84 protein-coding genes, 1 tRNA gene and 2 pseudogenes (1 of these 87 running past the window's edge) are annotated in these 92,770 nt (G+C 41.7%); 30 read left to right on the top strand and 57 right to left on the bottom strand.

The genetic code is table 11. The annotated features are described in order from the left end of the window. The first annotated feature begins 360 nt into the window (after nucleotides 1–360). Nucleotides 361–1,215, top strand: coding sequence for a bifunctional methylenetetrahydrofolate dehydrogenase/methenyltetrahydrofolate cyclohydrolase FolD (folD, locus tag CWB80_RS15190; protein ID WP_054553151.1), 855 nt, complete (start codon nucleotides 361–363; stop codon nucleotides 1,213–1,215). Between the two features lie 50 nt (nucleotides 1,216–1,265). On the opposite strand, the gene CWB80_RS15185 is transcribed toward folD, so the two are convergent. Continuing rightward, nucleotides 1,266–2,150, bottom strand: a complete 885-nt coding sequence (locus CWB80_RS15185; protein WP_138598977.1) for a DMT family transporter — start codon at nucleotides 2,148–2,150, stop codon at nucleotides 1,266–1,268. A gap of 137 nt (nucleotides 2,151–2,287) precedes the next feature. Next, nucleotides 2,288–3,667 (bottom strand): cysteine--tRNA ligase, encoded by a 1,380-nt coding sequence (cysS, locus tag CWB80_RS15180; RefSeq protein ID WP_138598978.1) that lies wholly within the window; start codon nucleotides 3,665–3,667, stop codon nucleotides 2,288–2,290. 177 nt (nucleotides 3,668–3,844) lie between these two features. On the opposite strand from cysS, the gene CWB80_RS15175 reads away from it, so the two are divergent. From CWB80_RS15175 to CWB80_RS15165, 3 genes are read left to right on the top strand one after another with little or no spacing between them, the layout of a single operon-like run. Further along, on the top strand, nucleotides 3,845–4,336 hold the full coding sequence (locus tag CWB80_RS15175; RefSeq protein WP_054553154.1) for a peptidylprolyl isomerase: 492 nt from the start codon (nucleotides 3,845–3,847) through the stop codon (nucleotides 4,334–4,336). A gap of 54 nt (nucleotides 4,337–4,390) precedes the next feature. Beyond that, entirely contained in the window at nucleotides 4,391–5,125 is a 735-nt protein-coding gene (locus CWB80_RS15170; protein ID WP_138598979.1) for a UDP-2,3-diacylglucosamine diphosphatase, read from the top strand. Nucleotides 5,126–5,176: 51 nt separating this feature from the next. Then, nucleotides 5,177–5,968 carry a transporter substrate-binding domain-containing protein gene (locus tag CWB80_RS15165; protein ID WP_138598980.1) on the top strand — a complete coding sequence of 264 codons (792 nt, stop codon included), beginning with the start codon at nucleotides 5,177–5,179 and terminating at the stop codon, nucleotides 5,966–5,968. 72 nt (nucleotides 5,969–6,040) lie between these two features. Here the strand turns inward: CWB80_RS15165 and miaE are convergent, their stop codons facing one another. Next, nucleotides 6,041–6,799 (bottom strand): tRNA isopentenyl-2-thiomethyl-A-37 hydroxylase MiaE, encoded by a 759-nt coding sequence (gene miaE, locus CWB80_RS15160; RefSeq protein ID WP_138599049.1) that lies wholly within the window; start codon nucleotides 6,797–6,799, stop codon nucleotides 6,041–6,043. Nucleotides 6,800–7,029: 230 nt separating this feature from the next. Here miaE and CWB80_RS15155 point away from each other — a divergent pair, with 230 nt between their 5' ends. Next, nucleotides 7,030–7,629, top strand: a complete 600-nt coding sequence (locus CWB80_RS15155) for a Yip1 family protein (RefSeq protein WP_054553157.1) — start codon at nucleotides 7,030–7,032, stop codon at nucleotides 7,627–7,629. A gap of 82 nt (nucleotides 7,630–7,711) precedes the next feature. On the opposite strand, the gene purF is transcribed toward CWB80_RS15155, so the two are convergent. The 22 genes from purF to CWB80_RS15045 all read right to left on the bottom strand — a co-directional run bounded on the left by purF (nucleotide 7,712) and on the right by CWB80_RS15045 (nucleotide 31,186). Next, nucleotides 7,712–9,238: an amidophosphoribosyltransferase gene (gene purF / locus CWB80_RS15150; RefSeq protein WP_054553158.1), complete on the bottom strand. Its 1,527-nt coding sequence runs from the start codon at nucleotides 9,236–9,238 to the stop codon at nucleotides 7,712–7,714. Nucleotides 9,239–9,256: 18 nt separating this feature from the next. Continuing rightward, on the bottom strand, nucleotides 9,257–9,751 hold the full coding sequence (locus tag CWB80_RS15145) for a CvpA family protein (protein WP_036969851.1): 495 nt from the start codon (nucleotides 9,749–9,751) through the stop codon (nucleotides 9,257–9,259). 61 nt (nucleotides 9,752–9,812) lie between these two features. Continuing rightward, nucleotides 9,813–10,466 (bottom strand): SPOR domain-containing protein, encoded by a 654-nt coding sequence (locus CWB80_RS15140; RefSeq protein ID WP_138598981.1) that lies wholly within the window; start codon nucleotides 10,464–10,466, stop codon nucleotides 9,813–9,815. Between the two features lie 11 nt (nucleotides 10,467–10,477). Continuing rightward, on the bottom strand, nucleotides 10,478–11,743 hold the full coding sequence (gene folC, locus CWB80_RS15135; RefSeq protein WP_138598982.1) for a bifunctional tetrahydrofolate synthase/dihydrofolate synthase: 1,266 nt from the start codon (nucleotides 11,741–11,743) through the stop codon (nucleotides 10,478–10,480). Between the two features lie 25 nt (nucleotides 11,744–11,768). Beyond that, entirely contained in the window at nucleotides 11,769–12,644 is an 876-nt protein-coding gene (accD, locus tag CWB80_RS15130; protein WP_054553161.1) for an acetyl-CoA carboxylase, carboxyltransferase subunit beta, read from the bottom strand. Between the two features lie 158 nt (nucleotides 12,645–12,802). Further along, on the bottom strand, nucleotides 12,803–13,597 hold the full coding sequence (gene truA / locus CWB80_RS15125; RefSeq protein ID WP_054553162.1) for a tRNA pseudouridine(38-40) synthase TruA: 795 nt from the start codon (nucleotides 13,595–13,597) through the stop codon (nucleotides 12,803–12,805). Nucleotides 13,598–13,738: 141 nt separating this feature from the next. Then, complete coding sequence (locus tag CWB80_RS15120; RefSeq protein ID WP_054553163.1) at nucleotides 13,739–14,071, bottom strand: Na+/H+ antiporter subunit G; 333 nt, start codon at nucleotides 14,069–14,071, stop codon at nucleotides 13,739–13,741. Between the two features lie 8 nt (nucleotides 14,072–14,079). Next, a complete protein-coding gene (locus CWB80_RS15115; protein ID WP_054553164.1) occupies nucleotides 14,080–14,349 on the bottom strand; it encodes a K+/H+ antiporter subunit F in 270 nt (89 codons plus the stop codon). Beyond that, nucleotides 14,343–14,879, bottom strand: a complete 537-nt coding sequence (locus CWB80_RS15110; protein ID WP_054553165.1) for a Na+/H+ antiporter subunit E — start codon at nucleotides 14,877–14,879, stop codon at nucleotides 14,343–14,345. Before CWB80_RS15110 ends, CWB80_RS15115 begins: the two co-directional genes overlap by 7 nt. Next, entirely contained in the window at nucleotides 14,879–16,396 is a 1,518-nt protein-coding gene (locus CWB80_RS15105; protein ID WP_138598983.1) for a monovalent cation/H+ antiporter subunit D, read from the bottom strand. Before CWB80_RS15105 ends, CWB80_RS15110 begins: the two co-directional genes overlap by 1 nt. Then, complete coding sequence (locus CWB80_RS15100; RefSeq protein ID WP_054553167.1) at nucleotides 16,393–16,737, bottom strand: Na+/H+ antiporter subunit C; 345 nt, start codon at nucleotides 16,735–16,737, stop codon at nucleotides 16,393–16,395. The genes CWB80_RS15105 and CWB80_RS15100 overlap by 4 nt, the downstream gene beginning before the upstream one ends. After that, nucleotides 16,737–19,529 carry a monovalent cation/H+ antiporter subunit A gene (locus tag CWB80_RS15095; RefSeq protein WP_138598984.1) on the bottom strand — a complete coding sequence of 931 codons (2,793 nt, stop codon included), beginning with the start codon at nucleotides 19,527–19,529 and terminating at the stop codon, nucleotides 16,737–16,739. The genes CWB80_RS15100 and CWB80_RS15095 overlap by 1 nt, the downstream gene beginning before the upstream one ends. 210 nt (nucleotides 19,530–19,739) lie before the next feature. Beyond that, nucleotides 19,740–20,942 carry a hypothetical protein gene (locus tag CWB80_RS15090; protein ID WP_138598985.1) on the bottom strand — a complete coding sequence of 401 codons (1,203 nt, stop codon included), beginning with the start codon at nucleotides 20,940–20,942 and terminating at the stop codon, nucleotides 19,740–19,742. Further along, entirely contained in the window at nucleotides 20,926–21,804 is an 879-nt protein-coding gene (nlpI, locus tag CWB80_RS15085) for a lipoprotein NlpI (RefSeq protein WP_054553170.1), read from the bottom strand. Before nlpI ends, CWB80_RS15090 begins: the two co-directional genes overlap by 17 nt. Before the next feature lie 128 nt (nucleotides 21,805–21,932). Beyond that, the gene (gene pnp, locus CWB80_RS15080) at nucleotides 21,933–24,062 is read right to left on the bottom strand and encodes a polyribonucleotide nucleotidyltransferase (RefSeq protein WP_138598986.1); all 2,130 of its coding nucleotides are present in this window, start codon (nucleotides 24,060–24,062) and stop codon (nucleotides 21,933–21,935) included. A gap of 242 nt (nucleotides 24,063–24,304) precedes the next feature. Continuing rightward, nucleotides 24,305–24,574, bottom strand: a complete 270-nt coding sequence (gene rpsO / locus CWB80_RS15075; protein WP_054553172.1) for a 30S ribosomal protein S15 — start codon at nucleotides 24,572–24,574, stop codon at nucleotides 24,305–24,307. Nucleotides 24,575–24,684: 110 nt separating this feature from the next. Then, a complete protein-coding gene (truB, locus tag CWB80_RS15070; protein ID WP_138598987.1) occupies nucleotides 24,685–25,629 on the bottom strand; it encodes a tRNA pseudouridine(55) synthase TruB in 945 nt (314 codons plus the stop codon). Further along, a complete protein-coding gene (gene rbfA / locus CWB80_RS15065) occupies nucleotides 25,629–26,033 on the bottom strand; it encodes a 30S ribosome-binding factor RbfA (protein ID WP_054553174.1) in 405 nt (134 codons plus the stop codon). The genes truB and rbfA overlap by 1 nt, the downstream gene beginning before the upstream one ends. A gap of 110 nt (nucleotides 26,034–26,143) precedes the next feature. Further along, on the bottom strand, nucleotides 26,144–28,801 hold the full coding sequence (gene infB, locus CWB80_RS15060; protein ID WP_054553175.1) for a translation initiation factor IF-2: 2,658 nt from the start codon (nucleotides 28,799–28,801) through the stop codon (nucleotides 26,144–26,146). A gap of 25 nt (nucleotides 28,802–28,826) precedes the next feature. Beyond that, nucleotides 28,827–30,326: a transcription termination factor NusA gene (gene nusA / locus CWB80_RS15055; protein ID WP_054553176.1), complete on the bottom strand. Its 1,500-nt coding sequence runs from the start codon at nucleotides 30,324–30,326 to the stop codon at nucleotides 28,827–28,829. Between the two features lie 38 nt (nucleotides 30,327–30,364). Continuing rightward, entirely contained in the window at nucleotides 30,365–30,820 is a 456-nt protein-coding gene (gene rimP / locus CWB80_RS15050; RefSeq protein ID WP_054553177.1) for a ribosome maturation factor RimP, read from the bottom strand. A gap of 289 nt (nucleotides 30,821–31,109) precedes the next feature. After that, nucleotides 31,110–31,186 (bottom strand) — tRNA-Met (locus CWB80_RS15045). Between the two features lie 243 nt (nucleotides 31,187–31,429). Between CWB80_RS15045 and CWB80_RS15040 the strand changes: the two genes are divergently transcribed. Continuing rightward, the gene (locus CWB80_RS15040; RefSeq protein ID WP_138598988.1) at nucleotides 31,430–31,894 is read left to right on the top strand and encodes a globin family protein; all 465 of its coding nucleotides are present in this window, start codon (nucleotides 31,430–31,432) and stop codon (nucleotides 31,892–31,894) included. Here the strand turns inward: CWB80_RS15040 and CWB80_RS15035 are convergent. Then, nucleotides 31,885–32,676, bottom strand: coding sequence for a DUF4124 domain-containing protein (locus tag CWB80_RS15035; protein WP_138598989.1), 792 nt, complete (start codon nucleotides 32,674–32,676; stop codon nucleotides 31,885–31,887). The two genes, CWB80_RS15040 and CWB80_RS15035, sit on opposite strands and share 10 nt — an antisense overlap. Before the next feature lie 105 nt (nucleotides 32,677–32,781). On the opposite strand from CWB80_RS15035, the gene CWB80_RS15030 reads away from it, so the two are divergent. From CWB80_RS15030 to CWB80_RS15015, 4 genes are all read left to right on the top strand, one after another. Continuing rightward, entirely contained in the window at nucleotides 32,782–34,332 is a 1,551-nt protein-coding gene (locus tag CWB80_RS15030) for a cryptochrome/photolyase family protein (protein WP_138598990.1), read from the top strand. Nucleotides 34,333–34,449: 117 nt separating this feature from the next. Then, complete coding sequence (locus tag CWB80_RS15025; protein WP_054553181.1) at nucleotides 34,450–35,463, top strand: phospholipase C/P1 nuclease family protein; 1,014 nt, start codon at nucleotides 34,450–34,452, stop codon at nucleotides 35,461–35,463. A gap of 17 nt (nucleotides 35,464–35,480) precedes the next feature. Beyond that, complete coding sequence (locus CWB80_RS15020) at nucleotides 35,481–36,647, top strand: peptidylprolyl isomerase (protein ID WP_249362595.1); 1,167 nt, start codon at nucleotides 35,481–35,483, stop codon at nucleotides 36,645–36,647. Beyond that, nucleotides 36,644–37,168 carry a hypothetical protein gene (locus CWB80_RS15015; RefSeq protein ID WP_138598991.1) on the top strand — a complete coding sequence of 175 codons (525 nt, stop codon included), beginning with the start codon at nucleotides 36,644–36,646 and terminating at the stop codon, nucleotides 37,166–37,168. Before CWB80_RS15020 ends, CWB80_RS15015 begins: the two co-directional genes overlap by 4 nt. A 39-nt stretch (nucleotides 37,169–37,207) precedes the next feature. Here CWB80_RS15015 and CWB80_RS15010 read toward each other — a convergent pair whose 3' ends face one another. Beyond that, nucleotides 37,208–37,654, bottom strand: a complete 447-nt coding sequence (locus tag CWB80_RS15010; RefSeq protein WP_054562102.1) for an Hsp20 family protein — start codon at nucleotides 37,652–37,654, stop codon at nucleotides 37,208–37,210. A 330-nt stretch (nucleotides 37,655–37,984) separates the two neighbouring features. On the opposite strand from CWB80_RS15010, the gene CWB80_RS15005 reads away from it, so the two are divergent. From CWB80_RS15005 to CWB80_RS14995, 3 genes are all read left to right on the top strand, one after another. Then, the gene (locus tag CWB80_RS15005; protein ID WP_235373808.1) at nucleotides 37,985–38,443 is read left to right on the top strand and encodes a TlpA family protein disulfide reductase; all 459 of its coding nucleotides are present in this window, start codon (nucleotides 37,985–37,987) and stop codon (nucleotides 38,441–38,443) included. Nucleotides 38,444–38,554: 111 nt separating this feature from the next. Then, nucleotides 38,555–38,818 (top strand): GrxA family glutaredoxin, encoded by a 264-nt coding sequence (locus tag CWB80_RS15000; RefSeq protein WP_054553185.1) that lies wholly within the window; start codon nucleotides 38,555–38,557, stop codon nucleotides 38,816–38,818. A gap of 147 nt (nucleotides 38,819–38,965) precedes the next feature. Then, nucleotides 38,966–40,771, top strand: coding sequence for a DEAD/DEAH box helicase (locus tag CWB80_RS14995; protein WP_138598993.1), 1,806 nt, complete (start codon nucleotides 38,966–38,968; stop codon nucleotides 40,769–40,771). Between the two features lie 126 nt (nucleotides 40,772–40,897). On the opposite strand, the gene CWB80_RS14990 is transcribed toward CWB80_RS14995, so the two are convergent. From CWB80_RS14990 to CWB80_RS14960, 7 genes and pseudogenes are all read right to left on the bottom strand, one after another. Then, entirely contained in the window at nucleotides 40,898–42,457 is a 1,560-nt protein-coding gene (locus CWB80_RS14990) for an AbgT family transporter (RefSeq protein ID WP_054553187.1), read from the bottom strand. A 148-nt stretch (nucleotides 42,458–42,605) separates the two neighbouring features. Beyond that, nucleotides 42,606–42,884 carry a YfcL family protein gene (locus tag CWB80_RS14985; RefSeq protein WP_054553188.1) on the bottom strand — a complete coding sequence of 93 codons (279 nt, stop codon included), beginning with the start codon at nucleotides 42,882–42,884 and terminating at the stop codon, nucleotides 42,606–42,608. Nucleotides 42,885–42,886: 2 nt separating this feature from the next. After that, on the bottom strand, nucleotides 42,887–44,029 hold the full coding sequence (locus CWB80_RS14980) for an ATP-NAD kinase family protein (protein WP_138598994.1): 1,143 nt from the start codon (nucleotides 44,027–44,029) through the stop codon (nucleotides 42,887–42,889). Then, nucleotides 44,019–44,588 (bottom strand): elongation factor P hydroxylase, encoded by a 570-nt coding sequence (locus tag CWB80_RS14975; protein WP_138598995.1) that lies wholly within the window; start codon nucleotides 44,586–44,588, stop codon nucleotides 44,019–44,021. Before CWB80_RS14975 ends, CWB80_RS14980 begins: the two co-directional genes overlap by 11 nt. Before the next feature lie 90 nt (nucleotides 44,589–44,678). After that, nucleotides 44,679–46,286, bottom strand: a pseudogene (locus CWB80_RS14970) (HD-GYP domain-containing protein); the annotation flags it as partial. Between the two features lie 927 nt (nucleotides 46,287–47,213). Then, nucleotides 47,214–48,377, bottom strand: a complete 1,164-nt coding sequence (locus tag CWB80_RS14965; RefSeq protein WP_138598997.1) for a GGDEF domain-containing protein — start codon at nucleotides 48,375–48,377, stop codon at nucleotides 47,214–47,216. Nucleotides 48,378–48,551: 174 nt separating this feature from the next. Continuing rightward, nucleotides 48,552–49,202 carry a glutathione S-transferase family protein gene (locus CWB80_RS14960; protein ID WP_138598998.1) on the bottom strand — a complete coding sequence of 217 codons (651 nt, stop codon included), beginning with the start codon at nucleotides 49,200–49,202 and terminating at the stop codon, nucleotides 48,552–48,554. Between the two features lie 101 nt (nucleotides 49,203–49,303). Between CWB80_RS14960 and CWB80_RS14955 the strand changes: the two genes are divergently transcribed. Next, nucleotides 49,304–50,143 (top strand): LysR family transcriptional regulator, encoded by an 840-nt coding sequence (locus CWB80_RS14955; protein WP_138598999.1) that lies wholly within the window; start codon nucleotides 49,304–49,306, stop codon nucleotides 50,141–50,143. Between the two features lie 12 nt (nucleotides 50,144–50,155). Here the strand turns inward: CWB80_RS14955 and CWB80_RS14950 are convergent, their stop codons facing one another. Beyond that, on the bottom strand, nucleotides 50,156–52,159 hold the full coding sequence (locus tag CWB80_RS14950; protein ID WP_138599000.1) for a winged helix-turn-helix domain-containing protein: 2,004 nt from the start codon (nucleotides 52,157–52,159) through the stop codon (nucleotides 50,156–50,158). Nucleotides 52,160–52,289: 130 nt separating this feature from the next. Between CWB80_RS14950 and CWB80_RS14945 the strand changes: the two genes are divergently transcribed. After that, nucleotides 52,290–54,296 (top strand): fused MFS/spermidine synthase, encoded by a 2,007-nt coding sequence (locus CWB80_RS14945; protein ID WP_138599001.1) that lies wholly within the window; start codon nucleotides 52,290–52,292, stop codon nucleotides 54,294–54,296. 68 nt (nucleotides 54,297–54,364) lie between these two features. On the opposite strand, the gene aroC is transcribed toward CWB80_RS14945, so the two are convergent. Further along, on the bottom strand, nucleotides 54,365–55,462 hold the full coding sequence (gene aroC / locus CWB80_RS14940; RefSeq protein WP_138599002.1) for a chorismate synthase: 1,098 nt from the start codon (nucleotides 55,460–55,462) through the stop codon (nucleotides 54,365–54,367). Nucleotides 55,463–55,527: 65 nt separating this feature from the next. Next, a complete protein-coding gene (gene prmB / locus CWB80_RS14935; RefSeq protein ID WP_138599003.1) occupies nucleotides 55,528–56,463 on the bottom strand; it encodes a 50S ribosomal protein L3 N(5)-glutamine methyltransferase in 936 nt (311 codons plus the stop codon). Between the two features lie 101 nt (nucleotides 56,464–56,564). On the opposite strand from prmB, the gene smrB reads away from it, so the two are divergent. From smrB to CWB80_RS14920, 3 genes are all read left to right on the top strand, one after another. Then, on the top strand, nucleotides 56,565–57,122 hold the full coding sequence (gene smrB, locus CWB80_RS14930) for an endonuclease SmrB (protein ID WP_054553197.1): 558 nt from the start codon (nucleotides 56,565–56,567) through the stop codon (nucleotides 57,120–57,122). Between the two features lie 24 nt (nucleotides 57,123–57,146). Beyond that, the gene (locus CWB80_RS14925) at nucleotides 57,147–58,067 is read left to right on the top strand and encodes an AEC family transporter (protein WP_054553198.1); all 921 of its coding nucleotides are present in this window, start codon (nucleotides 57,147–57,149) and stop codon (nucleotides 58,065–58,067) included. A 232-nt stretch (nucleotides 58,068–58,299) separates the two neighbouring features. Continuing rightward, the gene (locus CWB80_RS14920) at nucleotides 58,300–59,616 is read left to right on the top strand and encodes a sensor domain-containing diguanylate cyclase (RefSeq protein ID WP_138599004.1); all 1,317 of its coding nucleotides are present in this window, start codon (nucleotides 58,300–58,302) and stop codon (nucleotides 59,614–59,616) included. Nucleotides 59,617–59,625: 9 nt separating this feature from the next. Here the strand turns inward: CWB80_RS14920 and CWB80_RS14915 are convergent, their stop codons facing one another. From CWB80_RS14915 to sixA, 4 genes are read right to left on the bottom strand one after another with little or no spacing between them, the layout of a single operon-like run. Beyond that, nucleotides 59,626–60,360, bottom strand: coding sequence for an SDR family oxidoreductase (locus CWB80_RS14915; protein ID WP_138599005.1), 735 nt, complete (start codon nucleotides 60,358–60,360; stop codon nucleotides 59,626–59,628). Further along, nucleotides 60,357–60,833 carry an ASCH domain-containing protein gene (locus CWB80_RS14910; protein ID WP_138599006.1) on the bottom strand — a complete coding sequence of 159 codons (477 nt, stop codon included), beginning with the start codon at nucleotides 60,831–60,833 and terminating at the stop codon, nucleotides 60,357–60,359. Before CWB80_RS14910 ends, CWB80_RS14915 begins: the two co-directional genes overlap by 4 nt. Beyond that, a complete protein-coding gene (locus CWB80_RS14905; protein ID WP_119853457.1) occupies nucleotides 60,817–61,167 on the bottom strand; it encodes a RidA family protein in 351 nt (116 codons plus the stop codon). The genes CWB80_RS14910 and CWB80_RS14905 overlap by 17 nt, the downstream gene beginning before the upstream one ends. 49 nt (nucleotides 61,168–61,216) lie before the next feature. Beyond that, nucleotides 61,217–61,693: a phosphohistidine phosphatase SixA gene (sixA, locus tag CWB80_RS14900; RefSeq protein ID WP_054553202.1), complete on the bottom strand. Its 477-nt coding sequence runs from the start codon at nucleotides 61,691–61,693 to the stop codon at nucleotides 61,217–61,219. 195 nt (nucleotides 61,694–61,888) lie between these two features. Here sixA and CWB80_RS14895 point away from each other — a divergent pair, with 195 nt between their 5' ends. After that, complete coding sequence (locus CWB80_RS14895; RefSeq protein WP_138599007.1) at nucleotides 61,889–64,609, top strand: insulinase family protein; 2,721 nt, start codon at nucleotides 61,889–61,891, stop codon at nucleotides 64,607–64,609. A gap of 176 nt (nucleotides 64,610–64,785) precedes the next feature. Beyond that, nucleotides 64,786–66,900, top strand: coding sequence for a sensor domain-containing protein (locus CWB80_RS14890; protein ID WP_371352126.1), 2,115 nt, complete (start codon nucleotides 64,786–64,788; stop codon nucleotides 66,898–66,900). Here the strand turns inward: CWB80_RS14890 and CWB80_RS14885 are convergent. Continuing rightward, nucleotides 66,897–67,103, bottom strand: a complete 207-nt coding sequence (locus CWB80_RS14885; protein ID WP_502705009.1) for a hypothetical protein — start codon at nucleotides 67,101–67,103, stop codon at nucleotides 66,897–66,899. The two genes, CWB80_RS14890 and CWB80_RS14885, sit on opposite strands and share 4 nt — an antisense overlap. 208 nt (nucleotides 67,104–67,311) lie before the next feature. Here CWB80_RS14885 and CWB80_RS14880 point away from each other — a divergent pair, with 208 nt between their 5' ends. Continuing rightward, nucleotides 67,312–67,788, top strand: coding sequence for a DUF4234 domain-containing protein (locus CWB80_RS14880; RefSeq protein ID WP_138599010.1), 477 nt, complete (start codon nucleotides 67,312–67,314; stop codon nucleotides 67,786–67,788). A 69-nt stretch (nucleotides 67,789–67,857) separates the two neighbouring features. On the opposite strand, the gene CWB80_RS14875 is transcribed toward CWB80_RS14880, so the two are convergent. From CWB80_RS14875 to efpL, 7 genes are all read right to left on the bottom strand, one after another. Further along, entirely contained in the window at nucleotides 67,858–69,177 is a 1,320-nt protein-coding gene (locus CWB80_RS14875) for a DUF58 domain-containing protein (protein ID WP_138599011.1), read from the bottom strand. Then, nucleotides 69,174–70,157 carry an AAA family ATPase gene (locus tag CWB80_RS14870; protein WP_138599012.1) on the bottom strand — a complete coding sequence of 328 codons (984 nt, stop codon included), beginning with the start codon at nucleotides 70,155–70,157 and terminating at the stop codon, nucleotides 69,174–69,176. Before CWB80_RS14870 ends, CWB80_RS14875 begins: the two co-directional genes overlap by 4 nt. Next, a complete protein-coding gene (locus CWB80_RS14865) occupies nucleotides 70,154–71,302 on the bottom strand; it encodes a DUF4350 domain-containing protein (RefSeq protein ID WP_138599013.1) in 1,149 nt (382 codons plus the stop codon). The genes CWB80_RS14870 and CWB80_RS14865 overlap by 4 nt, the downstream gene beginning before the upstream one ends. Next, nucleotides 71,292–72,752, bottom strand: a complete 1,461-nt coding sequence (locus tag CWB80_RS14860) for a hypothetical protein (protein WP_138599014.1) — start codon at nucleotides 72,750–72,752, stop codon at nucleotides 71,292–71,294. Before CWB80_RS14860 ends, CWB80_RS14865 begins: the two co-directional genes overlap by 11 nt. Further along, nucleotides 72,742–73,692 carry a stage II sporulation protein M gene (locus tag CWB80_RS14855; protein ID WP_054553211.1) on the bottom strand — a complete coding sequence of 317 codons (951 nt, stop codon included), beginning with the start codon at nucleotides 73,690–73,692 and terminating at the stop codon, nucleotides 72,742–72,744. The genes CWB80_RS14860 and CWB80_RS14855 overlap by 11 nt, the downstream gene beginning before the upstream one ends. Next, complete coding sequence (locus CWB80_RS14850; RefSeq protein WP_138599015.1) at nucleotides 73,689–74,417, bottom strand: RDD family protein; 729 nt, start codon at nucleotides 74,415–74,417, stop codon at nucleotides 73,689–73,691. The genes CWB80_RS14855 and CWB80_RS14850 overlap by 4 nt, the downstream gene beginning before the upstream one ends. Nucleotides 74,418–74,562: 145 nt before the next feature. Then, nucleotides 74,563–75,135, bottom strand: coding sequence for an elongation factor P-like protein EfpL (gene efpL / locus CWB80_RS14845; protein WP_054553213.1), 573 nt, complete (start codon nucleotides 75,133–75,135; stop codon nucleotides 74,563–74,565). 190 nt (nucleotides 75,136–75,325) lie between these two features. On the opposite strand from efpL, the gene CWB80_RS14840 reads away from it, so the two are divergent. Continuing rightward, complete coding sequence (locus tag CWB80_RS14840) at nucleotides 75,326–75,712, top strand: MmcQ/YjbR family DNA-binding protein (RefSeq protein ID WP_054553214.1); 387 nt, start codon at nucleotides 75,326–75,328, stop codon at nucleotides 75,710–75,712. Nucleotides 75,713–75,725: 13 nt separating this feature from the next. Here the strand turns inward: CWB80_RS14840 and CWB80_RS14835 are convergent, their stop codons facing one another. The 5 genes from CWB80_RS14835 to fadI all read right to left on the bottom strand — a co-directional run bounded on the left by CWB80_RS14835 (nucleotide 75,726) and on the right by fadI (nucleotide 80,721). After that, nucleotides 75,726–76,256, bottom strand: a complete 531-nt coding sequence (locus CWB80_RS14835; RefSeq protein ID WP_054553215.1) for a GNAT family N-acetyltransferase — start codon at nucleotides 76,254–76,256, stop codon at nucleotides 75,726–75,728. Nucleotides 76,257–76,368: 112 nt separating this feature from the next. Beyond that, nucleotides 76,369–76,671: a transcriptional regulator ProR gene (proR, locus tag CWB80_RS14830; RefSeq protein WP_054553216.1), complete on the bottom strand. Its 303-nt coding sequence runs from the start codon at nucleotides 76,669–76,671 to the stop codon at nucleotides 76,369–76,371. Nucleotides 76,672–76,676: 5 nt separating this feature from the next. Beyond that, nucleotides 76,677–77,027: a type II toxin-antitoxin system RelE/ParE family toxin gene (locus CWB80_RS14825; protein WP_058586352.1), complete on the bottom strand. Its 351-nt coding sequence runs from the start codon at nucleotides 77,025–77,027 to the stop codon at nucleotides 76,677–76,679. A gap of 146 nt (nucleotides 77,028–77,173) precedes the next feature. Then, nucleotides 77,174–79,411 (bottom strand): fatty acid oxidation complex subunit alpha FadJ, encoded by a 2,238-nt coding sequence (fadJ, locus tag CWB80_RS14820; RefSeq protein WP_138599016.1) that lies wholly within the window; start codon nucleotides 79,409–79,411, stop codon nucleotides 77,174–77,176. Next, entirely contained in the window at nucleotides 79,411–80,721 is a 1,311-nt protein-coding gene (gene fadI, locus CWB80_RS14815) for an acetyl-CoA C-acyltransferase FadI (RefSeq protein ID WP_054553218.1), read from the bottom strand. Before fadI ends, fadJ begins: the two co-directional genes overlap by 1 nt. A gap of 336 nt (nucleotides 80,722–81,057) precedes the next feature. Between fadI and CWB80_RS14810 the strand changes: the two genes are divergently transcribed. The 8 genes and pseudogenes from CWB80_RS14810 (at nucleotide 81,058) to CWB80_RS14775 (ending at nucleotide 89,282) form a co-directional block, all read left to right on the top strand. Further along, on the top strand, nucleotides 81,058–82,014 hold the full coding sequence (locus CWB80_RS14810) for an AAA family ATPase (RefSeq protein WP_054553219.1): 957 nt from the start codon (nucleotides 81,058–81,060) through the stop codon (nucleotides 82,012–82,014). A gap of 3 nt (nucleotides 82,015–82,017) precedes the next feature. Then, nucleotides 82,018–82,962 (top strand): DUF58 domain-containing protein, encoded by a 945-nt coding sequence (locus CWB80_RS14805; RefSeq protein ID WP_055020719.1) that lies wholly within the window; start codon nucleotides 82,018–82,020, stop codon nucleotides 82,960–82,962. Between the two features lie 2 nt (nucleotides 82,963–82,964). Beyond that, on the top strand, nucleotides 82,965–83,405 hold the full coding sequence (locus CWB80_RS14800) for a DUF4381 domain-containing protein (RefSeq protein ID WP_063529706.1): 441 nt from the start codon (nucleotides 82,965–82,967) through the stop codon (nucleotides 83,403–83,405). Continuing rightward, nucleotides 83,398–84,387 carry a vWA domain-containing protein gene (locus tag CWB80_RS14795; RefSeq protein WP_138599017.1) on the top strand — a complete coding sequence of 330 codons (990 nt, stop codon included), beginning with the start codon at nucleotides 83,398–83,400 and terminating at the stop codon, nucleotides 84,385–84,387. Before CWB80_RS14800 ends, CWB80_RS14795 begins: the two co-directional genes overlap by 8 nt. Before the next feature lies 1 nt (nucleotide 84,388). Beyond that, nucleotides 84,389–86,263: a vWA domain-containing protein gene (locus tag CWB80_RS14790; protein ID WP_138599018.1), complete on the top strand. Its 1,875-nt coding sequence runs from the start codon at nucleotides 84,389–84,391 to the stop codon at nucleotides 86,261–86,263. Then, the gene (locus tag CWB80_RS14785) at nucleotides 86,257–87,906 is read left to right on the top strand and encodes a BatD family protein (RefSeq protein WP_138599019.1); all 1,650 of its coding nucleotides are present in this window, start codon (nucleotides 86,257–86,259) and stop codon (nucleotides 87,904–87,906) included. The genes CWB80_RS14790 and CWB80_RS14785 overlap by 7 nt, the downstream gene beginning before the upstream one ends. A gap of 78 nt (nucleotides 87,907–87,984) precedes the next feature. Then, nucleotides 87,985–88,533: pseudogene (locus CWB80_RS14780) on the top strand (sigma-70 family RNA polymerase sigma factor); the annotation flags it as partial. Continuing rightward, complete coding sequence (locus tag CWB80_RS14775; protein WP_138599020.1) at nucleotides 88,533–89,282, top strand: DUF3379 family protein; 750 nt, start codon at nucleotides 88,533–88,535, stop codon at nucleotides 89,280–89,282. The pseudogene CWB80_RS14780 and the gene CWB80_RS14775, both read left to right, overlap by 1 nt. 77 nt (nucleotides 89,283–89,359) lie before the next feature. Here CWB80_RS14775 and CWB80_RS14770 read toward each other — a convergent pair whose 3' ends face one another. The 3 genes from CWB80_RS14770 to CWB80_RS14760 form a co-directional block, all read right to left on the bottom strand. Next, complete coding sequence (locus CWB80_RS14770; protein ID WP_054553227.1) at nucleotides 89,360–90,550, bottom strand: amino acid aminotransferase; 1,191 nt, start codon at nucleotides 90,548–90,550, stop codon at nucleotides 89,360–89,362. A gap of 73 nt (nucleotides 90,551–90,623) precedes the next feature. Next, a complete protein-coding gene (locus CWB80_RS14765; RefSeq protein WP_138599021.1) occupies nucleotides 90,624–91,283 on the bottom strand; it encodes a GAF domain-containing protein in 660 nt (219 codons plus the stop codon). Between the two features lie 45 nt (nucleotides 91,284–91,328). Beyond that, nucleotides 91,329–92,770, bottom strand: partial view of an ATP-binding SpoIIE family protein phosphatase gene (locus CWB80_RS14760; protein ID WP_138599022.1) — the 3' portion only. 229 nt of this gene lie beyond the right edge of the window; 1,442 of the gene's 1,671 nt are visible here — the last part of the coding sequence; its start codon lies off the right edge, out of view; its stop codon occupies nucleotides 91,329–91,331.

Here is a 92,770-nt window from a genome sequence, read left to right as displayed (position 1 = left end):
CAAACTGCGCTAATCGCCGATGCTTACTGTTGTTTGCGAGTGACCTCGTTAACAACGGGGTGCATAATAGTGATTTGACCGAGTCAGGTCAAACATTTTTTTAAGAAAATAATTCAATCGGTCACTTTTAGTTCATAATGGTTAAATATTGCAAATATAAGCTAAAATTTGAACTCTTTTTTATAAAGTAGCGCTTTATATAAGATTGCATCTTGGCGCTATGATGCTTTTCTGCGAAAATACGCAACATAAATAAATATGATCAAACAAACATGATTTGTGTATCCACGCCCCCTTTATTGGATAATCATATTTAGATGTATCAGTATCAAGTTAACTAACCCCAATTAAAGGTCACCTATGACGGCAAACATCATCGATGGTAAGGCAATAGCTAAACAAGTACGCAGCAATGTAGCAGAGCGAGTTGCAGAGCGTGTAGCGAATGGATTACGCGCTCCAGGACTAGCAGTTGTGTTAGTTGGTCAAGATCCAGCTAGCCAAGTGTATGTTGGTTCTAAACGTAAAGCATGTGAAGAAGTCGGCTTTGTATCTAAGTCTTACGATTTACCTGGCGACACAACTGAGCAAGATTTACTTGCATTAATAGATCAACTAAACGAAGACAAAGAAGTAGACGGTATTCTAGTACAGTTACCTTTACCACAAGGTCTTGATGCTGAAAAAATTCTTGAACGCATCACACCACATAAAGATGTTGATGGTTTCCACCCTTATAACATTGGTCGTTTAGCTCAGCGTATGCCGGCACTTCGCCCTTGTACGCCAAAAGGGATTATCACCCTACTTGACTCAACAGGTGTTCGCTACAAAGGTATGCACGCAGTTGTTGTTGGTGCATCAAACATTGTTGGTCGTCCTATGTCACTTGAGCTTTTACTTGCAGGCTGTACAACAACGGTTTGTCATAAATTTACTCAAGATTTAGAAACGCATGTTCGCCGCGCTGATTTATTAGTTGTAGCGGTGGGTAAACCTGAGTTTATTCCGGGTGATTGGGTTAAAGAAGGTGCTATCGTAATCGATGTAGGTATTAACCGCCTTGAATCTGGCAAGCTTGTTGGTGATGTTGAATACGATATCGCTGAACAAAAAGCACATTTCATTACACCAGTACCAGGTGGTGTTGGTCCAATGACTGTGGCAAGCTTAATCGAAAACACCCTTGAAGCGTGTGAAAAGTACCACAGCTAAGAAGAGCTAAATTATTGCAAAAGGCTGCCAATTGGCAGCCTTTTTTGATTTTAAAACCGATGTAGTTTGAACAGTCTGAGCTTTAACATCTGGGGGAGCACTGAAAACACAATCATCATAAACATCAATAGGTATTGCCAGTCTTGATATTGTTCGTTTATGAGTAAAACAGCGCATACGATTCCCGCAATTGGGTTAGCTATCGTTCCGAATGAAAACTCAGCTACAGTCATGCGTCCTAATAACCAAACATACAGAATATAAGCGATGGCAGTATTGGGCACGATTAACCAAAATAATGCCGAATATTGCAGCGCTGAGATAGGCTCAAATACCACTTGGTATTGTTCTGGGTGAAGTAAACTGCCATCAATAAACGCAGCCAATAATAAAATAGTGCCGCCAATGATTAACTGCCAGGTAAGCACAACCCACCAATGAATATGCACCGACAAACTCTGTACCAAGGTGCTACCAATCACAATAGTCAGTAAGGCCCCAAATAAAGCAGCCACTCCCAATACATTTAATGACACGTGTGCTGGGTCAAACAAAAACCATGCCAATACCACCAGCGCCATAGCACAGAATGCTTGAATTTTTGCAGGGCGCTGTCCTTTAGTAAGCCAAGCATATATCAAAGCCACAACCGGCACAGACACCATCCCTACCCCAGCTATAGCTGCAGGAAGGTTTACTGCCATGATAAAAATAAAGGCAAAAAACAGCGCGATATTCACAGCACCTAGCGTTAACAAACTTGGCCACTGCGAACGGGTTGGCAAACTAGGTTTAAGTAATAAAAGTAACAACCCTGCAGGTAGTGCACGCAATGCGCCTAATAAAAGTGGCGGCCAATCAGGTGTGGCATATTTGGTCACGGCATAGGTGGTGCCCCATAAAAAGGCGGGGATCATGGCAAGTAAAATATTCAATGTCTGTCCTTGTTAATACGAAGAGATGACAAGGCAAAACCTCAAGTAAAGTTGAGGTCAATAGCTGTATCTAATTAAAAACAAAAAAGGTTGCCTCGTTGGCAACCTTTTTTAATGAGTTATCTTTCGATGGATACTTAGGCTTTACGCCACGTTGTTTTACCAGCAGAGTCTTCAAGTACCACACCAAGTGCATTCAATGCATCGCGGGCTTCATCAGCTGCCGACCAATCTTTGCTTGCGCGGGCTTCATTACGTTTTGCTATTAACGCTTCGATGTGTGCTACTTCATCATCAGCTTGGCCACCTTGTAAAAAGGCTTCTGGATCTTGTTGTGCTACCCCTAATACCTCTGCAACACTACGTAGTACATAAGCGAGCTTACCTGCTTGCTCTGCATCACTGTCTTTAACACGGTTTAGCTCTTTTGCTAGTTCAAATAACACGGGTAGTGCTTCTGGTGTGTTGAAGTCATCATCCATCGCTTTTCTGAATTTAGCCACATATTCATTGCTAGCTAAGTCGCATTCGATTGGCGTTACCCCGCGCAGTGCAGTGTAAATACGTTCAAGTGACGAACGTGCTTGCTCAAGGTTTTCTTGCGAATAGTTAAGCTGGCTACGGTAATGACCTGATATTAAGAAATAACGAACTGATTCAGCATCGTACTCTTTTAATACATCACGTACGGTAAAGAAGTTGTTTAGAGACTTAGACATCTTCTCTTTATTTACCTGCACCATACCCGTGTGGATCCACGTATTCACGTATTTGCCGTTATTTGCACAGCATGACTGAGCAATTTCGTTTTCATGGTGCGGGAACTGTAAATCTGAACCACCACCGTGAATATCAAAATGTTCGCCTAAGTGCTTAGAGCTCATTGCTGAACATTCGATATGCCAACCAGGACGACCCTCACCCCATGGTGAAGACCATGACGGCTCTTCTGGCTTGGCTTTTTTCCAAAGCACGAAATCAAGTGGATCTTGCTTATCTTGTGCAACTTCAACACGTGAACCAGCCTGTAGCATGGTTAGGTCTTGTTGTGATAAAGCACCATATTGCTCAAAGGTTGATACGTCAAACAATACATCACCATCTGCAGCAACATACGCATGGCCTTTGGCAATTAGACGCTCAACCATCGCGATGATTTCATCCATATGGTTTGTTACTGTAGGCTCAACATCCGGACGCAGCATATTTAAGCTGTCGAAATCTTCATGCATGGCTTTAGTCATACGAGTCGTTAAGTCATTAATTGACTCACCATTTTCGTTAGCACGCTTAATGATTTTGTCATCAACATCTGTGATGTTACGAACATATTTTAAATCGTAACCGATGTGGCGTAGGTAACGAACAATCACGTCAAAACCAACGAAAGTACGAGCATGACCGATGTGACAGTAATCATAAATGGTGATACCACACACGTACATGTCGATTTTGCCATCAACAAGGGGTTTAAACTGCTCTTTTTGTCGCGTAAGTGTGTTGTAAATTTGTACCATTTATAAAATGTCCTTAACGGTGTTTCGAGATTCTCTATGGTAACACTTGCAAAGCCGCTGCTCTAGCGCTTTATCAATTGAATAAGCAGTTTGTTAATCGTTTTAAACAAGCTCTTTGTTAATCAAACACAACTACTATAAAATAGCCCCATTATTAAACCTGATATAGGAAACCTCATGGTTGTACTACACACAAACTTTGGTGACATCACTATCAAGATGCACGAAAGCGATGCACCAAACACAGTTAAAAACTTCTTAGAGTATGCCAGCGCTGGCTTTTACAACGGTACTATCTTCCACCGTGTAATCGATGGTTTTATGGTACAAGGCGGTGGTTTTGAACCAGGTATGGTTCAAAAAGAAGTAAACAACCCTATCGAAAATGAAGCAAACAACGGCCTTGCAAATAAAGTGGGCACATTAGCAATGGCACGTACGCCGGATCCACACTCAGCAACTGCGCAGTTCTTCATTAACGTTAACGACAATGACTTTTTAAACTTCAGCAGTGAAACATCACAAGGCTGGGGCTACTGCGTGTTCGCAGAAGTTGTTGAAGGTATGGACGTGGTAAACAAAATTAAAGGTGTTGCTACTGGCAGCGCTGGCTTCCACCAAGACGTACCTCTTGAAGATGTAATCATCGAAAAAGTAACGGTTAGCTAATTTAATCGTTTAGTCTTTTTAAGCGGGCCTTTGCCCGCTTTTTTGCGAGTAACCATGAAACAAAGTTATTTTATTGCCGATCTCCATTTAACAGAAAACCGCCCAGACATCACCGCGGCATTTTTTGATTTTCTTGATAACAAGATTATTAATGATGACGTTGATGCGCTGTATATTTTGGGTGATTTTTTTGAAGTATGGGTCGGTGATGACTATCAAACTGACCTTTCAAAGAGTGTTGCCGCACGTTTAAGCCAAGTCAGTAAAAGTGGTACTGAGGTGTTTTTTATCCATGGTAATCGCGATTTCATTATGCGAGAAGACTATGCAAAAAGCGCGAGTATGACGTTATTGCCTGAGCAAGTTGTTATTGATTTATACGGTACTCCAACCGTTATCTTGCACGGTGATGAAATGTGCACTCAAGATATTGAATATCAGAAGTTTCGTAAAAAAAGCCGTGGTTGGTGGTGGCCAAAACTAATGCTTGCTATGCCGCTTTGGTATCGTAAGAAAATTGCCCGCAACGCCCGCGAAAAATCAAAACAAAGCCAAGCTGGCAAAGCATTAGAGATTTTAGATGTGACCGAAGATGCGGTTTTAGCCATGTTTGAAAAGCATCAGGTTGCTAATATGATCCACGGTCATACCCACCGCCCCAATGTGCATCACTATAATATAAATGGTAAAACGCTAACCCGCACTGTACTGGGTGACTGGTATGAACAAGGTTCATACTTAAGAGCTACTCCTGAAAAACAAAAACTAGTCCATACGCCCTTTAAATAAGCGTATTTTTAACTATGCTGTAAACAGTAATGTTAAATACCTTCTCTGTTTATGAACCGATTAAGCTTTTTCTGTTGCTGTTTACTGTTCAGCTTTTCAGTCCACTGCCAAACTTGGCAATTGGTCACTGAGCCATTCCCGCCCTATTTTATTGGTGAACAACACAAGCCTGGCTGGCTTCATGAAGTGGTCATCGCAGCACTGAAAACGCAAAATCAAAAAGCCTCTATCGAATATACTCAGTGGGCTCGAGCATTAAAACTGGCAAAACGACATAGACGTGTGGCAGTACTCGGGGCTTATTATACTGAGTTAAGAACGCGAAGCTTTATTTATTCACAACCTATTGCGACAGCTCACACAGTACTTTTTAAACGCGCAGGCAGCGAGATAACTTTTACTGGCTCACTATATTCACTAAAACCCTATACGATTAGTAAAGGAGAAGACTATGCAGTTAGCCCAGAGTTTGAACAACACCCAGAGCTTACTGTAACAACCACTGATAGCTTAATTGATAGCTTATTACTACTAAAACATGGCCGCGTTGATTTAGTTGCAGGCACAAAAGAAGTCGCTTTGTATTGGCTCAGCAACAGCGAGCGGTTACAACAAGCAAAGCAAGTAGAAGTTGAATATATTACCCCGACTTTAGCTACGCAAAATTTACACGTGATCAGCGACAAACATCATCCCCAAGCAAAGCAATTTCAACGTAGCTTACATTTAGGTCTAAAAGCGATTGTGGCTTCAGGTGAACTAGAAGAGATTCTCCAAAGCTATGAGTTTACTGACGAGCAAACTCGTCAATTAACTCAATTATTAAGCAGAAACCTGCGCTAGTTGCGGTAATAAGAATTCAAATTTTAAGGAACTGAGCTTACTTGTGATACATAGGTACTCAAAAAAGCTTACCTAAGCTGGCACACCACTATGAAATTTAAAGTCTTCGTCAGGAGTTGATATAAGCTCAGCTTCAAGCAGACCAAAAAATTCAACACGCTCAGTGATATCAAACTCACTGATTTCTTGTGCAAGAGATAAATAGTCTTGGTAATGACGCGCTTCAGAGCGCAGTAGTGAAATATAAAAGTCACCTAAGCGCTTATCAACATGCGGGGCTAATTTAGCAAAACGCTCGCATGAGCGGGCTTCGATGTAAGCACCGATAATTAATTTATCTACCAAAGCATCAGGCTCGTAAGTTTTTACATGGCGCAGCATTCCTTTGGCATAACGACATGGGGTAATGCTTTTATATTCAATGCCGTATTCATCCATGATCTCAAGCACTTGATAAAAGTGATGGAGCTCTTCTTTTATAAGCATCACCATTTTATCGATAAGGTCTTGCCCGTAAGGTGAATTCGATTTTGGGATCATTGATTTAGTCAGCTTGTTTTTATCTGCAAGCTCTCGCCAATCACCTTCACGCTTATAAACAAGCGTTTCAAAGGGTTTTAACCACTCAAGCAACGCATCACTACTTTCTTTATCAACTGCATACTTACGAATTAAAAACATCGCAGACTGAGCTGCTTTTAATTCACAAATTAGGTGATCAATTAAAACCACATCTAAGTTTTCTTTTTTGGTTGCCGCAGCAATCCACTCATCAGGCGTTTCGCACTTTAAAAAAGAATGAATGGGCGCTAATAAATCAGAATAAGGCACTGAATAACTTCTCATCAAAAATCTTAATTCGATTTTATCACATAAATTAGCCCGCATTCCATGACCCACATCAGTGCAAAGTAATTTTCTATATGCACTAAAGAGTTACATTTAATCGGCTATATCGATTATTTCAGCTTCTTGACAAGATTTAATTACTGAACCATAACTTAATCAAAGCTGTACAAAAATAAAGCAGCTCATATTCCTTTTTTACAGGGGCAATAATTATGATTCTAAACCACTTATGGGGCTTATACGCTCACCCACTCGAAGAATGGCAGACAATTGATAACCGTCACGAAAGCTTGCGCTATAGCTTATCGCACATTTTATTAATTGCTTGTATCCCTTCACTCATGGGCTACTATTCATCAGTTTATTTGGGCTGGAGTATTGGCGCAGGTGAAGCAGTATATCTAACCCATGATAGTGCATTACTTATCGCGGTTGCGATGTACTTTGCACTAATTGCGGGCGTGTTTGCACTTGCATACTTAGCTCATTGGATGGCAGTGACCTTTGGTGCAAAACCCACCTTTACACAAACCCTAGAACTTGCTGCATATACAGCCACGCCAGTATTTATGTCTTCATTTGCGGCATTCTTACCTGAGCTATGGTTTGTGGTGTGTGTAGGTCTTGTAGCACTGGCCTACTCAGTTTACTTGCTCTATACAGGAGTGCCAATTTTAATGCATATTCCTGAAGAGCGAGGTTTTATCTATGCCAGTTCAGTAGTCACGTGCGGGCTGATTTTATTGGTAATTATTTTAGCTGCGACAGCTATTTTATGGACTAACGGAATTGTCCACCCTATGTTTACTTGAGTTCATTGTTATTTTCCTTTCTTTCCATAAACAAAAAAGGAGCTGTGAAGCTCCTTTTTTATACCAATCAAAACAAGGCTGATTAATCAGCGCTGTTTTCTTCTTGGTTATGTAACTCTAAACTTGCTGACATCGCATTTTCACGGGTTGATTTCGCTGAATCATTACGTAAACGGTCAATGTGGTTTAAGTAGTCTTGGTCGATATCACCGGTGATGTATTGACCATCAAATACTGATGTTTCAAAACGGGTGATTTCTGGGTTTTCTTGGCTTACTGCTGAGATTAAGTCATCTAACGATTGATAGATAAGACCATCTGCACCAATGCTGGCGTTGATATCTTCAACTTCACGGCCATGAGCAATTAGCTCAGCTGCCGATGGCATGTCGATACCATATACGTTCGGGAAACGAATCTCTGGCGCTGCTGATGCGAAGTAAACGTTCTTCGCACCTGACTCACGAGCCATTTCAACGATTTGCGCTGACGTTGTACCACGAACAATAGAGTCATCAACAAGTAATACGTTTTTACCTTTGAACTCACGGTCAATAGCATTCAGTTTTTGACGAACTGACTTCTTACGCATTTCTTGACCTGGCATGATAAACGTACGGCCAATGTAGCGGTTTTTAACAAAACCTTGGCGGTATGGCAGGTTAAGCGCTGATGCAATCTCAAGTGCTACGTCACATGATGTTTCTGGAATTGGAATAACCACGTCGATGTCTTTGTCAGCCCATTCACGTGCGATTTTCTCACCTAACTTAGTACCCATGTTTACACGTGTTGCATAAACAGACATACGGTCAATTGTTGAATCTGGGCGTGCAAAGTAAACAAACTCAAAGATACACGGCGAGTAAGTTGCTTTTTCAGCACACGCTTGTGAAAAAAGTTGACCATCTTCAGTTACGTAAATTGCTTCACCTGGTGCAACGTCACGAACAAACTCAAAGCCATCTGTTTTTAAAGCAACGCTTTCTGATGCAAACATGTACTCAGTACCATTTGCAGTTTCACGCTTACCAAATACTAATGGGCGAATACCGTTCGGATCACGAAACGCAACAATACCGTGACCAATGATCATTGCAATCGTTGCGTAACCACCGGTTACTTTATTATTCACTTCAGTAATCGCAGTGAAGATATCTTCAGCATCAAGTTTTAGCTTATTTGATTTGCTTAACTCATGTGCCACGATGTTAAGTAAAATTTCAGAGTCAGATGTTGTATTAACATGACGGCGAGCTTCTGAAAATAATTGCTGCTTTAATGCTTCTGCGTTTGTTAAGTTACCATTGTGCGCAAGTGCGATACCAAATGGCGAGTTAACATAGAAAGGTTGCGCTTCAGACGAGCTAGAAGAACCAGCTGTCGGGTAGCGAACATGGCCAATACCAATTGTACCTTGCAGACGTTTCATATGACGGGTATGAAATACATCTTTTACAAGGCCATTGGCTTTACGTAAGCTAAACGTGTTGTTTTCAATGGTAATGATGCCAGCTGCATCTTGACCGCGGTGTTGCAAAACAGTTAAGCCGTCATATAACGCCTGATTAACAGGAGAAGTTCCGACTATGCCAACGATACCACACATTAAATTTATCCTCGCCGATTAACGGTTTACAGAATTTAAAAAGCTCGAGTTGTTTTCGAGGTACGAGAAGAACCACTCAACAACAAAGCCAAATTCTGGAATCAAAATAGAGTTGCCCCACCAATGCGTATTAGGTGCACCGGTAAAAGCATCAAGAAAGAAGAGTAACGCGCTTACGACCAACACGCCACGAAGAGCACCAAACACTATGCCGAAAACACGGTCTGTGCCAGATAAACCAGTACGTTGTACAAGTTCACCTAAAATATAGTTTAGTAACCCACCCAACAGGAGTGTCGCAAAGAATAATATGGCTATTGCGGCTGCATTTCTTAAAAGGGGTTCTGAAATACTTGTTAGGAAGGATGCTAAATATTGGTAAAACAAACTAGAGATGATAAATGCGCCAGCCCATACAGCTAATGACATTGCTTCTTTTACAAAGCCACGTATTAAGCCGATGATAGTGGATAGTGCAATAATGCCAAGTATGGCGTAATCAACCCAGATCATAAGAACCAACTAGTCGTTAATTTGGGGCGCATTCTATAAGAGGTATACTCAAAATACCAGATCATTTTGTAATTTCAAACTGAGTAACTTTGCCGTTTAACTTGGTTAACTGCTTTAACTCAGGAAGCTTACTTTCTAACTCTTTCTTGCTAAGTGAAGGACCTACAAAGACTTTTGTCAGTGTGCCATTCGGGGTTTTGATTGGACGCGTAAAGGTTTTGAAACCATTCGCTTTTAATTTTTCTTGCAGTGATTTCACATTAGGTGCGTGAGAAAAACTACCCAGTTGAATAACATAAGCCATTTGTGTGAGGTTTTCTTCTGGCTTACGGGTTGGCTCAGGGGCTTTAGCGACTGGCTTGGCAGGCTCTTGCACTGCAACTTTTGGCTCAGCTTTGTTAATTACCGGCTCATCGATAGAAGCTTCAACCATTTGCGGTGCAGTATCAATTTGCTGGGTTTCTTTTGCGACAAGATCAGCATCGTTTGCTTGCGTATCTTCAACCGGAATTTGCGAAGGTTGCTCGGCAGAGGCGACTTTATTATCTATCACCTCTTGCAAGTCTATCGTAGTGAACTCAGGGCGTTCAGGAATAGCTTTAAAGCCTTCTTTATAATGAACCTTCTCACCATCCAAAATGTTTGGAATGAAGACAATAGCCGCCACAACCACAATCGTGGTGCCTACTAAGCGATTAATAAACCCTGCGTTCACCGATTTCCTCTCTATTTTTTAAAGTAATTGATGGCTGCAGCCACAGTTATAAACGAACCGAACACAATCACTAACGTGTTTTCATCAACATTTGGTAATAACGTATCTAGCGCAGTTTCAACACTCTCATAGTGCGTACTAGGCGCTGTTGATGTGGTTTCGGCTAGTGCTTTAGCAAGATTCTCAACTTTATCGCCACGGAAACAATCTAAGCTTGCTAACGACCACTGGTCAACAACATTTGCCACGGCTGAAATAGCAGCCACCTTATCTTTATCTGCAAGCATAGCGACTAATGCATGAATTTTAAACCCTTGATCTTTATACACGCTTAATTTGCGTGCCAAATATCGAGCTGACTCAGGGTTATGCGCAACATCGGTAAAAATAAGCGGCTGCTCACTTAACTGCTGAAAGCGCCCTTCTACAGTCAGATTCGCTAAGCAATCACGCACTTGTTGCTCGCTTGGTAGTAGCTCAAGCTTTGCAAGTAAGGTCAACGCGGTTGCTGCATTTTGACAAGGGATAGCAGGCTTAGCTAAGCGCCAATCTTTACCTTGGTACTGCCAGTTAAAGCCTTCACTGTCTTCTGTGAATATGAAGTCACGGCCTGATAACACCATATCAGCGTTAATTTCATTACCATAATCAGTCACTGTATGCGGAATCGCTAAATCGCCAACAATAGCTGGTGTGTTGGTACGGAAAATACCGGCTTTATCGTAACCAACAAGTTCTCGAGTATCACCTAGGTATTCTTTATGGTCTAAATCTATGGTGGTGATCACACAAGCATGCGGATTCACGATATTAGTCGCATCAAAACGGCCACCCAGCCCCACTTCTAGCAGCACATAATCAACGGCGTGACGTTTGAAAATAGCCAGTGCGCCTAAGGTACCGTACTCAAAATAAGTAAGCTGCGTGTCACCACGGCCTTTTTCAAGCATATCGAAAGCATCAACATGGAATTGATCGTCAAGCTCTTGGCCATTAATACGTACGCGCTCGTTATAACGAATAAGATGCGGCGAAGCATAAGTACCCACACTGTAACCCTGTGCAAGTAATAAACTTTCTAGGCAACGGGCTGTAGTCCCTTTACCGTTGGTGCCTGCAATGAGGATTATTTTGCTTGATGTATCGAGTAAGCCGACTTGGTTTGCCACGCGTTCTACGCGCTCTAAACCCATTTCGATATTAGCAGGATGGACACTTTCTAAATAACAAAGCCAATCATCAAGGCTTGATGATTGGCTAGGAAGGATTTCTGTCATAGCGTTTAATCAGTTAAGCTGAAATTTACGCTACTCTATGCTCTTGTTCAGTAGAAGGCAAGTTCATAAATTTCGCTAAGATACGTGCAAGGGTGTCACGCATTTCACGACGGTCTACAATCATGTCGATTGCACCATGCTCTAGCAAGAATTCACTGCGTTGGAAACCTTCAGGAAGCGTTTCACGTACTGTTTGCTCAATTACACGAGGACCCGCAAAACCGATTAGCGCTTTAGGTTCAGCAACGTTTACATCACCAAGCATTGCCAGTGATGCAGATACACCACCCATTGTTGGATCAGTTAATACTGAAATAAACGGTAAGCCTTTTTCGCTCATTTTTGCAAGTGCAGCACTTGTTTTAGCCATTTGCATTAACGACATAAGTGCTTCTTGCATACGTGCGCCGCCTGATGCAGAGAAACAAATAAGTGGCATGTTGTGCTCTAAGCATTGATCTACAGCTTCAACAAAACGAGCACCTACTACTGACGCCATTGAACCACCCATAAACGAGAACTCAAAAGCAACAGCAGCAACAGGAATACCTTTTAGGCGGCCTTTCATTGCTACAAGTGCGTCTTTTTCGCCGCTTGCTTTTTGTGCTTGGGTAATACGGTCAGAATATTTTTTAGAATCTTTAAACTTTAATACGTCTTTTGGTTCGTGCTCTGCACCAATTTCTTGGCGATCAGCATCATCTAAAAAGTTTTCAAGACGTTTACGGCCACTTAAACGCATGTGGTGATCACACTTAGGACACACGTTGAGTGCTTTTTCTAATTCTGCTTTATATAAAATTGAATCACAGTCTGTACACTTAGCCCAAACCCCTTCTGGGATTTCTTTACGACCTGATGATTTAGTCGTTTTAGGTAAGATTTTTTCTAACCAACTCATTTGCAACTCTCTTAATGCTGTTCTGTGTCGCAGTCTGTTTAATTGGAAACACTCGCTTGTGTTTCTGATAACAAATAAACAGACAGATTTTTTTAATTAAAACATGAATTACCCGCAGACGATATAAAAAACTGGTCTTAGTAGTAGTCTACTAAAGTCTAACTGTCTGAATCAGGTAAAAACAAAGGCCCTAATGGTGTTTTAGGAATGCCAAAATGTTCAGGGTAATCCACGTCAACTAAGTAAAGGCCAGCGGCTTTTGCTGTTGCACTTGCCTTAGCGCGCTCTTTTAAATCAAGTAATTCTTTTAACCACACAGGTTCATGCTTATGTAAACCTATGTCCATCAAACACCCGGTGATGTTTCGTACCATGTGATGTAAAAACGCATTGGCTTTAATATCAATGATCACATAATCACCTTGGCGTTTTACTGATAAATGGTGAATAGTACGATTTGCTGTATTTGCTTGGCAGTGTAGTGCTCTAAACGAAGTAAAGTCATGCTCACCTATTAAATACTGACAGGCTTCTTGCATTTTAGTTTCGTCTAATGGGTGATGAAAATGGGTCACCCCTTCACTCATGATAGCGCCGCGATAGGTGTAATTATAAATCACATAGCGATAACGACGCGCTGTGGCACTAAAACGAGCGTGAAAGTCTTCGCTTACAGGCTTGGCAAAGCGAATAGCAATATCTTTTGGCAGTAAGGTATTCATACCCATCGTAAACGCGACCATTTCACGCTCAGCGTGAGTATCAAAATGGATCACCTGCCCAGTGCCATGTACACCCGCATCGGTGCGGCCTGCACAAACAATTTCGACTGGATGATTACAAATACGCGACAACGCCGTTTCTACTTCTTGTTGTACGCTATTGACGTGTGATTGACGTTGCCAACCACTGTAACGCGCGCCGTTGTACTCTACTCCAAGTGCTACTCGCATAATGCTCTATTTACCTACTGTACTAAATGACGGGGCATTTTATGCGATCTACGAGCGCAATAAAAGCCACTGTCGTAGATCGCATTGTTCTGGTTACTCAGATATCACATCAACTCGCTTAACTATTGCTGCGAGCTAGTATTAATCTTCTTCGATGTTATCGAGGCCCTTAGTGCCATCTTTAGCACGAAGCTTATGGTGGATGGCTGATTTGATCAGCATATAGCCGCTAATAGGTGCGGTGATCAGTAAGAAAATTGAAATCAAAATTTCTTTCACACTGATGCCGTCGTGGGTGTAGCTAAAATACACCATGGCAGCAATTAGCAATGATGCCATGCCAAGCGTTGTTGCTTTAGTTGGACCGTGCAAACGCATAAAAAAGTCAGGCATTTTCACAAGTCCGATTGAACCTATAAGAATAAAGCAACCACCAATTAATAATAAGATTGATACAATCCATTCACTCATCATTTGCTACCTTATTCAATAATATCGCCACGCAGCAGGTATTTACATACCGCTACAGTGCTCACAAAGCCAAGCATGGCGATTAATAATGCGGCTTCAAAATACAAATCGGTGCCCATGCTCATGCCATAAAGAATAATTAAAGCAATGGTATTTATGAACATAGTATCTAAAGCCAATATACGATCAGGTACCGACGGCCCAACAATTAAACGCCATAGGTTTAACAATAAAGATATGGCTATCATTGCAAAAACAATTAGAAAAACGGTATCTAGCATCGAAAAATCTCCTTAAGCGGTGCTTCGTAGCGCTGCTTAATAGTATTAATTAACGCTTGTTCATCAGCTAAGTCGAGTACATGGATCAATAAGTAGCGCTGCTGAATTTCTTCGCCCTCTTCGAGTGATTCAGGAATAGGATAAACCTCTGCGCTCACAGTACCTGGTGTTAAAGATACTGTGCTTGCCAATATAGTGATTGGCATTTCATGGCTTAAATCCAATGGTACTTTGATAAAACCTGGGCGTAACTTTTTCGTTGGCCCAAGGATCAACAGGGCTACTTGTAAGTTGGCAGTGACAATATCGTACAGCACTAACAATAAGTGCCTAAACGCAAGACCTGGCCTAACAATAAGCGGCTGAGGATCACGAAATGGGAATGTGATCCACGGAATAGTAATGGCAAAAAATGCAGCTAAAAACAGGTGTCCTGGCGACACACTGTTATTTAACAACAGCCATACAATGAATAATAAAACACTGCGAAATGGTGTTGGCAACCAACGAAAGCGAGCTTCTAAACGCATTATTGGCCTCCTTGTAATACAGCGTTGATGCTAGTGTTGATATCAAACAACTGCTCTGATGTTGCTAACATATAGTCTGAAATCGGTCCTGCAAACACAACCATTAAAGGTGAACACGCAAGTAATGCAACTACAGCTATTACTTTAACAGGATGTGCTTTAGTGCCTTCAATTGCTTCACTGTCTTTGTGGGTGTGATCCCAAAATAAGCTGGTACCAGCTCGTGAAACCGCCACTAATAACGCTAAACTAGACACTAGATAGATTGGCCAAAACAACATGGCTTTTTCGCTATCTAGCGTGCTCTTTAAAATCCATACTTTGCCGACAAAGCCAGATAACGGTGGCATACCAACAACAGCAAGCGCGGCCACTACAAAACAAGTACCAAGTAAATATGGCTGTGCAACGGCGCGCCCAGCAACTAACCGGTCAGCAACTTTACCGCGCTGTTGAGCAATTAAATCAGCAATTAAGAATAGTGCTGCGCAAATAATGGTTGAATGCACTAAGTAGTAAAGTAATGCCGCGGTTGCAGCAACATTTTGAATCGCAACCAATGCCACTAAAGTACCGACAGACACAACCACCAGATTCGCAATAAGCTTTCTAAAATCTTGACTCGCTAATACACCAATACCACCCATTACGATGGTCGCTAGTGCTAAGCCCCATAACCAAGGCTGTGCCATATGAGCAAGCTCACCAGCATTATCACCAAATATTACGGTATACACGCGCAACATGGCATACACACCGACCTTGGTCATAATCGCGAATAATGCAGCAACTAATGGCATTGCACTGGCGTAGGTATTCGGTAGCCATAAATGTAACGGTAATAACGCGCCTTTTAACGCAAATACCACGATTAACAGCAAGCCACCAATTTTAGCAAGGTAAACATCATCACCCGTCAGCTGTGGTACTTTTTGCGCTAAATCAGCAATGTTCAATGTGCCTAGCACACCATAAAGTACACCCAGCGCAATTAAGAATACGCTTGAACCAATCAGGTTTAAAATGACGTACTGCAGTGCAGCTCGGGTACTATGTTTATTGCCGGCATGCATCAATAATGAATACGAAGCAATCAACAGCACTTCAAAAAATACGAACAGGTTAAATACATCGCCCGTTAAAAAGGCGCCATTTACACCTAACACTAAAAAGTGCACTAACGGATGGAAAAAGCTCCCTTTTTTATCATCGCCAGCACAGCTGTAAAGCACTACGACCGCACCAAGGAAACTGGTAAGTAGCACGAGTAGCGTTGCTAGCCTATCGGCAACCAGCACAATACCAAATGGTGCAGACCAATCACCAATTGCGTAAACAAGCGGTGCAGTACTATTTACGTGAAATAATAAATAAGCACTGACCAAGAGTGTAACAATCGACAAAATAACCGACGAAACACGGCGGATATGTAAGTTTTTTCCACATGGCGGCATGAGTAAAATAACGCCTGCCAACATCGGAATTAAAATCGGTAAAGAAGCTAAATGCTGAATCATTTTTGCTCCTTCGATGATTTAACAAGATGGCCATCAACATGGTCATTACCCAAGTCAGCACGGCCACGAATCGCTAAAATAACCACAAAAGCGGTCATCGCAAAGCCAATTACAATGGCGGTTAAAACCAATGCTTGAGGGAGTGGATCGGCATACTCACTACCTGTACCAAGTACAGCGGCTTTGTTAATAGTTAAACGACCTGAAGAGAATAAAAACAGGTTAACTGCATACGACAACATAGTCAGGCCGAGTACCACTGGGAAGGTACGAGCCCGCAATATTAAGTAAATTCCGCATGCAACCAGCACGCCGACGCATGATGCGTACAATACTTCCATTAAATATTTACCTCTTGCTTGGGTGTATCAGCAGTTAATTTACCTAAACTTGCTAAAATCATCAGCGTTGCACCTACAACAGTTAAATACACACCTAAATCAAATACGATAGCACTAGCAAGTTCTGTCTTGCCGACTAGCGGAATATCAAAATAATCAAACCAGGTTGTTAGGAATGGACGTTCAAAGAACCAACTTCCAATACCTGTAAATAATGCAATAGCAATACCTGACGCAATAATCTTACGATAATTCACGTCAAATCTGTCTGCAATCCAATGCGAACCATTAGCCATATATTGCAAAATAAATGCAATCGCGGTAACCAGTCCGGCAATAAAGCCTCCACCTGGTAAGTTATGACCACGTAAGAAAATATACGCAGACACAAGTAATGCAAGTGGTAACAAGCTTTGTGAAATACTCGACAGTAGAATTGGGTAACGCTCTCTTGCCCATGGGCGCCCTTCACTATCACTTGCTGGCATAAACAGCGGCAAGTTAATAAGAAGCTTATAAATACCTAACGCAGCAATACCCAATACGGTAATCTCACCTAGGGTATCAAAACCCCTAAAGTCAACGAGGATAACGTTTACAACGTTAGTACCACCACCGCCAGTTTTTGCATTAGCAACAAAGAAGTCAGAAATTGACTCAAGTGGTCTTGTCAGCAGTGCATAACAAATACTCGCCACGACCACACCAATTGCCGATGAAATACCTAAATCACGCAGAATACGCAGTGAGCTTGCCTCTTTCGGAGTACGCTGTGGTAAAAAGAACAGTGCAAGCATCAGTAGCATTACGGTAACAACTTCAACCGTTAACTGAGTCAGCGCTAAATCTGGCGCAGAGAATCGAGTAAATGCAACAGACACCATCAGGCCTACGATTGAAATCATAATCAAAGATATCATTCGTGAGCGGTGCCAAATAACCGTTGCCAGCGCACCAATTATTAGTAAGCCGGCACCAATAGCATTGTGGAAATCAATTGGGGTTAACTCACTTGCTCCCGCTAACTGGCGCATTTCAAATAAAGGCCAGCCCGCACACATGAGCACCACCGCAATCATTACAAAGGCATAGCGCTGTAACGAGCCATTTTCGATACGTTTAATCTTTTCTTGTGACCACTTAATTAAGCTATATAAGCCACGCTCAAAGCCTTTCTTAGCATTCAAAGTTGGCAATGAAGCTTGGAAATGGAACAGATGCTTACGCTGCACATAAATCATCACACCCACGCTTGTTGCAATAAAGCTCATCAACAGTGGTAAGTTAAAGCCATGCCATACTGATAGCTTATAATCTGGGGCTGCATCACCAAGCACAGCATAAGACGCCGCAGCTAAAATATCGCTTACTGCAAAGTGCGGGAACATACCAACGAGTAAACATAGCACAACCAAAATTTCGATTGGTACACGCATATAACGCGGTGGCTCATGAGGCTGTTTTGGCAAATCGATTGGGTCGCCATTGAAAAACACGTCGTGAATAAAGCGTGCTGAATACGCAACAGAGAGTGCACCAGCAATCGTCGCTAATACTGGTATTAACCACGACATGGAGCCAAGCACTTGCTGATGTAGTGTTTCAGCAAAGAACATCTCTTTCGATAAGAAACCATTTAACAGTGGCACGCCCGCCATGGCTGCCGCTGCCACCATAGCAAGTGTGGCGGTATACGGCATAAATCGCCACATACCATTAAGTTTACGCATATCACGGGTGCCAGTTTCATGGTCAATGATACCCGTTGCCATAAATAACGACGCTTTAAAGGTTGCGTGGTTAATGATGTGGAAGATAGCAGCCACTGTAGCAAGCTCAGTATCTAAGCCTAAGAGTAATGTAATTAAACCTAGATGGCTGATTGTTGAATAAGCCAGCAAGCCTTTTAAATCATGCTTAAATAACGCGATGTAAGCGCCAACCAATAAAGTCGCCAGACCCGTCATTGCCACTAAGATAAACCAAGTATCTGTGCCTGATAGCGCTGGATAAAAACGCGCTAATAAAAAGATACCTGCTTTAACCATGGTTGCAGAGTGCAAGTAGGCACTGACTGGTGTCGGTGCCGCCATCGCATGGGGTAACCAAAAATGAAATGGAAATTGTGCAGATTTAGTAAATGCACCTAAAAGCACTAATACCAGCGCAGCTTCATAAAGTGCATGAGATTGAATAAGCGCTTTGCTTGCTAAAATAACATCAAGATTATAGCTACCAACAATATCACCAATCAGTAATAAACCTGCTAGTAACGCAAGACCACCGGCACCGGTAATAGCAAGTGCCATACGTGCGCCTTTGCGAGCTTCTGACTTATGCCACCAATAGCTAATCAATAAGAACGAGCTAATACTGGTGAGCTCCCAGAAAAACCACAGCTGGATCACATTATTCGACATCACGATGCCGACCATTGCGGTCATAAATAGCATTAAATAGCAGTATAGCTTTGGCATTGAGTCGCTACTACTCAAGTAATAACGCGCATAAAAAATCACCAGGGTACCGATACCCAAGATCATATATAGAAAGAGTAACGTTAAACCATCAAGTCGAAACGAGACTTGCATGTTTAAAAGAGGGATCCACTCAGCAGTGTAGCGAATTGTTTCGCCAGAAAAGACTGCAGGGGTATGCGAAAATACAATTCCAAGGGCAATCAAAGGCGCTAACATGGTCAAAGCAGTGCTTTGGTTACGTGTTAGTTTTGAAGTGCAGGATGAAATAACACTGCCGATTAAGGATAACAGGGGTATCCAGAGCAAAGTCATAATTAGGAGCCTTTTAGTGTCATAAGAATATCAATACCGCTCTAGTTTTAATTAGTTGCGTACTGTTCATTTGGATGGTTAAAAGTTGGCTTAAAAAAAGCTTACAATGCGTATAGTTATACTGATCAGGTGCTATTTTGTCTATAGGAGACACACCTATTCGCACAACATTTAACCACTTTGCATACTAAAATAGCAATAAATAGACGATTAGTCAGAAAATTTATGCTCTTTGGAAGCTGTTGTAAACACTGGCTTTAAGCCTAAAAAGGCAAAATATTCAGAAAACCGAATCGGCTTTGTTAAGGGCTGGTTAATTTGTTTTTGCCAAAGTTCTCGGTATTGCTCAGACAGGCTCATAGTTTGGTACTGCATAATCGACCAGTTAGGGCTTGGTTTATAGGCTTTTTTGTTGCCACAAGCGATACTTTTTTGCCACCCTTTTGGCGGAGAAACCTCATTGGCAATAAATAGATTTGGCGCAACTAGCCCCTGTTGATTACACAGCCACTGTTGTTTTTGCTCTGCTAAAACATATTCATCTTCAAAACCATTAAAATGCATTAGCTCATGTAGAAATACCGCGTAAGATTGCGATGAGTTTATATGCATAATGCCACCTCGAACATTAGCTGCCCCTTGTTTTGACATCATCACAATAAAGTCAAAACCTTCAGGCCATGAATACTCAGCCGCATTTTGCCAGTTACATTCAAGCGCCCCATCGTTGCCATCACAGCTAAACTTATCGGCAACATAAACAACGTCAGTAAAACAAAAGCTGCCTTTTGCAGGCTCAGGCGCTTTACTGTATTGCTGCTTATACTGCTTTAAAGTATCAATGCCTTTGTAATGATCTGTCATCATTAAAACATTAAATTGGCACTGACTGCTTGCCTTTACACTTGATGTTGATAAGGCTAATTGCTGTTGCTGCGCATAAGCTGGGTCAATTTGAGCTGGCGGCATTTGTTGCTGCAACAGCCAAGCTTGCTTGGCATCTCCGTCAGGTAACTTGCCAGCTTTACCTAGGTAACTTATATCGAGCCACTGGTTTGCTCTAACTAGCTGCTCCGCTAAGGTTTGTTGCTGCGCTGAAGTGAATTTAGCAAAGTAAGGCTGCCACCATAATTTTGCTGCGTTGTAATCTAGTTGCTGCAAAAATCTGAGCGCAAGCTGATATGCAGCATTACTATCATTTAGCTTTGCTAACTGGCGAAGCTGTGAGTTGCGCAGCACTAAATGCTGCAAATTAATGGCGCTGGGCGCCAAGTGATAGATAGCCGTTGCTTGTGAAGGAGTGGTATTTGCGTAAAAAGCGTAAGCAGGAATAAAACGAGAGACTGAGCTTGAAACAAAACCCAAGCTCAGCAATAGAATAACAGTAAAAAAAACCTTAGCTTGCGTTTTCACCAGCCATTAACTCAAGCTCTAAGCGGGCATATTTGTATTCAACAAACTCATGCACATTGGTGGCAAGGGCAAGTCTAAAGTAATCGGCAGCAAGATAGTTATCACCCGCCGCTTGATGCATCTTCGCTAGGTAGAAATAAGCTTCGCATAAGCGGTGCGCATACTCTTGCTCTGAAGTTACACCTTCAATAATGCCAGATAAAAACTCAAACTCACTAATGTCACCTAAATAAAGTGCTAATAGTTGGTAACCCCATTGAGACTCATCAACACCCTGCGAGTTAGCTTTTAAATCAACTAAGGCCTGCGCTTTATCAGCTTCTGATTGAGCTAAATAAAGCCATAGCACACGATAAGGATCGCTTGGCGAACGATTTAAAAACTGCTGTAAATCATCTTGTGCAAGTGATGGACGGTCGCCATAGTAAAGGGCAATACCACGATTTAAATAGGCATACTCGTGTTGCTCGTTAAGCTCAAGTGCCGAATCAAAGAACTCATAAGCTTGTTCATACTGCTGCATTAGTGTGTGATGAATGCCTAAGAAGTTATACACTTCTGCTAGGTCTGGTTTGAGCTTAATTGCACGGTTAAAGTCAATACGCGCCAAGGTCGACATACCTAAGCTGTCAAATAATACACCGCGATCGTAATAAAGTTTGGCTTGTTGCTCTGCACTTAAATCAGCACGATTTAGTAGTTCAGAATAGCGAGCAATCGTAATTTCGTTACGAAAATCAGGTGCTAATGGTGCAGTAAAAGGCACATTAACAATAGGGACTGACTCAGGTTGTGAAGTTGTTTGACATGCACTTAAAGAAAAAATAGCCACAGCGGTCAATGCTAAGTGTTTAAAAATCATTAAATTCCTTAATACCTGAATTCTCTGTAGACAAAGGCGAAGCGGATAGGTTTCATTAAAGCATAAAAAAAGGGGCTAAACAGCCCCTTTTTCTTATATCCAGCAAATAACTGGTTATTCAATCATCATTAAGCGTCTTTAGACTCTTCTGCTTTTTCTTCAGCAGCTGGTTCCATAGCTTCTTTGATGCTTAGACGTACACGACCTTGGCGATCTACTTCAAGAACTTTAACTTTAACTTCTTGGCCTTCGCTTAGGTGGTCAGTTACGTTGTTAACACGCTCTGTGCTGATTTGTGAAATGTGCACTAGACCGTCTTTACCCGGAAGGATATTAACGAACGCACCAAAATCAACGATACGTACAACTTTACCAGTGTAGATAGTACCTACTTCTAGTTCAGCAGTTAATTGCTCGATACGCTTGATTGCATCGTTTGCGCTGATGCCGTCAGTTGCAGCGATCTTGATTGTACCGTCATCTTCGATTTCAATCGTTGTGCCCGTTTCTTCAGTAAGTTGACGGATAGTTGCGCCACCTTTACCGATAACTTCAGCAATTTTCTTCGCAGGGATCTGCATAGTGTAGATGCGTGGTGCGAATTGAGATAGCTCTTCAGAAGGTGCTGCAATCGCCTCGTCCATAACACCTAAGATGTGTAGACGTGCTGCTTTCGCTTGTTTAAGAGCGATTTGCATGATTTCTTTAGTGATACCTTCGATCTTGATATCCATTTGTAGTGCAGTGATACCGTTTGAAGTACCCGCTACTTTAAAGTCCATGTCACCTAAGTGATCTTCATCACCTAAGATATCTGAAAGAACAACGAAATCGTCGCCTTCTTTAACTAGACCCATCGCGATACCAGCAACAGATGCTTTGATTGGTACACCTGCGTTCATAAGTGCTAGTGACGTACCACATACTGATGCCATAGACGATGAACCGTTTGATTCAGTGATTTCTGAAACAACACGGATTGAGTATGGGAAGTCAGTAAGTGTAGGTAGTACCGCAGCAATACCACGCTTAGCTAGGTTACCGTGACCAATTTCACGACGCTTAGGAGAGCCTACAAAACCTGTTTCACCTACACAGAACGGAGGGAAGTTGTAGTGAAGCATGAAGTGATGCTTGTTAGTACCTGTTAAGTCGTCGATTAACTGTGAATCACGTTCAGTACCAAGTGTTGCAGTTACAAGTGCTTGCGTCTCACCACGCGTGAAGATTGCAGAACCGTGAGTACGAGGTAAAACACCCGTCATTACGTCTAGTGCACGAACCATATCTGGTTCACGACCGTCGATACGTTTTTCACCAGCGATGATACGGCCACGAACGATTTCTTTTTCTAAAGAACCGAATAGTTTGCCAACTTCTTGTGAATCTAGCTCTTCGCCTTCAGCAAGTTCAGCTGTTAATGTAGCAACCACTTCTTCTTTCGCTGCACCTAGTGCTTCTTTACGCGCTACTTTGTCAGTGATGCGGTATGCTTCACCTACTTTATCAGCAGCAATTGCAGAGATTTTCTCAGCAAGTGTTACGTTTTTCTCTGGTGCAGTCCAATCCCAAGCTGGTTTACCCGCTTCAGCTTTGAACTCGTTGATTGCGTTGATGATAGCTTGAGATTGCTCATGACCATACACAACCGCACCTAACATTACGTCTTCAGATAGTGTTTCAGCTTCTGATTCAACCATAAGTACTGCGTTATCAGTACCAGCAACAACTAGGTCTAATTGGCTTTCTTCAAGCTCAGCGAGTGTTGGGTTAAGTACGTATTCACCGTTGATGAAACCAACACGTGAAGCACCGATAGGACCATTGAATGGAATACCTGAGATAGCAAGTGCTGCTGAAGTACCAATCATAGCAACCATATCAGGTTGGATTTCTGGGTTAACAGAAACAACTGTCGCGATTACTTGTACTTCGTTTACGAAACCGTCTGGGAAAAGTGGACGGATTGGACGGTCGATTAGACGAGCGATAAGTGTTTCGCCATCGTTAGGACGACCTTCACGCTTAAGGAAACCACCAGGGATACGACCCGCAGCGTACATACGCTCTTGGTAGTTAACTGTTAGTGGGAAGAAGTCTTGGCCTGGTTGTGCATCACGCTTACCAACAACAGTAACTAATACTGAAGTATCGCCAATGCTTGCTAGTACTGCGCCGTCTGCTTGACGAGCGATAGCACCTGTTTCTAGGGTCACAGTGTGTTGACCTAGTTGAAATTCTTTAATAATTGCTTGCACTTAAAAATGTCCTTTAAATGTAAAAGCAACTCAGAGCTGTGCTCCGAATTGGTAAAAAACAGTCCATCAAAGTACCAATTACAGTACTTAATTGTGCTTATGAAAACACGATTAAGTACTACAATTGGCAATGATGTTTTTTGATATCTAAGCAGTATCCACTACCTAGGTGTGCGCTAGTATACCTTTCATGCGCGCACAAAAAAAGGGGCTAAATAGCCCCTTTTCTCGTAATCTAGTTCTTAGCGACGTAGGCCAAGCTCTTGGATTAACGCAGTGTAACGTGCAATGTCTTTACCTTTAAGGTAGTCAAGCAGTTTACGGCGTTGGCTTACTTTGCGAAGAAGACCACGACGTGAGTGGAAGTCGTGCTTGTGGCTAGCAAAGTGACCTTGAAGCTTGTTGATATCGAAAGTTAGAAGTGCAACTTGTACTTCAGGTGAACCAGTGTCGCCTTCAGCGCGTGCAAATTTAGCGATGATTTCAACTTTTTCTTGATTGCTTAGTGACATAGTAACTCCAAAAATTAATTTAAATTGTGTTTTAGCCGATCACTAATTCAGCCAAAACGATTGAGCGGGGCGTATTCTACCCAGCTTTGCTCATAACTACAAGGTAATCTTTACTCAGGCAGTTGATTTGATAAGCCGCGCTTTGATTTTAAGTGGCCGTCTTTATGACGCTCACCAGTACCAATGAACACCCCATCAGCCATTACCTTTACCACACCATCTGGTACAGGCTTACCAATCACCACTGTTTGACCATGACTAAATGCCACTCCCTGCTCTTGAGTGATCTCAATCACAGGTAAATCAACCAAAGCAGTATCCATTGGCAGTAGTAGCTCATCGAGGTAGCTTGAAGGCGCAACATCGTCTGCTTTTGCCTGCTGTAGCTTTTCTTCAAGTTGCTCAAGAGTAACCATTTTTTCACTTGGATAGTGGCCAACAGCACTGCGATGTAACATGATGACATGCGCACCACAGCCAAGCTTTTCACCTAAGTCGTCAACAATAGTACGAATATAAGTGCCTTTAGAGACGTGTGCCGTCATTTGTACTTCGTTATTAGCTTCATCAAACTCATCAAGCGTTAAACTAAATACATTAATTTTTCGACACTTACGCGGCACTTCGATACCTTCGCGAGCATATTTATACAAAGGCTGGCCTTGGTATTTTAGCGCAGAGTACATCGAAGGGTATTGATCCGACTCACCTAAGAAACTGGCAACTTGCTCAGCTAATTGTTCACGGGTGACCGATACGTCACGCGTTTCAACCACTTCACCATCTGAATCAGAGGTCGTGGTTCGCTCACCAAGCTTGGCGCGTACAACATAGGTTTTGTCAGTATCAAGCAAGAACTGTGTAAACTTAGTCGCTTCACCAAAACAAATAGGCAGCATACCCGTCGCGAGCGGATCAAGCGCACCGGTGTGGCCTGCTTTTTGTGCAAAGTAAATTCCCTTTGCTTGCTGCAATGCTTTGTTTGATGAAATACCTTGCGGCTTATTAAGTAATAAGATGCCGTCAATAGCACGACCTTTACTGCGTCTAGCCATTAGTCTTTAGTGCCTTCTTCGCTGTCATCTTCGTCTACATGCTTGGCATTGTCTTCACGAATAACTGAGTCAACCAAGTTTGAAATACGCATACCTTCCATAAGCGAGTTATCGATCACAAAACGTAACTCAGGCATGATGCGCGCACGAATACGTTTACCTAATAAAGAACGAATATAACCCGTTGCTTCATTTAAGATTTTAGCGCTTTGCTTGGCTTTATCTTCATCATCAGTATTAAACACTGTGATAAATACTTTTGCGTAAGATAAGTCGCGAGATACCTCAACCGCAGACACTGTCACCATGCCTAAGCGTGGATCTTTGATTTCGCGTTGAAGAATAACAGCAATCTCTTTTTGAATTTGCTGTGCAACACGATCAGTGCGAGAAAATTCTCTCATTTCATTTCACTCTAAAATAATAACTTATTGATGTTAAAGAATAAGTTAATTTAATTACGAATACACAAATGGGGGCTAGGCCCCCATTTAAAGCAATAACTTAAACGAAATTAAAGTGAACGTTGTACTTCAACCGTCTCGAATACCTCGATTTGGTCGCCAACTTTAACATCGTTGTAGTTCTTAACGCCGATACCACATTCCATACCGTTACGTACTTCTTGAACGTCATCTTTAAAGCGACGTAGTGACTCAAGTTCACCTTCATAGATAACCACGTTATCACGAAGTACACGGATAGGCGCGCTACGCTTAACGATACCTTCAGTAACCATACAGCCTGCGATTGCACCAATCTTCGGTGACTTGAACACGTCACGAACTTCAGCAAGACCAATGATCTCTTGCTTGAATTCTGGTGCAAGCATACCTGACATCGCTTGTTTAACTTCTTCAATCAGGCTGTAGATTACGCTGTAGTAACGTAAGTCTAGGTTTTCTGACTCAATTACTTTACGAGCTGATGCATCAGCACGTACGTTAAAGCCAACAACGATTGCGTTTGACGCCGCTGCAAGCGTTGCATCAGTTTCAGTGATACCACCTACACCTGAACCAACAATCTTCACTTTAACTTCATCAGTAGAAAGCTTAGTTAATGAATCAGCGATTGCTTCAATTGAACCTTGTACGTCAGCTTTAAGAACGATGTTAACTTCTGATACATCGCCTTCAGCCATGTTCGTAAACATGTTTTCAAGCTTCGCTTTTTGTTGACGAGCAAGCTTCACTTCACGGAACTTACCTTGACGGTAAAGTGCTACTTCACGTGCTTTACGCTCATCTTTAACTACTGTTGCTTCATCACCAGCAGCAGGGATACCAGACAGACCTAAAATCTCAACTGGGATAGACGGACCCGCAGACTTGATGTCTTTACCGTTCTCATCTTTCATCGCACGTACACGGCCATATTCAAGACCACACAGTACGATATCACCTTGGTTAAGCGTACCAGACTGAACTAGGATTGACGCAACTGGACCACGGCCTTTATCAAGACGTGATTCAATTACAACACCTGCAGCCATACCTTCAGCTGGTGCAGTTAGCTCTAGGATTTCAGCTTGCATTAGTACTGCTTCAAGTAGGTCATCAATACCTAAACCTGTTTTTGCTGAGATATGAACGAATTGCGTGTCACCACCCCACTCTTCTGGGATAACGTCTAATTGTGCTAGTTCGTTCTTAACGCGATCTGGGTCGATGCCTTCTTTATCCATCTTGTTTACTGCGATGATTAAAGGAACGCCTGCAGCACGGGCGTGCTGAACCGCTTCTTTAGTTTGTGGCATTACACCATCATCCGCAGCAACGACTAGGATTACGATATCCGTTGCTTTAGCACCACGTGCACGCATTGATGTAAACGCGGCGTGGCCCGGAGTATCTAAGAACGTGATCATATGACCATTTGTTTCAACGTGGTATGCACCAATGTGCTGTGTAATACCACCTGCCTCACCTGAAGCAACTTTTGCTGAACGAATGTAGTCAAGTGTTGACGTTTTACCGTGGTCAACGTGACCCATTACTGTTACAACCGGCGCACGAGGAATCGCTTTACCTTCTTCGCTACGGTCGCTTAGTACTTTCTCTTCTAATTCGTTTTCTTTAACGATGATAACCTTGTGACCCATTTCTTCAGCTACAAGTTGTGCTGTTTCTTGGTCGATCACTTGGTTGATGGTAACCATGTCACCCATCTTCATCATCGTTTTAACAACTTCAGCACCTTTAACAGCCATACGTGATGCAAGCTCAGCAACAGTGATTGTTTCACTGATACGAACTTCGTTTTTCACGTCTGCTGTTGGTTTTTGGAAACCATGTTGTAAAGACGTTGGTGCTTTCAGCTTACCTTTCTTGCCTTTAGGACCAGTAGGCTGTTTCTCTTTTTGAGGTCCTTTTTTCTTTTTCTTACGACGAGCGCTTTGCTCTTCACGTGCATCAGATTCATCTTCTGCTTCACGTGCGTAAGTAGAAGTCGTAAGGTGGTGGTCAGCGTTTTCTTCACGCTGCTTACGCTCTTCTTCTTCCTTTTTCCAGCGAGCTTCATTTTCTTCAGCTAGCTTTCTTGCCTCTTCTGCTTGACGTTTCGCTTCTTCTTCAGCTTTTCTCAATGCGGCCTCTTCTGCTTCTTTTTGCAGACGCTCAGCTTCGGCGCGATCTTGTTCAGACTTAGCACTTTGCTCTGGGGTCATCTGCTTCTGTTTCGCTTTACGCTCAGCTTCAGCTTTACGTTTAGCCTCTTCTTTGGCTTTACGCTCAGCTTCTTCTTTCGCTTTGCGCTCTGCCTCTTGTTTCGCTTTAAGCTCTTCAGCTTCTTGCTGGGCTTTAAGCTCTGCTGCTTTACGTGCAGCTTCTTCTGCAGCTAAACGCTCTTCTTCTTGCTGTTGCTCAATGGCGCTTTTCTTAACGTAAGTACGTGTTTTACGTACTTCAACTTGCACAGACTTCGCTTTACCTGTAGAGCCAGTTACGCTTAGCGTACTTTTGCTTTTACGTTGCAAAGTCATGCGAGCTGGGCCTTCTGAGCCCGTGCCGCCGTGCTGCTTGCTCAAGTGATCTAATAACGTCGACTTTTCAGACTCAGTTACCATATCACCTGCTTTTTTAGAAATACCGGCTTGTTCTAGCTGCTGTAGTAATTTATCAACAGTTGTACCAATATCTCCGGCTAGTTTTTCAACATTTACTTCTGCCATAGTGTGTAATACCTCCGTTAATAAATTACTCGTCTGCGAACCAACAAATGTTACGCGCAGCCATAATTAGCTTGCCAGCTTCTTCTTCTGAAAGTTCAGTGATGTCTACTAACTCATCAATGCCTTGCTCAGCTAAGTCTTCAAGTGTTACTACACCTTTACTTGCCATAACAAATGCAAGGTGACGCTCTAAACCTTCAAGTGCTAGTAGGTCTTCTGCAGGTTCTGCACCTTCTAAGCTTTCTTCAGTTTTAAGCGCTTTCGTTGTTAATGCGTCTTTTGCACGTGAACGTAAGATATCAACTGTTTCTTCATCTAAACCGTCAATTTCTAAGAATTCTGATGCTGGTACGTAAGCCACTTCTTCAAGTGTCGAGAAACCTTCGTTGATAAGTAATGTTGCAAACTCATCATCGATATCTAGGTACTCAGTGAATAAGTTGATTAGCTTATCTGATTCAGCTTCGTTCTTCGCACGCATGTCATCAACGGTCATTACGTTTAATTCCCAACCAGTTAACTGGCTAGCAAGACGAACGTTTTGACCATTACGACCGATTGCTTGTGCTAGGTTATCGGCTTCAACAGCGATATCCATTGAGTGTGTATCTTCGTCCATTACGATTGACGCAACTTCTGCTGGCGCCATTGCATTGATAACGAATTGCGCTGGGTTGTCATCGTAAAGAACGATATCAACACGCTCACCACCAAGCTCAGTTGAAACTGCTTGTACACGTGCACCACGCATACCAACACACGCACCTACTGGGTCGATACGTTTGTCGTTAGATTTTACCGCGATTTTTGCACGAGAGCCTGGATCACGTGCAGCTGCACGTAGTTCAATCATCTCTTCGCCAATCTCTGGCACCTCAATGCGGAAAAGTTCCATTAGCATTTCTGGCTTAGAACGCGTTACAAATAACTGCGCGCCACGAGCTTCAGGCTTAACTTCATAAAGAAGACCACGGATACGGTCACCCGGGCGGAAGTTTTCACGCGGTAACATATCATCACGGTAGATAACCGCTTCAGCATTGTTACCTAGGTCAAGTACGATAGCATCACGGGTTGCTTTTTTAACAACACCTGTTACTAATTCGCCTTGTTGATCTTTGTATTCTTCAACCACTAATGCACGCTCAGCTTCACGTACTTTTTGTACGATAACTTGCTTAGCCATTTGTGTTGTAATACGGTCAAACTTGATTGACTCAATTTGTTCTTCAACGTAATCGCCTAATTGTAGGCTTTCGTCTTCAACCTGTGCCGCTTCAAGTGTGATTTCGCTGTAAGGGTTTTCTAAAGAACCATCTTCAAGAACTTCAGCAATCTTCCAACGACGGAATGTGTCGTAATCACCTGTTTTACGATCGATTGATACGCGAACTTCAATTTCGCCATCGTGTTTTTTCTTTGTCGCAGTCGCTAATGCGAACTCTAACGCTTCAAAAATCTTTTCTTTTGGAACCGCTTTCTCATTGGAGACGGCTTCAGCAACCAATAATATTTCTTTTGCCATGGGTTATGCCTCGCTTGCCCTATTCCTTCGCACTCGAATTAAAACTTTGCGATGATGTTCGCACGTTCAATGTTACTGATCATAATCATATGCTCAGTGCCATCTGCTGAAAGTGTGATCATATCACTGCTAACTGATACTAAATCGCCTTTAAAGTTACGACGACCATCTTGCGGAAGCTTAGTACGCACGCGTACTTCTTCTCCTTGCGCCTTCTCGTAGTGATCTTGTTTGAATAATGGACGATCAACACCAGGAGACGAAACTTCCAAATCATATTCATTTGTAATTGGGTCTTCGACGTCTAAAATTGCGCTAACTTGACGACTAACGTCGGCACAATTGTCAACCGTAATCCCTGCATCGTGATCGATATAAACACGTAATGTAGAGTGGCGACCAGCTTGCACAAACTCAAGACCATGTAACTCAAAGCCTAACATTTCAACGGCCGGTGAGAGCATGGCTACTAAATCTTGCTCAAGTTTTGTCACGAAAATCCTCCATACAAACAAAAAAAGGGCATATAGCCCTGAAATACTGAGTTTAATAATGATTTAAAATCACCGCCAAGCAGATACAACAACGCCCCGAACCAAGCGGGGCGTCACACCTAAAGCATAAAACTGTGTGGCCTAGGGCCAAGCTTGGTTGCGAGTCAGTCACCTGACTAAATTAAACTAGATAGCCTAAACGCAAAACGCGCATTACCAGAATGCGCGACTTCATACAGTAAAAATTACTGTGCATACTAAGTACACTTACAATGCCTTAGCATGTATTTGGTTGCGGGAGCCGGATTTGAACCGACGACCTTCGGGTTATGAGCCCGACGAGCTACCAGGCTGCTCCATCCCGCGCCAATAGATATTAAAAGTAACTTAATATCGTTTAATCGAGTGCTAAACACCTCAATTCAATGGCGGCTATTATAAGCATGTAGCGCTCAATTAGCAACCTTCCTACATGAATTAGTTAGACTATTTTTTGCCTAAAAATTTTATGACAACCTTGTCATAAAATTTCCCATAACTGAAAATTCTCGTCTATATTTAGTCATATAATAAGAATAACCTATAGCCTTGGCTATTAAGCGATTTACTATGAGTCTATCTTCATTTCAAAAAAGATTGTTACTACAAGATATTGAATTGCTAAAACCTGATTTCCATCAGTTTACAAGCGCATATCATCGCAGTCTTAATGCTCGTCAGTTAACCATGACAGTGCCTGAGCAAGACAGCATAACTAAGCGCAGCTATATTCTTTACTGTGCGCTCAACAAAGTTGTAAGTCACCTTGATGACTTACAGCAAGTCACGCCGTTTATTCATTATTTAGCGAATAACCTGAGCTTTTTAAACGTAGCGTCAAAAGATATTGATATTCTTTGTGAGGCTTTTATTGAGACTCGTCTACTCTTTATCAAGACCTACAATAGCCATCAGCAACAAGCTTGGGAGCTGGCTATTCGTATTTTTTCTAATATTGTGAAAAGTTACTTATTTTCACACTCTACCGTGGTTTCTATTAAAACAAGACGCTTCGTTTATAAAGCTCACAATTGACTCAGTTCATTTCGAAGTCTATCAATTTGCCTTTGCTCAACAGAGATAAGTGTATTGAAGCGGCTTGTCAACGCACTCATTTTATCAACTAAAGCTTGATCACTATTTGCGTCAGCTAAGTTATTTGGTCTATGACTAACTTGCTTTTCTAGTAGGCTAATCTGTTGGTTTAGTTGTTCGTTATAAGTATCGATCTTATTTTCATGCTCAGCGATTTGTTGCATGATTTGTTTGCTGCGAATAAAGCTATCAACCTCATCGTTATTTGATAGTTCATTGAAACTATTGTTTATTCTGTTATTTTCGGCGATTAGTCTGTCAATACTTCGCTGTTCATTGTCAATAAGAACAGCATAACGCTCAGATACAGCACTCATTTGCTTTGCAATAGCGGCTTGTTTTTTTGCACCAACTAAGTTTTGTAACTGCGCATCAGACTGATTATTTAATGCTGCAATTTCATTATTCATACGAAGCTTAAAGGTATCTATTTTATTATTATGCTCAGCTATTTCTGCTGCTATTTGTTTGGTCCTGATATAGCTATCAACTTGACCAGTCGTTTGAGAATATACTGACTCAGTACTTTCTCCTTGTACAGCATTGGATAGGAAAGGGTTTTGCTCTTTTATTGTTATTAATTTAGCATCTTCCCCACATGGCAACTGACTAAACTCAACCACACCATTTTTTTCGCACTGATACACTGATGCACTCGCCGCAGTGCTTATAAATAAACATGTAGCCCAAATAATATGAGTATTAATACTGTTAGGTTTCATTGTTTGCCTTCCATAGTTATACCTTATTTATACACTAACTTTATCGATCTATCTCCTAGTTTGTTTCGTAGTTAATTCAATTATGATCCACTAAGGTTTTTAGAAGTGCAATATGCCACCCTGAGATTTATCTTTGGCGATCAACTTAATGCAAGTCATAGCTGGTTTAAAAATAAATCACAACCAGACACGCTGTACGTGATTGCCGAATTGAAACAAGAAACAGACTATGTAAAGCATCATTTGCAAAAAGTGACCGCTTTTTTTGCTGCAATGGAAAACTTTGCTACAGCACTCAAAAATGCCAACTTGAACTGCCTGCATTTAACACTTGATAATACAGAAGATGATGCCACGCTACCTGAATTGCTCACCCGCTTAGCGAAGCAGTATCAATGCCAAAATATTGAGTATCAATATCCAGACGAATACCGCCTTAAAAAGCAACTTGCTGATTTTTCACAGCAGAGCGAATTTAATGTCAATGCAGTTGATTCGGAACACTTCTTGTTACCTTTTAACGATATTGACCAGCACTTTAAGCCAAATAAACCGGTAAAAATGGAGTTTTTTTATCGTGCTATGCGCAAACGTTTTAATATTTTAATGGACGATGATAACCAACCTCGTGGAGGCAAATGGAATTTTGATCAGCAAAATAGAAACAAGTTAAAACCAAGCGATCTTAAAGAAATTCCCGAACCTTTGTGCTTCGGTCACGATGTTAGCCACATCCTTAAACGGATAGAAAAGCACAAAATAAATACCTTTGGTGAGTGCAGCGATACCTTAATTTGGCCAACCACGCGCGCTGAAGCAAAGCAGTTACTTGATTTTTTTTGCGACCATTTACTGGTGCATTTTGGTCAGTTTCAAGATGCCATGACATGCCAGTCCCAGTACCAATGGTCTTTGTATCACAGCCGTTTATCGTTTGCTCTTAATACGAAAATGCTGCACCCGATGCAGGTCATCGAACAAGTGTTAACTAGCTTTGATAAGCAACCTATTGATATTGCTCAAGTTGAAGGTTTTATTCGGCAAATTCTCGGTTGGCGCGAGTATGTACGTGGTATTTATTGGCAAAATATGCCTGATTACGCCAGCAAAAATGCCTTAAATGCAAAGCGTGCCCTACCCGACTATTTTTGGCACGGAAAAACAAACATGAATTGTATGCACCATGCCATTACACAAAGCCTGCAAACGGCTTATGCACACCACATACAACGTTTGATGATCACGGGTAACTTTTGCTTATTAACCGCTATTAAGCCTAGTGAAGTAGATGAATGGTATTTAGGTATTTATATCGATGCCATAGAATGGGTAGAAATGCCCAACACTCGGGGAATGAGCCAATTTGCTGACGGGGGATTAATTGCCACTAAACCTTATGCTGCCAGTGGAAATTACATCAACAAAATGAGTGATTATTGCAAACACTGTAGCTACAACATTAAAGAAAAAACCACTGAGGATGCTTGCCCATTCAACAGCCTATATTGGCATTTTATGTTAGAACATGAACAGCAGCTATCACAAAACCCTCGTATCGGTATGATTTATAACAACTGGTATAAGCAAGATGAATCTGTTCAGCAAGCAACTCTTAAACGTGCTAATTGGTGCTTGGATAATTTAGAAAAACTGTAATGACAAAGTACCATATTGGGTAAACTTGTTAATTAAATGTTTAATTATTTTGTCACTCTAGTGTAACCACGCTCTTTTTTAATAGCGCTGCATATTAAATAACACTTTGAGGACACAATGAAAAAAACACTTATTAGCGCAGCGTTTTTAGTTGCATGCAGCAGTAACGTACATGCGTTTAGTCAAGAAACCCACAAACGTATCGTGATTGATGCCGTTAACTACATGCAACAACACCCAAGCACAACACAATACGCTGCGTTAGTCAGCTATGCTCAGCAAAATAATATGACTGTCGCTCAGCTTGGCGAGCTACTTGGGCAAGCAGCCTATGACGTCGATGATTTTGAGGACACGTTTTTTTGTGGTGCTATTACAGGTTCTTGCGTACAAGCACCAGTTTGGGGTGCTGCAGAAAGTATTGTGAAATACACCAGTTATTGGCACTTTCAAAATCACACCCAAGGTGCTGATCAACATGGCAACGACTTTGGCGGCTACAACTATCAAAAACTAACAGTATGGGGAGCTGTTGATAATCTTGCCGCAACGTGGCTCAAAGGTGATTACCTTGATGATGGTAAAGGTGGTGAAACAGGCTGGTTCAATGCTGACTCTTCAAAATATAATAGCTATGGCGTTACTGAAGCCCATTACCGTATAGATAGCCAATCAAGTTACAGCATGTATGATGACTTTGAGGAAATGCCATTCCAACCTATCGATAACTTAGGGCAATACTGGTATCAAAGTTACTTACAAAGCGGTAATCCACAGATTTTAGGTTTTGTATTTCACACCACCGATTTACTCCAACCTCATCATACTTGGACAACCTCCGATCTAAATCACTCAAGCTGGGAAAGTTGGGTGAATGACTACTACGACCAAGAAAACCTCAACGATCCAGCACTCGTTTCACAAGCCATGGCAACCTTTGCTGCATTAGATACACAATCAACTGATGTACGCCCTTTGTTAACTCAAGGCGGTGCATTTTCGTATGCACAAGGTGGGATCGTGTTAAATTCAAAAGATCATTACGACCGACTCGATACTGCAAAACAAGTGGTTCCCCATGCGATTGCAATGGTGGTTCACCTACTTAATCATGCCATGGTTGCTCGATAATGCGTGGGCTTTACATTTTGACAGCACTGCTAGGTTTGCTTTTTAGCAACCTAGCAGTTGCTGCGTTTAATCAATACACAGAATCTGAAATTGATCTCATGTGGCAGGTCTACAAAGAACAAAGCCCAGATATTAGCAAACAGCAAACACGTGAACGCCTTTACGAAAATCAATTTTTACTTAAGTACGCACAGAAAAACATGCCTGAGCTTGTAGAGCGCCAAGCGAGTGTAGGCTTTTCAACTCATTACCATGTAATGCGCTACTTAGATAATCTGTTTATTCATCAGTTAAATCTCACCGGTAAACCAGCTACAACTGGGCTTGAACCATTTGATAAACACTGGCTGAAAACCAACTTAGGGCTATATCCTCTGGATGGTCAGTACAGTGATGCCCAAATCAAACAGTTCAATGATATTAAACTCGATTTGTTTGAAAACCCAATGACGCTGTACGAATTTATTGCACCTCTTTCTATGCAGACTCGCTTTCGTTTGCATCAAGGAGATAGCGAACTGTTCAAAACCGAAGTTTTAAAACATCGACAATTTCTTTTGCATTTAAAGCAAGCTGATGCGGTCATACAAACACAGCAAATTTCGCTTCCCCATCTTTATTCTATAGCCAAGGGCGATATCCTAAGGCCTTCGATTCAAAGCTGGTTAGGGGTAAAAGGTATTATGCATGTAGAGAGCCCTGTGTTAACTCGCTTAGAGAACAAGGTTACTGACGCTGAAATCCAGCAATATTACCAACAACACAAAGAAAGATTTCATTATCTAAAATCGGTTAAGGCCCATGGCGGCGAATTTACCGATAGAGAAGCGGCTTTAGCATTTAAAAAGCAAGCTGAAACAAGCTCAATACAACACGCACTAAAGCAATTAAATCAGCCCGATATTTACGCTCAATATAATAACTACTTAACCCGAGAGCATAAACGAAATTGGGCAGTACAATTAGCATTCACACAAAAGCCTCAACAGTTAAGTGAGGTAATACGCTCACCGAATGGTTTTTGGGTGGTAGTAATGAGCTATGATCATGCGTTTGGCTACTTTGACGCAAATGACGAAACAGTACGCTATCAAGCCAAAAAGGCCATCGCAGTTGAAAAAGCCATAATTAACTACCAACAGAGTTGGTTGGCGTGGCAAAAAGCGCATGGGATTAAGTTATGAAATGGCTAGCTTTAGCACTTTGTGTACTTTTTAGTGCTGCGGTTATTATGCATGTGCAATCAAAACATATTGCTTTAGTGCCTGCTGAAAAAGCACTGGTGTCCGTTGAGGTTGAGAAAAAAGATGTTCGTAATCAACAAGCAATGACCAGTATGCACGTAAAGCCAACTTTAATTGCCAGTGAAACAATCGATGAGGCCGATACAAATGCGGCAATCACAACCCCCGATTACTTTCCACCCATTGCAAAGCAGCCCCAGCAGACGAAGCGGTTTACAGGTGATCTTAATGACCATAAAGCGTATCAGGCATACCATCAAACACAACAAACTGAATTAGAACTTCGCTTTATTGATGCCGCAGAAAGTAAAATTGCTACTCTCGAATCCCTTTTAGAACGTGGTAAGCAAGCGGGATTGTCAGAAGATAAGCTTAATGAAGCCGAAGATAAAATTGCGGCTTTAAAGACGATGCAAGCGGAATTAGTTGCTAAACATAACGAAAAAAGCCGCCTCAAATGAGGCGGCAAAACTAACTAGGGGAAACAATGCTGTTGGTAATTACTTGTTTTCGAGTAATTTACCATTACCGATTTCAATTTTACGTGGTTTTAAAGCTTCTGGAATTTCACGCTCTAAATCGATACTTAGTAAGCCATTTTCAAGGTCAGCGCCAAGCACTTTAACGTGGTCACCTAATTGGAACTTACGCTCAAAGTTACGCTCTGCAATGCCTTGGTGAATGAACTTACGTTCAGCATTATCTTGTTTATCAGCTTTAGTACCGCTGACTTTCAATGTGTTGTTTTCTGACTCGATGGTCAATTCACTGTCACTAAAACCTGCTACAGCCATAGTGATACGATATTTGTCTTTATCGAGTGCTTCGATGTTGTACGGAGGAAAACTTGGCTGCTTGTCTGTGCGAGCTGCCGCATCCATTAATGATGCTAAATGATCGAAACCGATGAATGAACGATAAAGTGGTGATAAGTCTACTGTACGCATAATTATATCCTCATATTTAAGCGATATTTTGTTAGTACTCTTCTATTGAACCAGTGCTAACAAAGTTAAATTAATACTATATATTTCAATTACTTTAGTTTGTTTGGGACCCATCAGGCGTCCTCACTAAACTATTTATGGGCGGGTAAAATCTTTTCAAGATTTTTAGCAAAAAAAAATTGCAATTTTTTTAAGTTAATTGAAATTTTAACCCCCTCAAACAGGTCTGAATAAGTTGATTTTAAAGGGCTAACAACGTACAAAATAACAATGAAAAAAAATCCAACTTTTTTAAAAAAATTTATCAGTGTGCTAAAAAATGTCGTGTTAATGGCAGTCGTTGTGTATGCCGCGACCGCATTTCAGCAACGTAATTTACTCTCAACTGATAAAACTCCTGCCCCCTATTTTAATTTAGCCACGCTAAAAGACCCAACAGAGCGGATGACCATTGCACAATTACAAGGAAAGCAAACAGTGGTGTATTTCTTTGCGCCTTGGTGCTCAATTTGTCGTTACAGTATGCCAAATTTAGAAAAGGCTCATCAGCAAGGTAAGTTAAATGCCATAGCAATTGCCCTTGATTACCAAAACATTACTGAAGTAAAACAATTTACTGATTCACTCGAATTAACAATGCCGGTGCTACTTGGCAGTAAAAGTACAGGTCAAGATTATAAAATCAGTGCCTACCCAACTTATTATGTTATTAATGAACAGTTGGCCATTACTGCGCATTCTATGGGTTACTCAACAGAACTTGGCCTTAGAATGCGAACTCTAGATTAGCTCAATCGCTAATAATGAGAAAAAACAGAATAGTGCAATCGATTTTATGCGCTGTTTTTATTCATTTAATTCGTTAAGATGATAACCAGATAAACCATCGAGGAGAGCGATATGTTAACTGTAATTTTTGGCCGTGAAGGCTGCCCATACTGTGTTCGTGCAAAAGACGTTGCTGAAAAACTAGCAAATGAGCGTGACGATTTTAAATACCGTTATATCGACATCATTAAAGAAGGCATCAGCAAAGCAGATTTAGAACAGTCTGCAGGCAAACCTTGCCCAACCGTACCACAGATTTTTATTGACCAAGCCCACATTGGTGGCTTTACTGAATTCGAAGCATACGCTAAAGAAAATTTAGGGTTATATCAATAAATTGTAAACGTGGTTGATTTTGGTAATTTTAAACTGATTAAATTATGACCAACATCAACCACATACAAATTAGTTGTAATTTATACAAGCAATTGCCTTGTATTTCCTATACAATGCGCGCCTCTTTAAATTCGTTGAGGCGTATTAATGTCAGAACCAGTCACGTTTGAATCTCTAAATCTTTCTCCTGCAATCCTTAAAGCAGTTGAAGAGTTGGGTTACAAGACTCCATCTGAAATCCAAGCTCAATGTATACCGTTATTGCTAGAAAGAAAGGACGTACTGGGACTAGCGCAAACGGGTACAGGTAAAACAGCAGCATTTGCACTGCCGTTACTAAATAATATTGACCCGTCTGTGAAGCAGCCACAGATCCTTGTTTTAACGCCTACGCGTGAACTTGCGATCCAAGTAGCTGAGGCATTCGAACAATATGCTAAGCATACTCGTGGTGTTGAAGTTTTAGCCCTTTATGGTGGCCAAAGCTATAGCATCCAACTAAGTGCACTTCGTCGTGGCGCGCAAATCATTGTTGCAACGCCAGGTCGCTTAATTGACCACATTAACCGTGGCACAATCAAGTTTGAGAGCTTACAAGCACTTGTTCTTGATGAAGCAGACGAAATGTTACGCATGGGCTTCATTGATGATGTAGAAAGCATCATGGAGAAAACGCCACGTGAAAAGCAAACATGTCTTTTCTCTGCGACCATGCCTAAGCAAATTCAAAATATCAGCAGCAAGTACATGAATGAGCCTGAGCAAGTTCATATCTCTGCGCGTAACTCAACTGTATCAACGGTTGAGCAAGTATTTTGGAATGCTCACGTACACAAAAACAAAGCTATCGTTCGCTTCTTAGAAGCAGAACAATACGATGGTGCAATTGTTTTCGTACGTACACGTAACGACACGGTACAGTTAGCTGAATTACTTGAGCGCGAAGGTTTCTCTGCGGCACCACTTAATGGTGACATGAACCAACAAGCACGTGAACGCACAGTAGATCGTCTGAAAAACGGCTTAGTTGATATCGTTATTGCAACAGACGTTGCTGCACGTGGTCTTGATGTAGACCGTTTAAGCTTAGTAATTAACTACGATATTCCACAAGATTCAGAAGCCTACGTTCACCGTATTGGCCGTACTGGTCGTGCGGGTCGTCAAGGTAAAGCGATTCTTTTCGTAAAACATAACGAGCGTTATTTACTTAAAAATATCATTCGTCATACGAAATCTGATATCGCACAAGTTGACTTACCAACAGCTAAAGTTGTTGAAGAAAAGCGTATTAAAGCGCTTCAAGACAAACTTACGATTGCGCTTGAAAACAAAGACATCACTTTCTTTAATCAAGTTGCTGCTGATATGGCAGAAAAACTTGAATTAAGTGCTGAAGACTTAGCAGGTGCATTACTTTGTTTAGCGCAGCAACAATCACCAATCAAGGTTGAAGAAGTTAAAGTTCAACCGCGTGGCGAACGCAACGAGCGTCGTCGCAATGAACGTGGTGATCGTGGCGACCGCCAAGGACGCGAGCGTAAACCTCGTGAGCCGCGTGAGCGCAACAGCCGTAACATGGGCCCTATGGATACTTACCGTATCGAAGTAGGTCGTGAGCACGGTGTACAAGTTAAAAATATCGTTGGTGCGATTGCTAACGAAGCTGATATCTCAAGTAAGTTCATTGGTGATATTCGCTTACATGACAATCACAGTACGGTACAGTTACCACAGAACATGCCAAAAGATGTGCTTGATCACTTCCAAAAGGTATTTATCTGTAAACGTCCGATGAACATGACGCTAACGCAAGACCAAGGTCCTGCGGCTCCTCGCTCTGAGCGCCCAAGCGGTGATCGTGGTGATAAGAAGCGTAACTTCAAAGATCGTGGCGAAAAACGTGGTGGCCCTCGTAAAGAGCGTCGTCCAGTGAGCTTCACTGCGAACTAATTGAAGCTGTAAGCTTTAAGCAATAAAAAACCTTGTCATGAGAGTGACAAGGTTTTTTTGTGTCTGTAGTAAAGCTATCAGACTTCAGTTTTTAAAGCCTCACGCTGGATGGCTGAGGCTTTGTCATTATGAGCCAATGGCTGGGTATGCGTAGCTTGATTGAAGACCTAGTGGAATGCCTAAGCCCCAGTACGCGAGTAAGAAGATACTCCAACCGATTAAGAAGGCGATTGAGTACGGTAACATCATCGCGATTAAGGTGCCGATACCGGTGCCTTTAACATACTTTTGGCAGTACACAACAACCAGTGGGAAGTATGGCATTAGTGGCGTGATGATATTCGAGCTTGAGTCACCTACACGGTACGCAGCTTGCGTTAAATCAGGTGAAATACCCAGTTGCATCAGCATGGGTACAAAGATTGGCCCTAATAGCGCCCATTTTGCCGAGCTTGAGCCAACAAATAGATTCACGAACGCCGTTAAGAAGATAATACCGACCACAGTGACTGAACTTGGCAGAGCCATTGCTTTTAATAGTTGCGCCCCTTCAATTGCAAGTAATGCACCTAGGTTTGATTTACTAAATGCAGCAATAAATAACGCACAGAAGAACGCCATAACAATATAGTAAGCCATACCGCTCATCGCTTTGCTCATTGCATCGATCATATCTTTAGAGCTTTTGAAGGTACCCACGGCAAAACCGTAGACGGCACCTGGGATCCAAAACAGTAAGAAGATAAGTGGCACAATTGATTGCATTAACGGTGAACGGAAATTAGTTAATGAGCCATCACTGCTTCGCATTGCAGAGTCGGCTGGCGCTGAGACAAACCATAGTAGCGCAAGGCCTGCAATCATCACTGTGCTTGCAATATAGAACGCACGTTTTTCATCACTGCGTGCTTCATCAAAGGCAGGTAGGTCTTCTGTATCACCATCAAGTGGCGTATTTTGTAAACGCGGCTCGATGATTTTATCTGTGATATACCAGCCTAATAAGATAATAAACAGGCTCGAAGCTGAGGTGAAAAACCAGTTATTAAGCGGGTTAATCGCCATATCTGGGTCAATAATTTGCGCGGCACTTTGGGTAAAGCTTTGCAGTAACGGATCAATCCCTGATGGAATAAAGTTTGCGCTAAAGCCACCACTTACCCCAGCAAACGCTGCTGCAATACCAGCAAGCGGATGACGCCCCATCGCATAGAAGATAACTCCAGCAAGAGGGATAACTAGTACGTAACCGGCATCAGTTGCGGTATGGCTGACAATCGCCACTAAAATAATAGACGGTGTTAAAAGCTGCTTAGGCGTTACTTTTAACATTAATTTAAGGCCGGTATTGATAAAGCCAGAATGCTCAGCAACACCAACACCTAACATAGCAACCAGCACTACACCAAGCGGCGCAAAGCCAGTGAAGGTTTTCACCATCGAAGATAAGAAGGTGGCAAGGGAGTCCCCTGCTAATAGGTTATTTACAACGATGGCTTCGCCAGTGCGCGGATCGATTGCATCAAATGTAGTGCCCGAGAAAAGCCAAGATAAAAACCAAATAAGTAGCATTGCGACTAAAAAGATAATCGCTGGATCAGGTAGCTTGTTACCCACCCTCTCAATGGTATTTAGAAAACGTGCGATTGCACCACTTGGTGCCTGCACATCATTATTGTTATTCATTTTCAAATTCCCTAGAAAAATATCTCGTTAACCTTAACGTATCTAACTAATAAGGTAAATTTTAAGTTAATGGGATTACCTGATAAAGGTAAAGTGATTATGTAAAAAAAGCGACACAGGTCGCTTTACAGAATTTTATTTAATTAGATTAGGCTGCAAGTGCTTTCACTTCATCCCACAGGCGCACAACAAGCTCTTTATCTTCTTCGTTTAACTCACCGTTGCGATAAGCTTTAACTAGGCTAGATTCAACTTGATTATTTAACTCATCAATCGATAAGTTTAATTCTTCTACTTGTGCATAGCCTACAGCTAAGTCAAAGTGACCACGTAAATAGCCACCAGCAAATAGCTCGTCGTCAGTTGCTTTATCGACTAAATCATCAAAATATTGCTGCGCTGCATCAATATAACTTACTAAACTCATTGTTACTTCTCCTCTGGGTGCAGCCCATCTTGATGACCCACTGCATACATAATATGGTCATTGAAACCGGTGGTTACGCGAATATAACCACTTAATTCATCGTCTAACTCACTGTCACCCGTATCGGCAATCAGTGGTCGGCCATTCAAGGCCTGTAATTTAGTTTTAGTAGCCACCACAATAATGTTGTCGCGGCCAATAGCACGAATAAGTGCAGGGCTTAATTGCTGATTACCTCGGCCAAAGATATGGCCTTGGCCACCAATTAGAGTGATCACCAATTTGGTTTCTTTACCTTGTGTGAGCTCAAGTAATTGCTGAGCAGTTAAATCCTGCGCGATAAGCTCTTGATCTGCCACTAAGTCTACACCCAGCAAGGTATTTTCAAGACCCATTTCTTCCATAATTGCCGCGACTGTAGAACCACTGCCCATCACATATAAGCAGTCTTCATCCATTTCACTAACAACATAGGCAGCTATATCGGCAAGCACTAATTCATCGGTTTCTTTACCGCCATTTTTAACTGCCTGTACATAACGTACTTCACTAGGCACTTGCATTTCACCATAGCGCTTAGCTTTTACCGTGCCCTCGCGAAATGCCTCTTCGTCGATATCCATCACATCAGCATCGCCAAGGCTTACAAGTTCACCTTTAACCAGCATCTCAACAACACGCCCAGCTGCTTTTGGGGTAATAGCATAAACCCCAGAATGAATTTTGCAGCCTGCAGGAATACCTAATACAGGAGTGCTATCGCCAACCGCATGACAAACATTGCGGGCAGTACCATCGCCACCTGCAAATAAAATTAGGTCGACACCTTGCTCAACTAACAGCTTGGCTGCCTGCTCTGTGTCATCTGGGGTGGTGATATCGTTTGTTTGGTAAATAACGTGGCTTTGAAAGCCTAGCTGCTTTGCCGTTTGCTCGCCCATTTCACCGTTTACAGTGTAAATGGTTAAATCATCTTGATGGGCAAGCAGCACTTCAAGTGCCGCGCGGGTGCGTAAGTTTGCTTTTGGCTCAGCACCAAGTTGCATTGCTTTTGCGGCGGTATCTGCGCCATCACTGCCCTTTAGTGCGACACTGCCACCTAAGCCGGCAACCGGATTTACAATCAAGCCTAATTTAAACTGCATCAGATAAAGCTCCTGGGTTGCCATGAAAATCGCGCTGCCACGTAAACTGTGCAGCCGTTAGTGGCCATGGGGTTTTATAGAAATCACTCAATGCTTTAAGCAGTGCTGTCGTGCGCTGGTTAAAACCAGATGCTAAAAAGCTCAACACTTGCTGGTGAACGCGCGCTTGAAAATCGAATCGGCAGGTTTGCTCGCCATTTAAATTATCAACCGATACATTAAAATCGAAACCTGCTGCAGTACTGAGCGCCCATTCAATAGCTTGGGGCTTTACTTCAACTGCTTCAAATTCAGCTTGCTGGTGCTTATCACGACCATCTGGGCAATACCAATAGCCATAATCTTCTTTTAACCGACGTGCCTCACCAGCCACCAGCCAATGGGCAATTTCGTGTAAGGCGCTGGCATAAAAGCCGTGGGCAAACACAATTTGGTGATAAGGCGTTTGCTCATCAGCAGGCAGGTAAATAGGTTCATCATCACCCTTTATCAAACGCGTGTTATGGCTTTGATAAAAGGTGTTTTCAAAAATAGCGATTAAGTCAGCAATCTGATGCATACGGCTTGAATTCATCTCGTTAAAAGCGTCACTAAAAACGAGGCGAATTGTACGGACTTTTCACTCCAAAGTAAAAGCAACCGCCCTCAGTTACAGGTATTTTGCGATATCAACATCATCGATTTGCTCTGGGTTTAAATAGCGTTTTGCATACTTTAGGTAAATACCTGATGTTAAGAATAATTTGAATACATCTTCATCAACATGCTGATCGGCTACCATCTTGGCTAAAATATCAATGGCAACACTGAGTGGCTTGGCTTTTTTATAAGGCCTATCGGCCGCGGTTAATGCTTCGAAGATATCAGCAAGTACTAACACACGTTCGGGTATTGATAACTGCTCAGCGGTTAATTTTCGCGGATAGCCTGTCCCTTTTAAAGTTTCGTGATGAGTAGAAGCATAGCGCGGAACTTTAGCTAATTCTTTCGGGAATGGCACACTACCTAGCATACGAATGGTGCTGATCACATGCTCATTGATCTTAAATCGGTCTTCCGCTGTTAACGTGCCTCGTGCCACAGATAAGTTATACACTTCACCAAGGTTATATTTATACTCAGGAATTGCCATGTTAATGCCTAAACTTTCTGGGTACTCAACGGCTTTTTCGTGTGGAATTAAATCACTTGGCTTATCGCTCAGGAGTGACTCTTCAACAGGTAAATGCTGATTTTTCAAATCAGCCATACGCATTTCTTCAAGGGGCGATAAACCTAAACTTGCGTCAAAATGACGCTGCCACTTGATACTAGCAACCTCATGTAAACGAGACAACTGCGCTTCATCCATAAACTCACCACCAACATTACAGGCGGCAATGAAGCTAAAGTCTGCGTGTAACTTCTCTGTTTGTTGCTCAAGCTTTTGTTTAAGCACAGATTGCTGCTCTGGATGGGCTAATAGTTGCTCATAGTAGGTAATTTTTGCATCACGTAGTAGCACTTCAAATCGGGTGCGCACCTCATGAATACGGTTATAAATGGTTTCGAGCTTAGTGCCTTTATCAACAATATGCTCTGGTGTAGTGATTTTACCGCAGTCATGTAGCCACGCTGCTAAGCGGAATTCTCGTCGCTCATCCGGGGTTTTAAAACTGAACTCAGAAAACGCCTCATCTGTTGAACCTGATGCTGCATCAGCAAGCCAAATACCCAACTCAGGCACCCGCTCACAATGCCCTGCCGTATATGGCGATTTATCATCAATGGCTTGCGCTATAAGCTCTACAAACGACTCCATCAACGCTTTTTGTGAGTTTTCATGTTGCTCAATCGAGCGACTCATATCAACCATCGAACTAGCTAAATAATGAATTTCTAGAATATGGCTCGAAAGCGTTGAAACCTCATTGTAGTCACGCTGTTGAATTTTTTTATTCTCACCCACTAGTTTAAGTATTGGGTTAACGATTGAAGAGGCAAAAAACCAAGAGACGGGCAGAAGCAAGAGCAAACATAACCCTGTAACTAATATTGAGATCTGAATCTTTTCTTTAATAATTGCTAATACATCGTTTTTAGCCACAAGAACCGCAAAATAATCAATTTCATCAGATTGCATTTCACTACTGAGTGGCAGTTGCAATACAAACATATATTTCTCAACACCATCCTCATTCACACTTAGCATTTTGCCAAATTGATGTTGTCCATTAGCGAGTCCTATGGTTTGCTCATTTGTTTTGATTATCTTGGATAAGTCATCAAACGAGTGATGATGACCTTGTGTTTTACTTTTAGCGATTATTTCACCATCTCCACGATAAACGTACATTTCGGAAGAAACTAGAAACTGCATTTTTTGCTGTTGTTTAATTAAAAATGCACTCAAGCTAGAACTTGCAACATCAATAGCAAGCACTCCTCCCGTTTGTTCAGATTTTATTGTGTACGTATAACCAGGTATCTTTAGTAGATTAAAAATATACTGTTGAGTTTTGGTAACTGTGCCAACTTTTGCATCGTTAAACCATAACCGCTTTCGAGGGTCGTAATCTGGAGTTTGTTTGTATTTCCTATTTAATGATAGGTTTTCATCTAAATAATATGTAGTTTGATGACGAGACTCACCCTGCCCTAACACCTTAAAAATAAGCCATCTATCTTCAGCTCTAAGATCGTTAGGTTTAGGTAATTGAGCATGACCACGTAAATTCACAACTTCGATGAAGTCACCATTAGCATACCCTAACAATAATGAATGAAAGTCTGGGTGTTTGTTTAATACTTCTATTAGAATATTTCGCAAAGAATTATTTTCATCAAAGTTCCCTGAAAACAGTCTGTTATCGTGGATCATAACACTTAATGTATTATCTACCCGCTGATTAATTCGAGTGATGTGGTCAGCTATTTGTTGGCTGGTTGATTTGAATTGTTCGGTTTTGGTTTGAAGGATTAATTTTTCACTGAAATAATAGTGCAGACTGATCGCCACGATTCCAGTTAGCAAGCTCGCTAGTGCAAATATTAATAACACACTTACGCGTATTGAAATTTTAAATCTTCTTTCATTCTGTGAAAACAATGTGCGACTCCCTGCTAGCTCTAAGTAATTATCCAGATATAAATAAATCTAATACATTTTGCTAAACTTACACATAAACCAAATAATCTAGACTCGTTAAATTTTTACTACTAACTGATTTCTACCACTACCTTTTGCTTCGTAGAGTGCAGCATCAGCTCTAGCTATCACTGATTTTTGCTGCTCCTCTCGCATTACTGTTAAACCAAAGCTAGCTCTAATTAATAATGAAAGCTCTCCAACTTCAAATGGTTCAGTATTAAGCTTGGTGATCATATTTTCGATTATTTTTGCAGCATCAGACACCGAACAAAGCGGTAAAACAATAACAAACTCTTCACCACCAAAACGATAAACATCGTCGGAAGTGCGTAATGACTGAGTTAAGAAAGTAGAAAAAAGCTCAAGTATACCATCGCCAACTTCATGACCATGGTTATCATTGACCTGTTTAAAATAATCTATATCAGCCAAAATAACGCACACTTGCTTCATTTTTTGCTGCTGTTGCTTAGTTATCCGTTGATAGTCTTCATAACTATTATCAAAAGCTCTTCTATTCGGTAATTGAGTCAGTGCATCTTTAAATGCTTGGCTCTGCATTTCTTGCGCTAATTGACCTAGTTGCGTATTTCGAACAAAAAGTTCGCGGCGCATTAGGTGCTGATGGGCTGACATAATCATACCCGTTAAGTTCGCTGCAACATGTGCCAAAATAACCATATACGAGGTATGGCTATTAATTTCTTTTGTAAAAAAGATCACAGATAAAGCTATTAAGCTGTAAGCCCACCCGAAAAATGCCGACAATTTGAAAGGCAGTAACGCCGAAAAGTAAAACGTAATAAGAATAATGACGTCAAAAAACAGATGTAAAACATAGGCGCGGTCAAAAGTATAAGCCATTGATTGCATGCTGATTGATAAAAAAACCATAAACAAAGAAATTGCAAGCTTAAACTGCCTTAGAGTTTGAATGTAAGCAAGAACAACAGCACTAAAGATACAAACTGAGACAATAATGCTACGACCAGTCAAAGCAATATTTGGCCAAAAAAATGATTGGATGATCATTTTATCAAAAAAGGTTATAAAAATAGTGAGAAGCGCGATGGTGCAACACAAGAATTGGGCAATTTTTTTATCCTGTTTAAATTTGCTTTGTAAAAATATTTGCTCGACCTGCAATGAATTAAACTGGCAAGCAAAGCGCTTTATTGTCAGATCTTTGTTTAATAACTTTGCAGCAAATGCGCCCATAAATACGTGCCTAATGAAATGAGTAACAGAGGAATGTTCAAATAAAGAGCTATTCCCCTATTATAGAATGATAGCTCATTAATTAAACTAGTCATTTTGTATAGAAATACCTCAAATTAGCCATTAAAAAGCAGGGATTGGTTACAAAGTATTAATAAAATACTCTTTATTTTTTTACCAAGCATTCTCGCCGGCCTCATCAGACTTGACTATATCGGTTTCTTTTAACGCTTCTCGAATCCAGGTTTGCATGACTGGACACGCAAATACATGCTGACAATAAGCTTGTGCAGCACGCGAAAGCGTAACCTGATACGTTTTAAAGCGCAGTACCACAGGTGCAAACATCGCATCAACAATAGAGAACTCACCAAATAACCATGCATTAGGATACCTTTGCTGTTGAGCCGAAAATATCTCATCGATACGGGCAATATCTTTTTTAGCTTGCTCTGATAATTCAACATGCCTGTTAGCGCGAATATTCATTGGCATTTCATTACGAAGTGCAGCAAAACCAGAGTGCATCTCGGCAGCTAAACTGCGTGCTTTTGCTCTTTGGGCTATTTCACTAGGCCAAGCAGCACCATTTAGATAAGCATCATTGATATATTCACATATAGCGAGTGAGTCCCACACAGTTAACTCAGCATCAATAAGGGCCGGCACTTTTTGCACGGGAAACTTACTTTTTAATGCTTCATAAAACTCAGGCGTATCTAGAACTAATTGTTGTTCTGTAAAAGAAACATTGAATTTACTCAGTAAATACCACGCTCGCAATGACCAAGTTGAGTAGTTTTTATTGCCAATAAATAATTGCATTGTGCTTCCTTTAACGTTTAGATTAGACCCACTATAAAACAGCAATTGGGTAATTACTCGCCAATTGTTTTTATGTTAACTATAAGAAATGCTGATACATTATGGATATTGATGCCCTCAGGACTTTTTGCGCCTTTGTTGATACAGGCAGTTTCACCCGCGCTGCAGCACAAATTTGCAGAACCCAATCTGCAGTAAGTATGCAAATGAAAAAGCTGGAACAAGACCTCGCAAGTCCACTATTTGAAAAGCAAGGTCGTCAACTGGTGCTAACCCATCAAGGCCACCAGCTAGCAAGCTATGCAAAGCAATTGATAGCGCTTCATGATGAAGCCTTTAAGCAATTAAAAGCTGGCACTGGCAATTTACGTGTGCGCATTGGTTGTCCTGACGACTATGCCCACTCTTTACTACCAGAGCTTGTTGATGCTTTACATCAACAGTTTAATGCACTGGATTTACAAATAAGCTGCGCCCCAAGCACTGAGCTTAGAGCCAAACTAGACCAAGGTATGCTCGATTTGGTAATTGCCACTCGCTCGCCAGACAGCGAAGAAGGCTACTTATTACAATCAAGCCAAGGCGTGTGGGTGAAAAGCCCCGCTTTTGAGATTAAAGAGTCAACCCCACTTCCTATCGCCTTGTTTCAACGTGACTGTAAGTTTCACCAAGCCAGTATTGAGGGTCTATTAAAAACCGAGCGTCGTTTTAATATTATTGCCTGTTGTGGCTCAGCGGGAGCGTTACATGGCTTGATTGAACAGGGACTAGCAATCGGCAGTATGGCACGAATAAGCATGCAATCAGGTGTGGAAGAGCTGAGCGACAACTCCCTTCCGACACTGCCTGTTATTGATATCGTCCTACTTTACGGTAATCATGCCCACAACCCTCTCAGTCATGAACAGCTTAAGCAGCTTGTAGATTTGATTAAGACATAAAAACATATCAAGCTATAGAAGTTTTACTAACTTACGAGTTCTATTAGGCTCAGTAAGGTATAAAAACTCTGTTAAATCATGGGCACTATTGATCAGCATATGTTGCTTAGGTTGAGTTAATTGCCAACTTTCTGTTGCAGAGGTTGCCAAATCAATACGCTGGAAATTAATAGTATCAGCATGCTCCATTGTGACCGCTAATTGCTGATTACTTACAGATATACCAATAATATCATTGTTAGCTGCCTGCCAAACAGTCTCAATATCTCCTCGGCTATTAACTCGAAACACTTCGTTGCTATTTGAAAAATAGATTTGGTCTTGCTCATCTAAATCCATGCCATAGCAGCTTAAACGTTTCCCTGAGCCTGTAAATGGTGTCAAAGTTAGGCTTGTTAAATCGAATTTTGCAGGGTGAAATGTCTGTCCATCCTCTGCTCGATATGAAACTAAAATCGCGTCTTCATTGTGATACATTTGTCTCAAATAGAAAGAATGATTGCCGTGAGGAATTGTTTCATAAGTACCACTGCTTAAATCAATTTTGAACAATGTATCTTTACTTGCGGTGTAAACCTGCCGTGCGTCCAGGCTCCAAACAATGCCAAATAACTCATGATTATCAGGGTTAGCAAAAATGCGCGTTTGCTTGCCATTATCGTATAAAAACAATTGTTTTAATCCAAAACGATGAGACTCAAAAACAAATTTCGTTGAGTCTGGCGAAAATACAGGTAAAAAGTCGATTGATGAGGTATCAACGAGTTTGGTTAGAGTGTCAGGGTTAGCACGTGTTTGGCTAACAATATCTACATCAACATTCACTAGCTCCATCAAAATAGCTTCAGAGTCTGGCGTGTACTGGGCATCACGAATTATTTGATAATTATTAAATGAAATTAACTGAAGCTCACCATCAAGCTCTAGATTAACAAGCTGATTTCGTTGGCTAATCAATAGCGCTTGATTGTTCGGGTGCCAACTTAACCCTTGAATACCGTTTTCTATGATGGCAATAGTTTGTATTTTTTTACTGGCAAGGTCGAGTACATCAATACGGTATTTGTTTTGCCCCGCTTCAATACCCATTGCGACTTTACGGCCATCTTTCGATAACGCATTAACGAGTAACCAATCTTGCTGTGTAGCGACTAATAAGTGTGTCTTTTGTTTAGATTCTAAGTTAAGTGAAACGAGTCGAGTATCGTTGTTTAGTTTATCTTTTTCTATGTAATAGAGCAGCTTATCAGCATGCCAATCGATGTGGTGACTGGTTACAACGGTGTCATTAAGAACACTCACCGTCGCTTGTTCTAATGGCTGAAAATTTGATAAATCAATGCTTATCGTGTTTAGATATTGTTTCTGCTCTGTGCTTTTCACAAACGCAATCGCATTATCTGAGGTCGACCACCCCAAAGCATAATAGCTTGCTGCGTCCTTAGTCAGCCTCACTTCTCGCTCTGTCGCAAGCTCTTTAATCCAAATCTGCTGACTTCCTTTCTTACCTCTAACAAAAGCGAGGTACTTACCACTATGTGAAAGTGACAAATTTGCTTCATTTAGTTCACTCGAAGTGAGTGGCATCAACTGAGTAAAGTGAGCATTATCTTGTTGCTTAGGCACTAGTTGCCACGCAATAGCGATAAGGCTTGCTAGTAAAACAAACAGCAACCTAAGATGTTGCGCTTTTAGTTTTTTGCTTTGCCCCTGTGTTGCTTTTTCAAGGCTATAACCACGCTTAGGGTGTGTGATTATAAACTGTGGATTTTTAGCATCTTCTTGGAGTGCTTTTCGTAGCAATGCGATACAGCGCTGAACCGAACTTGGGTTGTAGGTAGCATTAGGCCACACTTTTGCAAAGATTACTTCTTGGCTTACAACTTCACCTTTATTTAAATAAAGAGTATGTAATACATCCATGACCTTTGGCTCGACTATTTGCTCATAATCTTGCGATGAAATTAAACATCGACTCTCATCAATTGCAAATTTACCGATTCGATAACGCGCCACTTACTTCTCCAATAAATATTTACGAATCAAAGATTAAGGTTTTCTTAAGAGAAACTCAAGGGTTACTCCATTGTCACTTTACTCTGGCTATTAGATTGTTTTTGCTATCTCAATATAGGTAATAAAAATAATGTATAAATATTTATCAACGCTTACTATTTTCATCAGTGCTTTTTTAATTTTTCAAATTCAGCCGATGCTTTCAAAGCAACTTCTACCGCAATTTGGGGGTGGTGCCTCTATCTGGTCAGCGAGTTTAGTGTTTTATCAAGTCATGTTACTTATTGGCTATTTCTATGCGCATAACATGGTTCGCTTTCATATTAAGTTGCAGGTAGTCTCCCATATAGTTTTAGTCACCTTTGCCACACTCATTGTTGTGACAGAATTTGCAGTCCCAAATCTCACAAATTGGCCACCTGCGCTTGCGGTGTTTGTTAATTTATTTATAGAAATTGGTCCAATATTTATTCTACTGAGCGCTACCAGCGTTCTTTTACAAAGATGGTATGTGCAAACTGCTTCAGCACAGGTGCCTTACCATTGGTATTCCATCTCAAACTTGGGTTCTTTACTGGCGTTAATAAGCTACCCACTCGTTTATGAATTACTATTTTCTTTAGAGCAGCAAACTACTTACTGGCTATTTGGACTCATCAGCTACTGCTTGTTATTAGCACTTCTAGTAATATTTTTACTAAAAAAAGCACCCGATTTATCAAGAGCGTCGATTCAAACTAGGCCTATCACGCTCTTAAAAGGTAAAGGTCAATGGCTGTTATTAAGTGCCTTAAGCTCAGCCATGTTGGTATCTACCACGCATATGATCAGCACTAATATTCCACCCATGCCATTACTTTGGTCGTTACCTCTTGTAATTTACTTGCTCACTTTTAGTTATACGTTTGCTAACAAAGCAAATTATCAGCGTAATGTGTGGGCATATGCGTTTATATTTTCGGCTTTTGCAGGTCTGCTGATGTTTTATTTTGGCAGCTTATTCAATGCCCTAGCCCAGCTTTTAATTTACAGTCTGATTCTAATAACAAGCTGCATGATTTGTCATGGAGAGCTTAGAAACAAAGCCCCTGAAAACGAGCAATTTACCGTTTTTTATTTTTATATCGCCCTTGGCGGTGTGTTAGGGTCGCTTTTCAGTACGCTCATTGCCCCATTGCTATTTGTTCAGATTGACGAGTATGTACTTACTTTAGCGGTTATTTTTAGTTTTGTGTCTTACTTCCAAATAAAAGCTAAAACAAAGACAAACCAGCTCAAATTCACTCTCGCAACCAGCTCAGTTACTTGGTTAGCATGCTATTGTTTTTTAGCGGTAAACTTTAACCAATATAACGTTGCTACTAGCCGCAACTTTTATGGTTATTTAGCGGTAAAAGATATAAACACACAATTAATAAAAGAAAGGCGCTTAATTGACGGCACCACGATTCATGGCTCAGAGCCACTAAATCCAAACCAACAGTTTGAGCAAAGTTATTACCATCAGCATACTGGTGTCGCTAAATCACTTGCCATACTAAAGCAACACAGCGCACTAAACATTGGCGTCATTGGTTTGGGTGCAGGCGTTTTAGCGCGGTTTGCAGACCAACAGGATAGTATTCACTTTTTTGAGTTAAACCCAGCTGTGGTCGAGATGGCAAAGCGCTATTTCTCATATTTAGAAAACAGTGAAGCTAAGCTCACAGTCAGCTTAGGGGATGGTCGTATTGCGCTAAAAAATAATGCGGACGAAGTATTTGATGTCTTGATAATTGATGCATTTTCAAGTGATGTAATTCCTGCGCATTTACTAACCCAAGAAGCAATGTCACTTTATTGGCAAAGGCTCAATGAAAATGGCGTATTGATTGTGCATATTTCAAATAATCATATCGACTTACTGCCTGTATTACAGGCACATAGCCAACACTTTAATAAGGCTATGTTAAAGTTTAGCTATCAAGGCCATAGCCCATCAGACATAGGCTCAGACTGGGTGGTGCTAACTGATAATCAGGCTTTTTTAAATCGTGTATCTATCAGTGATTTGTCGCCTATTAAACGCTACCCACATAGCGAGCTGGCAATGTGGACGGATAGCAAACACAGCCTACTCCCCTTATTAAAATTCTAACAGGCATAAAAAAGCGCGATGATAATCATCGCGCTCATTAACTGCGTTTTCTTTATTTAAGACTGCGCTTAAATCGAACCTTTTATTGGTCCATGTTCGTGGTTTACATGTGGATTTTGACCACGTTGGCGCAATAAGTGATCCATTAAAGTAATCGCCATCATCGCCTCAGCAATAGGAATTGCACGAATACCTACACATGGATCATGACGTCCTTTAGTGATCATCTCTACCGCTTCGTTGCTGGTATTAATGCTATTACCCGGTATGGTAATGCTTGAAGTTGGCTTAAGTGCGATAGAGGCAATGATATCTTGCCCTGTCGAGATACCTGCAAGTACACCGCCCGCGTGATTTGATGTAAACCCGTCTGGAGTTAACTCATCACGGTGTTCAGAGCCCTTTTGCTCAACCACATCAAAGCCATCACCAATCTCAACGCCTTTTACCGCATTAATGCTCATTAATGAGTGTGCAAGCTCTGCATCAAGGCGATCAAATACTGGCTCACCAAGACCAACAGGCACATTTTTAGCAACCACTTTAACTTTAGCGCCTACCGAATCACCTTGTTTTTTTAGGTCGCGCATGTACTCATCAAGCGCTTCTAGCTTGCTGGTGTCTGGAAAGAAAAATGCATTGTTTTCCACTTCATCCCAGTTGTAATCTTCAGCTTTAATTGGCCCAAGCTGGCTCAAACAAGCACGCACTTCAATATCGTGAAATTGTTTTAGGTATTTTTTTGCAATTGCACCCGCCGCTACACGAATCGCCGTTTCACGGGCAGAAGAGCGACCACCACCTCGGTAATCACGGATACCGTACTTATGCCAATAGGTATAATCACCATGACCTGGGCGAAATACATCGGCAATTTTGCCGTAATCTTTTGAACGTTGATCGGTGTTTTCAATCAGTAAACCAATGCTAGTACCAGTGGTTTTACCTTCGAACACACCTGAAAGAATTTTTACTTCGTCACTTTCGCGGCGCTGTGTTGTATATCGACTTTGCCCCGGCTTGCGACGGTCTAAATCAATTTGTAAATCGGCCTCGCTAATTTCAAGACCTGCGGGTGTGCCATCAACAACGCCGCCTAATGCAACGCCGTGGCTCTCACCAAAGGTGGACACTTTAAATAGTTGCCCGATGCTATTACCTGCCATTAATTTTCCTCATTCCTAATGACTACTGAGACCGAGCCCTCAGGCTCGGCTTTTAAAACCTGCTGTTAATCTGCGAAATAGTTAACAAGTTGCTGTTTGCTGATCACAAACACGCCAAGACCACCTTGTTCAAATTCAACCCACTCAAACGGAGCGCCCGGGTACAGCTCTTCCATATGTACCATAGAGTTACCAACTTCGACAAATAACAAACCGTTATCAGTTAGATGCTCTGCGGCTTCAGCTAAGATGGTGCGAGTAACATCAAGACCATCATGACCCGATGCTAAACCAAGCTCTGGCTCGTGATGGAATTCACGTGGTAAATCAGCCATATCTTCAGCATCAACATACGGTGGGTTAGCTACGATCAGGTCATATTTTTGACCCGGGACACCACTAAACACGTCTGACTGAATTGGCAGTACACGATCATTCAGCATGTAATCGCTAATATTAATATCAGCAACTTCGAGCGCTTCATATGAAATATCAACCGCATCGACCTGCGCATCTTCAAATGCTTGTGCAAGTGCAATAGCGATACATGCAGAGCCGGTACATAAATCAAGTATGCGCATTACTGAGCTTGGCTCTTCTAACCAAGGTGCAAAGCGATTATTAATTAACTCTGCAAATGGCGAACGTGGAATTAACACGCGCTCATCAACATAAAACGGCATACCTGCAAACCACGCGGTGTTGGTCAGGTACGGTACTGGCGTACAATCATTAATACGTTCTGCAATAAGTTCAGCTAAGCGGTTTTTCTCGGTGCTGGTTAAACGCGCATGCATAAGCTCTTTTGGCGCATCGATTGGCAAGCTTAATGCTGGTAATAGTAAGCTAACTGCTTCATCCCACGCATTATCTGTGCCGTGCCCAAAGAAAATACCACTGCTGGCAAATTGACTGGTTGTCCAACGTAACCAATCATGCAACGTTGAAAGTTCTGCAATTGCCTCGTCTAAAATTGCGTCTTCTATCTGGAAATGGTTCATGTATGTTCCTTAACTTTCAAAGTCTGTTCTGACGCGTATTGTACCGTCTTTTCAGTTGGTTTTTACTCGATTTTTAGCGTTTTTTTGTTTAGACTGCCGCCATGAAAAAAGATCCCCACGCCAACAACCACATTAGCACTGACGATATTGACTTATTTCGTCAGAGTATCAGTGGTGCCAAAGCATTTAAACAAGACACTATTCGATTCACCAATAAGCCTAAAGTGTCACAAGCGAAGCAATTTTCCCAGCAAAAAAAGCAACATCAGGCAGAATTTTTCTTTTCTGATGAATATGTACCAGACATCGACACTCATGGCACCGTAAGTTATGTCAAACCAGGTCACGATAGCTTTTTAGCAAAGCAACTTCGCCGTGGAGATTACCCACCTGAGTTAACCCTTGATTTACATGGTTTAAATAAAGAATTAGCCAAAGATGAGTTGGCAGGTTTAATTCATGAGTGTAAAAAACAGCATTACTATTGCGCTTGTGTTGTGCATGGCATTGGTGAGCGCATACTTAAACACAAGGTACCGCAATATTTAGTTCAACACCCTGATGTGATTGCTATGCACCAAGCGCCTCTTGAATTTGGTGGTAAAGGTGCTGTACTTATTTTAATTAATCTTCCACAAAGTGATGAGTTCAGACGCTAACGTCTTCTTGTCATAAGGCCTAAAGTGCATATTTTTTCGATTATCTTTCCACTGATTTTTATCGTGTTAAGTGGTTACATCAGCTCGCGAAGCACGTTTTTATCGAAAGAGCATATTGCAGGGTTAAGTAAGTTTACTTTTTACATTAGCGTGCCTGCTTTTCTATTTTTAAATATGGCCCAAGCCGATTTACAAAATAGTGTATCTATTGCAGGCTTTTTGAGTTTTTACATCCCGGTATTGGCCATTTACGCTCTCGGCTATGTTATTGACCGCTACCTCATTAGCAAGCAATCTGCGCCGTCACGTCATGCTGTATTTGCCCTTGGCAGTAGTTACTCAAATACGGTACTGGTAGGTTTGCCTATTATTATTGCAGCACTTGGGCAACAGATGGTCGGTATTGTATTTATGATCATCACTTTTCATAGCGCACTTTTGTTTACCCTCACCTTTTTGCTCAGCGCTAAATCGCAGCAAACATTCTCTTGGCGAGCATTTGCTAAAAACATGCTGCTCAATCCAGTCGTGTTAAGCATCAGTAGCGGCTTGGCTGTTAACCTACTTGGCTTTACACTTTTTGATGATTTTGCAAATGGCCTGAGTCTACTTGCGAAACCTGCCATTGCCTGTGCGTTATTTGTATTAGGGGCAAACCTTGCATTTTATAAAGTGGCCGACAACTTACAAGCATCACTCATTGCAACCATCATCAAGCTTTTAGTGTTACCGTGCGGGGTCTACTTTTTTGCAGGCAGCGTATTCAACCTAGAGCAATCATTACTGAACGTGTTAGTACTTTTAAGCGCCTCTCCTCTAGGGGTCAACGCTTATCTAATCGCCAATCAAATTAAGCAACACCAAGCGACACTGGCAAGTAGCGTCGTGCTTTCAACAGTATTGAGTGTAGTGAGCTTTAGTGCTTGGTTAAACGTATTACTCTAGCTAGAAGTCATTACTAAAAATATTGAAAAAGCAGTATTTAATATATTCGCTATAATGAACTTGACTTATAATTGCACAACATCGTCTTTTAACTAATCACAAATTTATAAGCACCACTTTAGAAAGGCTTTCAGTGAAAACGATTTTACGGCATCAACGAAACTTATATAGCATTTTAATTTGCATCATTTTCGTCATTGGTTACGCATCTTATCTCACTATAAGTAATATAGTGGCTGAACAAAGTCGCTTACAACAACAGTCTATTGCCCCTGTTTTTTCATTGGTTGTCGAAGAACTCTACAAGCCTGTTCATACTGCTCAAGCCTTAGCGAGCACAGGAAGCTTAAGTAACTTACTTACTGATAGTGAACTAGACCAAGCCGCCATTCTAAACCACTTAGAACAGCTTCAGGAAAATTTAAATATGCTCGTTTTTGTAGCAAGTGAGCAACAACAAATGCAATTTAATTCTGATGGCACAACGATTGATTTACAAAAAGAGAATATCGAGTGGTATCCAAAAGTAAAAGCAATGCAAGGCGATACCGTTGCTATCTTAGGAAACCGCGAGAACGTACATTTATACGTAGATATCAAAGTTTATTCTGAGCAAGGCGACTTTTTAGGCTTTATAGGTGTAGGTAAAAGTCTTCAGTCATTTTGGGAAGCTTTTCAACAATATAAAGCTACACATGGCTACGACTTACTTTTTGTCAATAACGTTGACGAGGTGGTGCTTTCATCTCATCGAGACTTTCAAGCACAGTTTACTGATATTGTTAACTTAAATGAACTTAGTTGGTTCAAAAATGCGGCACAAGAGCTGGCCAACATGGAGAATTTGAGCAGTATCATTATCCAAATAGAGCAGGATGATCATGTTGTTACGCAATTCAACTTGCCCCAGCTAGATTGGCGAGTTTTTTTAATATCGCCTATGGCTAAAAGGCAAGCAGAAATTAACTATGCATTTTTCAGTCACAGCGCTCAATTGGCTGCAATTTTGTTTTTCTTATTATTGTTTATTTATGCTGCATTTGCTTATCAACGTAAAAGTATTGAGGCAAGAATAAACATAGATCCACTCACAAAACTAGCGAATAGAGACAAAATAAACCACTGGTTTGAAGAACATACCGAAAAAGAGAATAGCCTCGCTTTAATCATGGTTGATATTGATCATTTTAAGAACATTAATGATCTGTATGGTCATAATACCGGAGATAAGGTTATTAAAGAGGTAGCAAAAATACTCAGAAGCAACTTAGGAGAGCAAGATGTTGCTAGCCGTTGGGGAGGTGAAGAATTTATTATTTTTATGCCTAACACAAGTCTATCGGTTGCGAGCCAGTTAGCTGAAAAAATTAGAAAAGACATTGAGTTAAATTTATTTACCGTAAATAGTCAATCATTAAAGGTGACGGCAAGTTTCGGAGTTACTCAAGCACAAAGAGCTGAAAAACTTGAGAGCATTGTAGCTGATGCTGATAGAGCGTTGTATGAAGCAAAGCAGCAAGGCCGCAATCGTGTGTGTAAAGCTTTTTAACTTAACGACTTAAAGCCCGCCTGATACATCGATAAAACTGCCTGTTGTGAATGAGGCTTGCTCACTTGCCAAAAAGTAAATCGCTGAGGCGACCTCTTCTGCTTCACCACCACGCCCTAGCGGCAACTTAGATTTTAACCTATCAACTCGGTTTACTTCACCGCCATCACGGTGCATATCGGTATAAATAAGGCCTGGCCTTACCGCGTTTACCCGAATACCTTTACTCGCCACTTCTTTGGCAAGGCCAATCGTGAAAGTATCAAGCGCTCCTTTGGATGCGGCATAATCTAAATATTCATTTGGCGAGCCTGTGCGTGAAGCACCCGATGAAACATTGACAATACTGCCTTTGTCCATACGCTTTATTGCTTCGCGCGCGCACAGAAAGGCGCCAGTAACATTACAACTTAAAATAGCGTTGATACGCTTAGCATCCATCTCTAATAACGGCATTTGCGGCATCATCATCGCTGCGTTATTAACTAACACATCTAACCGCGAAACCTGAGCATCTAATTTAGCGAACATGGCGAGTACTTGCTGCTCATCGGCAATATCAGCTTGCAACAAATAAGCATTCACGCCAAGCGCTTTAATCTCATCAGTGACCTGCGCTGCACTTGCGTGATCTGACTTATAGTTAATACACACATCGTAGCCATGTTTAGCAAATAGCTTTGCTGTCGCTGCGCCTATACCGCGGCCGCCTCCGGTAATAAGAACCACAGGATTCGTGCTCATTCTGACTCCTTGAAAACTAACTTAAACTGCTCACACACCAACGGCATTTCTGGGTGACATTGATACTTTGTGCCCGCGAGCTCTCGCTGATAATAATCCCAATGCACACGCTGCCAGTACTCAAGGCTTTTGTCGCCCTCGCCTTCTAATGCAGCGTAATCGGCGCTTATTTGATTATATGGGGTAATAGTTACAGAGACGGTTTCAATAATACCGAGGGGCTGTCCCTGCCAATTGGTAAAAATGGCTAAATCACCAACTTCAGGAAGGGCTTCATTATTGGCTTTAAACCAATAAAGTGAAGGAGTTGTTGCTTGTTTTACGCCATTTAAAACCAGCAATGCACAGTCATTGGCATCTTGCTCATTGTCGCAAAAATGCCAATGTGGCAGTTCAATCAGTTCGCGCCCTGATTGCTCATTAAAGCGAGCAATCATCTGCGCGATACGCTGCTCGTTACTTAATGGCTGCAACGACAGAAATCTCTACAAGTAGTGCGTCACGCGCCATTTTTGCCTCAACACAAGCGCGAGCAGGCGCATGACCTTGTGGTACCCAAGCATCCCAAACTGCATTCATCTGTGCAAAGTATTCCATGCTTTTCAAGTAGATTGTGGCGCTTAGCATGTGCTCTTTGCTACTACCTGCTTCAATAAGTAGCGCTTCGACCTTATCCAGCATGGTTTGAGTTTGTTCGGTGATATCTTTTTCGGCATCAGCACAAACTTGGCCGCATAGGTAAACTGTGCCGTTATGCTTAACGATGCGGCTCATACGCGCACCGGTTTGTAAACGTTCGATTGTCATAGTAAGAACTTAAAAAATTAACAGTGGCGCTAATTTAGCAAATCCACTGTTAGATTTCGACGTTATTTGGCGAGTGAATACTTAGGTAGTGACTGCGCTGTTTGTGTTCATCATATTCGATAACAGCAATCGCCCCGGTATTGAAAATAGGCATATGACCTGGACTTAACTGATCAACTAAATAGCTAACAATAGGCATATGAGCAACGACCAACCAAGTATTGCAGTCTGGATGCATAGCAATCAAGGTTTCGAGGTAATCAGCGGCAACTTGCGGCACACCATCAGGGGTAATGTCGTTACAGGTTTCATTAAATTGTAACGAAATATGTTGCGTAGCATCGGCAGCTGTTTGTTGAGCACGAATGTAAGGACTTACCAACAGAGCATCCGGTTTATGATGTGTTGCTAACCATTGCCCCATTCGACTAGCTTCTTGGTGACCGGTCTCGGTCAGTTGTCTTGCTGCATCATCTGCTTGCATTGGCGTAGCTTCGCCATGGCGCATGATTAAGATTGTTTTCATAAAAAATCAACCGATTAAAGAATATAAAACAGTAGCCAGTTTGCTTGATTGTTCGCTATATTAGAATATCATCACTAGATACATTAAACATCCGCTTATGATATTCAGGTAGATTTTCGTAGCTCTGTCTTTTTTAGCTTTCCTGAAAATATCATCTGTTGTTAGGACATTAACGCACTCTTTCAGGAGCATCTTTTGAATATCAGCCGCAATGATAACAGAACATATCAACCCCTAACACTGGACAATGGTCTAAAAGTACTTTTAGTGCAAGACTTAGAGTCAACAAAATCAGCGGCTTCTATGGCAATTAACGCAGGCCATTTCGACGATCCTCTTGACAGACAAGGCCTTGCGCACTTTTTAGAGCATATGCTTTTTTTAGGCACTGATCTGTACCCAGAATCGGGCGGATTTTCTAATTTTGTATCGCAATCTGGTGGCAACACCAATGCCTGGACTGGCACTGAGCACACTTGCTACTTCTTTGATATAAACAGCCAGCAGTTTGCTGAAGCACTAGCACAGTTCAGTCGTTTTTTTATCGCACCACTACTAAATCCTAAAGAGACTACAAAAGAACGCAATGCCATAGACGCAGAATTCAAACTAAAAATAAAAGATGATGGCCGACGAATTTATCAGGCTCACAAAGAAACGGTGAACCCAGCACACCCTTTTGCAAAGTTTTCGGTTGGTAACCAGCAAACCCTCGCGGATCGTGAGGGCTGCATCAGTGATGAGCTTCGTGCTTTCTTCGATAGTCATTATCAGGCTCAGTGGATGACACTGGTGGTCTGCAGCAATGAAGATATTGCGACCATGACCACCTGGGTAAAACAGTTATTTAGCGAAATAAAAGGTCAGCCAAAAAGTAAAGAGATTATAGAGCAGCCACTTTACCGTAAACAAGACTTAGGTAAGGTGTTACACATTGAGCCACATAAACATATGCAAAAGCTCATTATTAGCTTTGCGATGCCAAATATAGATGACTTTTATCGTCACAAAACCGTTAGTTTTATCGCTCACTTACTTGGCTACGAAGGCAAAGGATCGCTGTACTCTATTCTAAAAGAGCAAGGCTGGATCAATGCCCTCTCAGCAGGTGGTGGCATTAATGGCAGTAACTTCAAAGATTTTAATATCAGTATGGCGTTGACTGATGAAGGTATTGAATACTATGAAGATATCGTCGAAATGGTGTTTGAGTATATCTGCTTAATTAACCAAAACTGCGATAAATTGCCACGTCTTTATCAAGACAAAAAGAACCTCTTGCAAATTGCCTTTGATAACCAAGAAAAAGCTCGTTTAATTGATTGGGTGAGTAACTTAAGCATTAATATGCAGCATTACGATGAAGCCAATTATGTGCAAGGCGATTATTTAATGGAAGGCTTTAACCGCTGCGCTCATGAAATTGCCATGCAATGGCTAACACCTGATAACATGCGCTTGGTACTCATTCATCCAGGTGTTGAGCCTGAGCACACTACAGCTTGGTACAACACCCCTTATAAAGTAGAGGACATTTCAACAAGTTGGTTAGAAGCACTAAGCGAAATAAACACGCCATTACCACAGATGTGCTTACCAAGCGCTAACCCATACCTCACCAAAGAGGTTGAGTTATTGCCTTTAGAAAAGCCAACTAAATCACCAGAGCTTTTAGTCAAAAGAGAGGGCTTTGATTTTTGGTTTAAACAAGATGCGACTTTCAGAGTGGCAAAAGGGCATTTTTACTTAGCGATGGACTCAACCTTTGCGATTAAAGATGTTAAGCACATGGCCCTTACCCGCTTATTTGCAGACTTGTTTATGGACAGTGTGGCTGAGCAGTTTTATCCGGCTGAGCTTGCTGGCCTTAGTTATCACTTAACCTCTCACCAAGGCGGGTTAACTCTACACACTGCCGGTCTTTCATCGAGTCAGTTAGAGCTGGTTAATGAGTTACTTGAAGCACTCTTTAATGTTGAAATCTGCGCAAAACGCTTTGCTGAGTACAAAAAGCAGCTCGTTAGACATTGGCGAAACAGCAATCAAAACAAACCTGTTAGCGAGCTATTTAGTATTTTGGGTGCGCAAATTATGCCATGGAACCCAGAGCCGAATGCCTTAGCGCAGGCTTTAAAAGATACGAGCTTCCATCAGTTTAATTGCTTTAGAAATGAGTTTTTTAAAGCCTTGCACGTTGAGTCTTTTTTACATGGTAACTGGCAACGCTCTGATGCGCTTAAGTTCCAAAAACAAGTGACTGAGCACTTAGCTGGCAGCACCACAATTATTGATTTAACGCGACCACTAAACGATATAACCGAAGTAGGTCAACAGCGCTTCATGTTAAATTGCAGCGATCATGCAATGGTACTGTACTATCAAGCACAAACGGATGACACCAGCGAAAAAGTGCAAATGATGGTACTTAACCATTTAATAAATCAAGATTACTTTAATGAGCTAAGAACAAAGCAACAACTCGGCTATTTAGTTGGTGCAGGCTATGCTCCGTTTAATACCCGGGCGGGTATCGCATTTTATGTGCAGTCACCTAAGCACAGTGCTGATGAGATACTTCAGCGTCACCAGCAATTTATTGATAATTATGTATCACAAGTAAACAGCATTTCTGAACAGCAATGGTTAGATACCAAAGCGGGTCTTGTCACACATATTGCTGAAAAAGATAAAAATTTACGCTTACGCTCGCAACGTTTATGGTTGGCAATCGGTAATCGCGATACTGAATTTAATATGCAACGGCAGCTTTTAGAGGCACTTGATAAGTTAAGCCTTGCTCAAATGCAGCAGTATATTACCGAAACCTTTAGTGAAAACAGGCCAAGAATAGAACTTTTAAGTGAGCCAAAGGCCAAAAAACAGCCAAAAACAACCCTTTCTTCGCATTCTCTTTGACTCGAACGCGAGCTTAGATTAGATTAATTGTTGCGAATTAAAGTAATGCATTAATGACAAAAATAATAAAAATGATTTCTGCTTTTTTAACAATAAGTATGGCTGGGGTTTTTTCTGCATCCGCCAGCCCCATAGAGCTTGAACAGAGCACATTGTTGCTTATTCCAAGTGCTATCATGATGCTGTTATTGCCATACTTATTATTCATAATTTTTAAACTAAAACGCTCTCGACAGCAACTTCGTATCTCAGAACATCGTTTAAAAAGTACCGTAGAAGGTAGTGGTGACACCCTCTGGGACTGGAATATTAAAACCGGCGAGGTGCTACGAATTAATGATAAATACACTTCAGATACAAATAGTAGCAGCGGCTTTCCCCCTAATCGCGAATTAATTCACCCACACGACTTACAACACGTCGAAACAGCTCTTAAAAAACACTTCGCCGAGCATACCGCTTTTTTTGAAGCGAGTTACCGCATTAAAGACAGCTTTGGTCGTTGGCACTGGGTACTAGATCGCGGCAAGATCATCGAAAAAGACGCAAACCTCAACCCTTTGCGTATGACTGGCACTGTAAGAGATATTTCTCAGCTGAAATCAACAGAAGCACGTTTAAACCTATTCGCTAAATGCGTTGAGTCGCTAACTGACGCCATTGCTATTTACGATAAAAACTTCAAATTGGTTGACTTAAACCCAAGTTTTTTAACACTATTTGGTGGTACACGAGAGCAATACTTAAAGAAAGATTTTACCTTAAATGGCTATGACCAAAGCTATGTAGATGAAATTAAAGCCACTGTAAAAGCGACAGAACACTGGCAGCAAGAGGTAAAACTTCGCAATGCGAAAAGACAGCTGTTACCAATTGAAATTTCAATTGATGAAATCAAAAATGAGCACAACCAAATATGTAACTACGTAGTTGTTTTTTCAGATGAAACTGAGCGTAAAAAAGCAGAGTCACAATTACATAACTTATCAAACCGTGACCGTACAACGGGCTTACCTAACCGAAACTTGTTTTTCACCAACCTGAAAAAGCTCGCTAAGCAAGATAATCATCACGCTTTGTTAGTGTTTGACCTAGATAACTTTAAGAAGATTAACGACTCTCTAGGTCACCAACTTGGTGATAGCTTATTGTCTAAGCTTGCGATGCGCTTGAATAAGTTAACCCGCGAAAAAGATGTGTTTTACCGTCTTGGCGGGGATGAGTTTGCGCTCGTAATGTCGGGCACCAACGATATTCATACTATCACTCGCATGGCTAAACTCTTTTTAGCCGCAATTGCTACACCTTTTAATATGGCAGGCCATGAACTGGTGATCACCTCAAGTGTCGGTATTGTGCTGTTTCCTGAAGATGGTAATACCCCCGAGTTATTACTTAAAAATGCGGATACAGCCATGTATCACGCTAAGAAAAAAGGTAATAGCTATCTGTTTTTCAACGACACAATGAACCGTGAAGCGGTTAAACGCTTACAAATCGAAAACTTAATGCGTTACGGTCTAAAAGAAGACCACTTTGAAGTGTACTACCAGCCAAAAATGAATATTCGTACAGGTAAACTAGATGGTATGGAAGCCTTGGTACGCTTCATTACCCCGAAAAAAGGTGTAATTAGTCCAGGTGTGTTTATTCCTATTGCTGAAGAAACTGGGCAAATTATCGAAATTGGTGAAGTTGTTTTAAACAAAGCATGCCGCGATGTAAAGGCGTGGATTGACCAAGGGTTATTCAACGGTCGTGTTGCAGTGAATTTATCCGCTAAACAGTTCAGCTTGCCCGATTTAACCACCCGTATTGATGTGATTTTGCAAAAGAATGAACTGCCCTCTTACTTCCTTGAACTTGAGATCACCGAAGGTACGGTTATGGACGACCCAAACGAAGCTATTTCTGTCATGCGCTCACTCAGTGCCCGAGGTATTCACCTTGCAATGGATGACTTTGGTACAGGCTACTCATCGTTAGCTTATCTAAAACAGTTCCCGCTTAATACTTTGAAAGTTGATAAAGCCTTTATTGACGACATGCAAACAGAACGCGGCCGGAATATGGTCGACTCGATTGTAACCATTGCTCATAACCTTGATTTACATGTGGTTGCAGAAGGCGTTGAACAAGCCGAACAAGTCATGATGTTAGAGCAGTTAAAATGTCAGACGGTACAAGGTTACTATTACTCAAAGCCACTATCACAGCCAGAATTTACCGCCTTCTTACAAAAGCAACTCGATAAATCTGCGCCTAGCCTACTAAAAACAGCAAAAGCTTAAGGTCGCCAGCCACACGATTGATGGCCAACGTGACGCACAAATGCGCGGCGGTAGTGCATGTTAAATAAACACCAAGCAACAGGCCCAAGCACACCGCCTAACAGCATCCAGCGCTTTACCGGCATTCCTTTAGACAGAGACTCTAAATACATCACCAAAATAAATACACAACTAAAAAAGATAAATAACACACAGCACCTCATAAAAATCAGCGGCAGTGTACATAATTTCAGCAAGCTTTAAAACTTCACTCATGCTATAACCTCTATAAGGCTTATTTATACTGGCCTTTATGTTACAAAGCTTTACTTTCTAGGCTGTTGAAATGATGTACAAAAAGCAACCTCACTGTTATTATCGATGCGTGCTATCAGCACAAAGGAATATAAAAAATAATTATGAGGAATCGTTATGTCTGAAGAATCAGCTAACATCTATGAAGCACCAGAAGCTGAGCTTACTCAGCAAAACAACGGTGGTAATAAACCTATTTTAAACTTTGACCGCTTCTCTGCTTGGGGCGTGTTCTTTTTATGCCTTTTCACATTTGGTATCTATAGTGTTTATTGGTTAGTGAGCCGAACTAATAAAGCCAATGCATTAGCAGAAAACCAGATAAGCCAAGGCTTAGTTTATGGCTATGTTGCTTTGTACATTGTGAATATTGTGTTGTCTTTTGCAGGAGTTTCACCTGAAATTGGTGGTATTGTGTCACTGATTTCGTTTGTTGTTGCCATTGTATTAATTTTCTCTCTTCGTACATCGATTAAAGAGTTAATTAATGAAGGTAGCAATGAACCAGTTCATTTAGGTGGTATTTTAACGTTTTTCTTTAACGTTATTTATTTCCAATACAAAATTAACGAAGCTATTGATAATCAAAAATAATCGTTTCGTTATTTAATAAAAAAGGCATTGAATTCAATGCCTTTTTTATTGCCAGTTGCTATTAGGTTTTTACAATGCCCCGGAGTGCTTCACATTTAAATAGGTGTTAAGCACATGCGGCAGTAACTGCTCAGGGTTACAGTCTATGGCTATCACCCCTTGCTTTTTTAGCTTCGCCATATTGGCTTTATGTGAATTTAGTAGTGCTAATGCTGCACAGTAACTGGTTGCATCTTCGTACTTTTCTATAGGCTCATCGAGTACTTCATTTATAGCACGGTTATTAATATTAATAAGTGCCACTAAGTGGTGTTTTTGTAATAGCTTAATTGCAGGCATTAACTCATCAATGCTTTGCTCATCAAGGGTGGTAACTAATAACACTAAAGAACGTTTACTGCGTTTAGCAATTAATTGGTTCACAGCCACTAAATAGTCACTGCTGCTCTTATCTGGGTATAGATCATAAAAGTGATTCATTACCCGTGATACATTCTGTGCGCCTTTAACATCAGGTAACCAGCGCAGGTTTTGGTTAAAGCTTTGCATGCTAAACCAGTCACCTTGCTTTAAAACTGTATGCGACAGCAGTAACAATGCATTTAAAGCATGATCAAAGTGGCTACCTTCATTGGCTTCGATGGCCATTTTTTTAGAGGCATCGAGCATCACTATAACATGTTGGTTTTGCTCTTCTTGATACTCTCGAGAAATGAGTTTTCGACGCTTACTAGTCGCCTGCCAGTCTATTTGTCTAACACTATCACCTTGGCGGTATTCGCGTAACTGCTGAAACTCAATACCATCACCGCGCTTTTTAGTGAGTTTTAACCCTGAAATAGGCTTATTCACTACGCCATTTAAATGCTGCTTTGAAGTCACACGGCTAAAATCGGGATACACTTTTAGTTGAATCGCTTGCGCAGCTAGCCAGTTTGTTTGCCAAAGGCCAAATGGCGACCCAACCCTAAGTTCAATGGCACTGATCTGCGCATCGCCTCGCTTGTGAGCGCGTAATGTAAAGCTCTGCTTTGCTTGTTGCATTGCATCTATAAACACCGTTTGCTGTGGCTTTTGCAGCTCAATTGCATTGCTCAAATGAACACTGACATCTAGCATGGTCGCATGCTTCGCTTTGTTTTTAATCACTATCTGCAAGGGTTGGCGTCGATACAAAGCCATGTTGAGATTCGTTTGTGCGCTTACTTCAAGTAAAGGCTCTGACTTTGCCGCCATATAATCGAAAAATGCGACCAATAAAGGCACTAGGAGCAAGGCCGTTAACACTAAGCTGTCAACCGATGCAATGGCACAGACAAACAACAATAACAGCAACAAAGCTGTTAATTGTACTAAGCGTTTTGCAGGTCTATGCTTGATGCGATTCATGAGCGCGGCGCTTCAACACTGGCTAAAATGGCATTGATCACTTCATCAAATGACACCCCTTCCAGCTCCAAATCAGCCGATAAAATTAATCGGTGCCTTAAAATATTCACTGACACTGACTTCACGTCATCTGGGGTTACAAAGTCACGACCATTCATTAATGCCATTACTTTTGCGGCTTTAATAATATTAATTGAGGCACGTAACCCTGCACCGTGCAACACGCCCTGCCAAGTTCGTGAACTACGCACGATATCAACGGCATAATTAAGTATTTGTTCGTCGACTAAGATATCTGCACAAAGCTGTTTAATTTCCGCAATACGCTTAGCATCTAATACTGCTGGCAGCTGCTCTACTTTGGTTTCATTAGAGACAATTTGTGTATTCAGTTTTAAAAGCTCAACTTCCGATTCATGAGAAGGAAAACCAAGCTCAACTTTCATCATAAAGCGGTCTAATTCAGCCTCTGGCAGTGGATACGTCCCCTCTTGATCTAATGGGTTTTGAGTCGCTAATACCATAAACGGTGAATCAATATATAATGACTCCCCATCAATGGTGATTTGTTGCTCTTGCATCACCTCAAGAAGGGCTGATTGCGTTTTTGCGGGTGCACGGTTGATTTCATCAGCCAGTAAAATATTAGTAAATGCTGGGCCTTTTTTGATATTAAATTCACCTGATTTCATATCATACAAACTATGGCCAACAACATCTGAAGGCATTAAATCCGGTGTAAACTGCACTCGCGAAAAATCTACATTTAAGCTTTTTGCTAATGCTCTAACCAGTAGCGTTTTGCCAAGCCCTGGAACCCCTTCAAGTAACACATGACCACCCGCAAAGAGTACCGTAAGCACATCTTCAACAATGGCATCTTGACCGACTAACACACGCGAAATGTTATGCTTTACTTGTTTTACTGCATCAGCTGCCTCAACTAAGCTCATGCGATTAGTGTCTAATTCCGTGCTCATAAGGCATTCCTTAATTGTTTAAATCGTTTTATATATTCTGTTCGTTGTTCTTTTGACTCAGGCAACTTGCTCGCAAGCAACTCTGCCACCTGTTGTTTTTCAAAATGAGTTAAATTAGCGATGATCTGCGCCTGTTTTTCAGCACTGAGCATTTTAAAATTAGGTACTCGCGACTCAACTTTGGCGTAAAAATCTTTTTCTAGAGCAGTAAATAACACGGCTTCGTGACCATGCTCAGAATAAAAGTTTGCTACTGCTCGAATATGCTGATTAAAGCTGGTTTTTACATCGAAGTCAGGAGCATAAGAGCGGCCGATGCGACTACTGATATGCCATACTGCAAGCACAATTAATAACAGCAACGCCACCACACATTGCCAGCTCCAGTGCCATAATTTGGCAAACCAATTTGGGTAAGTCAGGTAAGGGACATAGGTTACTTTTTTAGCCCCTTTACTTAACCAAAGTAATAAGCTGCCATGATCAAGGTGGCGAAGTCGGTAATTAGTAAAAGGTAACAGCGATGGCATCACAATGACTCGACCTTGACCAAACGCAAAGTCACACATTAGGGTGTTACCGTTATCATTATTGGTACTCACACCGGGGCAGTTTTCAATAAAAAAGGCACGGCTTAGCTCAAGGTCAAGCTGAGTGTTTTCATCAATTGAGAGCGTACTATTTTTATGCCCCTCTTTGAGCATTGCAAAATCATATTCAAACACATCTTCTTGGCTTTCTACATTAATACCAAGCTGACTAAAAAATACGGTGCTATCAATTGCCAGCTCATCACGTTGCCTGTTTAATACATAAATCAAGCGTCCGCCTTCAGCGACCCAATCAGCCAGCTGTACATCTAACAGGTAAGAATCAGCAAGCACTGCCTCATCCAAAATTAAGATACTTTGCGGGTCTATATTTAACTCATCACTTTGTGCTTGCTCTGCCAAGCGCTTGTTTTTATTCCAATCGATACCATTGGCTTTAAGTAGCCGTTGAGCCATCGTAAAGTTATCTTTGGCCACATCACTATGAAAGCCAATCTCTATTTCTTTTTTCTGCCAATCTAAAGAGGCAATACCCGCAATAACAAATAAGCTAAACAATACGAGCGCCGCAATAAGCACAACCTTAAGCTTCATGGGCTTGCTCCTTAGTCTCTGCTGTCATAGCTGTAATTTGCTCAATCAGCTCGATAAAGTCGATATCAGGGGTTTTATGGCCCCAAGCGACCGTGACCCACGCAGAAAATAAGCGAGCAAAAATTGCTTGCCCTTGATTTGGCACCCTAGCATCAATTGCACGTTTACATTCGCGCTCAGTCATCGAGCGGTGTAAGCGCACTTCATGTCGTTGCTGCGCCCAACTCAGCGCATGATGAAGCAAATACGCCAGCGCCAAGCGGTGCTGCCCTTGCTCAAAACACTGCTTTGCAGCAGCAATTAAATCAGTAGGTAAATCCTTACTTTTAATTTCTGCAAATAAGGTTGGAATAACTGGCTGTTCATTCACTTTACTGCGCTCAGGCAAGCTTAAGTTGGCAAAAAAGCCACGTTTTTGCATCAGGTAATACACTAGCCAAATAACTAATAAGCCGACCAATACCCAAACTAACACGCCAAACACTTCACCAATGGCAGTAAATACATCGATAAGCCAAGACCAGTCACTATCTGATGAACTCGCTTTGGCTTCGATATTTGGCACCCACGTAGTCTCAGTTTCGATGACATTAGGCTCATTATAAAGAGCAGTAACTTGCTCTTTTACCGCTTGCTTATCTATTTGCTCTGCATAGCTTGTTGATGGTTGCAGCGTAAATGTTGTCAGCAGAAGAAGTGCTACAGCACTGACTACGCCTGCAAGACGGGTGCGAATATTTTTAAATGCCAGCTCGATATCCCAGCCCTCTAGTTCAACACGGCGGTGTAAATAAGCAAGGAAACCGCCAGTAACAAAAAGCGGCGCCACTAATGAAATACTGAAGATATAAATAAAGTTAAACGCTATCTCAACCCAGATTGGCGCTTCAAAAATTTGGTACATGGCTTCTTGTGCAGAGAATGAATGGGGCACAAGTGCAATTGTCAGTGCCGATATTCCCATCAATAAGATAAACTCAAAATGTACACAAAACAGCATCCACAATGTCTGCTTAGGCTTATTTGAAGCAAACAACACCTGCTTACGTTTGGTTTTGCGCTCACCTGATAGTCGCTCAAGTTGCTCTACGGGGGCTAAAAATGCTCTGTTTGGGCTGAGCCTAAAAACGGTTAAATGCGCAAGCATATCAGCGATTTTTAACTGCTTGAGTAACTTTAAGCTACTCATTATGCTGACTGGCTGATTGAAAACCGCTTTTGACATGTAATCAAGTAATGGTCGCTCAAATACAGGTTTAAGCCACCAAACAACAAAGCCGCCTATGCCCCAGTTTACTAGAAAGCCAACAATTAAAAATACGGGCACGGCCATCATCAAATACAAAGAGACCAATGCGACAGCATGCTGCTTAACTAGCAACACTGTTAAATCAAAGGTTTCGTAAGCACTGCGCTTGCGAGGATTGAAGCTAAGACGATTAAGCTCCATAGCGCATTCCCCTGTACAAGCGAAAAATGACATAAGCCCAACAGCCGCTGCCAACTAAATATTTAACTTCGTTAGCAATATCACGGGGTGACCAAAATGCTTCGATAAAAGCGGCAATGACTAACATTAAAAATGCGCCAACAATCAGTGGAAGCGCTTTTTGAGCAGCCTGTTTCATCGCATATGCGCGGGTATACTGCCCAGGATTTAACAAGCCATAACCTATTTGACACCCAGCCGCTGAGGCAATGATGATAGCGGTTAACTCAAACGAGCCATGGGTTATTACAAACGAAAAAAACGGCCCTTCAAATCCAACATTGACAATGTGAGCCGCAACGGCACCAAAATAAAAACTATTGAACAACAAGAAAAAAGCAGCACCAACACAGAACAGAACACCACCTGCAAACATCTGAAATGCAATGCCAATATTATTGTAGATATAGACCCCGAACATCATCAGATCTTGTGATGCGCCGCGCTCAGCCGATTGAACGCTACCACTAGGGTTATACATTTGTTCGATATTAAGCACTGTACCTTGCCCTAAAAATGTATAAGCGGCATCAGGGTCAATTGTCACCCAAATAAAAGCAACTAAGGCCAATCCCCAAAATGCCAATAAGTTAATGCCAAGCATTAAACGATTTTCATACAGTGCACGTGGAAATGCCGTGCGGGCCACATGCCATATTTCAGAAAATTGATTGCTTCGAGATAAATAAAGGCGCTTTTGTCCTAATTGCACCAGCCTGTTTATTTGCTCAATCAACACTGGACTGTATTGGCGACTTTGCGCAATGGCTAAATCATTACAGACTTTGCGATACAAGTTAGGGAAATTAACAGGTAAAGACTTTGCACTATTTTGCTCGCAAAGCGCTTCAAACTCATCCCAACTGACACTATTTGATTTTACAAATTGAGTTTGCTTCATTGCTTACCCTCCTGCTGCGGGTAATCGTTATCGTGTTGTACTTGACCTGCAAAGTGGCGTGCGTAACTAACAAGCTGCGCCTCAATCTCATGCTCTGCAGCAGAAAAAGGAGTAGCTAAAATAGCTGCCAACTCACGACGCCTTGCATCAGATAGTTCATCATGACGCTCTGCAAAAGCAAGCACCGCTAATTGCTCTTCGGTGGTTAAGCTAATGGTAGGAATATGCACTTCTCCTTGTGATAATTCTGGGCGCATAGCTAACTCATCGTCGTAAATAACCATAGTGCCTGCAGCCCAATCACCAATGCGTTTAAAACGGTTGTTAAACAACATAACCACAAGGCCTAAGAAATAGCCTATAGGTAGCATATCGGCTGGACGTAGTAAGTTACGCACTACAATTTGCGAAAAGCTTGCAGGTAAACCATTGTCTTGCACAACACGGATTTTAAGGCGTTTTTTACCCGGCGTTTGGCCACTTTCCATTTCAAACAGGATGTTATAGCCCCATGAAATTAAAAAGTAAGCAATTAAGATAAGCCCCTGCCCTGCATCACCAAAGAAGGCCAATACAGTACCAACAGCAAGTAGAACCAAACTACGGATAATAAAATCGATAATGTAGGCATAGCTTCTGGCAACAACGCCAGCGGGAGTAATGGCGATATCAACGCCTTCGGGGAGTTTGATGTATTCTCTGTTTTCCAATCCGTGGTTCAACATTAATCTACTACTGATAATTATTATTGTTTTCGTAAGCCGATAATAATGCGCGTTTTTCGTTCCTTTTTCAATGAATTTTGTAATGAGCGAGTTACTAATAAAGCAAAAAACCGGCAAAAAGCCGGTTCTCTAATGGACCACAGAGTTATTTTTCTGCGCGTCCCATAAATTTTTGTTCAACGGTGTTGATACGAATACGGTCACCTGTTGAAATATGCTCAGGAACTTGAATCGTTAAACCCGTTGTTAAACGTGCTGGCTTTGAACGTGCACTTGCTGAAGCGCCTTTGATTGAAGGGTCTGTTTCTTCAACAACAAGCTCAACACTTGATGGTAAATCTAAGCCAACTGGTGAGCCATCAATCACAATCACGTGAAGGCCTTGAGTTTCTTCATTAACGAATAAAATCTCTTCGCTGATCGCTTCTTTATTAAGGTTATATGGCGTGTAGTCTTCATTATCCATGAAAACATACTCTTCACCATCAATGTAAGAGAACATTGCTTCGCGACGAATGAGATCAGCAAGCTTTAACATGTCGCTGTCTTTAAATGTTTCATCAACTTTACCGCCTGTTACCACATCGTATAAACGCATGCGGTATAAACTGCCACCAGCACGACCTTGTGGTACAGAACGTTGAATATCTTTAACTACTAAAACACGGCCGTTATGCTCGATAGCGGCGCCTTTTTTAACTTCACTTGCCTTAGGCATGGGTGTATTCCTATCGTTTTTTGATGACAGAAATTTACCACGTAATAGCTTTTGTTCAATAAAAATTTACAGTTTAATCTCAGAGCCTTTATTTATATTATTTTTCAGCAAATTATAACGATAGTTGTCTCCAAACTACGAAAAAGCTGCTATGTTTATAACTACGAAAAATGACTTCAAGGATTGGATCATGAATCAACACACAGTACACGAGTATTTAATGAAAAAGCCATTGGTGATGATCACCCAACCATTTGGCCAAGATGTCGACGTTTACAAGGTGAATCATAAAATGTTTGCTACCCTTGCCGAGGGCAAAGAAGGCCAAACAGACGATGAGGGAAACCTTGTATGGTGGCTAAATCTGAAATGTGATCCAGATGAAGCCCAAGCACTGCGTGATATTTTCCCGTCGGTGATCCCGGGTTATCACATGAACAAACGTTTATGGAATACGGTTATTTTAGATGGCACCGTACCACAGGGAGAGATTGAACGAATGATTGATAACTCGTTTGATTTAGTGGTTGCGAATATGCCAGAAAAAGACAGAAAAGCAATTGAGCTTCATCTGTAAAATTGCGCACTGATCACGCTCTGTGATCAGTGCAACTTAAATGAAAATGATGATCGGTATACAAAACACCGCCAATAGCATACGCATCTAGTTGCTTATCGACTAACTGAAAACCACATTTCTCAAGTACTTTTTCTGAACCGATATTACCCTCGGTGACAACCGCTTTAAATTCACGCACAGCATGTTCTGACTTGGCGTAATCAAGCACCGCTTGCAAAGACTCTGTGGCATAGCCACGACCATGAAAGTTAGGCAGTAGCAAATAACCAACTTCTTGACTATCTGGCACTGTTGATGAAGTAAACCCCGTCACACCCACCTCTTTACCCGTACTGGTTTCAACAATAACTAAACAAAGTGGTGAATTCGAATTTGGCTGCCAAGGCTTTAAACGCTCATTAAACTTTGCTCGTAGTTGCGCCTCTGAGGGCTTATCGAAGCACTTCTCTATCACTTGAGCATCATTATGCAAAGTATAAAACAGCGGCCAGTCATCGGCATTTAACAGCCTTAATGTTAATCGCGCAGTGGTGAGAGTCATGGTGATTAATCGCTTTGTAAATAAACCTAGTTATAACAAACTGATTTCGTGAGTTAAATACCACTTATGGCCAATATAGAAGAAAAGCCCACATTTTTTAGACTTAACTTAGTTATACTTCAAAGCCAAAATGACTCCCGTCCGGGAGCTCAACATCAAGTCTTAAGGTACCCCCAGCAGCTTCAACATAGCGCTTTAATGATGATAATCTAACGTCACGACCTGGTTTCTCCATGTCAGATATCGTTGGCTGCTTGACGCCAAGCTCTTTTGCCATCTCACCTTGTGTTAGTTTCATATGTTCACGAAGCTCTGCTAAATGAATATTGAGAAGCATATCTGACGCCGCTTTCTTAGCTTTGGCTACCACTTCTGGTTTTTCATTCGCCAATAACTTTTCCAGTGTTCTAGCCATTATATTTACCTCTTTTCTAACTTATCTAGGTGAGCCGAATATTCACTATCAGCTATCGGGATCATTTGCTCATAAAACCTTTTTTCATTTGAGTTTTTATTACCCGCACAGAGAACAATCGCTTTTCGGTTAGGATCAAAAGCAAAAAAAGCACGTATCGGAATCCCTTTACTTTGAATCCTTAACTCCTTCATATTACTAAAACAAGAACCATACACTGTATCTGCATAAGGTCTTGCTAGCATAGGACCTCGCTCCTGAAGAACCAATAAACACGCAAGTACATTAGTTCGGTCTGTGTCATCTAAGGCGTCAAACCAATTATCGAACCTGTCGGTTGTTTCAACTAACCACATATGAGTCCTCCTTGACCATAGATTTAAATCTATATAGATAATAACCTATAGTCAAGATTTAATCCGCTCAACTTCTAACCAAGTTCGAACCAATAAAAAAGCCCCGCTCAATGAGCAGGGCTTTTAAAATTAACTAATTTAAAGAATTAGCTTTTAGTCGTTTCTTTATCAGCTTCTTCTGACGCTTGCTCGTCTTCAACCACTTCTTTGGTTACTTCAACCGGATCGACAGGCTTAGCTTCAGCTTCAGCTTCAGCTACAGCCGGCTCTTCGCTTTCTGCTTGGTAAAAACGACCACCCTTTTCAGCCATTGCTTTTAACGTATCGCAAGGTGTGAAAATTGGGTTGTAGTTAGCAAAAGTCGCCATTTCTGAGCTCACTTGTGCTGCACCCAGTTTATCCATATAGCTAAATGGACCGCCTAAGAATGGTGGGAAACCAATACCAAAAATAGCACCAATATCACCATCACGCGGGCTTGCAATAATGCCATCATCTAAACAGCGCACCGCTTCATTTAGCATTTGCGCAACACAACGTTTAGCAATTTCGCTCTTGTTTAAACGAGGTGATGGCGTAACACCAAGTAGCTCGTAAACTGACTCATCCACTTTTTTATCTTTCTTGTCGTAAAGATAAAAACCACGGCCAGTCTTACGACCTAAACGCTTAGAATCGATTAAGCGATTAAAGGCATCAGGTGCTTTAAAGCGCTCGCCCAATTCTTTTTCAAGGATTGGCGCAATTTTAGAACCGATATCAATCCCGACTTCATCAAGTAACGCTAAAGGCCCTACCGGGAATCCAAACTCAACCAATGCTTGGTCAATCTTTTCAATTGGCTCACCTGCAAGCAGTAAATTAGCCGCTTCATTGACATAAGGCGCTAAGATACGGTTTACATAGAAACCAGCCATATCTTTAACCACAATCGGTGTTTTACCTTGCTTACGGGCAAAGTTAACAACGCGTGCGATAGTCTCTTCAGACGTACCTTCATGTGGAATGATCTCAACAAGTGGCATCTTCTCAACAGGTGAGAAGTAATGCAGACCAATTACATTTTCTGGGCGTGCTGCATCAGCAGCAATTTGTGCAATCGGTAATGACGAGGTATTACTTGCAAAAATCGTGTTGTCTTGGCACTCACGTTCTACATCAGCCACCATACCTTGCTTTAAAGCAAGATCTTCAAACACTGCTTCGATAACGATATCAATGTGTTTAAAGCCGCTGTAATCGGTGGTACCTGTAATGCGGTTCATGGTTTGTTGTAGATCAGCTTTAGATAAAATACGACGCTTTTGCTTTTTATCTAAAATCTTGTAGCTGTAGTTCATTGCATTGCTGATGCCCTTTTCAGCCACATCTTTAATGCGCACTGGAACACCCGCTTTTACAGCACTAACATGAGCAATACCCGCGCCCATGAGGCCGCCACCTAATACAGCCGCTTTAGCGATTGCTGGGGCATCATCATTACGCCACTCTTTTTTCATTTCAGTGGTTGCAAAGAAAATACCGCGTAATGCTTTTGACTCATCACTCATTACCAGCGTGGCAAAGCCTTCAGCTTCAGTTTTGTATGCTTTTAACTGATCAAGTTCAACACTTGCACGAACCGCTTTAATAATGGCTAAAGGTGCTGGGTAGTGACCGCCTGTTTTCTTCAGCACGTTTTCTTGTGCTTTTTTGAAAATAATATTGCGACCAAATGGGTTTGACTCAAGTAATTGGCTTAAGCGGTCTAGCTTAGGTTTAGTAACTTTAGCCTTACCTTTAAGAGCAAACTCTTTAGCAACGTCAAGTAATACACTGTGTGGTACACAGTCATTTACTAAGCCTGTTTTCTTCGCTTGCTTAGCACGCACTTGCTTACCTGTAAGCATCCACTCAAGTGCTTTTTGCAAGCCAACTAATTTAGGTAAACGTTGAGTACCGCCACCACCAGGTAATAAGCCTAACTGTACTTCTGGCAAACCAAGCTTAGTGATATCGCTGTCTGAACACACGCGATAATCACAAGCTAAAGCAAACTCTAAACCGCCGCCCAATGCAGCACCATGAATAGCACTTACTGTTGGGAAAGGCAGCTTTTTCATATCGAAAAATGCTTGCTGACACATTTCGCTTAACGCTAATGCATCTTCACGGCTATTGGCGCTATCAAGCATTTTAATATCAGCACCGGCGATAAAGTTATCGCTTTTACCACTGATAAATACCATTCCTTTTACTGCTTGCGCTTGTGCGTCTTTGAGTAAGGTTTTTAAATCTTCTGCAAAACTGCTGCGCAGGGTGTTCATTTTCTCACCCGGCACATCAATGGTTACAACGGCTACGCCGTCATCAGCCACTGATAAACTAAATACTGAATCTGTCATTACGCACTCTCCAATACAAAGGCTGCGCCTAAGCCACCCGCTGCACACGCAGTCGTAAGCGCTAAGCCGCCACCGCGACGATTAAGTTCATGTAAGCTTTGCGTGATCAGGCGCGCACCTGTTGCCGCAAATGGGTGACCGTATGCAAGTGAGCCACCTAATACATTGAACTTGTCCATGTTTATTTCGCCGATCGCTTTGCTGCGACCTAGCTTTTCTTGTGCAAATTTATCTGACGCAAACATCTTCATATTAGCCAGTGTTTGCGCTGCAAATGCTTCATGCATTTCGATTAAATCTAAATCAGCTAATGTGATACCAGCTCTATCTAGGGCAATTGGCGTTGAGTGCGCCGGGCCCATTAGCATATCTTCATGTACACCAATTGCTGAGAAAGCAAAGCTACGTACATAACCTAGAATGTCGTAACCCAATGCTTTAGCTTTACTCTCACTCATCATTAATACCGCAGCCGCCCCATCAGTTAATGGCGTTGCGTTAGCTGCAGTCACTGATCCGTGCTGACGATCAAATACTGGTTTTAATTTCGCGTAGCCTTCAACTGTTGAGTTATGACGAATGTTATTGTCTTGCTCAATAAAGCTCTTATAAGGTGCAACATGGGCAGTCATTACTTCATCTTTAAGTTTACCATCAGCCCACGCCTGACTTGCAAGGGTGTGCGAACGATGTGCTAAGGCATCTTGATCTTCACGGCTGATGCTATGTGTTTTCGCCATTTGCTCTGCTGTTTGACCCATAGATAAACCAGTAGAGTACTCAGCGACCGCAGGCGGAACAGGAAGTAAATCTTTTAAACGTAATTTAGAGAAAATCTTTAATCGCTGACCAAGCGTACGTGCTTTGTTTAAATCAACAAGGCTGCCCGCTAATTTTTTACTAACACCAATAGGTAATACAGACGATGAGTCAGCACCACCAGCGATACCTACTTGCACTGAGCCTGCCATAATTGACTCGGCTACGTTAGCAATGGCTTGGAAACTTGTTGCACACGCACGCGAAACAGAATAAGCATCAACAGAAACAGGCATACCCGTACCTAATACGATTTCACGGGCAATATTTGGCGCTTCTGGCATTTGCACTACTTGTCCAAATACAAGTTGGTCAATTTCAGATTTATCAAAGTTAAGTCGTTCAAGCATTTCGTTGACAACTAACTTACCCATATCAAGGGCTGGTACATGATGGAATGCTGTGGCTTGCTTTGCGAATGGCGTTCGCAGGCCGCTAACGATAGCGATACGATCGCCTTTTGCTGTTTTAAGTATATTTTGCTCAGACATTTATGCTCTCCCGCTGACAGGTCTGACCTGTTTGTTTTTCCTGATTCTAAAACAACCCGTGTACGAATGCCAATAGTAAGTTTTCAACCATAGGCTTTTTTCGGCCTATTTACAAAAAAACACCGTATTTATATGGTAGGCTAAAAATCCTTAAAAAATAACGAACTATTTGAGGATTTTGTGTCTAACACTTGTGTTATAACTTTTGAATCCTTATAACTTGTTAATAGCGCCCCATTACGGTACCGCGCAAATAATTTATCGGTACTGAATATAACGCATTGGCGCATAACAAAAACAATTTTTGACTCACGCTTTTAGGACAGTCTTTTTATTATGGCAGTTAACGCATTTTCACAATTAAAATCATACCTAGACACGCAAATTATCGGCCAACCACAATTAACTCAAGCACTGTTAATCGCAATTTTGGCAGATGGCCACTTATTAGTTGAAGGCCCTCCGGGTCTTGCGAAAACGCGTGCAGTCAATGCCTTAGCGAAAGGCGTTGAAGGCAGCTTCCAACGTGTACAATTTACCCCAGACTTATTACCTGCAGATGTAACTGGTACCGATATTTATCGCCAGCAAACCAGTGAGTTCGTATTTGAAAAAGGCCCATTATTTCATAACCTAATTTTGGCAGATGAAATAAACCGTGCCCCTGCTAAAGTGCAATCTGCTCTTCTTGAAGCCATGGCTGAACGCCAAGTAACGGTCGGTAAAAACACCTATCCACTGTCTGATCTATTTATGGTTATGGCAACCCAAAACCCGCTAGAGCAAGAAGGCACTTACCCTCTGCCAGAGGCTCAGCTTGACCGCTTCTTATTGCATTTGAGCATTGATTACCCGGGTGCTGAACACGAATTAGATATCCTACGCCTAACCCGTGGCGAGGCTATTTCTGACAAGCAAGCAACGACACAGCAAATTAGTCAAAGTGAGCTATTTGCTGCCCGTAAAGCGATATTAGGTTTGTATTTAGCTGAGCCGCTTGAGAAATACCTAGTACAGTTAATTGTTGCCACTCGTGAAGCAGCAGAGCTTGATGAACAACTTGGCCGCTGGATTGAATATGGCGCAAGCCCACGTGCAACGATTGCCCTTGATAAGTGTGCCCGCGCGCATGCTTGGCTAGAAGGCCGTGACTTTGTTGCCCCAGATGATATTCAAGCAGTGCTGCATAATGTATTGCGTCACCGTATTATCTTAAGTTACGAAGCACAGGCCGATGGCATCAGTAAAGACGATGTGATCAGCCGTATTTTAGAATTGGTGGCAGTGCCATAAGCTATGTCGAGCCAATTTGATACAGCGGCGTGGTTAGCAGCGAGTCATAGTCAAGGCGTCAATTTATCACTCAAAGAGTTGATGTATTACAAAGCCAAAGCTCGTTTGCTAGAACTTGCGCCCAAAGTAAAAATCAAAAACAGCTTAGCTGGGCAATACCTTGCGCCCCATAAAGGCCGCGGTATGGAGTTTGCCGAGGTGCGTCATTACCAAGCCGGTGATGACATACGCTCTATCGACTGGCGTGTTACTGCACGGACTGGCGAAACCCACACTAAGTTGTTTCAAGAAGAAAAAGAACGCCCTGTTTTCGTCTTTACCGACTTTTCTAACTCGATGCTGTTTGGCTCAAAGTTATTATTAAAGTCAGTGCAAGCAGCGCACATTAGCGCATTGGTTGCTTGGTCGGCGTGTCAACGAGGTGATCGCATTGGTGGCTTGGTGTTTAATCAGCAAGGTCATCACGAATTAAAACCGACCTCTCGAGAAAAAGCCGTGTTAAAGCTGTGTCACAACTTATGTGATATTCACAGCCAGGCTCTGACTAATATCGACCAAACAGCCACCAGCTTATTTAGCGAAAACCTTAAACGCCTTAATCATTTAGCAAAACCAGGGAGCTTGGTTTATATCGTCTCTGATTTTAGTGCCCTTGATGAAGCCAGCTTCAAACAACTTGAAATGCTGAGCAGGCACTGTGAATTGATTGGCTGTCATATAAGCGATCCGTTCGAGCACCAGCTACCTGCTTTTAAACAAACGGTGACCGTGTCGGCGAATGGCCAAGAGCTTGCTTTACCTCTAATGGATAAGCAATTTCGCGAGCGCTTTGCTAAGTCAGCCGAAGAGTCGTTTTCTAACAGATTAAAACGCTTACAAAAATCTGGGCTTAGTTTAATTTCATTCAGTGCAGCCACGCCTCTTGAGCTGCAATTAGTGAGAAAGTAACAATGCAAAAAAATCCGCTAGATGGCTTACATGATGTCATTGCACCGACCGAGGTTGCATGGTGGCCACTTGCTCCAATTTGGTGGCTGATCATCGCCTTAGTTGGTTCGTTATTAATTATCGGCTTAGTGCTTTTATATAAAAACCAGCAATTTAAAAAAGCCAAAAAACAAGCCATTAAGTTAAGTAAAACCCTTAGTGATGATGACGCGCAAGAGCTACACATTATTTTAAAACGCTTAACTCGTCATTATTACAGCAATCAGCTTGCTTCTCAGCCTTTGGCAAAGTGGTCTGAAAGTTTATCGAAACTGAGTGGCGATAAATTTAGTTACGACGAATTGATGCCGCTTTATCAACAACAAAGTAATAATGCTGAACTTGCAGCTAAATTACGCAATGCTATTAGCAACTTTAAACTCAAGGAGCCAATTAATGTTTGAGTTTAGTTGGCCATGGTGTTTTGTGCTTTTACCTCTGCCTTGGATATTAAGCCGCTTTATGCCGTTAAAGCAACAAGGGCAGTTACGTTTACGTATTCCTGGCTTTGCTAAGCTTGGCTTAAATAATCAAGCAGTACAGCAACACAGCCGCAAAGTTTCATTGCTTGAATGGGCTGTTTGGATCTCTTTAGTTGTCGCTATTGCAAACCCAACTTGGCTTGATGAACCTATTACACTGCCTAATGAAGGCCGCGATATTATGCTGGCGGTGGACTTATCTGGCTCTATGACAGAGCAAGATATGGAGTATCGAAATAATCAATATGTAGATAGGCTCACTATGGTAAAAGCTGTACTCAGTGATTTTATCGAGCAGCGTCAAGGTGACCGCCTTGGTCTTATCTTATTTGGGGATACCGCATTTTTACAAACCCCCCTTACCCGTGATGTTAAAACGGTGAGCCAAATGCTCAGCGAAGCGCAAATTGGCCTAGTAGGTAGAGCAACAGCCATCGGTGATGCGTTAGGTTTATCCGTAAAACGTTTTGCTAATAAAGATGAAAGTAACCGTATCGTAGTGCTATTAACCGATGGTCAAAACACTGCCGGTAACCTTGACCCAGAAGATGCCCTGCTGTTAGCCCGCGAAGAAGGCATTAAAGTGTATACCATAGGTGTTGGCTCAGATAGTAAACGTGGCTTTAGCCTGTTTAATATGGGTGGTATGAGTGGTGGTAACTTGGATGAAACTTTACTAAAACGCATTGCTGATCAAACTGGCGGCTTATACTTTAGAGCAAAAGATGTGGCTGGTTTACAGCAAATTTACCAAGAGCTCGATAAACTTGAGCCTATCAGTAACGATGAGCAAACGTTCCGCCCACAAATTTCATTGTTTTATATTCCACTGCTTGTGGCGCTGGGCTTAATAAGCATAGCAATGCTCGTCAGTTTTATTCACCAATTTAAGCAGGAGAGCTAGTATGGATTTTGAATTTATTCGCCCTGCCCTACTTTGGTTATTAATTCCCGCGCTGATTATTTTTAGTGTGCTGTTGGTACGCAACAAAAAAAGCGCCCCCGCTGATTTAATTGCGCCCCATTTGGCGCAGTTTGTAATGAGCGACAATCATAAAAAACAAAGCCAACCGCTTTGGCTAGTTGCTGTATTTACTCTTTTAGCCATCGTTTTTGCAGCAGGTCCAAGCTTTGAAAAGAAACAAGTTCCGGTGTTTCAAGCAAAGAATGCGCGGGTCATTGTGATGGATATGTCGTACTCCATGTTCAGTACCGACATCGCACCAAGCCGATTAGTGCAGGCTAGATTTAAAGCACTTGATATGATTGAGCTTTTCAAAGAAGGTGATACGGCATTAGTGGCTTATGCAGGCTCTGCATTTACTATTTCGCCGCTAACCAATGACGCTAGCACGTTGGCTAACCTTATCCCAAGCCTGAGCCCAGATATCATGCCGAGCAAAGGTTCGAATGTTATTGAAGGCCTAGAAAAAGCCGATGATTTACTTAAACAAGCTGGCTATTTAGATGGTGATATTATTTTAGTCACCGATGGGGTTGATAGCCTAGATCAAGAAGATATTAGCCGCTTTACCGCTCAGTCTAATTATCGCTTAAATGTCTACGGCGTTGGCACAGAGCAAGGTGCGCCGATTAAGCTACCAGAAGGTGGCTTTTTAAAAGACATTCAAGGACAGATTGTTATTCCGACGCTTAATGTTAGCCGCTTAAGTTCGCTTGCACGTAATAGCGGTGGCAAATTCGCACTGTATCAAACCAGTAATCAGGATATTCAAACATTTGCCCCCACTGCCAATGCAGAAGTACTCAAAGATGAGAAACAAAGCCAAGCATTATGGCGAGTTGATGCCGGTATTTACGGCCTGATTATTTTATTGCCGTTAGCGCTCTTTTTAATTCGTCGTAGCAGCCTAGTGCTTGGCTTTTTGTTTGTTATGCTCCTGCCTCAGCAACAGGTTTACGCCGCTGAATTACCAGACGTATTTAAAAACCAAGACCAACGTGCTCTTGATGCCTATCAGCAAAATCAATTTGAACAAGCCGCCCAAGCACAAAACACGCAATTAAAAGGCGCTGCTCTTTATCAGCAAGGTAATTACCAAGCGGCCATGGATGCGTTTAGTGAAGATAAATCGGCGACGGGTTTGTACAACTACGGAAATGCCCTTGCTAAGGCAGGTGAGCTAGAGCAAGCCATAGAAGCGTATAAGCAAGCCCAACAGCTTAAAAATGACTTCACTGAGGCAAAAGAAAACCAAGCCCTCGTTGAACAGCTATTGCAGCAGCAAGAGCAAAAACAGCAACAAGATCAACAGCAAAACAACGATCAACAAAACTCTGATGGCCAGCAAGATAACCAGCAAAAGCAACAGGGTGAAAATTCACAGCAAGGTGAAAACTCAGAGCAGAGTGAGCAGCAAGATGGCCAACAACCGTCAGAGCAAGGTGAGCAATCAGATCAAAAAGGTGAGCAAAGCGAGTCTAATAGTGACCAGCAAAACAAACCTGAAATGGAATCACAAGCAGACACGTCGTCACAATCAGGAGAACAACAGCCAGAGCAAGCTCCCGAGCAACAAGATGCTCAGCCACAGCCATCGCAAAGTGATGAACAAGCTAAACAGCAAGCAGAGCAACAAGCCATGCAGGCACAAGCTGCTGAACTGACTAATGAAGAGAAAGAAAAAGCCCAGCAACTTAACCAGCTGCTGCGCAAAGTTCCCGATGATCCTGCGATCTTATTAAGAAATAAAATGCAATTAGAAGCACAAAAACGAAACTATCAACGTCGTCCACGAGGAGCCGAAAAATCATGGTAATGCGATTATTATGTTGTTTATTGCTAATCGCGGCAGCGCCGCTTTGGGCTGCCACCCAGCTACAGGCAAGTGTTGATAAAAACCCTGTCCTTGCTGGTGAGTTTTTTGTTTTAACCATCTCAGCAGACGACTCTATTAACAGCGAGCAACCTGACACTTCGGTGTTATTAAAAGACTTTGTTGTAGGGCCAACCAGTGTTAGCTCGCGCACTAATATTATTAATGGTGAAATCAGCAAGCAAACCAACTGGTCTGTAAAGCTGATGACCCGTAAAGAAGGCACTTATACCATCCCTGCCTTTACTGTTGCCGGTGTTAGTTCAAAACCCATTGAGCTAACGGTGGCTAAACGAAGCCAAACCTCTGAACAAAATAAAGAAGCCTTCATTAAAACCAGCATCAAGCCAAGTAGCTTATACGTGCAAGAAGCAGGTGTTTATACGGTTAAATTGTATTTAGACAACAACAAAGAATTGCTGGATGGCAACTTAACTACGCCAGAAATGGAAAACGCTGAGCTAACCCCAATTAACAAGCAATCTGAAGACTATGAGTTAATTGATGGCAAACGCTATTTAGTGATCACCCGTGAGTACTTAGTGCAGCCACAAAAAAGTGGCGTAAATACTATTACGGCACCTGTGTTCAACGGCCGTATTCGTCAAAACTATCGCCAAATGGCTGTCTCAGCGATGGGCGAAGATGTTGATGTTGAAATCAAGCCAATCCCAGATAACTACACAGGTGCATGGCTACCAAGCGAACTGGTTAACCTTGATGAGCAATGGCAACCAAAAGACGACACCGTTGAAGTTGGCACCCCTATCACTCGCACCATTACTTTAACTGCATTGGGGGTTACTAAAGAGCAACTTCCTGATATCGATATGCCACAGGTGCAAGGCTTTAGAAGCTACCCTGATGAAAAAGAGAGTAACCATCTGGTACGTGATGGCCGTGTTATTTCTCAGCAAACAGCTTCTTATGCTTTATTACCGCAAACACCGGGCACTTACACATTGCCTGAAATAAAGCTGCCTTGGTTTAATACTAAAATCAATCGTATTAGCTACGCAACCATACCTGCTCGTACATTAACAGTTGTGCCAAGTACAAACCCACTCACACCAACAGCTCCTGCTATCGCAGAGCCGCAAACCGGAAGCTCTAATGAGCTGGGTGATACGCCAACTAATATGCAAACGGTCACAAAAGTAACGACCCCTATGTGGCTTATTATCGTGGCAGTGGTCGGCTATGGACTTTGGCTAATCACCTTAGTGCTTTACTTTAAAAAGCGTCCTCAGCAACCGACAGCTGAGCCATTACCTACCAGTGGTTCATCAGCATCGTTAAATGAGCTTAAGCAGTTTGCAAAACAAAACAATAACTCTGGGTTTTATAACGCATTAAACCACTACGCAAAACAACAGACTGGTAAAAATGCTGCGGCCATCGAATGTTTATTAGCATCACTCAAAAACACACAACTTAATGATGAAATTGCTAAATTACGCACTAAACTTTATAGTTCAGCAGATGAACAGGTTGATTTAAGTTTAATCGTCAGCTTGCTAAGCCAAGCCGCAAAGCAAACTAAATCAACATGTAATGACACTGAATTAAAGAATCTTTATGATTAACTATTAACCTAAATAGTTGAAAATAAACGGCTAATCTTGAGTTAGCCGTTTTTTTAAGAAAAAAATAATAATCTCAGAAAGTTTTTTTCTGATAGGCAGGTCTTAGTTACTATGACAGAAAAACAAAAGCGATATGAAGCGCTGGTTCATGTCTACCACAGTGAGCTTTTTCGCTTTGCGTATTGGTTGTGTCGTGATCAGAACATTGCTGAAGACTTAGTGCAGGAAACCTTCCTGAGGGCTTGGCGTGCCTTGGATTCACTGCAAGACCAACAAGCAGTTAAACCTTGGCTGTTGACTATTTTGCGCCGCGAGAATGCACGCCGTTTTGAACGTAAACAATTTGATTACGCCGATGTTGAAAACGACACCCTTGTAGATGAACAAAGTTCAACCCTTGATGCTGAAATGGAACAAACAGTGATTCAACGACAAATAGGAAAGTTATCACAAGAATATCGAGAACCATTGCTGCTGCAAGTGGTAATGGGTTGCTCTGGCGATGAAATCGCCGAGATCCTCGATTTAAATAAAAATACTGTCATGACACGACTTTTTCGTGCCAGAAACCAGCTTAAAGAGGCTTTAAGCAGTGATGATGACCAACTTAGAGGAGCATCAAATTAATGGATGAACTCGAGTTTCGCCGCCGCATCCTCGCCGAGCCAAGCACTATTGATAAGGAACTTGAAGCGTTTGCCGAGCAGGACACAGATAAACAGGCGTTTATTGATGATGTACGTGCCTTTGACGATGAACTAAGCAAAGCACTTAACATCCCCGTGCCTGAAAATTTAGCACAGCGAATTATTGATAATACATATAGTTCTGAAGCAGAAAGCGCTGAGCAACCGCTAGACACCATTGTTGAGGCTAAGTCACGCTTTGCCTTTAATCGACTGTATTTAGCCGCTGCAGCGTCATTTTTAGTGGCAATTAGTGTGTTCTTTGTCAGTAACAAACAACATACGTTATACAGTGTGGGTGAGCATGCCTTTGCGCATCTTTACCATGAAATTGGCTCGCTAGATAAACATGAAGCAATAGATCTTGCTTCGGTAAACGAAAAGTTTGCCACCATTGGCGGTCACTTAGATGAGCTACCAGGTAAAGTAACCTATTTAATGTTTTGTGATTTTCAGGGTAAAAAAGGCCTACACTTGGTATTTGAGTCAGATTTTGGCCCAATGACGGTATTCATTGTGCCTTCTGACGAGCAACCATTTGGCACCGGCTCTGATGATTTCAATGATGAGCGTTTCGCAGGCCACATCAACCGAGGCGATCGGGCTGATACCATCTTAATCGCGAGTATTGGTGCGCCACTTGATAGCTACAATAACATGATCAATGACGCCATTCGCTGGCTGCACTAATACCTACTCGTAGTAACACATATTACAGGCATAAAAAAACCGCAGTCACTGCGGTTTTTTTATCGCTATAAAGCAAGTTACTTACAAACGTCTGCTACTGCATTTGCAAAGTAATCAATGTTTGCATCACTGATACCAGCAACGTTTACACGGCTAGAACCAACAATGTAGATTGAGTACTCTTTTTGTAAGCGCTCGATTTGCTCTTTATTAATACCTAGAAATGAGAACATACCATTTTGACGGTCAATAAATGAGAAGTCTTGCTCAATGCCTTTCGCAGCTAAGCTTTCTTTGATTAATGTACGCAAACCATTAATGCGATTACGCATTTCATCAAGCTCGTCATGCCACATTTGCGTCAGCTCAGTGCTACCTAAAATCGTGCTAACAATATCAGCACCATGCGCAGGCGGCATTGAATAGATGCTACGTACAACACTTAATAATACAGAGTTAGAGATATCAGCAGTCGCTGCATCTTTAGCAATAATTGAACATGCACCGATACGCTCGCGGTATAAACCGAAGTTTTTCGAACAAGAAGAACAGATGATTAGCTCATCTACCGCTGCTGCTAATTTACGAAGACCCGCTGCGTCTTCTTCAAGGCTTGAACCAAAACCTTGGTAAGCAATATCAACCAGTGGCGTGAAACCAACTTCAACAGCAAGATCAGCAACTGTGCTCCATTGCTCAGCATTTAAATCCATACCGCTTGGGTTGTGACAACATGCGTGGAATAACACCACATCACCTTTAGGCACTTGCTTAAGGGTATTAATCATGTCATCAAATAAAAGGTCTTTATTTTCGTAATCGTAGTAAGGGTATTCTTTTACTGTTAAGCCCGCCGCTTCAAATAAGCTGATGTGGTTTGCCCACGTTGGCGTAGTTACCCATACTGTCGCATCTTTGTTGCAACGTTTGATAAATTCTGCTGCAACACGTAATGCACCTGTACCACCTGGTGCTTGTGCCGTGCGAACACGATTAGCTAAAAGTGCTGGATGCTCACCCAGTAATAAGTTTTCCATTTTTTGGCAGTAATCTAGGTTACCTGCCAAGCCAATGTACGATTTACTGGTTTCGTTTTCTAAACGAAACGCTTCCGCTTTTTTAACCGCTTTTAATACCGGCGTATTGCCTTGCTCATCCTTATAAACACCTACACCCAAATCGATTTTCTTTGGGTTTGTATCTTGTTTAAAGGCCGCCATTAGGCCAAGAATAGGATCTGTTGGTAATGGTTTTAATTCTGAGAACATTGACTATCTCTTTTTATAGGGGTTAGCGTTGCCACTAGCTTAACATAAAAACCCAGCCTGATTACTAGTTAAATTAGACCAAGAGTTGAGGAATTTTAATACAACAAGCCACAAGTAATGCGAGGGTCTGCTGATCAAAGAAATCATTATTAAATGCTTCCGCATCTATAATACCTAAGCATTCATTTTTGTCTGATAATAATGGTAAACAAGTCTCAGCTTTCACCTTCGGGTCGCAAGTATAATACTCTCCACCTTGGGCAAGATAATCAGCAACGTTATTGATCACACGACCTTGCTTAGAAAGTGCCACTTGAACATTGTTACTACCTTTAGCAAATGCTTCAGTTAGCGGGAATAACGGACGACTCGGTGCTCCGTGATATACCAATTTTAATAACTGAGAGCCTTCTTCAGTATTGGTTGCTTGGTAAATACCAAACCAATCAACGTGAGTTTGGGCAACAACAAAATCGATAATTTGTTGAAGCTTAGCCAGCTTTTCAGTATTGGTAGCATCATCGGCAACATAATCATTTAATTTGAATGGTTCATCTTGTAAGTAGCCAAACAAGCTACACGCACCGCCCTCGCCTAGCTCAGGAATTTGGTATTCCCAGCGCACTGCAGGTAAAGCTGACTGTGCAAAGTAATGATCAAGGTTTGATAATTGCTCAGCAACCAAGCTTTCTGGTAAATCAAGTTGAGCAGTCGATAAGTAGTTAGAAATCATTTAGCCATCCAAACATCTATAATGCCAGAATGATAACATGCGATTTTAGTGTGAGCTAGTACTGCTTGCTGTTAATTGATAATAAATTTCGACTTGGTTGCCTGCACTATTGAATGTGACGCCAGTCGCAATTTCGCTCAGCAAACATAAACCTCTGCCATGCTCTCGCACTAAGTTTTGTTGCTCAGAATCTTGTTTGTTAAATCCATGTCCCGAGTCACAAATTGTAAAATACAAAGCATACTCTTCAGGGCTATAGCGGATATCAATGATAATTAATGCATCGGTTAAATTAGCTAATGCTTTTTCTCGTTGTTGATAATAAATTAAAAAACCATCGTCATGATTTTTCACATCAGAGTCTAGTCCTAAAACACCGTGATCAAGCGCATTATTATAAGCCTCAGATAAGATAAGAAAAATATTGGCTCGGTGAGCGTTTAAACCTGGTACCCGACTGATCACATTAACAACCTCTAAAACAGGATCAGTGCTTTTAATCTGCTTTGAATTTAAGCTTAAAGAGAAGTTAAATGGCAATTCAGAATAAGGTTCTACCATTTGTTCAGGTTGAGGCACCGGCAAACAATTTAACAACACTAAACTTAAATCGTCTTGCTGCTCGTTACCTTGTGCGAAACGCTTAACTCTTTCGAGCACTTGATGACAGGAAATGTTATCTCTAGAGGCAAGCACATCTTTAAACCGTTTTTCTCCAAAATAAACTTCTCTTGGATTAATCGTTTCAATAATTCCGTCAGTCGCCATAACGATTCGTGATGTAGTTTCAACCTCTGTATGGATCAAAGCGCGTTCAAATTCATCATCCTCTAAAATTCCCAACGCCATATGTTGAGATTCTAATGTACGAATTATATTTCCCTGCTGATCGATGATATAGGTGTCTGGCAGGCCACCTAACCATGCAGAAACACTTTTACCTGTATTGCTAAGCTCTAGAATAGTTGCCGCACAAAACATATGCCCAGGTAATAACTTCGCCAATACTGAGTTAATCTCAGCTGCAATGTCACTTACCGACATGCCCTTACTTACCATCGTATAAAAGACTCTAGATGCCGGTAATGCACCAACAGCAGCAGCTAAGCCATGACCAGTAAAGTCTCCTAGCATACAATACAAGCTGCCAATTGGACTTTGCCCAACCAAAAACATGTCGCCATTAAACATAGCAGCAGGCGATAAATGAAAATCTAAATGGGTAGGGAATGACTGTTGGTTTTCAAGCGCGTTATTAAAAATGTGCTCGACAATTTCATGCTCACGTTCAACTTGATTTTGATGGTACTCAAGTTGTAAATTCTGCTCTCTTGCTTTTTGACTTAGATTGCGAATGCGGCTGTGTGCTTTAATTTTCGCATTTAAGATTACCTCTTGGAATGGCTTGTGTAAAAAGTCATCCCCACCGACCGCTAAGCAGCGTTCAAAACTTGCTTCGTCTTCTAAAGAGGTTATAAAAATAATAG

Source organism: Pseudoalteromonas sp. S1650 (assembly GCF_005887195.1).
GTDB lineage: Bacteria > Pseudomonadota > Gammaproteobacteria > Enterobacterales > Alteromonadaceae > Pseudoalteromonas > Pseudoalteromonas simplex.
Note: the sequence above shows the minus strand (reverse complement) of the source record. Positions and strands in the feature narration are given on the sequence as shown.

Excerpts from the sequence above, each read along its gene's own strand:
- CWB80_RS15170 (WP_138598979.1), top strand. The coding sequence starts at position 4,391 with ATGAAACAAAGTTATTTTATTGCCGATCTCCATTTAACAGAAAACCGC.
- proR (WP_054553216.1), bottom strand. The coding sequence starts at position 76,671 with ATGGCTAGAACACTGGAAAAGTTATTGGCGAATGAAAAACCAGAAGTG.
- CWB80_RS14795 (WP_138599017.1), top strand. The coding sequence starts at position 83,398 with ATGTTTGAGTTTAGTTGGCCATGGTGTTTTGTGCTTTTACCTCTGCCT.
- truB (WP_138598987.1), bottom strand. The coding sequence starts at position 25,629 with ATGGCTAGACGCAGTAAAGGTCGTGCTATTGACGGCATCTTATTACTT.
- CWB80_RS15115 (WP_054553164.1), bottom strand. The coding sequence starts at position 14,349 with ATGCTAGATACCGTTTTTCTAATTGTTTTTGCAATGATAGCCATATCT.
- CWB80_RS14825 (WP_058586352.1), bottom strand. The coding sequence starts at position 77,027 with ATGTGGTTAGTTGAAACAACCGACAGGTTCGATAATTGGTTTGACGCC.
- rbfA (WP_054553174.1), bottom strand. The coding sequence starts at position 26,033 with ATGAGAGAATTTTCTCGCACTGATCGTGTTGCACAGCAAATTCAAAAA.
- CWB80_RS14960 (WP_138598998.1), bottom strand. The coding sequence starts at position 49,202 with ATGCAATTATTTATTGGCAATAAAAACTACTCAACTTGGTCATTGCGA.
- CWB80_RS14855 (WP_054553211.1), bottom strand. The coding sequence starts at position 73,692 with ATGAAGCAAACTCAATTTGTAAAATCAAATAGTGTCAGTTGGGATGAG.
- CWB80_RS14860 (WP_138599014.1), bottom strand. The coding sequence starts at position 72,752 with ATGGAGCTTAATCGTCTTAGCTTCAATCCTCGCAAGCGCAGTGCTTAC.
- CWB80_RS14965 (WP_138598997.1), bottom strand. The coding sequence starts at position 48,377 with ATGGGCGCATTTGCTGCAAAGTTATTAAACAAAGATCTGACAATAAAG.
- CWB80_RS14800 (WP_063529706.1), top strand. The coding sequence starts at position 82,965 with ATGCAAAAAAATCCGCTAGATGGCTTACATGATGTCATTGCACCGACC.
- CWB80_RS15105 (WP_138598983.1), bottom strand. The coding sequence starts at position 16,396 with ATGATTCAGCATTTAGCTTCTTTACCGATTTTAATTCCGATGTTGGCA.
- accD (WP_054553161.1), bottom strand. The coding sequence starts at position 12,644 with ATGAGTTGGTTAGAAAAAATCTTACCTAAAACGACTAAATCATCAGGT.
- CWB80_RS15040 (WP_138598988.1), top strand. The coding sequence starts at position 31,430 with ATGAGTCTATCTTCATTTCAAAAAAGATTGTTACTACAAGATATTGAA.
- fadI (WP_054553218.1), bottom strand. The coding sequence starts at position 80,721 with ATGTCTGAGCAAAATATACTTAAAACAGCAAAAGGCGATCGTATCGCT.
- CWB80_RS14810 (WP_054553219.1), top strand. The coding sequence starts at position 81,058 with ATGGCAGTTAACGCATTTTCACAATTAAAATCATACCTAGACACGCAA.
- CWB80_RS15095 (WP_138598984.1), bottom strand. The coding sequence starts at position 19,529 with ATGACTTTGCTCTGGATACCCCTGTTATCCTTAATCGGCAGTGTTATT.
- CWB80_RS14985 (WP_054553188.1), bottom strand. The coding sequence starts at position 42,884 with ATGAGTTTAGTAAGTTATATTGATGCAGCGCAGCAATATTTTGATGAT.
- CWB80_RS14905 (WP_119853457.1), bottom strand. The coding sequence starts at position 61,167 with ATGACAATCGAACGTTTACAAACCGGTGCGCGTATGAGCCGCATCGTT.
- efpL (WP_054553213.1), bottom strand. The coding sequence starts at position 75,135 with ATGCCTAAGGCAAGTGAAGTTAAAAAAGGCGCCGCTATCGAGCATAAC.
- purF (WP_054553158.1), bottom strand. The coding sequence starts at position 9,238 with ATGTGTGGTATCGTTGGCATAGTCGGAACTTCTCCTGTTAATCAGGCG.
- CWB80_RS15120 (WP_054553163.1), bottom strand. The coding sequence starts at position 14,071 with ATGATGAGTGAATGGATTGTATCAATCTTATTATTAATTGGTGGTTGC.
- CWB80_RS15015 (WP_138598991.1), top strand. The coding sequence starts at position 36,644 with ATGAAATGGCTAGCTTTAGCACTTTGTGTACTTTTTAGTGCTGCGGTT.
- CWB80_RS14805 (WP_055020719.1), top strand. The coding sequence starts at position 82,018 with ATGTCGAGCCAATTTGATACAGCGGCGTGGTTAGCAGCGAGTCATAGT.
- CWB80_RS15000 (WP_054553185.1), top strand. The coding sequence starts at position 38,555 with ATGTTAACTGTAATTTTTGGCCGTGAAGGCTGCCCATACTGTGTTCGT.
- CWB80_RS15145 (WP_036969851.1), bottom strand. The coding sequence starts at position 9,751 with ATGATCTGGGTTGATTACGCCATACTTGGCATTATTGCACTATCCACT.
- CWB80_RS15110 (WP_054553165.1), bottom strand. The coding sequence starts at position 14,879 with ATGCGTTTAGAAGCTCGCTTTCGTTGGTTGCCAACACCATTTCGCAGT.
- CWB80_RS15100 (WP_054553167.1), bottom strand. The coding sequence starts at position 16,737 with ATGGAAGTATTGTACGCATCATGCGTCGGCGTGCTGGTTGCATGCGGA.
- CWB80_RS15155 (WP_054553157.1), top strand. The coding sequence starts at position 7,030 with ATGATTCTAAACCACTTATGGGGCTTATACGCTCACCCACTCGAAGAA.
- CWB80_RS14885 (WP_502705009.1), bottom strand. The coding sequence starts at position 67,103 with ATGAGGTGCTGTGTGTTATTTATCTTTTTTAGTTGTGTATTTATTTTG.
- CWB80_RS15005 (WP_235373808.1), top strand. The coding sequence starts at position 37,985 with ATGGCAGTCGTTGTGTATGCCGCGACCGCATTTCAGCAACGTAATTTA.
- nusA (WP_054553176.1), bottom strand. The coding sequence starts at position 30,326 with ATGGCAAAAGAAATATTATTGGTTGCTGAAGCCGTCTCCAATGAGAAA.
- fadJ (WP_138599016.1), bottom strand. The coding sequence starts at position 79,411 with ATGACAGATTCAGTATTTAGTTTATCAGTGGCTGATGACGGCGTAGCC.
- prmB (WP_138599003.1), bottom strand. The coding sequence starts at position 56,463 with ATGAACCATTTCCAGATAGAAGACGCAATTTTAGACGAGGCAATTGCA.
- smrB (WP_054553197.1), top strand. The coding sequence starts at position 56,565 with ATGAAAAAAGATCCCCACGCCAACAACCACATTAGCACTGACGATATT.
- CWB80_RS15175 (WP_054553154.1), top strand. The coding sequence starts at position 3,845 with ATGGTTGTACTACACACAAACTTTGGTGACATCACTATCAAGATGCAC.
- CWB80_RS14875 (WP_138599011.1), bottom strand. The coding sequence starts at position 69,177 with ATGAATCGCATCAAGCATAGACCTGCAAAACGCTTAGTACAATTAACA.
- CWB80_RS14870 (WP_138599012.1), bottom strand. The coding sequence starts at position 70,157 with ATGAGCACGGAATTAGACACTAATCGCATGAGCTTAGTTGAGGCAGCT.
- CWB80_RS14865 (WP_138599013.1), bottom strand. The coding sequence starts at position 71,302 with ATGAAGCTTAAGGTTGTGCTTATTGCGGCGCTCGTATTGTTTAGCTTA.
- CWB80_RS14790 (WP_138599018.1), top strand. The coding sequence starts at position 84,389 with ATGGATTTTGAATTTATTCGCCCTGCCCTACTTTGGTTATTAATTCCC.
- folC (WP_138598982.1), bottom strand. The coding sequence starts at position 11,743 with ATGACAGAAATCCTTCCTAGCCAATCATCAAGCCTTGATGATTGGCTT.
- rpsO (WP_054553172.1), bottom strand. The coding sequence starts at position 24,574 with ATGTCACTAAGCAATCAAGAAAAAGTTGAAATCATCGCTAAATTTGCA.
- cysS (WP_138598978.1), bottom strand. The coding sequence starts at position 3,667 with ATGGTACAAATTTACAACACACTTACGCGACAAAAAGAGCAGTTTAAA.
- CWB80_RS15165 (WP_138598980.1), top strand. The coding sequence starts at position 5,177 with ATGAACCGATTAAGCTTTTTCTGTTGCTGTTTACTGTTCAGCTTTTCA.
- CWB80_RS14995 (WP_138598993.1), top strand. The coding sequence starts at position 38,966 with ATGTCAGAACCAGTCACGTTTGAATCTCTAAATCTTTCTCCTGCAATC.
- folD (WP_054553151.1), top strand. The coding sequence starts at position 361 with ATGACGGCAAACATCATCGATGGTAAGGCAATAGCTAAACAAGTACGC.
- aroC (WP_138599002.1), bottom strand. The coding sequence starts at position 55,462 with ATGGCAGGTAATAGCATCGGGCAACTATTTAAAGTGTCCACCTTTGGT.
- CWB80_RS14975 (WP_138598995.1), bottom strand. The coding sequence starts at position 44,588 with ATGCATCAGATTGCTGACTTAATCGCTATTTTTGAAAACACCTTTTAT.
- CWB80_RS14880 (WP_138599010.1), top strand. The coding sequence starts at position 67,312 with ATGTCTGAAGAATCAGCTAACATCTATGAAGCACCAGAAGCTGAGCTT.
- sixA (WP_054553202.1), bottom strand. The coding sequence starts at position 61,693 with ATGAAAACAATCTTAATCATGCGCCATGGCGAAGCTACGCCAATGCAA.
- infB (WP_054553175.1), bottom strand. The coding sequence starts at position 28,801 with ATGGCAGAAGTAAATGTTGAAAAACTAGCCGGAGATATTGGTACAACT.
- CWB80_RS14770 (WP_054553227.1), bottom strand. The coding sequence starts at position 90,550 with ATGTTCTCAGAATTAAAACCATTACCAACAGATCCTATTCTTGGCCTA.
- nlpI (WP_054553170.1), bottom strand. The coding sequence starts at position 21,804 with ATGATTTTTAAACACTTAGCATTGACCGCTGTGGCTATTTTTTCTTTA.
- CWB80_RS14785 (WP_138599019.1), top strand. The coding sequence starts at position 86,257 with ATGGTAATGCGATTATTATGTTGTTTATTGCTAATCGCGGCAGCGCCG.
- CWB80_RS14955 (WP_138598999.1), top strand. The coding sequence starts at position 49,304 with ATGGATATTGATGCCCTCAGGACTTTTTGCGCCTTTGTTGATACAGGC.
- CWB80_RS15025 (WP_054553181.1), top strand. The coding sequence starts at position 34,450 with ATGAAAAAAACACTTATTAGCGCAGCGTTTTTAGTTGCATGCAGCAGT.
- CWB80_RS14840 (WP_054553214.1), top strand. The coding sequence starts at position 75,326 with ATGAATCAACACACAGTACACGAGTATTTAATGAAAAAGCCATTGGTG.
- CWB80_RS14765 (WP_138599021.1), bottom strand. The coding sequence starts at position 91,283 with ATGATTTCTAACTACTTATCGACTGCTCAACTTGATTTACCAGAAAGC.
- CWB80_RS15010 (WP_054562102.1), bottom strand. The coding sequence starts at position 37,654 with ATGCGTACAGTAGACTTATCACCACTTTATCGTTCATTCATCGGTTTC.
- CWB80_RS14945 (WP_138599001.1), top strand. The coding sequence starts at position 52,290 with ATGTATAAATATTTATCAACGCTTACTATTTTCATCAGTGCTTTTTTA.
- CWB80_RS14915 (WP_138599005.1), bottom strand. The coding sequence starts at position 60,360 with ATGAGCACGAATCCTGTGGTTCTTATTACCGGAGGCGGCCGCGGTATA.
- CWB80_RS14775 (WP_138599020.1), top strand. The coding sequence starts at position 88,533 with ATGGATGAACTCGAGTTTCGCCGCCGCATCCTCGCCGAGCCAAGCACT.
- CWB80_RS14890 (WP_371352126.1), top strand. The coding sequence starts at position 64,786 with ATGATGCTGTTATTGCCATACTTATTATTCATAATTTTTAAACTAAAA.
- CWB80_RS14850 (WP_138599015.1), bottom strand. The coding sequence starts at position 74,417 with ATGTTGAACCACGGATTGGAAAACAGAGAATACATCAAACTCCCCGAA.
- CWB80_RS14990 (WP_054553187.1), bottom strand. The coding sequence starts at position 42,457 with ATGAATAACAATAATGATGTGCAGGCACCAAGTGGTGCAATCGCACGT.
- CWB80_RS14980 (WP_138598994.1), bottom strand. The coding sequence starts at position 44,029 with ATGCAGTTTAAATTAGGCTTGATTGTAAATCCGGTTGCCGGCTTAGGT.
- truA (WP_054553162.1), bottom strand. The coding sequence starts at position 13,597 with ATGCGAGTAGCACTTGGAGTAGAGTACAACGGCGCGCGTTACAGTGGT.
- CWB80_RS15035 (WP_138598989.1), bottom strand. The coding sequence starts at position 32,676 with ATGAAACCTAACAGTATTAATACTCATATTATTTGGGCTACATGTTTA.
- CWB80_RS14835 (WP_054553215.1), bottom strand. The coding sequence starts at position 76,256 with ATGACTCTCACCACTGCGCGATTAACATTAAGGCTGTTAAATGCCGAT.